The organism is Type-C symbiont of Plautia stali (assembly GCF_059730935.1).
Genome location: NZ_AP035923.1, coordinates 2,452,751 through 2,565,640, shown reverse-complemented (window position 1 = coordinate 2,565,640; position 112,890 = coordinate 2,452,751). Strand labels below are relative to the sequence as shown.

Below are 112,890 nucleotides of genomic sequence, written 5' to 3'. Positions count from 1 at the left end.
TCCTGACCGGCGTGATGTCCTACCTGTCGGCGCCGCTGTGGTTTATGTTCCTTGCGTTGTCGACCGCCCTGCAGGTGGTGCATACGCTGATGGAACCGACCTACTTCCTGCAGCCGCGTCAGCTGTTCCCGGTGTGGCCGCAGTGGCGTCCGGATTTGGCCATCGCGCTGTTCTCCACCACGCTGGTGCTGCTGTTCCTGCCAAAACTGCTCAGCGTGGTGCTGATCTGGTTTAAAGGGGCGAAACCGTACGGTGGCGCATTCCGCCTTTTCCTCTCGCTGCTGCTGGAGATGCTGTTCTCGGTGCTGCTGGCACCGGTGCGCATGCTGTTCCACACCGTGTTTGTGGTCAGCGCTTTCCTCGGCTGGGAAGTGGTGTGGAACTCGCCGCAGCGTGACGATGACGCCACGCCGTGGAGCGAAGCGTTCCGTCGCCACGGTTCACAGATGCTGCTGGGCATTGTCTGGGCCGTCGGGATGGGCGTGCTCGATCTCAACTTCCTGTGGTGGCTGGCGCCAATCGTCTTCTCACTGATTCTGTCGCCGTTTGTCTCGGTGATGTCGAGTCGCGCCACGGTCGGGCTGAAGAGTAAGCGTGCCAGGCTGTTCCTGATCCCGGAAGAGTATGAGCCGCCGAAAGAGCTGGTCGACACCGATCACTATCTGCAGCTGAACCGGGAACGTGCGCTGAAGCATGGCTTTATGCATGCGCTGTTCAATCCGGCGTTCAACGCGCTGGCGACGGCGATGGCGACATCGCGCCATAAGCAGAGCGCACTGCTGGATCACGCACGCGATCGCCGCGTCGATCAGGCATTGAGCGATGCACCGGAAAAACTGAATCGCGAACAGCGTCTGCAGCTGATCAGCGATCCGGTGGTGCTGGCGCGCGTGCACACGCGTTTGTGGGAAAGTGCGGATAAATATCATCAGTGGGTAGAGAGTTATCAGAAACTCACGCTTAACCCGCAGGCGCTGCCTCAGCGCGCCTGACAGGCTAACGGTGATGAAAAAGCGGCAGCGATGCCGCTTTTTTTATGCCTGCGCTTCAGCGAAGTGCTTAACGCGCCTCACACAATCTTTACGCATAAAGACATAGCGGTTTAGCTGCACCCGCAGCTAAAATGGCGCGATGACACGTGCCAGTGTTCCTGAGCACATTTAAACAGTCACTGACGCACATCAGAATCAGGGGTGTCAGTTCAGGGTGAGTAAATGCAGTGAAATATTGCCTGAAGTTAATTGCGCTGTGCGCCGCCATTTTGCTGCTGACGGGCTGTGGCAGCATTATCAGCCGGACCGTACCCGGACAGGGGCACGGCAACCAGTATTATCCAGGCGTGCAGTGGGATGTGCGTGACGGGCCGTGGCGCGTGCTGACCATTCTCGATCTGCCGCTGTCGCTGGTGATGGACACGCTGCTACTGCCGGTTGACGCACAGCACGGCCCGTACGAGTAACTTACGCCCAGTTGTCTGACGGACTGTCGTCGTCTTCCCACTCTTCGGCCGCTGCTTCGCCTTCTTCCAGGTCGCGCGGCGGCTCCAGCTGAAATTCGCCTTCATCCCATTCGTGCAGGGTATTTTCCGACTGCCACTCCTGGCGCAGCTCAATTTCATCGAAATTACCGTCGAACACCGCCTGCGCCGCTTCACCGCTGCAGATTGGCAGGCATTCGCCCTGGCCGTCTTCGTCAGCGAAAAACTCCGCCTGCCACATAATGTCGCCATCCTGCATCACGTACTTCTGCAGCGCAAACTGGCTGACGCTGGCGTCATCCTGCTCCAGCTCAGGCTGGCTGGCGAGAAACTCTTCGCGTGCGGCTTCAATGGCTTCTTCTAACGTACTATACAGGCTCATCTGCAACTCCTTGTCAGTGCAAAAAGGGATTTCACAGAAGAATAGACGAAAATTGGCGGCTGTCAGGGCGGGAGAGAACAATGACGGGGTGGATGCGTAAAAAGTCATCCACCCGCGCCGGTTACATCATTTTTTGCGGAAAGTGCAGAACCGGTCGTACCGACTCGCGTAACACGGGTGCAGAATAACGGATGCAGCATTTAATACAGGGTTTCACCTTTTTAAAATTAATTCGTGCGGTGGCCAAAGCCTGATTTAAATTATAGAGCGTACCGATGAACACCATATCCTCCTTAACCGGCAGACGTTTACACTCCTTCCGATGCAGCAGATGGTAACCCTCCTGATCGGTACTGATCGTCACGTAGTAGTAGATACCTTTATTCATATTATGTGTCCTGAATATATTTGCTGTGTGTAATCTTTTTATATTTTTAAACGCGCAGTTAACGAGCTAACTGTCAGGGTCGAAACTAACTGGATTCGATCGGGCTAACCAATTCCATAAAGATATATAAAATATGAATTTTTAATCAAAAGAGAATATGGCGGTTAACTTTCAGACAAACACTTGTTTAATCAGTAAAATTTATTAGATAAGTAAACAAGACGGCAAGCCTGAGTAAAATTAAATAGGAAAAGGCCTGGAAGTCATCAAAATCAGATCCGCACCCGCCATATTTTACGCATATTGCCGAACAAACTCAGGCACTGAAAAGCAGCGGCGGGCAAGGGAGAACGCGTAGGCGTAGCAACAAAAAACCGTGATTAATGCGTAAGATAGCAGCAGGCGGCGTAAAGGGTGTCGTTGACTTAAGTGTCAGCGTGTGGAAGGCATAGCAGCTCAGGCTGGGCCTTTTTTAGCGCGCCACTGCGCAGACAATCACGTGAATTAAGGCAAATGTGTGGTAAATAACGCGGGGCATTGATAATACCCCGCAACCGATCAATAGCGTGAAGGCTGCCCTTCGGGCCGGGTTTTAAAGCGGCGATGCAGCCACATATACTGCTCAGGCGCCAGCAGCACCGTCTCTTCCACCACTTTATTCATCACGATAGCGGTATCCAGTTCACTCTCCAGTGAGAATTTGTGGCGGATATCCGGCATCATTTTCAGTTCGTAGCCGCGGCCGTGCGGCAGGCGGCGTGCCAGAAACGGCACCACGCTCGGATTAGCCAGACGAATCAGCATATGCGTGCCGGTGGTGGTCGCGGCTTCCTGAACGGCAAAGAACGGGGCGAATACACTGCTGCGCGGGCCGTAGTCGTGATCGGGCGCATACCAGATGATGTCGTTGTTCTTCATGGCGCGGATCATGCCTTTCAGATCTTTGCGATCCAGCATGCTTTTATTGGAACGCATGCGTCCCCAGGTTTGCAGCCAGTCCAGTAACTTGTTGTCGTTAGGGCGATACACGCCAATACCCGGGTTGTACATGCCAAACACGCGCGCACCCAGTTCCAGCGTCAGGAAGTGCATGCCAATCAGCAGGATGCCGCGCTTTTGTGCCAGCGCCTCGGTAACGTGCTCCAGGCCGCTGGTGCTGACCCATTTACGAATACGCCAGTCCGGCCAGAACCATGCCATGCCGGTCTCAATCAGCCCCATTCCCACCGATTCGAAATTGTGCTTCACCATGGCTTCGCGTTCGCTGGTCGGCATATCGGGGAAGCACAGCGCCAGATTGCGTTGCGCGACCTGAACACGACGCTTCATAAAACGCATGGCAAGGCGTCCCAGTCCGCAGCCAGTCACGTACAGCAGCGGGTAGGGCAACAGCACCAGTACATAGAGGAAACCGATGCCCAGCCAGGTCAGCCAGTAGCGTGGATGAAGGAGTTCGCGGGTAAATTGCGGAAGTTGCGTCATGGAAATATCAATGTCCTGCGTCGTGTACCAGAGAGTCCGGTTTCTGTAATTGGCCGGGATTATGCCATTTTTTCTCTCTGACTGAAATCAACCATCCGTGCGTCAGCGCACGACGAACAGCATTTCTGCGCAGATATTAGCGAGCACAACGCAGAACCCCGTCGATTGTGGCTGATGGCAGGAGAATTGCACCAGAGGCTTTGCATCACGCTCAATTCAGGTATCATATGCGCGCTAAATTTCTCTGATTGCTAACAGGTGTTCACCATGCCAGTGTTACACAACCTCGTTTCCAATAAAGAGCTGAAAGAACGTATGCTGGCCGAAACCGAGCCGCGTACCACAGTCTCTTTTTATAAATACTTCCAGATTGCCGATCCGCAGGCATTCCGCGACCGTCTCTATGTTGCCTTAACCCAGCTGAAGGTGTTCGGCCGCGTCTACGTGGCGCAGGAAGGGATTAATGCACAAATCAGCGTGCCGGCCAGTCGCTATGAGGCGATGAAGGCGATGCTCTATGCCTTTGACCCGGCGCTCGACAATCTGCGCATGAACATCGCGCTGGATGACGACGGCAAATCGTTCTGGGTGCTGCGCCTGAAAGTGCGCGATCGCATCGTGGCTGACGGTATTGAAGACGGTAGCTTCGACGCCAGTAACGTTGGTAACTATCTTAAAGCGGCCGAAGTCAACGCCATGCTCGACGATCCGGATGCGGTGTTTGTGGATATGCGTAACCACTACGAATACGAAGTGGGCCACTTCGACAACGCGCTGGAAGTGCCAGCCGATACGTTCCGCGATCAGCTGCCGATGGCGGTGAATATGCTGCAGGCGCAGAAAGACAAAAAAATCGTCATGTACTGTACCGGCGGCATCCGCTGTGAAAAAGCCAGTGCGTGGATGAAGCACAACGGTTTTGATGATGTTTACCACATTGAAGGGGGCATCATCGAATATACCCGTCGCGCGCGCGAGCAGGGTTTACCGGTGCGCTTCAAAGGCAAAAACTTCGTGTTTGACGAGCGCATGGGCGAGCGTATCTCTGACGATATTCTCTCCAGCTGCCATCAGTGTGGTGCGCCGTGCGACAGCCACACCAACTGCGTTAATGACGGCTGCCATCTGCTGTTTATTCAGTGCCCGAGCTGTGCGGAAAAGTATCAGAACTGCTGCAGCCCGCTGTGCATGGAAGAGTCGAAACTGGCGCCGGAAGAGCAGCGCGCGCGCCGCGCTGGCCGTGAAAATGGCAACAAAGTGTTCAATAAATCACGCGGTTTACTCAACATGACCATGGCGATCCCCGCGCCGGACAAAAAGTAACGGCTTAACAGCCTGGCGCATTGCCCGCCAGGCTGTACTGCTGATTACTGACGCACACCTTCGACTGAAATGATCAGCTCGGCTTTTTGCGAGGCCGGACCGAGATCTTTGCTGATGTTGAACTCTTTCAGCACAATTTCGCCGCTGGCGGCAAAGCCGGCGCGATAACCGCCCCACGGATCCTTGCCTTCACCAATCAGTTGCGCATCCAGCGTGATCGGCTTCGTTACGCCGTTGAGCGTCAGGTTGCCGGTGATCTTATAATCCTTGCCCTGTTTTTTAACCTCAGTCGAGCTGAAGCTGGCCTGCGGGAATTTGCCGGTATTGAGGAAATCCGCGCTGCGCAAATGCTTGTCGCGCTCGGCATGGTTGGTATCGAGGCTGTTGGTATTGATGGTCACGTTGACCTTGTCCGCGGCCGGATTGGCTTCATCAAAGGTAAAGCTGCCATCAAAATCTTTAAAGCTGCCGTACAGCCAGCTGTAGCCAAGATGCTGAATGCGGAACTGGACAAACGCGTGCTGACCCTCTTTATCAAACTTATACTCAGCCGCGCTGGCACTCAGGCTGGTCGAAAAGAGGGCAGCGGCGCTGAGCGCCAGCAGGGTTTTCCTGATCATATTACTTTTCCTTTTCAGAGGTTAAGGGGATGCGGTAACCGAGCATCCGTTTCAGCGTCATGTCGCGATCGACAAAATGGTGTTTCAGTGCGGCCAGGGCGTGCAGGGCAGACAACAGCACCAGAGCCCACGCCAGCCATAAATGGACCTCACCGGCGACATCGGCCTGCTCACCCGCGCCGGTAAACAGTGCCGGTACCTCAAACCAGCCAAACACTGAGACCGGCTTGCCGTCTGCGGTAGAGATCAGATAGCCGCTGATCAGCAACACCAGCAGCAGGCCATACAGCAGCCAGTGCGCAGCATGGGCGGCACGGCGTACGTGCGGCGAGTAACTGGTGAGCGGTGCCGGCGGGGGCGATATGACGCGCCAGCACAGGCGCAGCAGCAGAGCAGCAAACAGTAAGATGCCGATGCCTTTGTGAATCTCAGGGGCGCTGTGATACCAGCCGTCGTAATAGCCAAGTCCGACCATCCATAAACCCAGCGCGAACATACCGTAAATCGTCAGCGCCATCAGCCAGTGCAACGCAATGGTTAACGCACCGTAATGCCGTGGAGAATTACGCCACATAGTTAAGCCGTTATCAGGAAATAAGTGGTAATGAGAATCTACAACCTGAAATAGAAAATCAATCGTCCTTACTTTTCTATAACTTTGAATTTAGGGGTTCGATATATATGGCGAAAGGCTGGCGGTGTAATTCAATAATTCTGAATAGATAAGCAAATAGCAGTTTTAGTCCTGGCGGCAATGGGTATTGCTACACCAAATGCGCCATAAACGCGGGCGAAAAGTAAATTTGTGTCAGGAAAGGTCAATAACTGCCAGTGCGATCCGCACCGGCAGCAACACGATCAGGAAAAACGCGTAAGTGAGAAGGGCGTGAGGTCAAAGGAGAACGGTTTATTCTGCGCAAACTCGCTGGCCAGTTCACCCAGCACGCTGGCGAATTTAAACCCGTGGCCGCTCAGGCCGGTGATGATCAGTCGGTCAGGCTCGCCGGGCAGGGTATCGATAATAAAATCTTCATCCGGCGTGTTGTCATAGCTGCAGGCTTCACCATGCAGGCACACGCCTACGCCTGGCAGAAACTGGCGCAGGAAGCTAAAGGCTTCGTTACCGTCAGCGGCGATGCTGCCGAACGGTTTGCGGTCCGCTGGCGTCTGCATGGGCTGACCGCCATCGTGGCGTCCCACTTTCAGGGCATTATTGTCTGCCGGGAAGCCGTAGAAATGGCTGCCATCCGGCATCTCTACCGTAAAGCCGGGGAACTGGTTATTTTCGCTGTAGCGCCCATCGGCCTGATACCAGGCAAACACCTTGCGCACCGGCGTAACGGGCAGATTGTCCACCAGCTGACTGACCCAGGTGCCGGCGCTGATCAGTAGCTTGCGCGCGCGGAATACGCCATCGCTGGTGGTGACCTGCTGCAGATCGCCCTCGCGGCCAATCGCGCTGACCGGGCAGTTAAACAGCTGCGCGCAGCCAGCCTGTTCCGCCAGCTGCACCCAGCTGCGCACCGCCTGTTCGCATTTCAGGAAGCCAGAGTTAGGCTCAAATACGCCTACGTAGCCGTCCGGTACGCTAAGCTGCGGCCAGCGTTTACGCACCTCATCGGCCTGTAACACCTGCACCGCTAACTGCCAGCGGTTAGCGCTGTCGATCACGTTGTGAATGAAATCCGAGCTGGCCGGCGCCAGATTAAGAATGCCGCTGCGGTGCATGATGCGTTCGCCGCTCTGGCGCTCCAGCTCGTCCCATAACGTCTGGGCGCGCAGCACCAGCGGCACGTAGCGTTCACCTTCGCCGTAAGCGTGACGAATCAGGCGGGTTTCGCCGTGATGCGTCCCCTGGCTGTGGGGCGGGTGCGCGCTGTCGATCATCAGCACCGACAGGCCCGCCTGGGTTGCGTAGAAACCCGCGGCAGCTCCGACGGAACCACTTCCCACCACAATCAGATCATAAACCATGACGACATCACTCCTGTAAAACGGCGATTTTTTTCAATAGCATATCAAAAGAGTGCGCCCATGAAAAAGGCACCCTGTAGGGTGCCTTTTCACGCGATGGTGATGATTAGTGCTTGCGATTATCGCGTAGGTATTGCTCAGTGGACTCGATCTTTGCAATGCCAGCTTCGAGGATAGAGATAAACTGTCTGGCTACGTCAGTTGTCAGCCAGTATGTTGGGCCCACGTCAGCTTCTTCTTCTTTCTGGTCCTGCGATGATAGCGAGTGCAGGCGGATCATCATGGCGTCATAGCTGTCAACGGTGCTGATATCCCATCCCACCAGCGGATGGGTCTGGATGACGTCTTTACTTCTGTCCATTATAACCTCCTTATTACTCGTTAAACGAAGTGCTTTCGAGGTTCAATGCGTCTGTATCTTGCACTAGCGAGATAATTATAACATGGAATTAACAGTACAGTAGTTAAAAAGTGTGGTGACTAAAAACACAGCAAAATAAAAGCAGCCAAAAGCCGGTTTTCAACGAATAAATAAACGCCTTACGCAGCTGGGTATTTATTGTCGCAGCGCAACGTGTCGTCATACCGATTATCGGCATCTCAGCATTAAAACTTTAACGGGCTGAACGCCAGGGTAAAAATCTGAAATTATCCCTGCGACTCGGCAGGCAACTGCCCTTTGCGTCGATGGATCTCGTCGGCCAGCCGGGCAAAATGCTGCTGTAACTGAGCGTCATGATTCTGGTTTTGCGCTTCGAGCGTCAAATTGTGAGCCAGCAGCTGGCTGGCGCGATCGTCCAGACAGAAGGTCAGCGTAGCAAAGGCATTTTCCAGCACGGTCAAACGGCGTTGCTGTTCAGCAATGAAGGCCAGTAATTCCCCAAACGTCATCGCCTCTTCTGGTTTTTCAGTAGTCATGTGCAACACACCTCCTGTAAGCACGACGAGGCAAGAATAGGACATCGTTTAATCAGAGTCTAGCTGGCGCGGGTTTTTCTGGCGAGCGGGAAATAAAAACAAAAAAGCCGGGCGGCGGGCCCGGCAAAAACGGCACAGTGGCGGTTAATCGGTAATAAACCAGTCGTCAGCGCTTTCCCAGGTTTCCTGCAAAATATCGCTGATGCGGTCGCGTGATTCTTTACAGCCGCCAAACACGCTGAGCTGGTTACCACCGGCATAGCGCACTTTGACGTGATGATTGTCGTCGGGAAAATCGCGGGAGATACGGCGAGTGAGTTCAGCGCTCAGTGCATCCAGTGCACCGGCGGGAAGGGGCTGAGTCTTTGCTACGGTAATTTCAACACGCATAAACGCCTCCGGGATAATATACTGGTTATTTGTACAGTATAAAATTCCCGAAGGCAAGCGGCAGATGATTATTCTTTGATGCGCCAGTTAAGGGTTTCACCGGCGAGGAACGGAACCAGCGTATCGTCAGCGACCGTGATGCTCTCCTGCACCGTCCACGGCTCACGCACCAGCGTCAGGGTACCGTCGTTGAGCGGCAGGCCGTAGAACCTGGGGCCGTTCTCAGAGCAGAAGGCTTCAAAATGCTCCAGTGCGCCAAGCTCTTCAAACACGGTCAGATAAGCGGGCAGCGACGTCGGCGCATTAAATACGCCGGCACAGCCGCAGCTGGCTTCTTTCAGATGGCGCAGGTGCGGTGCCGTGTCAGTGCCCAGGAAGACACGCCGGTTACCGCTTGCCACCAGGTTACGCAGCGCTTCCTGATGAATGTTGCGCTTCAGAATGGGCAGACAGTAGAGATGCGGGCGCACGCCGCCCACCAGCATGTGGTTGCGGTTGAACATCAGATGCTGTGGCGTAATGGTCGCGCCAAGCAGTTCATTGCCGGCGGCTACATACTCCGCAGCTTCCTTCGTGGTGATGTGTTCCATTACCACTTTCAGGCCCGGGAACTGCTGACGCAGCGGTTGCAGCACGGTTTCGATGAAACGCGCTTCACGATCAAAGATATCAATGTGCGCATCGGTGACTTCGCCGTGCACCAGCATCGGCATGCCGATTTCCTGCATGCGCTCCAGCACGCTGGCAATGGAGGCAATGTTGGTGACGCCATGGCTGGAGTTGGTGGTGGCGTGTGCCGGATAGAGTTTTGCCGCCGTAAAAATACCGCTGCGGAAGCCGCGTTCAATTTCGTCCGCATCAAGCGAATCGGTGAGGTAACAGGTCATCAGCGGCGTGAAGTGATGCTCAGCAGGCAGCGCCGCCATGATGCGTGCGCGATACGCTTCGGCAGCCGCAACGCTGGTGACCGGCGGAACCAGATTTGGCATGACAATCGCACGACCATTCACCGCGCTGGTATAGGGCAGCACTGCATTGAGCATCGCGCCATCGCGCAGGTGGATGTGCCAGTCGTCAGGGCGGCGAATCGTGATTTGCTGGGGTTGGGCTGTCATTCAAAAAGGCTCCGGCTGAGGTGAAAACGAAATGGCTCGTTTAGGCCGGGGACTAATCATAAGGGGGCGGGCAACCGTTTGCACGGGATTTTGCAGTGCAGGAGAGAAATAACCGCAGGCGCGGCAAATTGCGTAGCAGCGTGGCAGGCGCGGGCGAAATCATGCCACGCTATGCAGGGCCGCCGCTGAGAACGGCCCCTTGCAACGTTAATCGGTAAACGGAATCACCAGCTGGCCAGGCTTCACTTCCAGTCCTTTAGCCAGTTTCTTCGCCAGCGCCTCGCCTTTGCTGCGGTCGGCGCTCAGCACGTAGGCGGGTTTTTCATTGAAATAGCGCTTGAGGGATTCGTTCAGATACGGCGTAAGGGTTTTCATGATCGACGCCATCTTCTCAGGTTGTACCTGCGCGTCGACGATTTCGAGGTCCTGCAGATAGATGGCGCCCTGCTGCGCGTTATACACCGGTTGCGCTTTCATCTTCAGCTGCATTTCGGCCTGCTGCGGACCAAACAGCGAGCTGACGTTGATGTTGGCTTTACCAGACAGCGTCACTTTACCGGGTTCTTCACGGCCAATCTGGCTGCTCAGATCGGTCAGTACAATATGGGCATTCACCAGCCCGGACACGCCGATGTCTTTCTCGTAGTTGTTGCGCTTTTGCAGCGCCTGATTCACTTCCTGCTCGCTGATGGTGTATTGCGTCAATTGGTTACAGCCGCTGAGCAGCACGGCAAAAAACAGGGCAAACAGCCCGGGAAACGCCTTCTTCATCATTTCTTCTTCCTGGTTGATACGGCCAAACAGCCTTTAGCCTGCCTGATTCAGGGCCAGGTGTCACCAGGAGAGAGATGAGAAACGCAGCCGCGCGCTTCTCATCACAGCGCCATCAGGCCGCAATCGACGACAGCAGATTCACCTGCGTCTGTTTCGCCATATTATCGCGGTAGTCGGCAACGCGGCTCGGCCATTCGATACCGGAAACCAGCGTCAGCGAGCGCAGCAGCGGAAACAGATGAATGTCATCCTCAGACAACTCGCCGTTCACCGCATTGGGTTTGACGATCAATTTATCCAGCTGGCGCAGATCATCGCTGATATTTTTGATGAAACCCGGGGCATGCTTACGCAGTTCGGCAAAGTCACCGAGGCTGGCCTGTTTCTTTTCGCGGAAGTAATCACGTGCTTCGGGGGTGGCAAATTCAGCAAACGCGGCCTCGGCGATGCGCGGCAGCAGCAGCTTGTTGATGTAGCCATTGACCCGTCGCAGCCAGTCTGCGATGGCGGGATTTTGCTTGCCGGTCAGCAGCGGCTGGCGATCCTGATTATCGACAAAGCGCACGATATCCATGCTCTCCGGCATCGCACTGCCATCGGCTTTTTGCAGAATCGGCGCCATTTTCTGGCCAATCAGCTTTTTCGGCGTTGCTTCATCATCATTGAGCATCACAATCAGCTCAACCGGCAGGTTTTTCAGGCCAAATATCATGCGTGCTTTGACGCAGAAAGGGCAGTGATCGTAGATGTAAAGTTTCATCCCGTTTCTCCTGTGATTCTCAGGGTGACGGAGGTCACCCTTTTTCCGGACGTGCGGGAAGTATGGAAGAGAACGCCTGAACCGGCAAACTAGCTGCTGAAGATCGCCGGTGCCACCTGGCGCGGCTGGAACTGCCACCACAGCGCCAGTAGCGTGATCATGCCGACGGTGCTGAGCAGCATCCACGGCAGCTCCGGCAGGGCCAGCTGCTGGCCCATATCGAACATCCAGCCGCCACCGGAGTAACCAATCAGCCCGCCAATCGCCAGACCGAGCCGGCTGAACCCCATGTAGCTGCCGCGTGCCCGGGCGCTGGCCAGGGAGGCACTCAGGGTTTCACGTGCCGGTTCAGCGATGATCGATCCGAGATAGAAGACGGCGATCAGCAAAAACAGCGACGGCAGTGAATCGGTCATGCCAACCGGCAGCAGACTGAAGGTCATCAGAAACAGTCCGGCCATCAGGCGTGTTTCCAGGCGGAAGCGCTTTTCACTCCAGCGCGCCAGCGGATAGAGCAGGCTGAGTGACAGCAGCGCTTCAATCGCGTACATCCACTTCACCGCCGCCGGTGCGCCCGCCACCTGATTGACCATGACCGGCAGCATCAGCATCACCTGCACGGCGAGAATGTAATAGCCGGTCAGGGTAAAGACATACAGGCGGAAACGGCGGTCGCGCCACACACGCTGCATTCCCTCGCGCATGGCGATACGCTCCGTAGAGATGCGCCATGCTGGCAGCCACACGGCGTTAAAGATGGCGGCGACGACAAACACCGCCGCACCGACCCAGCACACCAGACGGAAATCCCACGCCAGCAGCCAGCTGCCAATCAGCGCGCCCAGCACCGCGCCGGCGCTGTCCTGCATCATCAGCAGCGAAAAGAAGCGTCCGCGCTCGCGTGCCCGCACCAGTTTCACCACCAGCGCGCTGCGTGGCGGATCGAACAGCGTGCCGCCCAGTCCGGACAGCAGACAGGCCAGCCACAGCAGCCACGGCTGATGCGCTAGCGCCATACAGGCGAAACCGGCAGCGCGCATCAGCATGCCGGTGACAATCAGCGGCCGCGCGCCAAAACGGTCAGCAATGGCCCCACCGAAGATGCCAAGCCCCTGCTGCACCAGCTGACGCAGGCCGAGCGCAATGCCCACCAGCAGCGCGGCCCAGCCAAGCTGTTCCACAAAGTGAATGGAGATCAGGGGAAACACCACAAAGAATCCCATTACCACCAGCATGTTATCGACTAACAGAAACGTTTTTCCAAGGCGTCGTGCCCGCGCAACCCGTGACATGCTGAATCCTGAGCAAGTGAGAAGGAAAAGTGACCAGTTGGTCTATTTTCTGCCTGCTCCGGCGGGAAAAATAGCGTTTTCAGGATGATATTTTTTTATCCAGCCTGAAGAGAAATTAATCCTTAATCGGAATCAATTGCCGTGAGCGATGCGCGGGGTTTTACCGCAGCCGGGGTGACGGTTATAGTGAGAAGTAACGCCGCTGGCGTACATCTTTCTTTCGTTATGGATTTCAGGAGTCATGATGTTTGGCTATCGCTCTGCTGGCCCGCGCGTGCGGCTTACCACCGATCGTCTGGTGGTGCGTCTAGTACATGAACGCGATGCCTGGCGTCTGGCGGATTACTACGCCGAAAACCGCGCCTTTCTTAAACCCTGGGAACCGGTGCGCGATGAGAGCCACTGTTATCCTTCCGGCTGGCAGGCGCGCCTGGGTTTAATTGCCGACATGCATAAACAGGGCTCCGCGTTCTATTTTGTGCTGATGGACCCGGAAGAGCATGAAGTGCGCGGCGTCGCCAACTTCAGTAATGTGCTGCGCGGATCGTTTCATGCCTGCTATCTCGGCTACTCGCTGGGAGAGAAGTGGCAGGGGCAGGGCATGATGTTTGAGGCGCTGCAGGCGGCGATTCGCTACATGCAGCGCCAGCAGCGCATTCATCGCATTATGGCCAACTATATGCCGCACAATCAGCGCAGCGGTGATTTGCTGGCGCGCCTCGGTTTTGAAAAAGAGGGCTACGCCAAAGACTATTTACTGATTGATGGCCGCTGGCAGGATCATGTGCTGACGGCGCTTACCTGGCGCGAATGGAACCCGGATCGTCGCGGACAATAATAAAAGGAACACGTAATGAAGATGGCTCTCTCCGCGCAGGCATTGCGCGTGATCGGCTGCCTGCTGGAGAAGCAGGTCACCACGCCGGATCAATATCCGTTATCCCTCAATGGCGTGGTCACCGCCTGTAATCAGAAATCTAACCGCGAGCCGGTGATGAACCTGAGCGAAAGCGAGGTGCAGGCTCAGCTCGATGAGCTGGTGAAAAAGCATCTGGTCACCGCTAACAGCGGTTTCGGTCAGCGCGTCAGCAAATATGAACAGCGTTTCTGCAACTCGGCGTTTGGCAATCTGCAGCTGAATGCCGCCGAAGTGGCGGTGCTGACGCTACTGTTCCTGCGCGGCGCGCAGACGCCGGGCGAACTACGTACCCGCAGTGGTCGTCTGCATGAGTTTCAGGACATGGCCGAAGTGGAACGCACGCTGGAGGGGCTGACGACGCGCGATGACGGCCCCATGGTGGTGCGTCTGGCACGCGAGCCGGGCAAGCGAGAAAGCCGCTATATGCATCTGTTTGGCGGCGAGGTGGCGGACGAGCTATCCGCGAGCCACACAGCGTCGCCTGAGTCTGACGATCTGGCCGTGCGCGTTGCTCAGCTGGAAGCGCAGGTGGCGCGCCTTGATGCTCAGCTGCAGCAACTGCTGCAGCGGGAGGCGTGAAATGACGCTGCGTATTGGTGTGGTCGGGCTTGGCGGTATCGCGCAGAAAGCCTGGCTGCCGGTGCTGGCGCAGGCCAGCGGCTGGCAGCTGGTCGGCGCGTTCTCGCCCAGCCAGGCGCGGGCGCAGCCGATCTGCGACAGTTACCGTATTCCTTATTTTAGTCAGCTGGATGTGCTGGCGGCGGCCAGCGATGCGGTGTTTGTACACAGCAGCACCGCCAGCCATTTTGAGGTAGTGCAGGCGCTGCTGCTGGCCGGTAAAGATGTTTGTGTCGATAAGCCGCTGGCCGAAACGCTGCAGCAGGCGGAGACGCTGGTGGCGCTGGCGGAAAAGCGCAAACGCAAACTGATGGTGGCCTTCAACCGGCGCTTTGCACCGCGCTACCAGCAGCTGAAAGCGCAGCTGCCGGGCGCGTCCTCGCTGCGCATTGAGAAACACCGGGCAGACAGCGTCGGCCCGCACGACCTGCGCTTTACCCTGCTGGATGACTATCTGCACGTGGTCGATACCGCGCTGTGGCTGGCCGGCGGCAAGCTCAGGCTAGAGTTCGGCCATATCGACACCCATGATGACGGCGCAATGCTCTACGGTGAGCACCATTTCTCGGCCGGATCGCTGCAAATTACCACCAGTATGCATCGCCGCGCGGGCACGCAGCGTGAAGTGGTCAGCGCCATCTGCGACGGGCGTTACATCGAAATTAATGAGATGCGCGACTGGCGTGAAGAGACGCTTAGCGGCCTGCGCAGTGATGTCCCGCCGGCGTGGCAAAGTCATCTGACCCAGCGTGGCTTCAGCGGTGCGGCACACCATTTTATCCAGTGCGTGGAAAATCAGACGATGCCTGAAACCAGCGGTGAACAGGCGCTGGCGGCGCAGCGTCTGGTGGAAAAACTGTGGCGCGACGCCGTACAGGAATAATCCCTTGTAACACTCAATGCTGGTCATTTCCCACCGCAGCAGTAGACTATCGCCGGACATCGCAGGATGTCCGCGCTAAGTTGCTCATTTATCCGACACTTTTCAGGATGCGCCACTCATTATGAATTTGCTGAAATCGCTGGCTGCGGTCAGTTCGATGACCCTGTTTTCCCGCGTGCTGGGCTTTGCCCGCGACGCCATCGTGGCGCGCGTTTTCGGGGCTGGCATGGCCACCGATGCCTTTTTCGTGGCGTTCAAACTGCCCAATCTGCTGCGCCGTATTTTCGCCGAAGGCGCCTTTTCACAGGCCTTCGTGCCAATTCTTGCCGAATATAAAAGCAAGCAGGGCGAAGACGCCACGCGGGTGTTTGTTGCCTATGTATCAGGCCTGCTGACGCTGGTGCTGGCGGTGGTGACGGTGCTGGGCATGGTCGCTGCGCCCTGGGTAATCGTGGTAACGGCGCCGGGTTTTGCCGATACCGCCGACAAGTTCGCCTTAACCAGTTCGCTGCTGCGCGTCACCTTTCCTTATATTCTGCTGATCTCGCTGGCGTCGCTGGCCGGGGCGATTCTTAATACCTGGAACCGCTTCTCCGTCCCGGCGTTCGCGCCCACGCTGCTGAATATCAGCATGATCGGCTTTGCGCTGTTTGCCGCGCCGCACTTCCATCCGCCGGTGATGGCGCTGGCGTGGGCAGTGGTAGTGGGCGGGCTGCTGCAGCTGTTTTATCAACTGCCGCACCTGAAAAAGATTGGCATGCTGGTACTGCCGCGCGTCAACCTGCGCGATGCCGGCGTGTGGCGGGTGATGCGCCAGATGGGCCCGGCGATTCTCGGCGTGTCGGTGAGCCAGATCTCGCTGATCATCAATACCATTTTCGCCTCGTTTCTGGTCTCCGGCTCGGTGTCGTGGATGTACTACGCCGATCGTCTTATGGAGTTTCCCTCTGGCGTGCTGGGCGTGGCGCTCGGCACCATCCTGCTGCCGTCGCTGGCGAAGAGTTTTGCCAGCGGCAACCACGATGAATATTCCCGTCTGATGGACTGGGGCCTGCGTCTGTGCTTCCTGCTGGCGCTGCCGAGCGCGGTTGCGCTGGGCATTCTTTCCGGTCCGCTCACCGTGGCGCTTTTCCAGTACGGCAAATTTACCGCTTTTGATGCGGCGATGACCCAGCGCGCGCTGATTGCCTATTCGGTTGGGCTGATGGGGCTGATCGTGGTGAAAGTGCTGGCGCCGGGCTTCTATTCGCGTCAGGACATCAAAACGCCGGTTAAGATTGCTATCGCCACCTTGATCATGACCCAGCTGATGAACCTGGCGTTTATCGGCCCGCTGAAGCACGCCGGTCTGTCGCTGTCGATTGGTCTGGCGGCCTGCCTGAATGCGGCGCTGCTCTACTGGCAGCTGCGCAAACAGCAAATCTTTCAGCCGCAGCCGGGCTGGCACGGTTTCCTGCTGCGTCTGCTGGTCGCCGTCGCGGTGATGGCTGCTGCGCTGCTGGGCATTCTGCAGGTGATGCCAGCGTGGGAAGAGGGGCAGATGTGGTGGCGGTTACTGCGTCTGGCGGCGGTGTGCGCCATTGGCGGCGGCGCTTACTTCGTGATGCTCGGTTTACTGGGCTTCCGCCCGCGCGATTTTGCCCGCCGCACAGCGGTGTGAGCGCACAATAAAAAAGGGTCGCCCGGCGTGGCGACCCTGATTCAGCGGACCCGCAGCACGGCTGCGTTTAGCCTTTGCGGCTCAGCGTGGTCTGGCCTAAACCACGACCGTCCGGACCGTAGAACGACTGGGTCTGATGCGGTTTCAGCACCGACAGCGCCTGTTCGGTAAAGGTCATCTGATGCTGCAACAGCATGCCATTGTGCTGATTGGCGTCGCGCAGACGCTGGGTATGTTGCTGAATGCTGTGCCAGCGGCGTGCGATATCACTGTGACCACGATAAGGCGCTTTGGTACCCAGCGACAGCTCGGTTTTGCGGCGCATTTCGTCCAGATAATTCAACGTCGTCAGCAGCGCGCTTTTATCTTCTGTAATGCGCTGCAGCAGGTTGCCATTGATCCGTCCGGCAGAAAGTTGCTGCTGCTCTTCATCCATCACGACGTTAAGCGAACTCAGCACATCCTGCATTTTATCTAAGGTGGTCAGCAGATTATCCATCGGGACTATTTACCCTCTAAAAACGCCCTGGTATCGGCGATCAGCGCATCGGCGATCTTACCGGTATCCATTCTCAGTTCACCATTACGAATGGCGGTCTTCAGCTGCTCTACGCGCGCTGTGTTAATATCTTTGCTGCCCGGCTGCATCAGCTGCGCCTGAGCGGGACTCAGCGTCACTTCCGCACCATTCTGGCTGGTGCTGGTGGCCGGTGCGCTGTTCTGACGCACTTTTGCCTGGTTTTCGCTGCTGTCACGGGTTTGTACAGTGCTCACCGGTTTTAAAGGCTGCGTTCTGTCGATACTCATGGTGTGGCTCCTGTTAGGGTCAGTTGGGGATCAGCCAACTGAGTCAGCATAGGGTAATATCATTGTTGATATCTCTATCGGCAGAACAACAGCGTTCTTTAACGCTTTATAGCGATATCAGAATATTCCCATCCTCGCTGACACGACCGCTTACCACCTGGCCATTGCTCATGCGCACGCGCACCGTCTGCGCCGCGCTGGCGTTGTTTAACGCACGACCTTCACTGCTGGCATTAAAGCCGTTGCCGCTGGCAATCACCATCACATTCTGACCGGCTTTCACCCGCCACGGCTGGCGCAGCATAGTGGCCGTCACCGGCTGGCCTGGCGCAATGTCACGCAGGGCAATGGCGTCCGCCAGATTGCTGCTGCTGAGCAGCGCGCGCGCCGGCAGCGTGTCCAGCCGGCCACTTTCCAGGCGGAAGTCACTGGCGCTGACGTTGCTGCCACGCGCCAGCTGACGATTGGCCACCAGATACTCGCCAGTGACCTGCACCTGCACCTGCAGATAGCGACGATTCTGGCCGCAGCTGGCGGCAATGCTCAGATTGCCCCACTGGCGACTGTTCCCCGGCAGCAGCAGCTGCGGTGTGTCGCAGGCGGGCCACTGCGTCTGCGGCGTGCGCACCACCACGGTCATACCGGCGGCGTGCTGCGGATCGCGCGCCTGAAAGAACTGAGTCAGCTGCGCGCTGAGATCGGCGGCATAGCCGGGCGTCGCGAAGGCCAGCCACAGCAGGGCCAGCAGGGAAGAAGTTGTACGCATCAACGCCTCCTGTCGAAAAGATGGCACTGAGTCTACTCCGCGCACCAAAAATTCAAGGTGAAAAATAGCCACGATTTTTGCTGCTATTCAGACGATAGCCCTTGCTTTTGTCCCATTAAGCTGTCAGCTCGAAATTCTCATTCGCGGAGGAAGCATGCTCGACAAACTCGATGCCGCGCTGCGATTTGGTACAGAAGCATTAAACCTGCGGGCGCAGCGCCAGGAGATTCTGGCGTCTAACATTGCCAACGCCGATACCCCGGGCTACCAGGCGCGGGATATCGACTTTGCCAGCCAGCTGAGCAAGGTGATGCAGAACGGCCGTGCCGAAGGCAGCAGCCTGGCGCTCAATGTCACGTCATCACGTCACATTGAAGCGCAGACCAATTCACAGCCCGCACTGGATCTGCTGTACCGCATTCCCGATCAGCCTGCCGCGGATGGTAACACCGTGGATATGGATCGCGAGCGTACGCAGTTTGCGGATAACAGCTTGAAATACCAAACCGATCTCACCCTCATCAGTAGCCAGATCAAAGGCATGATGAGCGTTCTGCAGGGGCAATAATCATGGCATTGCTGAATATCTTTGATATCGCCGGTTCTGCGATGACCGCACAGTCACAGCGGCTCAACGTCAGCGCCAGTAACCTGGCCAACGCCGACAGCGTCACCGGGCCGGACGGTCAGCCGTACGTGGCGAAGCAGGTGATTTTCCAGACCGATGCCGCTCAGGGCGCGGCCACCGGCGGCGTCAAAGTGGCCGGTGTCGTGAACGACCCGACGCCCGCCAAACTGGTGTATGACCCGGGTAATCCGCTGGCTGACCAGAAAGGCTACGTCAAAATGCCTAACGTCGACGTGGTCGCCGAAACCGTTAACACCATGTCCGCGTCGCGCAGCTATCAGGCCAACGTCGAAGTGCTGAACACGGTGAAGTCAATGATGATGAAAACCCTCACCATGGGTCAGTAACGGAGACGCATTATGAGCCTTGCAGTAGGGATTAAAGACAACCTCGACCCCACGGTCCTCAGCTCCAGCAGCAGCACCGGCAGCGGCAACAGCGCGCAGGATCTGCAAAACCAGTTCCTGAACATGCTGGTGACGCAGCTGAAAAATCAGGACCCGACTAACCCGATGGACAACAGTCAGCTGACAACCCAGCTGACGCAGATCAACACCCTGAGCGGCATTGAAAAACTCAATACCACGCTGGGATCGATCTCCGGTCAGATCAGCACCAGCCAGTCGCTGCAGAGCTCAACGCTGATCGGCCATGGCGTGATGGTGAAGGGCAGCCAGGTGCTGGTCGGCAGCGGCACCAGCACGCCGTTTGGCGTGGAGCTGGGCACCGCGTCGACCGCCACCAGCGTCACCATCAAAGATGGTAACGGCAGCGTAGTGCGCTCTATCGATCTCGGCGGTCTCAGCGCCGGCGTTCACACCTTCTCGTGGGACGGCAAGATGGACGATGGCAGCGCCGCACCGGACGGCAAATATACGGTTTCACTCGCCGCCAGCAATGGCAGCACCCAACTGGTGGCACAGCCGCTGAACTACGCCTATGTCAACGGCGTCAGCACCGTGAATAACACCGCAAAACTGGATCTCGGCACCATGGGCTCCGCGACCCTCGATGAAATTCGTCAGATTCTCTGACTAACCTCTTAGCAGGAGAAATAGCATGTCATTTTCACAAGCGGTGAGCGGCCTGGGCGCTGCCTCCAGCAACCTCGACGTTATTGGTAACAACATCGCCAACTCGGCGACGGCCGGCTTTAAATCCAGCACCATCGCGTTTGCCGATATGTTCGCCGGTTCGAACGTCGGTATGGGTACCAAAGTCGCAGCGGTGATTCAGAACTTTAACGACGGCACCACCACCTCTACCAGCCGTGGGCTGGACGTGGCGCTGAGCGGCAACGGTTTCTTCCGTCTGACCGACGCCAGCGGCGGCGTGTTCTATTCGCGTAACGGCCAGTTCACGCTGGACGAAAACCGTAACCTGGTGAACACCCAGGGCCTGACCGTAACCGGCTATCCGGCTAACGGCACCCCGCCAACCATTCAGGCCGGTGCCAACCCGGTCGCGCTGAGCATTCCGACCACCCAGATGTCGGCGCGCGCTACCACTACCGCCACCATGGTATCCAACCTGAACTCAACCGATGCGGTGCCAACCGGCGGTGCGTTCACGGCAACCAACGTGGATACTTACAACGCCAAAAGCACCGTGACCGTGTACGACTCGCAGGGTAACGACCACGCGCTGGATCTGTACTACGTCAAAACGGCCGACAACAACTGGACGGTGCACGCGATTGATTCCACCACTGGTCAGGCTGCCGGTAACTTCAACATGGTATTCGATACCAGCGGTAACCTGACTTCGGCCAGCACCGTGGCGCTGACCATTCAGGGTGCCAACGGTGCCGCGGCCAACCAGGCCGTCAGCCTCAGCGTGCTCGGCAGCCTGCAGCAGAACACCGGCAAAACCAACTTCGGTAACCCAACCCAGGATGGCTATGCACCGGGCGATCTGACCAGCTACACCATCAACGATGACGGCACCATCACCGGGACTTACTCCAACCAGAAAACCCAGCTGCTGGGTCAGATTGTGCTGGCGAGTTTCTCTAACCCGGAAGGGCTGAAGTCCGAAGGCGATAACGTCTGGTCGGCGACCAACTCCTCGGGCCAGGCGGCAGTCGGTCTGGCAGGCACCGGTACCTACGGCAACCTGACCTCCGGCGCGCTGGAAGCGTCCAACGTCGACCTGAGTAAAGAGCTGGTGAATATGATCGTTGCCCAGCGTAACTATCAGGCCAACAGCCAGACCATCAAAACGCAGGACCAGATTCTTAACACCCTGGTCAACCTTCGTTAATACGCTAACGGGATTGCTTTATGGATCACGCAATATATACCGCGATGGGCGCGGCCAGTCAGACGATGGAGCAACAGTCTGTCACCGCCAGCAACCTCGCCAACGCCTCGACGCCGGGCTTTCGCGCTCAGCTCAATGCGCTGCGCGCGGTGCCGGTCAACGGCTGGTCGCTGCCAACACGTACGCTGGTCGCTGCTTCGACGCCGGGTGCCGATATGTCGCAGGGCTCGCTCGATTACACCGAGCGTCCGCTCGATGTGGCGGTGCAGCAGGATGGCTGGCTGGCGGTGCGTACCGCTGACGGCAGTGAAGCTTATACCCGCAACGGTAACATGCAGATCAGCCCGACCGGCCAGCTGACCATTCAGGGCAATCCCGTGATGGGCGATGGCGGTCCGATTGCCGTGCCGCAGGGCGCGCAACTGACCATTGCCGCCGACGGCTCCATCACCGCGCTTAACGCCGGTGACGCGCCGAACGCCACGGTGCAGCTCGGACGGCTGAAGCTGGTACGTGCCACAGGCCAGGAACTGACGCGCGGTGATGACGGCATGTTCCGTCCCAGCGCCGCCACTCAGGCACAGCGCGGCGCGGCGCTGCCGAATGACGCGACCGTGCAGGTGATGCCGGGCGTGCTGGAGGGCAGCAACGTGAAGCCCGTGGAAACCATGGTCGACATGATCGCCAACGCCCGACGTTTTGAGATGCAGATGAAAGTGATCTCCAACGTCGATGAAAACGAACAGCGGGCTAATCAGCTGCTCAATATGAGCAGCTAAGGCTTAAGGAAAACACAATGATTCGTTCTTTATGGATCGCGAAAACCGGTCTTGACGCACAGCAGACCAACATGGACGTCATCGCCAACAACCTGGCGAACGTCAGCACTAACGGCTTTAAGCGTTCACGCGCGGTGTTCGAAGACCTGATGTACCAGACCCTGCGTCAGCCGGGTGCGCAGTCGTCAGAACAGACCACGCTGCCGTCGGGCCTGCAGATCGGTACCGGTGTGCGTCCGGTGACCACCGAACGTCTGCACAACCAGGGCAACCTGTCGCAGACCAGTAACTCAAAAGATGTGGCGATTAATGGTCAGGGCTATTTCCAGGTGCAGATGCCGGACGGTACGTCGGCGTATACCCGCGACGGATCTTTCCAGGTGGACCAGAACGGCCAGCTGGTGACCAACGCCGGTTTTCCGGTGCAGCCAGGCATCACTATTCCGGCGAACGCCACCAGCATCACCATTGCGCGTGACGGCGTGGTGACGGTGACACAGCAGGGGCAGACGCAGCCGGCACAGGTTGGCCAGCTGACGCTCAGCACCTTCATGAACGATGCCGGACTGGATAGCGTCGGGGAAAACCTCTATCAGGAAACCCAGGCCTCCGGTGCGCCGACCGAAAGCACGCCGGGTCAGAACGGGGCCGGTCTGCTGTATCAGGGTTACGTGGAAACCTCCAACGTCAACGTGGCGGAAGAGCTGGTGACCATGATCCAGACACAGCGCGCTTATGAGATCAACAGCAAAGCGATCAGCACCTCCGATCAGATGCTGCAGAAGTTAACCCAGCTGTAATGCCGGGATCGTTGGGCCAGCGCGTTTGGCCCGATTAAGAACATGAAAAAGGTCAGAACTCCGTGGCGAAGCAAGTGATTCTCAAGCCTGGGCATTGGTTAGTAGCCACGCTGCTACTGACCCTTAACGGTTGTGCGCTGGTGCCGCGCACGCCACTGGTACAGGGTGCGACGACGGCTGAGCCGACGCCATCCGCACCGCCGGTGGTGAACGGTTCCATTTTTCAGGGCGTGGCGCCGCTCAACTACGGCTATCAGCCGCTGTTTGAGGATCGTCGTCCACGTAACATTGGTGACACCCTGACCATTACGCTGCAGGAAAACGTCAGCGCCAGCAAAAGCTCTTCAGCCAATGCCAGCCGCGACGGCAGCAACAGCTTTGGCCTGAGCGCCATCCCAACCGGCCTGGCCGGACTGGTGGGCGCCGGCGGCGAAAAAGCCGCGCTTGACGCCAATGGCAAAAACGATTTCGCTGGCAAAGGTGGCGCAACCGCCAACAACACCTTTACCGGCACCATCACCGTCACCGTTAACCAGGTGCTGTCGAACGGCAACCTGCGCGTGGTCGGCGAGAAACAGATTGAAATCAACCAAGGCACCGAATTCATCCGCTTCTCTGGCGTAGTGAACCCGCGCACCATCAGCGCCAGCAACGCGGTGCTGTCAACGCAGGTCGCCGATGCACGTATTGAGTACGTCGGTAACGGTTATATCAATGAGGCGCAGACCATGGGCTGGTTCCAGCGCTTCTTCCTGAACGTCTCGCCGATGTAAGAGGTCATGATGAAAAACACTACACTGCTGCGTTTGGGCCTGGGCCTGTTGCTCGGCATCAGCAGCCTGATGGCGCAGGCCGATCGCATCCGCGATCTCACCAGCGTGCAGGGCGTACGCGATAACCAGCTGATTGGTTACGGTCTGGTGGTTGGCCTTGACGGCACCGGTGACCAGACCACCCAGACGCCGTTCACCACGCAAACGGTGAGTAACATGCTGTCGCAGCTGGGCATCACCGTGCCTGCCGGCACCAACATGCAGCTGAAAAACGTGGCGGCGGTGATGGTCACCGCCAAACTGCCGTCGTTTGCCCGTCAGGGACAGACGGTTGATGTGGTGGTGTCCTCACTGGGTAACGCCAAAAGCTTGCGCGGCGGTACGCTGCTGATGACGCCAATGAAGGGCGTCGATAACCAGGTTTACGCGCTGGCGCAGGGTAACATTCTGGTCGGCGGGGCGGGTGCCTCGGCCGGTGGCAGCAGCGTACAGGTTAACCAGCTCAACGGCGGCCGCATTACCGGTGGCGCCACCGTGGAGCGCGAGCTGCAGAGCAACTTCGGCAGCCAGAACACCATCAACCTGCAGCTTAACAACGAAGATTTCACCATGGCGCAGCGCATTGCTGATGCCATCAACAGCCGTGGCGTGGGGTCAGCGCTGCCGCTTGACGCCCGTACCGTGCAAATCCGCGTGTCGCCAAATAACAGCTCGCAGGTACGTCTGCTGGCGGAGATCCAGAACATCGACGTGTCGGTACCACTGGAAGACGCCAAAGTGATCATTAACTCGCGCACCGGTTCGGTGGTGATGAATCGCGAAGTGACGCTCAACACCTGTGCGGTGGCGCAGGGCAACCTGTCGGTCACGGTTAATCAGCAGCAGAACGTCAGCCAGCCGGATACGCCGTTTGCCGGTGGTCAGACGGTTGCCACCACACAAACGCAGATCGATCTGCGTCAGAGCGGCGGCGCGCTGCAGCGGGTTAACGCCAGTGCCAACCTGAACAACGTAGTGCGGGCGCTGAATGCGCTGGGTGCGACACCGATTGAGCTGATGTCGATTCTGCAATCGATGGAGAGCGCGGGCTGCCTGCGCGCGAAGCTGGAAATTATCTGATGACCGATACGCAATCGCTGATGAACGCGGCGTATGACAGCCGCTCGCTGAACGAACTGAAACGCCAGGCTGCCGTGGATCCGAAAGGCAAAGCGCTGCAGGTGGCGAAGCAGGTCGAAGGGATGTTCGTGCAGATGATGCTGAAGAGCATGCGTGAAGCGCTGCCGCAGGATGGCATGCTGAGCAACGATCAGACGCGGCTTTACACCTCGCTTTACGATCAGCAGATTGCGCAGGAAATCGGCAAGCGCGGGCTGGGTCTGGCCGACACCATTGTCAAACAGATGCAGCCAGCGCAGGCACCGGACGAAAGCGCCGGTACCGTGCCGATGAAACTGGATAACAGCTTCATCTATAGCAGCATGGCGCCCACGCAGCTGGAGCAGATGGTGCGTAAAGCGGTGCCGCGTTTGCCGGTCTCGCCGGCCAGCCTGCCGGGTGACAGCAATGAGTTTATCGCCCAGCTGGCGCAGCCGGCGAAAGTGGCCAGCCAGCAGAGCGGCATTCCTCACCATCTGATTCTGGCGCAGGCGGCACTGGAGTCAGGCTGGGGCCAGCGGCAGATCCTGACGCGCGACGGTAAGCCGAGCTACAACGTGTTCGGGATCAAAGCCAGCGGCGACTGGAAGGGCGAAACCACCGACATCATGACCACGGAATACGAGGGCGGTGAAGCGAAGAAAGTGCGCGCCACCTTCCGCGTTTATGGCTCCTATTTCGAAGCGCTCAGCGATTACGTGCGGTTGATTTCCAGTAACCCACGTTATGCGGCGGTGGCGAACGCACCGAGCGCCGAGCAGGGCGCGCGCGCGCTGCAGGCGGCTGGCTATGCGACTGACCCGAAATATGCGCAGAAACTGGTAGGAATGATCCAGCAATTCAAAAACATGGGCGAAAAAGTGGTTAAGGCTTACAGCCAGGATTTCACCGACCTGTTCTGATTTTTCCGCTCAAGTTTCGCTTAAGCACGCCGATAACCTTCACATGCCGCGGGCGTTGTGGCCCGCGCAATCGCACTGATGACTGCCAGCCCGGTTAACGGGAAAAAGGAACCGAGATGTCCAGCATAATTAACTCCGCGATGAGCGGGCTGAGCGCCGCACAGGCCGCATTAAGCACCACCAGTAACAACATCAGTAATTACACCGTGGCCGGTTATTCGCGCCAGACGATTTTGCTGTCGCAGGCCAACAGTACGCTGCAGGGCAGCAACTATTATGGCAACGGCGTCAACGTGACCGGCGTGCAGCGTGAATACGATGAGTTTATTACCGCCCAGTTGCGCGGTAACAGCGCCAACTACAGCGCGGTCAATTCACAGTACAACCAGATTTCGAATATTGATGATCTGCTGTCGACGTCGACCACCAGCCTGTCTGACTCGATTCAGAGCTTTTTCACTAACGTGCAGAACGTGGTGAGTAACGCGGACGATCCTTCTGCGCGTCAGTCTATGCTGAGCTATGCGCAGGGACTGGTTAACCAGTTCCAGACCACCGCACAGTATCTGACCAGCATGCAAAACAGCGTCAATACGGACATCAAAGCCAGCGTCGAGCAGATCAACACCTACTCCAGCCAGATTGCCGATCTCAACACGCAGATCGCTAAGCTGACCACCGGCGGCGGCTCTGCGCCTAACGACCTGCTTGATCAGCGCGATCAGCTGGTTAATAACCTGAATGGCCTGGTCGGCGTGAACGTGTCGCAGCAGGACGGTAACTATATCGTCTCGATGGGCAACACCACGCTGGTCAACGGCAGCAAAACCACCTCGCTGATCGCCATGCCTTCCAGCAGCGATGCGTCGCGCATTACCGTGGGCTATGTCGATAAGCAGGCCGGTAACGTTGAGATCCCGGAAAAAACGCTGACCACCGGTTCGCTCGGGGGCCTGCTGGCGTTCCGTACCCAGGATTTGGATAACGCGCAGAACCAGCTCGGACAGCTGGCAGCGGCATTTACCACCAGCTTCAACCAGGTGCACAGCCAGGGCTATGACAGCAAAGGCAACACCGGCATCAACTTCTTCAATATTGGTAGCCCGACAGTGGTGACCAACAGCAAAAACACCTCTGCCGCTACCGTCAGTGCCAGCTGGACCGATACCGGGGCGATGAAAGCCTCTAACTACAGCGTCAGCTATGACGGCAGTAACTGGTCGGTGACGCGTCTTTCGGACAACGTGAAAGTGACGCCGACCATGGGCAGCGACGGTGCCGGCAATACCACCATGAGCTTTGACGGACTGTCATTAACGGTAAATGGAACGGCTAACGCCAAAGACAGCTTCCTGGTCAAACCGGTGCAGGATGTGATTAGCGGCATGTCAGTGGCTATCACCAGTGAATCGCAGATCGCGGCAGCTTCGGCTGCGGGTGGCGCCAGCGATAACCGTAACGCGCAAAAGCTGCTGGACCTGCAGGATGCCAAACTGATTAACGGTAACGCCACGCTGGCGCAAGGTTATGCCAGCCTGGTGAGCACCGTCGGCAACAAAACCAAAAACCTCGAAACCGCCGCCACCACCCAGAAGGGCGTGGTGACGCAGCTGACTGAACGTCAGCAGTCGGTTTCTGGCGTAAACCTCGACGAAGAGTACGCCAACCTGAGCAAATATCAGCAATTTTACATGGCGAACGCGCAGGTACTGCAAACCGCCAATACCATTTTCGATGCTCTGATGAGCATTCGCGGTTAATACGGGAGGCCTGACCGATGAGACTCAGTACCAATATGATTTTCGACCAGCAGGTGCGCGGCGTCACTGACGCGCAATCCTCCTGGCTGAAAGCGGGTGAACAACTGTCAACCGGTCGCCGCGTGACCAATCCGTCTGACGATCCGATCGCCGCTTCGCGCGCCGTGGTGCTGTCGCAGACGCAGGCGCGCGACAGCCAGTTCGCGCTGGCGCGTTCGTTCGCGAATCAGGGCCTGTCGCTGGAAGAGAGCACGCTGAGTGATGTCACGACGGCGATTCAGTCGGCGCAATCCACGCTGATCAGCGCCGGTAACGGCTCGCTGAGTGACGATGACCGCGCCTCTTATGCTACCCAGCTGGAGGGCATTCGCTCGCAGCTGCTCAACCTGGCCAACAGCAAAGACGGGAACGGCCGCTACCTGTTTGCCGGCTATGCGTCCGACAAGCCGCCGTTCACTGAAGATGCCAGCGGTAAAATCATCTATAGCGGTGGCAGCGACGCGATCACTCAGAAAGTCGACAGCGAACGCACCATGACGGTGGGCCATACCGGTAATTCAATTTTTGACCAGCTGACCAGCAACGCCAAGCCGGAGCCGGATGGCAGCCCCAGCCAGACTAACCTGTTCGATATGCTGGATGACGCCATTGCAGCGCTGAAAGTGCCGCAGAATGACGCTGACGATGCCACTAAACAGACCTTCAGCGCGGCGATGGACAAGGCCAACCGTGGCTTCAGCAACTCGCTGAACAACGTGCTGGCGGTGCGTTCTGAGATTGGTACCCAGCTGGACGAACTGGATACGCTGGATGCAAAAGGTGACGACCGCAAGGTGACGCTGAAAGATCAGATGAGCACGCTGGTTAACGTCGATTACACCGAAGCCATTTCTACCTATACCATGCAGCAGCAGCTGCTGCAGGCGTCGTACACTACCTTCAGCGATATGTCGAAGATGTCGCTGTTCCAGATGAATAAATAAACCTGACTGTTTGAGCGTACTTAAACCGGGTACGCTTAGTTTTTCCCACTGCCTGCGAGGGCCGTGGGATTTTTTTTGGCTTGTAATCAGGGTGTTTAGTCAGGTGGGAGGGGAGAATGCGGGCAATAAAAAACCCCGGACCAGCCGGGGTTTGGAGACGGTAGTGCTATAGCAGAGGCTTACGCGCTTTCCGGACGGGTAGCCGGTGCGGTAGCCTGATGCGTGGCGCTATGACCACCGGCTGAACCGCGTCCTTCGAAGTTGAAGGCCGGACGGACCCAGTCACTGTGGCGCACGGGCTCAGGTTCCCATGCCGGTGCCGGTGCTTTGGTCATCGGCGCCGTAGCGTGATGCTTAAAGCGGGTCTCAGCATGGCTGACCCCGGTATCACGGGCGGCAACCGGTGCGTGCGGTTCGGTGACCGGCGCGACAGGTGCTTCGGCCGCTACCGGCGCGGACAGCACTTCTTCTACCTGCGCTTCAACCGCGGGTGACACCTCGATCGGAGCCTGTTCCGCTGCGCTAACCGCTTCGGTAACCACTTCGGTAACCAATGGCGGCGTCTCTTCGGCAGGCGTAACAGCCGGTTGCGCTTCTGCTGCGGTTTCCTGTGCAACTGCTTCATCGGCTGCGGAAATCACTGCTGGCTGGTGATCAACCGGTGCCGCCACTGGCGTCAGGTCATCAGTATTCACCACCGGCACTTCAGTGTGCGCCTGCGGTTCAGCCTGATGCACCACTTCTGGCGCTGGCGTTTCTGGCTGTGCCACGGCAGCGGCTTCGACAGCCACAGGCAGTTCTTCCGCCGGCGCGGCATCCTGATAGCCATAGTCTGGCATTTCGTTCAGCGCCTGGTTAGAGGTGAAGTGCTCGTGAGTCTGCGTGACCGGATAAGTGATCCACACTTTGCCTGACGCCATCTCTGGTGAGGCAGCTGCTGTTTCCAGCGGCATCGCAGACTGCGTAGGGTAACGCTCGTCACGATAGCGACGACGACGCTGACCGCTGACGCGCAGATGACGCGGTGAGCGACGTGAACGGCGCGGCATGTTGGCCCCGTCACGGTTCTCGCTGTCATCCTGCTCATCCTGAGCGATTTCAACTTGCTCTTTCAGCTGGGCGCGCTGGCTGTTTTCCTGCACCGCTTCAGTAACGGCAGCGGCAGGCAGCTCAGCAGGCATCGCGTCAGCGTTGTCACCTACGCGCACGCGCTGACTGAGCTGGCGCTGTTTGCGACGCGGCATAACCTGAACGCGTTCGTCTTCCTGCGCAACGCTGTCATCAACGCTATCAACAACAGGCACCTGCTCAGCAACTTGCGGTTCCTGCTGCGCACGCTTCTCTTCCTGACGACGACGCTGGCGCTCAGCACGCTGTTCGCGACGCTGTTGCTGCTGCTCATCACGCTGCTGCAGTTGCTCTTCAGTCAGCGCCGGACGCTCACCGCGCGCGTCATTCTGACGCTTGTTACGGCGGTTATCCTGATCGCGTGGCTCGCGGGCTTCACGAGGCTCACGGGGTTCACGCGGCTCGCGCGCTTCACGTGGCTCACGGCCTTCACGGCTCTGCGCATGCTCACCGTTACGCGGCGTGCGCTCGCGGCGATTGTTGTTGTTGCGGCGATTGTTACGACGCTCACCACGCTGCTGCGTATTCTCACCGTCAGCCGTTTTCGCTTCGGTCTTCTCTTCAGCAGGGGCTGTGGCGGGGGCATCACCAGCAAACAGTTTTTTCAGGCCACCCAGCAGGCGCGCAACAAAACCGGTGCTGACGGTCGCGGGTGCTGCGACCGCCGGTTTGGCTTTGACGTCAACCGCTGCCGGCTGGCTCTGTTCACTTACTTCAACCGGAGCCGGTGGTGCATCTGGCATCACGAAGGCGGCCAGTGCTGGCTGCTCCGGACGACGACGCTCAGCGTGCTCTTCTTCCGAAGGCAGCGCCATCTCAGCTTCATGCAGTTTCGGCAGGTGATAGGAGAGGGTTTGCGTCTCTTCACCTTTGCGCACGCGCAGCACCGAGTAGTGCGGCGTTTCCATCTGATCGTTTGGCACGATGATGGCACGCACGCCGCCCTGACGTTTCTCAATCGCACTGACCGCTTCACGTTTTTCGTTCAGCAGGTAAGAGGCCACCTGAACCGGCACAATGGCGTGCACTTCTTTGGTGTTGTCTTTCAGCGCTTCTTCTTCAATCAGACGCAGGATCGACAGCGACAGCGATTCGTTATCACGAATGGTGCCGGTGCCGCTACAGCGCGGGCAGACGTGATGGCTGGACTCACCCAGTGACGGGCTGAGGCGCTGACGCGACATCTCCAGCAGACCAAAGCGTGAAATGTGGCTGATCTGGATACGCGCCCGATCCTGACGTACCGCTTCACGCAGACGGTTTTCCACGGCGCGCTGATGGCGCACAGGCGTCATATCGATGAAGTCGATAACAATCAGACCACCGAGGTCGCGCAGACGCAGCTGACGGGCAATCTCGTCGGCGGCTTCCAGGTTAGTGTTGAAGGCGGTCTCTTCGATATCACCACCGCGTGTAGCGCGGGCGGAGTTGATATCAATGGCGGTCAGCGCTTCGGTGCTGTCGATAACGATAGAACCGCCGGACGGCAGGCGCACTTCGCGCTGGAACGCCGATTCAATCTGCGATTCGATCTGGTAATGGCTGAACAGCGGAATTTCACCGGTGTACAGCTTGATTTTGCTGCTGAAGTCCGGACGACCGAGCGCGGCGATGTGCTGACGCGCCAGCTCCAGCACTTTCGGGTTATCGATAAGGATTTCACCGATATCCTGACGCAGGTAGTCGCGGAAGGCGCGCACAATCACGTTACTTTCCTGATGAATCAGGAACGGTGCCGGGCGGCTGTCTGCGGCTTTTTTGATGGCTTCCCAGTGCTTCAGACGGAAGCTGAGGTCCCACTGCAGCGATTCGGCAGATTTGCCGACGCCAGCGGTACGCACGATCAGGCCCATGCCGTCCGGCAGCTCCAGCGCTGACAGCGCCTCTTTCAGCTCGGTACGGTCGTCACCTTCGATACGGCGGGAAATGCCGCCAGCGCGCGGGTTGTTGGGCATCAGCACCAGATAGCTACCGGCCAGCGAAATAAAGGTGGTCAGTGCTGCCCCTTTATTACCGCGCTCCTCTTTATCGATTTGTACGATCACTTCCTGGCCTTCACGCAGCACATCTTTGATGTTCGGACGGCCATGCGCGTTGTAATTAGCAGGGAAGTATTCGCGGGAAATTTCTTTCAGAGGGAGGAAACCGTGACGCTCGGCACCGTAATCAACAAACGCAGCTTCGAGGCTGGGTTCAATACGTGTGATTTTACCTTTGTAGATGTTGGCTTTTTTCTGCTCGTGTCCGGGGCTTTCGATATCCAGATCGTACAGACGTTGTCCGTCAACAAGGGCAACGCGCAACTCCTCCTGCTGAGTTGCGTTGATTAACATTCTTTTCATCGTGACTTACTCGTTATTCTCACATGAGTGATAAAGCTGCGGGCATCGTTACCCTGGACGAGAATCAACCGATGGCCCCGTGTCTGCATGCACTGACGTCAACCTCACGGTTGTCGGCGGCTAAAGGGGCGCAAATCTTGTCGGTGGCCTGTTTTTCATAAGGAAAACCAGCGCCTGAAGGTGGAAGTGCTACAGAGTATTCAAAAATCCACACATCCCAGTCTGTCGTCCAGGCCGCAACCCGCAGCCCGCTAAGTGCCTGATTAAACATCACGTCTTACGCCATTGCTGCGTGTCCGTTTCATCCGGCAAAATACCTTAATTTCGCTCTTTTTCCTGCCTGACTCTTTCCAGGACAGAAACCTCTGCATTATTCCATTGCTTAGCAACTTATAGCAAGGCGACTTTTACCGAGCTGTGAAGTTTGTTCATCCTTAACCTGTTCATTTGCAGGGGTAATCATCGCATCGTTGAAAAAGCCAGCATTCTGGCCGCGTAACGCGGCGATAAAGTCAGAGTTAAGCACAGAAAAAGGGGTGGCGCTATCCGGGGACACTATTTAGAATCGCCGCCATGAAAACAGAGAATCCCGGCGTACAATTTGTCGCCATCACGGCTGAAAATGCCGGTCAACGCATTGATAACTTTTTGCGCACCCAGCTGAAAGGGGTGCCGAAAAGCATGATTTACCGCATCCTGCGTAAAGGCGAGGTGCGGGTGAATAAGAAGCGCGTAAAACCTGAATATAAGCTGGAAGACGGCGACGAAGTGCGCGTGCCGCCGGTGCGCGTGGCCGAGCGTGAAGAGCAGGCAGTGTCGCCCAAACTGGATAAAGTAGCGGCGCTGGAGTCGTGCATTCTGTATGAAGACGATTATCTGCTGGTGCTGAACAAACCGTCCGGCACCGCGGTGCACGGCGGCAGCGGGCTGAGCTTCGGCGTGATTGAAGGGCTGCGCGCGCTGCGCCCGGAGGCGCGTTTCCTTGAACTGGTGCACCGTCTCGATCGTGACACGTCTGGCATTTTGCTGGTGGCGAAGAAGCGCTCGGCGCTGCGTTCGCTGCACGAGCAGCTGCGTGAGAAGGGCATGCAGAAGGATTATCTGGCGCTGGTGCGCGGCGACTGGCCATCGCACCTGAAAGTGGTGCAGGCCCCGCTGCTGAAAAACATTCTGCAAAGCGGCGAGCGCGTGGTGCGGGTCAGCGCCGAGGGCAAGCCGTCAGAAACGCGCTTTAAAGTTGAAGAACGTTTTGGCCTGGCGACATTAGTTAAAGCCAGTCCGGTGACCGGACGCACGCATCAGATTCGCGTGCATACCCTGCATGGCGGGCACCCGATTGCCTTTGACGATCGCTATGGCGATCGCGAATTCGATCGCCAGCTGGCATCAACCGGTCTGGCGCGGCTGTTCCTGCATGCTGCCGCGCTGACGTTTACCCATCCCAACACCGGCGAAAGCCTGCGTATGGAAGCGCCGCTGGATAAGGCTCTGAAGCACTGCCTGTCCCAGCTGCGCCAGCAGAAAAAAGCCTGAGAGCGTGGCATCAGCCCAGCGGATTGATGCCCGCCTGCCTTAACAGGCCATTCAGCGCGATCAGCGGTAAGCCAATCAGGCTATTGGGATCGCGCCCCTCCAGCCGTTCGAACAGACAAATCCCCAGTCCCTCACTTTTGAAACTGCCGGCGCACTGCAGCGGCTGCTCCAGCTCGACGTAGCGCGCGATCTCTGCCGCGCTCAGTTGCCGAAAATGCACGGTAAAGGGTTCACACAGTACATGCTGCTGCGCGCTGGCGGGGTGAATCAGCGCCAGACCGGTATAAAAGGTGATGGCTTTACCGCTCGCCAGCGCCAGCTGCTGACAGGCGTTCTCTGCGGTATGCGGCTTGCCGGCGATGCGACCGTCCAGTACACAGACCTGATCGGACCCAATGATCCAGCGCGCAGGATAGCGCGCGGCCAGCGCCTGCGCTTTGGCAATGGCCAGCCGCTGCACAAGCTGCGGCGCGGCTTCTCCCGGCAGCGGCGTTTCATCGCTTTCAGGGGCGGCAGTGATAAACGGCAGGCCGAGCTTGCGCAGCAGCGCCTGACGGAACGGAGAGGTTGAGGCTAAAACCAGCGGTGTCATCATTTTTTTGCAGAAGTGATAGCGTAAAGATGACAGGCATTTTAAACTATGCGCCGCACTGGATGCGACTAACGGGTGAAAGATGCTGTAAACCGGCCTTTTTCTTTGACTCTATGACGTTACAAAGTTAATATGCGCGCCCTATGCAAAAGGTAAAATTACCCCTGACGCTCGATCCGGTCCGCGCCGCGCAAAAACGCCTGGATTATCACGGTGTTTACGCACCTGAATTGGTGGCGCGCCTGGCCGAAACGGTCGTGAGTGTGGACAGTGATGTGGAATGTGCCATGTCGTTTGCGGTTGACAACCAGCGCCTCGCGGTTCTGCAAGGAACAGCCGATGTGCAGGTAACGTTGTTATGTCAACGCTGCAACCAACCGTTCCCGCATGCTGTGCACGTAAGCTATTGCTTCAGTCCTGTCTCTTCTGATGAGCAGGCCGAGGCACTGCCGGAAGCCTACGAGCCGGTCGATGTCAACGATTTCGGTGAAATCGACCTGCTGGCGGTGATCGAAGATGAACTCATCCTCGCGCTGCCGGTCGTTCCGGTGCATGATTCTGAACACTGTGAAGTGTCCGACGCGGACATGGTCTTTGGCCAGCTGCCTGAAGAGGCGGAAAAACCAAACCCATTTGCCGTATTAGCCAGTTTAAAGCGTAAGTAATAGGAGTAAGGTCCATGGCCGTACAACAGAATAAACCAACCCGTTCTAAGCGTGGTATGCGTCGTTCGCACGATGCGCTGACCACTACCACTCTGTCAGTAGATAAAGTTTCTGGTGAAACTCATCTGCGTCACCATATCACTGCGGATGGTTACTACCGCGGTCGCAAGGTTATCACCAAGTAATTCTTTGCGGTTACGCAAGGCGATACCTTGACACGTTTGACCCTGGCAGTTGATGCCATGGGCGGGGACTTCGGTCCCTGCGTGACAGTGCCTGCAGCCTTGCAGGCACTGGCCTCTCATTCGCAGCTGGTTCTTCTTCTGGTCGGCGATCCCGACATCATCTCGTCATTTCTTGCCAAAGCGGATTCCTCGTTACTGGGGCGTGTGCAGGTAATCCCTGCCGAATCGGTTATTGCAAGTGATGCCAAACCCTCGCAGGCGATTCGTAACAGCCGCGGCAGCTCCATGCGCGTGGCATTAGAGCTGGTGAAAGAGGGGAAAGCGCAGGCGTGCGTCAGTGCCGGCAATACTGGTGCGCTGATGGGCCTGGCAAAATTATTACTGAAGCCGCTGGATGGCATTGAGCGTCCGGCGTTGATGACCGTGCTGCCGCATCAGCAGCACGGCAAAACGGTGGTGCTGGATCTGGGCGCTAACGTCGATTCCGACAGTGAAATGCTGGTGCAGTTTGCTGTGATGGGTGCGGTGATGGCGGAAGAGGTGCTGGAAATCAGCCAGCCGCGCGTCGCGCTGCTCAACATCGGTCAGGAAGAGACGAAGGGGCTGGAGACGATCCGCGCCGCATCGGCGGTGCTGCGGGCCTCGCCGCAGATCAACTATATTGGTTACCTTGAGGGGAACGATCTCCTCACCGGCAAGACGGATGTGCTGGTCTGTGATGGCTTCGTGGGTAATGTCACGTTGAAGACCATGGAAGGCGTGGTAAGAATGTTTCTTTCTCTGCTCAAATCGTCAGGTGAAGGAAAAAAACGGGCCTGGTGGCTGAAATGGCTGGGACGCTGGATCCAAAAGCGTCTGGCTAAACGTTTCGGTCATCTCAACCCCGACCAGTACAATGGCGCTTGTCTGTTAGGATTGCGCGGGACAGTGATCAAGAGCCACGGCGCGGCGAATCAACGCGCGTTTGCCGTGGCGATAGAACAGGCAGAGCAGGCGGTGCGCAAGCAAGTTCCCGAGAGAATTGCCGCGCGCCTTGACGCTGTATTAGCCAGGAGTGACAAAGCGTAGATGTTTACCAAAATTATCGGTACGGGCAGCTATTTGCCTGAGCAGGTTCGCAGCAACGCGGACCTGGAAAAAATGGTGGAGACTTCGGACGAGTGGATTGTCACCCGGACCGGTATTCGTGAACGTCGCATTGCGGCACCGGATGAAACGGTAGCCAGCATGGGCTTCACCGCTGCCCAGCGTGCGCTGGAGATGGCGGGCGTGGCAGCCAGCGACGTTGGCCTGATCATCGTGGCAACCACCTCGTCCAGCCACGCCTTCCCGAGCTCAGCGTGCATGATTCAGCAGATGCTGGAAATCAACGACTGCGCCGCCTTCGATCTCGCGGCCGCCTGTGCCGGCTTTACCTATGCACTGAGCGTGGCCGATCAATACATCAAAAACGGTGCGGTGAAGCACGCGCTGGTGATTGGCGCGGATGTGCTGGCACGCACCCTCGATCCTGACGATCGCGGCACCATCATCCTGTTTGGTGATGGCGCGGGTGCCGTGGTGCTCGGCGCTAGCGAAGAAGCGGGCATTCTCTCCACGCATCTGCATGCCGATGGCCGCTACGGTAAGCTGCTGACGCTGCCGTACCAGGATCGCGCGCATCAGGATGAGCCGGCTTACCTCACCATGGCCGGCAACGAAGTGTTTAAGGTCGCGGTCACTGAGCTGGCGCATATCGTCGATGAAACGCTGCAGGCGAATAATCTCGATCGTGAACAGCTTGACTGGCTGGTGCCGCATCAGGCCAACCTGCGCATTATCAGCGCCACCGCCAAAAAGCTCGGTATGGGCATGGATAAAGTGGTGGTGACGCTGGATCGACACGGCAACACCTCGGCAGCGTCGGTGCCAAGCGCGCTGGACGAAGCGGTACGTGATGGCCGCATCAAGCCCGGACACCTGATTTTGCTCGAGGCCTTTGGTGGCGGTTTCACCTGGGGCTCGGCGCTGGTTCGCTTTTGATTGACAGGAACGCAAGATGACGCAAATTGCTTTTGTTTTCCCGGGACAGGGATCGCAGACCGTCGGCATGCTGGCCGATCTGGCAGCGGAAAATCCACAGGTTGAAGCCACTTTCCGTGAAGCTTCTGACGCGCTGGGTTACGATTTATGGCAGCTGGTCCAGCAGGGCCCGGCTGAAGAGCTGAATAAAACCTGGCAGACCCAGCCGGCGCTGCTGGCAGCCTCGGTCGCGATTTATCGCGTCTGGCAGAGCAAAAATGGCGCGCAGCCCGAGCTGATGGCCGGACACAGCCTCGGTGAATACTCTGCGCTGGTGTGTGCGGGCGTGCTGAATTTTGCTGACGCCATCAAGCTGGTTGAACTGCGCGGTAAACTGATGCAGGAAGCGGTGCCGGAAGGTACGGGCGCCATGCAGGCGATTATCGGTCTCGACGACGCGGCAATTCGCAAAGCTTGTGAAGAGAGCGCGCAGGGCCAGGTAGTTTCGCCGGTCAACTTCAACTCGCCGGGTCAGGTAGTTATCGCCGGCAATAAAGAAGCGGTTGAACGTGCTGGTGCCGCCTGTAAAGCGGCCGGCGCCAAGCGCGCGCTGCCGCTGCCGGTCAGCGTGCCGTCACACTGCGCGCTGATGAAACCTGCGGCGGATAAGCTGGCGGTGGCGCTGGAAAGCGTGATCTTCAATGCGCCGTCGGTACCGGTGGTCAATAACGTTGACGTTAAGTGCGAAAGCGACGCCGCGGCGATTCGCAGCGCGCTGGTGCGTCAGCTGTACAGCCCGGTGCGCTGGACTGAGGCGGTTGAGTTTATCGCTGCGCAGGGCGTGACTGAACTGCTGGAAATCGGTCCGGGTAAAGTGCTGACCGGTCTGACCAAACGAATTGTGGACAGCCTGACGGCTGCAGCGGTGAACGATCCATCGTCACTGGCTGCGGCGCTTGGCCAGGAATAAGAGGAAAATCATGAGCTTTGAAGGTAAAGTAGCGCTGGTGACCGGCGCCAGCCGCGGTATCGGACGTGCCATCGCGGAAACGCTGGCGGCACGCGGTGCAAAAGTGGTGGGTACTGCCACCAGCGAAAGCGGCGCGGAAGCCATCAGTGCTTACCTCGGCGACAAGGGCAAAGGTCTGCTGCTGAACGTGACCGATGCGGCCTCTATTGAGAGCGTGCTCGAGAAAGTTCGCGCCGAATTTGGCGAAGTTGACATTTTGGTCAATAATGCAGGCATTACGCGTGACAATCTGCTGATGCGCATGAAAGACGATGAGTGGGCGGATATCCTCGATACCAACCTGACATCGGTGTTCCGCCTGTCGAAGGCGGTCATGCGTGCCATGATGAAAAAGCGCGTGGGCCGTATCATTACCATCGGTTCGGTAGTTGGAACCATGGGTAACGCGGGTCAGGCAAACTATGCGGCAGCAAAAGCAGGTTTGATTGGCTTTAGCAAATCACTGGCGCGAGAAGTTGCGTCACGTGGCATTACCGTAAACGTCGTGGCTCCGGGCTTTATTGAGACGGACATGACGCGTGCACTGAACGAAGATCAGCGCTCGGGCATTCTGGCAGAAGTGCCGGCAGGTCGTTTAGGCGACCCGCAGGAGATTGCCAATGCTGTTGCATTCTTAGCCTCTGACGAAGCCGCCTACATCACGGGTGAGACGCTGCACGTCAATGGCGGCATGTACATGGTCTGATAATCACGAAATCATTTGCATTATCTGCGGTAAACACCGCAGAATAACGCAAAATCGTGGTTCGACCAGCCGGGATTTTGTTGCATCTTTTTCAACATTTTATACACTACGAAAACCATCGCGAAAGCGAGTTTTGATAGGAAATTAAATAGTATGAGCGATATCGAACAACGCGTTAAGAAAATCGTAGCTGAGCAGCTGGGCGTTAAAGAAGACGAAGTGGTTAACGGCGCTTCTTTCGTTGAAGACCTGGGTGCAGATTCTCTTGACACCGTTGAGCTGGTAATGGCTCTGGAAGAAGAGTTTGATACTGAAATTCCAGACGAAGAAGCTGAGAAAATCACTACCGTTCAGGCAGCGATCGACTATATCAATAACCATAAAGGTTAATGAATATCTTCAGGCGGTCATTCGACCGCCTGAGTTTTATGTTTGCCCCACATAGCGTCATTATTTCCCTCCCTGGAGGACGAACGTGTCTAAGCGTCGTGTAGTTGTGACCGGTCTTGGCATGTTGTCTCCTGTCGGCAATACCGTAGAGTCTACCTGGCGTGCTCTCCTTGCCGGTCAGAGCGGCATTAACCTGATCGACCATTTTGATACCAGTGCCTACGCAACGCGTTTTGCGGGTCTGGTCAAAGATTTTAATTGCGATGAATACATCTCGCGCAAAGATCAACGCAAGATGGATGACTTCATCCAGTACGGCGTTGTGGCCGGTATTCAGGCTATGGCGGACTCCGGTCTGGTCGTAACTGATGAGAATGCCGGACGTATCGGTGCGGCTATCGGTTCCGGCATCGGCGGTCTGGGTTTGATCGAAGATAACCATACCTCGCTGGTCAATGGCGGTCCGCGCAAAATCAGTCCATTCTTCGTGCCTTCAACCATCGTTAACATGGTCGCTGGCCACCTGACCATCATGTACGGCCTGAAAGGTCCGAGCATCTCGATTGCGACCGCCTGTACCTCCGGCGTGCACAATATTGGTCATGCGGCGCGCATCATCGCGTATAACGACGCGGATGTGATGCTGGCCGGCGGTGCTGAGAAAGCCAGTACGCCACTGGGCGTAGGCGGTTTCGGCGCGGCGCGTGCGCTCTCTACCCGTAACGATAATCCGCAGGCGGCGAGCCGTCCGTGGGATAAAGATCGTGACGGTTTCGTGCTGGGCGACGGTGCCGGTATCGTGGTGCTGGAAGAGTACGAACACGCGAAAAAACGCGGTGCGAAGATTTATGCGGAAATCGTTGGTTTCGGCATGAGCAGCGATGCTTACCACATGACATCACCACCGGAAGACGGTTCAGGTGCAGCCGCAGCGATGGTTAACGCGCTGCGTGACGCGCAATTGGATCCGGCGCAGATTGGCTATGTTAACGCGCACGGCACCTCAACGCCGGCCGGTGACAAAGCAGAAGCGCAGGCGGTGAAGTCAGTGTTTGGTGCGTCAGCGCACAGCGTGATGGTCAGCTCGACCAAGTCGATGACCGGTCACCTGCTGGGTGCGGCGGGCGCGGTAGAAGCGATTTATTCGATTCTGGCGCTGCGCGACCAGGCGGTTCCGCCCACCATCAACCTCGACAATCTTGACGAAGGTTGCGATCTGGACTTCGTGCCGCACACGGCGCGCCAGGTCAGCGGACTGGAGTACACGCTGTGTAACTCCTTTGGATTCGGCGGCACCAACGGCTCGCTGATCTTCCGCAAGGTATAAGCGCTATCCAGCCGAACAGAGGCCCGCAATGCGGGCCTTTTTTATATTTTGTCACGCAGTGGCGTGGAATGTTACGCGCCACAGTGCTATTCAACGCTGTCGCCAGCGGCAGAGGAGAAGCGCATGTGGATTAACGGAGTGGCACAGGACACCCTTTCTGCCCGCGATCGCGCGGTGCAGTTTGGTGACGGCTGTTTCACCACCGCGGCAGTCAGAGAGGGCCGTATCCAGCTGCTGGAGGCGCATCTGCAGCGTCTGCAGGACGGCTGCCAGCGTTTGCTGATGGCCGCGCCGGATCGCGCCTTACTGGCGGAAGAGATGCGCCGCGCGGCGGCGGGCCAGCGCGAAGCGGTGCTCAAAGTGATCCTGACGCCCGGCGCGGGCGGACGCGGCTACAGTCGCGCCGGCTGCACGCAACCCACGCGTATCATCGCGCTCGCACCCTGGCCACAGCACTACGCCACGCTGCAGCAGCAGGGCGCGCGGCTGGTGACCAGCCCGGTGCGGCTGGCGCAGAACCCGCTGCTGGCCGGCATCAAACATCTTAACCGGCTGGAGCAGGTGCTGATTCGCCAGCAGCTGGACGCGTGCGACGCTGACGAAGCGCTGGTGCTTGACACCGCCGGGACGGTAGTGGAATGCTGTGCGGCCAATTTATTCTGGCGCAGCGGTGAGGCTATTTTCACGCCGCGCCTCGCGCAGGCCGGCGTTGATGGCATCATGCGTCGTTATCTGCTGGCGCGGCTGGCCCAGGCCGGTCACGACTGCCAGCAGGTGGAGGCCAGCCGATCGGCGGTGTTAAGCGCCGATGAAGTGGTGATCTGTAACGCGCTGATGCCAGTATTACCCGTGCGGCAAATTGACGACGTCACCTTTTCCGCACGCACGCTGTACCAGCAACTGCTCGCCAGTTGCCAGACGATGGAAGCATCATGACCCGAATGAAAAAAATAGTTGCCGGCGCCGTAGTCATCGCTGGTCTGGCTGCCGCATTTAGCTACTGGCAGATTGAACGCTTTGCCGCGACGCCATTAACCATTCACCAGGAAACCCTGTATACCCTGCCGGCCGGCAGCGGTCGCGTGGTGCTGGAAGCGCAGCTGGAAAGCCAGCACATCATTCCGCAAAGCATCTGGTTTGGCCCGTTGCTGAAGCTGGAGCCCGATCTGGCTAACTTCAAAGCCGGGACGTATCGCCTTGAGACCGGCATGACGGTGCGCCAGCTACTGCAACTGCTGGCCAGCGGCAAAGAGGCGCAATTTCCGCTGCGCTTTGTCGAGGGTTCCCGGCTGAAAGAGTGGCTGGCTGAGCTGCGTAAAGCGCCATACCTTAAACACACGCTGCCGGATGATGAATTTGCCAGCGTTGCGGCCGCGCTTAAGCTTGATGTCAGCCAGCTGGAAGGCGGTTTCTATCCGGATACCTATCTGTATACTGCCAACACCAGCGATGTGGCACTGCTGGAGCGGGCGCACGCGCGCATGAACAAGCTGGTGGATGAGATCTGGCAGGGGCGGATGGCCAGTCTGCCGTATAAAACACCGCAGCAGATGGTCACCATGGCGTCGATTATTGAAAAAGAGACCGGCGTCAGCGAAGAGCGCGCGCGCGTTGCCTCGGTATTCATCAATCGCCTGCGCACCGGTATGAAACTGCAGACCGATCCCACGGTGATCTACGGGATGGGCGACAGCTATACCGGTACGCTGACGCGCAAGGATCTTGAGACCCCGACCGCGTACAATACCTATACCATCAGCGGTCTGCCGCCGGGACCGATCGCCATGCCGGGGCGCGCCTCGCTGGAAGCGGCGGCCCATCCGGAGAAGACCAATTACCTCTATTTCGTCGCGGATGGCAAAGGCGGTCACACCTTTACCACCAATCTGGCCAGTCATAATAAAGCCGTGCAGGTTTACCGGCTGGCGATGAAGGAAAAAAATGAAAAGTAAGTTTATCGTCATCGAAGGGCTGGAAGGCGCCGGCAAAACCACCGCGCGTGAGGCGGTGGTTGCGGTCCTGCATGAGCAGGGCATTGAAGACGTGGTCTTTACCCGTGAGCCGGGCGGCACGCCTTTGGCCGAACAGCTGCGCGTGCTGGTGAAACAGGGCATTGATGGCGAACAGGTGAGTGATAAAGCCGAGCTGCTGATGCTGTATGCCGCGCGGGTGCAGCTGGTAGAAAACGTCATTAAACCGGCGCTGGCACGCGGTGCCTGGGTGGTGGGCGATCGTCACGATCTTTCGTCGCAGGCGTATCAGGGCGGTGGCCGCGGGCTCGACACCCAGCTGATGACCACGCTGCGCGATGCGGTGCTGGGCGATTTTCGTCCCGACCTGACGCTCTATCTCGACGTCACGCCGGAGATTGGCCTGCAGCGTGCCCGGGCGCGCGGCGAACTGGATCGCATTGAGCAGGAGTCGCTGAACTTTTTTATCCGCACGCGCGAACGCTATCAGGCGCTGGCCGCTACCGATCCAACCATCAAAACCATCGATGCGACACAGCCGATTGAGAATGTGACAGTGTCACTTAAAACCGTGCTGCGTCAGTGGCTGGCAGGTCAGGCGGTATGAACTGGTATCCGTGGCTGAACCAGCCGTACCGACAGATCATTGCCCGCCATCAGAGTGGACAGGCACATCATGCGCTGCTGATTCAGGCCATCGACGGCATGGGCGACGATGCGCTGGTGTGGGGCGTCAGCCGCTGGCTGATGTGTCAGCAGCCGCAGGGACTGAAAAGCTGCGGTCAGTGTCACGGCTGCCAGCTGATGCAGGCGCACACCCATCCGGACTGGTATCGGCTGGAAGCGGAAAAGGGAAAAGCCTCGCTCGGCATTGATGCGGTTCGCGACGTCAGTGAGAAGCTGTACCATTTTGCCCAGCAGGGTGGCGCGAAAATTGTCTGGCTGCCGGATGCGACGCAACTGACCGAAGCCGCCGCTAACGCGCTCCTGAAAACGCTGGAAGAGCCGCCCGCCAACTGCTGGTTTTTCCTCAGCGTGCGCGAGCCGTCGCGACTGCTGGCCACGCTGCGCAGCCGCTGTATGACGTGGCATCTGTCGCCGCCGGAAGAGACGCACAGCCTGCAATGGCTGCAGAAACAGCAGCCGCAGCCGGAAGCGATATTGCGCGCGGCGCTGCGTCTGAGCAACGGTGCACCCGCTGCGGCGCTGGCCTTGTTACAGCCGGACCGCTGGCAGGCACGGCAAACGCTGTGCGACAGCCTGAACAGCGCACTGAGCGGCGATATTCTGCAGCTGTTGCCGGCGCTCAACAGCGACGATGTGGCGGTTCGCCTCGGCTGGCTGCTTTCGCTACTGGTGGATGCGATGAAGGTGCAGCAGGGCGCCAGCAACTGGCTGAGTAATGGCGATCGCCCGGACGTGGTGACGCAGCTGGCGCAGCAGTTCAGCAGCAGCGCGCTGAATGCGAGCGTGCAGCAGTGGCTGCAGTGTCGCGAGCAGTTGCTGCACGTGGCGGCGCTTAATCGTGAACTGATTCTGACCGACTGTCTGCTTGCCTGGGGACGTTTGCTGTCTCCCGCGACGGTCGGCTAAGGTTAAAAGAGAAATCTATGTTTATTGTTGATTCGCACTGCCATCTTGATGGCCTTGATTATGAAACCCAGCACCGCGATCTGGATGACGTGATCGCCAAAGCGGCGGCGCGGGATGTGAAATTCATGCTGGCGATTGCCACCACGCTGCCGGATTACTACAAAATCAAACAGCTGGTCGGCGATCGTGACAACATCGCGCTGGCCTGCGGCGTGCATCCGCTCAATCAGGAAACGCCGTATGACGTGGAAGAGTTTCGCCGTCTGGCGGCGGAAGAGCAGGTGATTGCACTGGGCGAGACCGGGCTGGATTATTTTTACCAGCAGGAGACCAAAGCGCAGCAGCAGGCCTCGTTCCGTGAGCATATCCGCACCGGCATTGCGCTGAATAAGCCGATTATTGTGCACACCCGCGATGCGCGAGAAGACACGCTGGCCATTCTGCGTGAAGAGCAGGTTGAGCGGTGCGGCGGCGTGCTGCACTGTTTCACGGAAGACAAAGAGACGGCGGCGCAGCTGCTGGATCTTGGGTTCTACATCTCCTTCTCCGGCATTGTGACCTTCCGTAACGCCGAACAGATTCGCGAAGCAGCGCGCTATGTACCGCTGGATCGCATTCTGGTTGAAACCGATTCACCCTATCTGGCCCCGGTACCGCATCGCGGCAAAGAAAACCAGCCTGCCTTCACCCGCGACGTGGCTGAGTATATGGCCGTGGTGAAGGGCGTCGATCTTGAGACCCTTGCGGCCGCCACCACGGAAAACTTCTCCCGCCTGTTTAAGGTGCCGATGAGCCGACTCGGCGGCTAACGCGCTTTATTTCAAACTCTGTAATTAATCTGAAATCACTCATCTGCGCTGCGTGTTTCGCGGCGCAGGCAGTGATTTATTGCTGTTTATAGCAGCAAGTCAGTAAGAAATGACTGAAATTTCAGCGCTGTGTTTGGTGAAACGTGATAGCCGTCAAAGTAACGTGTCGTCATTTATTTTACCCTTCGTAATAAATCAAAAGACGCTCAGCGTCACCCCGGCTAAGGATCCTCCCCCTTTGCCATGCGCACTGCGCTAAAAAATGCACTCATACTCAGGAGCTTCTATGTTCAAGAACGCATTTGCGAACCTGCAAAAGGTAGGTAAATCGCTGATGTTGCCGGTATCGGTTCTGCCGATTGCCGGTATTTTGTTAGGTGTTGGTTCTGCTAACTTCAGCTGGCTGCCGGAAGTGGTTTCCCACGTGATGGCCGAAGCGGGTGGTTCGGTGTTTGCTAACATGCCGCTGATCTTTGCGATCGGTGTGGCACTGGGCTTTACCAATAACGACGGCGTGTCGGCGCTGGCCGCCGTGGTCGCCTACGGCATTATGGTGAAAACCCTGGCTGTGGTCGCGCCGCTGGTGCTGCATCTGCCGGCAGCCGAGATCGAAGCCAAACACCTCGCCGATACCGGGGTGCTGGGCGGCATTATTGCTGGTTCGATTGCGGCCTACATGTTCAACCGCTTCTACCGCATCAAGCTGCCGGAATACCTCGGCTTCTTTGCCGGTAAGCGCTTTGTGCCGATCATTTCCGGTCTGACCGCGATTTTCACCGGTGTGGTGCTGTCCTTCATCTGGCCACCTATTGGTACCGCGATTCAGGACTTCTCCCAGTGGGCGGCCTATCAGAACCCGGTGGTGGCGTTCGGTATTTACGGTGTGGTTGAGCGTGCGCTGGTGCCGTTTGGTCTGCATCACATCTGGAACGTTCCTTTCCAGATGCAGATTGGTGAATTCACCAACGCGGCTGGTCAGGTCTTCCACGGTGACATTCCGCGCTACATGGCGGGTGACCCGACTGCCGGTAAACTGTCTGGCGGCTTCCTGTTCAAGATGTACGGTCTGCCGGCTGCGGCTATCGCCATCTGGCATTCTGCTAAACCTGAAAACCGCGCCAAAGTGGGCGGTATCATGATCTCCGCTGCGCTGACCTCGTTCCTGACCGGTATCACCGAGCCGATCGAGTTCTCGTTCATGTTCGTGGCACCGATCCTGTACGTGATCCACGCCATCCTGGCGGGCCTGGCGTTCCCAATCTGTATTCTGCTGGGCATGCGTGATGGCACCAGCTTCTCACACGGTCTGATCGACTTCATCGTGCTGAGCGGCAACAGCAGCAAAATCTGGCTGTTCCCGATTGTCGGTATCATCTACGGTCTGGTGTACTACACCGTGTTCCGCGTGCTGATCGCAAAACTGAATCTGAAAACCCCGGGTCGTGAAGATACGGCCATGGAGCAGAGCAGCGCGACCGGCAGTGAAATGGCGGGCAAGCTGGTCACGGCGTTCGGTGGTAAAGAGAACATCACTAACCTTGATGCCTGTATTACCCGTCTGCGCGTCAGCGTGGCGGACGTAGCGAAGGTGGATCAGGCTGAACTGAAAAACCTCGGCGCGCGTGGTGTGGTGGTGGCCGGTTCCGGTGTGCAGGCGATTTTCGGCACCAAGTCCGATAACCTGAAAACCGAGATGGATGATTATATCCGCAGTATGTAAGTGACATGACGGCAGGCCGGGCCGGTGCGGTGAAGCGGCGTCAGATCGTAAAGACGCCAACACCATCCCTGGGGCTCGGCCCGCGACATCCCTGTCGCGGGACGCTTTACTCCTCTGCCGCCGCTTCACCGCACTGCAACTTCGGTGCGACAAAACCCCTCATCCGAGGGGTTTTTTATTTTACTGCCGCCAGACACCGCCGGCCGCGCCGCGCCAGCGTGAAAAAGTGATGCAAAGGCAGCCATTTAATGAAGAAAAGTGGTCCTGAGGTTGAAAGAAACGGAATTCCTCACGCATACTGCCTGACTGAACTCAGGCTTAAGGAACTGCACCATGGCTGAAGAAACCATTTTCAGTAAAATCATTCGTCGCGAAATTCCCGCCGACGTGGTTTATCAGGACGAACTGGTCACCGCCTTCCGCGATATCGCGCCCAAAGCGCCTACCCATATACTGATTGTCCCCAACGTACTGATTCCGACTGCCAACGATGTGCAGGCGGCGCATGAGCAGGCGCTGGGCCGCATGGTCACCGCCGCCGCAAAAATTGCCCGTGATGAAGGCATCGCCGAGGATGGCTATCGCCTGATCATCAACTGCAACCGTCACGGTGGGCAGGAGGTTTACCACATTCATATGCACCTGGTCGGCGGACAGCCGCTGGGCCCGATGCTGGCCATCTAACCTCAGGCGGACCTTGTGATGCGTCAATGGCTGAGCGGCTTGCTGTTGCTGACCCTGGTGGGCTGCAGCAGCGATAAGCCGATGATCAACACCTCCCAGTCGCTGGTGATGGAGTCTGCCGTACTGTCGGCGGGCATCATCACCGATGAGCCCGCGCTGACCAGCCGCGACGGCCAGCAGCGCGCCGCCAGCGTGCTGCAAAATCTGCGTGAAACGCCGGTCACCGTGCACTATCGTTTCTACTGGTACGATGACAAAGGGCTGGAGATTGAGCCGCAGGAGCCGGCGCAGACTCAAACCGTACCGGCGCACGGCAGCGTAGAAGTGGCCTCGCAAATGGGTAACCCGACCGCCAGCAAGGTGCGTCTCTATCTTTATCTTTGAGGAGTAACCTGTGATTCGCAGTGTACAACGTTCCGGCGCGCTACTGTTTGCGCTGATGCTCACCGGTTGTGTGGTGAAACAACAAACCCCGGCGCCGGTTGAACCGACGCAGCCGACCACGCCAACCCAGCCAGAGCAACCGCCCGCGCAGCCGGTGCCGCCGCCGCAAACTGTGCCGCAGCCGCCGAAGCTGAAAACCATCAACTGGAACGCCAGCGTCCAGCCGTTAGTCGCCAATATGGTGCAGTCGGCGGGCGTCAATCCGGGCAGCGTGCTGCTGGTGGATCGCATCAAAAACAGCACCAACGGCTCGCTGCAAACGGAAAAAGCTACGGCAGCGATTGAGAACGCGCTGGCCAATAACGGCAAGTTCAGCCTGGTCTCAAACGATCAGCTTAATCAGGCGAAGCAAACGCTCGGCCTGTCGCCAGAGGATAGCCTCAACTCGCGCAGCAAAGCGATTGGCCTGGCGCGCATCGTCAACGCGCAGTATGTGCTGTATAGCAACGCGCAGGGCGATGTGAAAGCTCCTACGCTGCAAATGCAGCTGATGCTGGTGCAGACCGGCGAAATCATCTGGTCGGGCAACGGCGTTGCACAACCCTGATCCCCGGCTGCAGCATCTGGTTCAGCAACAATGGCCGACGGCGCAAGCTGCCGGTCATTTTTTCGCGCTGCCAGGACTGAGCGGTAACAGCGTGCAGGTACGCAGCGAGCAGGGCGAACTGCTGGCGCGCCGGACACCGTCGCAGCCCATCCCGTTTGTCGATCGTCAGCGCGAATACCGCATCCTGCGTCAGTTGCGTACTACGGCGCTGGCGCCGCAGCCGCTGACGTGGCAGGCGCCGTGGCTGCTGCAGCGCTGGCTGCCGGGCGAGGTGCTGTCGCCGGATCAGTTCAGCGCGCAGCGCGCAGCGGTGCTGACGCTGCTGCTGCGCCTGCATCACCAGCCGCTGACCGGTTATCGCTTACGGCTGGCACCGCTGCTGCAGCGCTACTGGCAGCTGTGTCAGCAGCGGCACTGGCGCTGGCAGCGGCGCTTAAACCAGTTGCTGCAGCGCGGCGAACCGTCGCCGCTGCGGCTGGCACCGCTGCACATGGACGTCCACCCTGGCAATCTGATTGCCACGCCGGATGGCCTGCGTTTAATTGACTGGGAATATGCTGCGGATGGCGACGTGGCGCTAGAGCTGGCCGCTATCGGCGCGGTGGATGGCGCTGAACACGATTACTGGATAACCGACTATGCCGCCGAGGCGCGTCTGTCGGCAACGGCGCTGCGGCGTCAAAGCCGGCGCTGGCAGCCTTGGCTACAGCTGCTGATGGCCAGCTGGTATCAGCTGCGCGCCGAGCAGAGCCATGACCAAACATTGCAACGGCTGGCGCAGGCCAGCTGGCAGGATCTTTAATTCAGGAACCGAAACATGACGATGACAACGCCCGGACCGCTGATGCTGGACGTCGAAGGCTACGAGCTGGACGCCGAAGAGCGCGAAATTCTGCAACATCCGCTGACAGGCGGACTGATCCTGTTCGCCCGCAACTTCCATGATGTTGCGCAGCTGGCGGAGCTGGTGCGCCAGATTCGCGCGGCGTCGCGTAACCGGCTGCTGGTGGCGGTCGATCAGGAAGGCGGACGCGTGCAGCGCTTCCGCGACGGTTTTACCCAGTTGCCGGCGATGCAATCCTTCGCCGCGCTGCATGACATGGCGCGCGCCGGCGAGCTGGCGCAGCAGGCCGGCTGGCAAATGGCGGCGGAAATGATCGCCATGGATATCGATATCAGCTTTGCGCCGGTGCTGGATATCGGCCACATCAGCGCGGCCATCGGCGATCGCGCGTTCCACGCCGATCCGGCGATTGCGCTGCAGATGGCGCGCCATTTTATTAACGGCATGCACGAAGCCGGCATGAAAACCACCGGCAAGCACTTCCCGGGCCACGGCGCGGTCAGCGCAGATTCGCACAAAGAGACGCCGCGCGACACGCGCGATGCGGCCACGCTGCGCCAGCACGACATGGCAATCTTCCAGCAGCTGATTGATGAGCAGCTGCTGGATGCGGTGATGCCCGCGCATGTTATCTATACTGAAGTGGACCCGCTGCCGGCCAGTGGTTCGCCTTACTGGCTGCAAACGGTGCTGCGGCAGGAGCTGGGCTTCAACGGGGTGATCTTCTCAGACGATCTGTCGATGGAGGGCGCGGCGGTGATGGGCAGCTACGCGGAACGGGCTCAGCAGTCGCTGAATGCCGGCTGCGATATGATCCTGGTGTGCAATCAGCGTGCTGGCGCGGTGAGCGTGCTGGATAATTTGACGCCGATCCAGGCGACGCGCGTCACGCAGTTATACCATCAGGGACGTTTTGACCGTCAGAGTTTGCAGGCCAGCGAGCGCTGGCGGCAAAATCAGCGTCAGCTCAGTGACCTGCAGGATCGCTGGCTGGCGCACAAAGCGTCGGGCAGATAATCGCCGCTGCCCGGATCTCACTCCACGCTGAGGATAATCATGATCATCTATCTGCACGGTTTTGATTCCAACAGTCCGGGCAACCATGAAAAGGTGCTGCAGCTGCAGTTTATTGACCCGGACGTCAGACTTATTAGCTACAGCACCCGCCATCCGAAACACGATATGCAGTTTCTGCTGAAAGAGTGCGACAAACTGCTCCAGCAGGGCAGCGATGCGCATCCGTTGATTTGTGGCGTCGGCCTGGGCGGCTACTGGGCAGAACGCATCGGCTTCCTTTGCGGCATGCGCCAGGCGATATTCAATCCCAACCTGTTTCCCGATGAAAACATGGAAGGCAAGATCGACCGGCCGGAAGAGTATCTTGATATCGCCACCAAATGCGTCAGCAACTTCCGTGAAAAGAACCGCGACCGCTGCCTGACCATTTTGTCACGTCACGATGAAGCGCTGGATAATCAGCGCAGCGCGGCCGCATTGCACCCGTACTATGAGATCGTGTGGGACGAGGAGGCCAGCCACAAATTCAAAAATATTGCCCCGCATCTGCAACGCATCAAAGCGTTCAAACCCTTGCCTGAGTGCTGCTGCGCCGTGTGATGCGGCGCACAAAACGTGTAACATTCTGATAATGCAGTGCAAAGATTGATGTACATCAATTTTCTTATGTCCGGATGATTATGCCGTGCTATTCTGCCCTCAGCTCGCGATTAAATGTCGCCAACCCTATGTTTATTAAGGTTTTATATAACCATTAATTAACTTTTGGTTTACAACTTTGAGGGGGTCTTCATTGACTACAAGCATGGAAAAAATCGTCATCGTCGGTGGCGGTGCCGGAGGGCTGGAGCTGGCAACGCAGCTCGGCCATAAACTCGGCCGCAAGAAAAAGGCGGAGATCATCCTGGTCGATCGTAACCACAGCCATCTGTGGAAACCGCTGCTGCATGAAGTGGCGACCGGCTCGATGGATGAAGGTATTGATGCGCTCAGCTATCTGGCGCATGCGCGCAACCACGGTTTCCAGTTCCAGCTCGGTTCGCTGACGCAAATTAATCGCGACGCTAAAACCATTGAACTGGCGGAGATCCGCGACGCGGAGGGTGGGCTGCTGGTACCGCAGCGCGAACTGGCGTATGACCGTCTGGTGATGGCGCTGGGCAGCACCTCGAACGATTTCGGCACGCCAGGCGTGAAAGATCACTGCATCTTCCTCGACAACCCGCATCAGGCGCGTCGGTTCCATAATGAGATGCTCAACCTGTTCCTGCGCTTCTCTGCCAGCGAAGGGCAGCTGCAGAAAGTCAATATCGCCATTGTCGGCGGCGGCGCGACCGGCGTCGAGCTGTCGGCAGAACTGTATAACGCAGTGAAACAGCTGCACAGCTACGGCTATAAAGGTCTCGATAGCAGCGCGCTCAACGTTACGCTGGTGGAAGCCGGCGAGCGTATTCTGCCTGCGTTGCCACCGCGCATCTCCGCAGCGGCGCATCAGGAGCTGAGCAAGCTTGGCGTGCGCGTACTGACGCAAACCATGGTCACCAGCGCAGCAGCCAACGGTCTGAATACCAAAGGGGGCGAATTCATCGAAGCCGATCTGATGGTGTGGGCGGCGGGTATTAAAGCGCCAGACTTCATGAAAGAGATTGGCGGGCTGGAGACCAACCGCATTAATCAGCTGGTGGTCAAAGAGACGCTGCAGACCACGCTGGACGACGATATTTACGCCATCGGCGACTGCGCCTCCTGCGCGCTGCCGGGCGGCGGATTCGTGCCGCCGCGCGCGCAGTCGGCGCATCAGATGGCGTCGCGTGCGCTGGAAAACATCCTCGCCCAGCGCAAAGGCAAGCCGCTCAAAGCCTACGTGTATAAAGATCACGGCTCGCTGGTGTCGCTGTCCCGCTTCAGTACCGTCGGCAGCCTGATGGGGAACCTGATGCGCGGTTCGATGATGGTGGAAGGGCGTATTGCGCGTTTTGTCTACATCTCCTTGTACCGTATGCACCAGATTGCGCTCCATGGATACTTCAAGACCGGTCTGATGATGCTGGTCGGCAGCCTCAACCGCGTGCTGCGTCCGCGTCTCAAACTGCATTAATCGCTGGCGGGCGGTCACCCCCGCCCGCTGCGTGCCCGGCTGCCGTAACCGGCTGATTGCAGTTCATTCAGCACCAGGTTACGGTGCAATGACACTGCCGCTCAGAACTCTCCTAAAAGCTGGTCCTGCTGGCTTTCCGCTGCGTTTCCTCCATTAATCTGATGTTGCATTTTCGGACCATCTGTAAAACTTATGCCAACGAACACGGCGCGGCGCGCACGCCGGTTATGCCTCGGTAACCCGGGATCGGGTTGCGGCAGGAATGCGCGGTAACAACTTCAGGAGGACATTCCTGTGAATAAATCAATGTTAGCGGGTATTGGAATCGGCGTAGCAGCAGCGTTGGGCGTGGCCGCCGTCGCCAGCATGGATGTGTTTGATCGTGGCCCGCAGTATGCTCAGGTGCTTTCGGCAACCCCAATTAAAGAGAGCATCAAGCAACCGCGTCAGGAGTGCCGCAACGTTACCCTCACGCACCGTCGTCCGGTGCAGGATGAGAACCGCATCGCCGGTTCCGTACTGGGTGCCGTGGCCGGTGGGGTGATTGGTCACCAGTTCGGCGGTGGCCGCGGCCGGGATATCGCGACCGTAGCCGGTGCGCTGGCAGGCGGCTACGGCGGTAACCAGGTGCAGGGTGCGCTGCAGGATCGTGACACTTACACCACCAGCGAGCAGCGCTGCAAAACCGTGTACGATAAACAGGAAAAAATGCTGGGTTATGACGTGACCTATAAAATAGGCGACCAGCAGGGCAAAATCCGCATGGAGAATGACCCTGGCACCCGCATCCCGCTCGACCGTAATGGTCAGCTGATCCTGAATTCGAATCAGGCCTGATTGGGCAAAGCTACTTCACAGCAGCAGTAACAAAAAAAGCGCCGCAAGGCGCTTTTTTTTATGCTCTGGCTACCGCACCGTACGCAGCAGCGCGTCGCATAGCGCTGCTGCGTAACGGCTGGGCGATCAAACCCGGTTCTTCGCCAGCTCGGCGACGAAATTCTGCACCCATTCCATGCGCGTTTTGCGTTCGCTCAGATCACGGGTGAATTTCAGTCGCGTCGGGCCATCCAGCTTCCACTGCTTCGCATCTTTCTGCAGCAGGCCGATCAGCCAGCCGGGATCGACCTGATTCTGCGGCGCGAACTCAAAGAAACCGCCTTTTTCGCTGGCTTCGATTTTGCGCAGCCCCAGCTGGCGCGCCACCAGGCGCAGCGCGGCGATGTCCAGCAGGTTGCGCGCGGCGTCGGGCAGCTTGCCGAAGCGGTCGATCATCTCAATTTTCAGCTCAGCCAGCTCCTGTTCATCGGCTGCACTGGCGATGCGTTTATACAGCGACAGGCGCGTATTGACGTCCGGAATAAAATCATCCGGCAACAGGGCAGGCATGCGCAGCTCAATCTCCGTCTGATTGCTGGTGAGATCTTCCAGCGACGGCTCACGTCCGGCCTTGAGTGCATCCACCGCGTTTTCCAGCAGCTCCATGTAGAGCGTGAAGCCAATGGTCTCCATCTGACCGCTCTGATCTTCACCCAGCAGCTCACCGGCACCGCGAATCTCCAGATCGTGCGTCGCCAGCGCAAAACCAGCGCCCAGATCCTCCAGCGAGGCAATCGCTTCCAGTCGCTTCTGGGCATCGGTGGTCATCGCTTTCGGGTGCGGCGTCAGCAGCCAGGCATAGGCCTGATGATGCGAACGGCCGACGCGGCCACGCAGCTGATGCAGCTGCGCCAGACCGAAATGGTCGGCGCGCTCAATGATGATGGTATTGGCGCTGGGTACATCGATCCCGGTTTCGATGATGGTGGTGCACACCAGCACGTTGAAGCGCTGGTGGTGGAAATCGTTCATCACCCGTTCCAGATCGCGCTCGCGCATCTGACCGTGGCCGATGGCGATGCGCGCTTCCGGCACCAGCTCGGCCAGCCGCTGCGCTGCTTTCTCGATGTTCTCGACGTCGTTGTAGAGATAGTAAACCTGGCCGCCGCGCAGCACTTCACGCAGGATCGCTTCGCGCACCACCAGGCTGTCATACTCGCGCACGAAGGTTTTCACCGCCAGACGGCGCGCCGGTGGCGTGGCGATAATCGACAGATCGCGCATGCCGCTCATCGCCATGTTCAGAGTACGCGGAATCGGCGTTGCGGTGAGCGTCAGAATATCGACGTCAGCGCGCATCGCTTTAATGCGCTCTTTGTGACGCACGCCGAAACGGTGCTCTTCATCGACGATCAGCAAACCGAGATCGCGCCACTTCAAATCGCTCATCAGCAGCTTGTGGGTGCCGATCAGAATATCAATTTTGCCCTCGCTGGCCTGTTCCAGCACCTGCGCCTGCTCTTTGGCGCTGCGGAAGCGCGACAGCATCTCAATGCGCACCGGCCAGTTGGCGAAGCGGTCGCGGAAGTTATCGTAATGCTGCTGCGCCAGCAGGGTAGTTGGCACCAGCACCGCCACCTGTTTGCCGTTCTCCACCGCAAGGAAGGCAGCCCGCATCGCCACTTCGGTTTTACCAAAGCCAACATCGCCGCACACCAGGCGGTCCATGGCCAGCGGCTGGCACATATCGCTGAGCACGGCGTTAATTGCCTGCGCCTGATCCGGCGTGGTTTCAAACGGAAAACCTTCGCAGAACAGCTGATACTGCTCGCGGTCGTGCTTAAAGGCAAAGCCGGCCTTGGCCGCGCGCTGGGCGTAGATGTCCAGCAGTTCAGCGGCCACGTCACGCACTTTCTCCGCCGCTTTCTGGCGCGCGCGTGACCAGGCATCGCTGCCCAGTTTGTGCAGCGGCGCATTTTCATCGGCGCCGCCGGCGTAACGGCTGATCAGATGCAACGATGACACCGGAACGTAAAGTTTGGCATCGCCGGCATAGGAGAGCATCAGATACTCGGCCACGATACCGCCGGCTTCCAGCGTGGTCAGGCCAATGTAGCGCCCCACACCGTGTTCAAGATGCACCACCGGCTGGCCCGGGTGCAGCTCGGCGAGGTTACGAATCAGTACATCCGGATTGATGGTGCGGCGATTGTCCTGACGGCGGCGGCTGACGCGCTCACCCAGCAGATCGCTTTCGCAAATCAGCGCGCGCTGGCGCTGGGTGTCGATAAAACCGCGCTCGCTGGCGCCAATCATCAGGCTGTACGGCTGCTCATCGGCCTGCTCGAAGCGATCGATCGGCTGCGGGCGCAGTTTGATGCGGGACAGCAGCTCCTGCAGGCTTTCGCGGCGACCTTCGCTTTCTACTGAGAAAATCACCTGACCGGTAAACTGCTCGAGGAACTGACGCAGCAGATCGAGCGGCGCTTTGGCCTGCGCCTGCACCGTCAGCTCCGGCAATGGCTGATAGCCCAGATTACTGTTCGCGGCTTTCTCCGGCAGCGTCTCAGCGCTGAGCTGCATGCGCGGCCAGTTTTTCAGCTCGCTCAGCAGCGCATCCGGGCGGAGCCACAACGTGGCCGGTTCCAGCAGCGGGCGCATAGGATCGATGCGACGATTTTCATAGCGTGCGTTAGCATCCTGCCAGAAACGCTCAGCGCTGGCGTGCAGATCGCCGCTGTTCAGCACCAGCGTGCTGGCGGGCAGATAGCTAAACAGGGTAGGCAGTTCCTGCTCGAAAAACAGCGGCTGCCAGTACTCAATTCCGGCCGGCAGCGTGCCTTTGCTCACCTGCTGATAGACGTGCTCAGGTTCGCGCCGCACGTCGAAGGTTTCACGCCAGCGGCTGCGGAACAGCTCAATGGCTGCTTTGTCGGTGGGAAATTCATGCGCCGGCAGCAGGTTGATGGCGCTCACCGCCTCCAGCGTGCGCTGTGAATCGACGTCAAACAGGCGCAGGCTGTCGATCTCATCATCAAAGAAATCGATGCGGTAAGGCTGATCGCTGCCCATCGGGAACAGGTCGAGCAGCGCGCCGCGCGTCGCGTACTCGCCATGCTCCATCACCTGATCGACATGGCGATAACCGGCCTGCTCCAGCTGGTCGCGCAGGGCATCGCGCGACAGTTTCTGGCCCTGCTGCATTACCAGCGCATGGCCGTGCAGGAAGCTGTGCGGGCAAACGCGCTGCATCAGCGTATTGACCGGCAGAATCAGCATGCCGCGCGTCAGGGTGGGCAGCTGGTACAGCGTAGAAAGACGGGCGGAAATAATGTCCTGATGGGGCGAGAAGCTGTCGTAGGGCAGTGTTTCCCAGTCAGCAAGGTTGGTGACCGGCAGATCGGTAAACTGCCTGATCTCCTCCTGCAGCCGCAGGGCCGATTGCATATCCGGGGTGATCATTAACACCGGACCGCTGTGGCGTTCGGTGATGCTGGCACACTCAACCGCCTGCGCGGCGCCGACCAGCTGACCGAGCTGACGATGGTCGCCTGCTTTAGCAGGCAGGGTATAACGACGCTGTTCCGACATAAGGTCCGACATTCTCTCCTCAGTTTCCAGGGCGTCATCATTCCACATTCCGCCGTGAGGATCATCTCTCCTTTCTGAGTTTATGTCAGGGTGCATGAATGCGCACCTTACCTCAGCGGCACCCTGAAGGGCCGCCAGTATGGCCAGTTGCCAGGTCGTCATTGATGGCGACCTGGCCGCGTCACGTTATTTACTGGATTGCTGTGTGTAGTGCATGCGTGGACGATCCACATTGGCCCATGACAGCTCGCGCTCGACATGGTAGCTGTTGTTGCCATCGTCCCACTTCACATAATAACCGGTTAGCGCGTCTCCCTGCTCAAAGACATTGACCACTTCGCCTTTGATCTCGCCAGATTTATGTTTAACGATACTGCCTTTAGGAAACCTGCTCATGGTAAGAACCTCCGTACTGCGCTTACTGTGATGCGAAAACCGGTACTGCAAGCTAAGTCTAACCCACCTGCTGACGAATAATCGTACTAATAGCGTCACTATTTTGTCGTAATTTTGTGCATTGTCGCGCAGGAGGACGCATTTTGACGCAACTTTGCAACTGACTCAGCGGGTTAGAGGTTTCATAAAGCAGACGGCTCCTTTATCATCGCTCTACTTAATTTTGAGCAACGGCCAAGACGGATCTCATGTATCAACCAGTCGCGTTATTCATCGGTTTGCGCTACATGCGTGGACGTGCTTCAGACCGTTTCGGTCGTTTCGTCTCCTGGCTCTCGACTATTGGTATCACGCTCGGCGTACTGGCACTGGTGACGGTGCTGTCGGTGATGAACGGCTTTGAGCGCGAGCTGGAAGGCAACATTCTCGGCCTGATGCCGCAGGCGCTGGTGACCAGCGACACCGGCAGCATCAATCCGCAGCAGATGCGCGCGCAGGATCTCAAACTGCAGGGCGTGACGCGGATCGCACCGCTGACCACCGCCGATGTGGTGTTGCAGAGTGCGCGCAACGTGTCGGTGGGCGTGATGCTGGGCATCAATCCCGACGAACAGGATCCGCTGACGCCTTATCTGGTCAACACCCAGCAGAGCGTGCTGCAGCCGGGGCAGTATAAGGTCATTCTCGGTGAACTGCTGGCCTCGCAGCTGGGCGTGAAGCGCGGCGATCAGCTGCGCCTGATGGTGCCATCGGTCAGTCAGTTTACCCCAGTGGGGCGCGTGCCGAGCCAGCGCATCTTTACCGTTGCCGGTACCTACGCAGCCAATAGCGAAGTCGATGGCTATCAGATTCTGGTGAACCAGCAGGATGCCTCGCGCGTGATGCGCTATCCGCTCGGCAACATTACCGGCTGGCGCCTGTGGCTGGATAAGCCGCTGAATGTCGATGCGCTCAGCCAGCAGCCGCTGCCGCAGGGGCTGACGTGGAAAGACTGGCGCGAACGCAAGGGCGACTTGTTCCAGGCGGTGCGCATGGAGAAAAACATGATGGGGCTGCTGCTCAGCCTGATCATTGCCGTGGCCGCCTTCAATATCATTACCTCGCTGGGCCTGCTGATCATGGAGAAGCAGGCGGAAGTGGCGATCCTGCAAACCCAGGGCTTAACGCGGCGGCAAATCGTCGCGGTATTTATGGTGCAGGGCGCCAGCGCCGGTATTATCGGCGCGCTGCTCGGTACGCTGCTGGGCGTGCTGCTGGCCAGCCAGCTCAACAATTTAATGCCGGTGATCGGCCTGTTCCTTGATGGCGCCGCGCTGCCGGTAGATATCAATGTCTGGCAGGTGATCACTATTGCGCTGGTCTCGATGGCCGTGGCGCTGCTCTCTACCCTCTATCCGTCATGGCGCGCTGCCGCCGTTCAACCCGCTGAGGCTTTACGTTATGAGTAATACCCCTTTGTTGCAGTGTCGTGACCTGTGCAAACGCTATCAGGAAGGCAGCGTGCAGACCGATGTGCTGCGCAATGTGGCTTTTAGCCTGCAGCCGGGCGAACTGACGGCCATCGTCGGCAGCTCCGGCTCCGGCAAAAGTACCTTACTGCACCTGCTGGGCGGGCTGGATGCACCGACCTCCGGTGACGTGGTGTTTGACGGGAAATCGCTCAACGCCATGTCGTCGGCGGCCAAAGCAGAGCTGCGTAACCGTGAACTCGGCTTCATTTATCAGTTTCACCATTTGCTGCCGGACTTCAGCGCGCTGGAGAACGTAGCCATGCCGCTGCTGATTGGCAAAACCGGCAAAGCCGAAGCGGAAGCGCGCGCACGCGAGATGCTGGCGGCGGTTGGCCTGGAAAAGCGCGCGGCGCACCGGCCTTCTGAGCTGTCGGGCGGTGAACGTCAGCGTGTGGCGATCGCCAGGGCGCTGGTGAACCGGCCGCGGCTGGTGATGGCCGATGAGCCTACCGGTAACCTCGATGCGCGCAACGCGGACGCCATTTTTGAACTGCTCGGCGAACTCAACGTGCAGCAGGGCACCGCGTTTCTGGTGGTGACGCACGACCTAAACCTGGCGAAGCGCCTGAGCCGTCAGATGGAAATGCGCGACGGCCAGCTGAGCGATCACCTGACGCTGGGAGCGATCTGATGGCGTCCTCTTTATCCCTGCTGCTCGGGCTGCGCTTCAGCCGCGGCCGGCGGCGCGGCGGCATGGTGTCGCTGATCTCCATCATCTCGACCATCGGCATTGCGCTTGGCGTGGCGGTGCTGATCATCGGGCTGAGCGCGATGAACGGTTTCGAGCGGGAGCTCAACAACCGCATTCTGGCCGTGGTACCGCACGGCGAAATTGAGGCGGTTAACCAGCCATTTCGCAACTGGCAACCGATGATTGCGCCCATCGAACAGGTGCCGGGCATCGCCGCGGCGGCGCCTTACGTTAACTTTACCGGATTGATTGAGAGCGGTGCGAAGCTGCAGGCGCTGCAGGTGAAGGGCGTTGATCCGCAGCAGGAGCCGCGGCTCAGCGCGCTGCCGCGTTTTGTCAGCGGCGATGCCTGGTCGCAGTTCAGCGCCGGCAGGCAGCAGATCATTCTGGGCGGCGGCATCGCCAAATCGCTCAACGTAAAGCAGGGCGACTGGATCACCATCATGATCCCGAATAATGATGGCGAGAACAAACTGCTGCAGCCAAAACGCATTCGTCTGCAGGTGAGCGGTATTCTGCAGCTGAGCGGCATGCTGGATCACAGTCTGGCGCTGGTGCCGCTGGCCGATGCGCAAAAGTATCTGGATCTGGGCGACAGCGTCAGCGGCATTGCGCTGAAGATGAGCGATCCGTTCCAGGCACAGAAGCTGGTGCGCGATGCCGGCGAAGCCACCCACTCCTATGTCACCATCCGCAGTTGGATTGGCACTTACGGCTATATGTATCGCGATATCCAGATGATTCGCGCCATCATGTATCTGGCGATGGTGCTGGTGATTGGCGTGGCCTGCTTTAATATCGTGTCGACGCTGGTGATGGCGGTGAAGGACAAGAGCAGCGATATCGCCGTACTGCGCACGCTGGGGGCGAAAGACGGCCTGATTCGTGCCATCTTTATCTGGTATGGCCTGCTGGCCGGGCTGCTGGGCAGCGTCAGCGGTGTGGTGGTCGGCGTGCTGGTGGCGCTCAATCTGACGCCGGTAATGCGCGTAGTGGAGCACCTTACCGGGCATCAGCTGCTGGCGGGCGATATCTATTTTATCGACTTTCTGCCGTCCGAGCTGCACTGGCTGGATGTGGCCATCGTGCTGGCAACGGCGATTGGCCTGAGCCTGATTGCCAGCTGGTATCCGGCGCGGCGTGCCAGCCGCATCGATCCTGCCCGCGTGCTGAGCGGTCAGTAAAGACAAAACACGCAGCCGCCTTCGCGGCTGCGCACATTTTCAGCGTCTGCGGCATGCAGCCGTCATACCCAGCCGCTATTATCGGGTCTGAGTAACCCGGAAAACACCCGCAGCGCGGCGTTCAGCGCCGCAGATTAAGGAGCCTTTATGCGCCAACCGCGCCGCCGCCTTCGACTCGCCCGCTACAAAAAGAATCGCCGCAAAGTGCATCAGCGCTTTCGCCAGCGCATCTTTGAGCGCGATCGTCAGGTCGAACTTGCCGCCCATCCGCAGCCGCACGTGGTGGTGCTGACCGGTGCCGGAATTTCGGCAGAATCCGGCATTCGCACCTTCCGCGCGGAAGATGGCCTGTGGGAAGAGCATCGCGTGGAAGATGTGGCGACGCCCGAAGGCTTTCGCCGCGATCCGGCGCTGGTGCAGGGGTTCTACAACGCGCGCCGGCGTCAGCTGCAGCAGCCAGAGATCCAGCCTAACGCGGCGCACAAAGCGCTGGCCGAACTGGAGCAGGTGCTGGGCGATAATTTCCTGCTGGTTACGCAGAACATCGATAACCTGCACGAGCGCGCCGGCAGCCAGCGCGTGCTGCATATGCACGGTGAATTGCTGAAGGTGCGCTGTGAGCACAGCGGTCAGGTGCTGGCGTGGACAGAGGACGTCGGTCCGGACGATCGCTGTACCTGCTGCCAGTTCCCGTCGCGGCTGCGTCCGCACGTGGTGTGGTTTGGTGAAATGCCGCTCGGCATGGAGGAGATTTATCAGGCGCTGGAACAGGCCGATCTGTTTATTGCCATCGGTACCTCAGGCCACGTCTATCCGGCGGCAGGCTTTGTGCACGAGGCGAAACTGCAGGGTGCGCATACTGTGGAGCTGAATCTGGCGCCCAGTCAGGTCGGTAACGAATTCGCTGAAGCACATTACGGCTTAGCCAGCGAAGTGGTGCCCGAATTCGTGCATACTTTTTTGCGCGGGTTATATAAATAGTCAGCGTACTGCGCGTTTCCCCTCATCCCGGCCTTCTCCCGGCGGGAGAAGGGGAAAAACGCGCCGGATTGAAACTCAGCTAAACCCGGCACGAATGAACCCTCTCCCTCTGGGAGAGAGCAGGGTGAGGGCCAGGCCGCACAACCTCCCACCTCAGAACCTCACCGTCCCGCTTTCAGCTTCTGGAACAGCGTTTCGTACTGCACGCTTGCGGCACCGACATCGTTCTGCCACTCGCCGTTTTTGATCACTTCAGCCGGCGGATAGAGTGACGGATCGCTGGCCACCTCGGGCGGCAGCAACTTTCTTGCCGCCAGGTTGGGCGTCGGATAACCGATGGTTTCTGCCACTTTAGCCGCCACATCCGGGCGCAGCAGGAAGTTAATCAGCTTCAGCGCGCCCGCTTTATTTTTCGCATTCGCCGGGATCGCCAGGTTATCCATCCAGAAAATCCCGCCCTCTTTCGGCCAGATAATCTGCAGCGGCGTGCCAGCCTGGCGCGCCACCCAGGCGGAGCCATTCCAGATCATGCCGACGTTAACTTCGCCTTCCATAAACGGATTACCGGGATTATCCGAGTTGAACGCCAGTACGTTCGGCATCAGCTTTTTCAGCTCTTCATAGGCGGCTTCAATCTGTTTTGGATCCTGCGTATTACCGGAGTAGCCGAGCTTGCGCAGCGCCATCTGGAACACTTCACGCGCGTCATCGGTCAGCAGCAGGCTCTGCTTATACTGTGGTTTCCACAGATCGGCCCATTGGGTCAGGGTTTTCGCATCCACCTCGTCGGTATTCACGCCAATCGCCGTTGCGCCCCAGATATAGGGAATGGAATAGTCGTTGTTCGGATCAAACGGCTTGTTCAGCAGGTCAGGATCGAGGTTGCGGAAGTTGCTCAGCTGTGACTTGTCGATCTTCTGCAGCATGCCCTCGTTGCGCATTTTGGCGATGAAGTAGGTCGACGGCACCACCAGATCGTAAGCGCCTGCTTTCCAGGTTTTCAGCTTGGCGTACATGCTTTCATTGGATTCATAGGTGGAATAAATCACTTTGATGCCGGTCTGTTTGGTGAACTGCTCCAGCAGCCCGGGCGGCACATATTCGGTCCAGTTATAGAAGTAAAGCGTGTTGTTGTCATCCGCCTGAGCGCTTTGCATACCCAGTGCCAGCGCCCCAGCCGCCAGCCAGTGAGACCACTTTTTCATCGGTTATCCTCTATTTGGTTTTATCACGCAGCAACAGCTGACTGACTGCCACCAGCAGCAGCGACAGCAGCATCAAAATGGTAGCCAGCGCGTTCACCTCCGGCGACACGCCCACTTTCACCATGGAATAAATTTTCAGCGGCAAAATTTCGAAGCCGGTACCGGTGACAAATGACGACACCACCACATCATCCATCGACAGGGTGAAACTCAGCAGCCAGCCCGCGGCCACTGCCGGCAGCGCCAGCGGCAGCAAAATCTTACGCAGAATAGTCACTTCGCTGGCGCCGAGATCTTTTGCCGCCTCCAGCATGCGCACATCAAAGCCTTTCAGGCGCGAATAGACGGTAATCACCACAAACGGCAGGCAGAAAGTAATGTGTGAAAACAGCAGCGACCAGAAGCCGAGCGAAACCCCCAGCAGCATAAACAGCACCAGCAGCGAAATCGCCATCACGATATCCGGCGACATCATCACCACAAATAGCATACCGCTGACAAACGGCTTGCCGCGAAAACGATAGCGGTACAGCGCCACGGCGGTGAGCGAGCCGATCAGCGTCGCGCAACTGGCCGACAGCACGCCCATGATCAACGAATGCTGCGCCGCCTGAATCAGGCTGTCGTTATTGACCAGCAGGCGATACCACTGGGTGCTTAAGCCCTGCCAGTTGATGCCGAAGCGCGAGGCATTAAAGGAGTTGACGATCAGGATGATGATCGGAATGTAGAACCAGGCATAAATCACGGCCATGAAGCCGTAGCGTAATCCGCGCGCCATCATTGCAATGCCGCCTTGTGATTCAGCAGACGCGCTGCGCGCCAGTAAACCAGCAGCATCAGCCCCATCAGCAGCGTCATGACAATGCTGGTGGCGGCACCAAACGGCCAGTCACGAATATTGAGGAACTGGCTTTTGATTACGTTACCGATCAATAGGTTCTTTGCTCCGCCCATTAAATCCGCTACGTAGAACAACCCCATCGCCGGGATAAATACCAGTAGCGCGCCGGCAACGATACCGGGCAGGGTCAGCGGCAAAATGATACGGATGAAGGTCTGTAGCCTGCTGGCGCCAAGATCGCGCGCCGCTTCCAGGCAGGATTTATCCAGCTTCTCAAGGCTGGAGTAGAGCGGCAGTACCATAAACGGCAGCAGAATATAGATCAGCCCGAGGATCACCGCTTCCGGGGTAAACATGATGCGAAACGGCTTGTCGATGACGCCGAGCCACAGCAGAAATTCATTGAGCCAGCCGCGCGTGCTGAGAAAAATTTTCAGACCATAAATGCGGATCAGAGAGTTGGTCCAGAACGGCACAATCAGCAGAAACAGCATCAGCGGACGCAGACGCGCCGGCAGTCTGGTCAGGCACCAGGCAAAAGGGTAGCCGAGCAGCAGGCAGCACAGCGTGGCGATGCAGGCCATGTTGAGCGAGTGCAGCAGCACGTCGGCATACAGCGGATCGAGTAGCCGGCCGTAGTTGTTCAGGGTGAACACCATGCTGACAAAGTGCGCGTCGTCGCGCGTCAGAAAGCTGGTGACGAAGATCATCAGATTCGGCAGCAACACGAACAGCGTCAGCCAGCCGACGATCAGCGCCACAATGGCTTTCTGCAGACGATTACGCATCCGTTTCATACGGCAGCACCACCTCCCAGTTTGGCACCCAGCTGACCGCCATTTTCTGGTTCAGCGAGTGGTCAAAATCCGGATCATCCTCATTAAAGAACTCGCTGACGGTGAGCAGCTTGCCGTTCTCCAGTTCGACGGTGGATTCCAGCGTCATGCCTTTATAGTTGCGTTCGCGCACATAGCCGATCAGGTTTTCGCTGCGGCTGTCGTGATCGATCTCCTCGACGCGCAAATCTTCCGGTCGCAGCAGCACATGCAGCCGATCGCCGGGTTTGACCGGGAACGGGCAGTGAATATCACACTCGCGGCCTTCGACGCGAGCACGTACCTGCGGCGCGTGCGCGCTGCCGATCACTTCTGCATCAAACACGTTGATTTCGCCAATGAAGCGCGCCACAAACAGGTTCGCGGGCTCTTCGTAGATCTCGCGCGGCGTGCCGTCCTGCTCGATGCGCCCATCGCGCATCACCACGATGCGATCGGACATGGTCAGCGCTTCTTCCTGATCGTGCGTGACAAACACAAACGTGATGCCCAGCTTGCGCTGCAGCGCTTTTAGCTCGTTTTGCATCTGGCGGCGCAGTTTGTAATCCAGCGCGGAGAGCGACTCATCAAGCAGCAGCACTTTGGGCCGGTTGACCACCGCCCGCGCAATCGCCACGCGCTGCTGCTGGCCGCCGGAGAGCTGATGCGGCCGGCGCGCGGCAAAGCTTTCCAGCTGCACCATCGCCAGCGCCTCGTTGACGCGCTGCGTCAGCTCTGGCGTCGGGGTTTTCTGCATGCGCAGGCCAAACGCGACGTTTTCAAACACCGACATGTGCGGAAACAGCGCGTAGCTCTGAAACACGGTATTGATATGGCGATGCTCGGCGGGCGTTTCAGTGATGTCGCTCTCATCCAGATGGATACGTCCGCTGTCGGCGTTTTCCAGCCCGGCGATCAGGCGCAGAATCGTGGTCTTACCGCAGCCGGAGGGGCCAAGCAGGGTGATAAATTCGCCATGACCGATGGTCAGGTCAAAATCCGGGATGATGGTTTTGCCATCGAAAGCTTTACTGATGCCAGAAAGCGTAACCAGCGCCTGCTGCGCGCGTGTTTGCGTCATTTTAGTCACTCAGTCTGATGAGAATCAGGTTACAGCATAGCCGCCGGCGACAGCTTGCCGTGATGAAGGGCGCGATAATACCTGAAAAATGCGCCATTGCCATGTTCAGACACGGAATAACCTTGAAAAGTCTGCAAATTGCTGGAGTATGCTCATCGGGCCAGCCGGACGGGTGGCTGGCAGGGCGAATTTCAGCGCACGATTGGGCTGAGAGGGCTAACCTGAAGGATAATGATTTGACGCAACATGGCGATAATCAGGCCCCATGATAATAATGCAGGTTCTTTAGAGGGATGACAGATGGATCAATTACTTGAGCGTTTTCTCAGTTATGTGGCAGTAGAAACTCAGGCAAAACCTCAGGCGCGGCAGGTGCCGAGCAGCGAAGGGCAGTGGACGCTGGCGCGTCAGTTACAGGAAGAGCTTATTGCGCTGGGTTTTGTGGACGTCACCTTAAGCGATCATTGCTGTGTGATGGGCACCCTGCCGGCAAACGTCGACTGGCCGACGCCGGTGATCGGTTTTATTTCCCACATGGATACCTCGCCGGATTTCACCGCGAAAAATGTCAATCCGCAGATCATTGAAAACTATCGTGGCGGCGACATCGCGCTGGGCAACGGGGATGAAGTGCTCTCACCAGTGATGTTCCCGGTGCTGCACAAGCTGACCGGGCATACGCTGATCACCACCGACGGTAAAACGCTGCTGGGCGCTGATGATAAAGCCGGTATCGCTGAGATCATGACGGCAATGGCCGAGCTGGCCAAAGGGGATGTGCCGCACGGCGCCATTCGCGTGGCCTTTACTCCGGATGAAGAGATAGGTCGCGGCACGTCGCACTTCGACGTTGAAGGATTCGCGGCTGACTGGGCTTATACCGTTGACGGCAGCGATCTCGGCGAGTTTGAGTTCGAAAACTTTAATGCCGCGACGGCGCTGGTCAAAATCACCGGCAACAACGTGCATCCCGGCAGTGCGAAAAACGTGATGGTGAACGCGCTGGACCTGGCAATGCGTTTCCACGCCGAGCTACCTGCCAAAGAGAAACCGCAGTTTACCGACGGCTATGAAGGCTTTTTCCACCTGCACACTATTAAGGGATCGGTAGAGCACGCCGAGCTGATGTACCTGATTCGTGATTTTGATGCCGACAGCTACGAACAGCGTAAGCAGCTGCTGCAGGAGATTGGTCGCCGCGTCAGTAAAGGTCTGCAGGCTGAGTGCTCCATAAAGGTGGAGATCAGCGACAGCTATCGCAATATGCGGGAGAAGGTGGAACCGCATCCGCACATCATTGAGCTGGCGCTGCAGGCGATGCGCGACTGCGGTATCGAACCGAACGTGAAGCCGATTCGCGGCGGCACCGACGGATCGGCGCTGTCATGGAAAGGACTGCCGTGTCCGAATCTGTTTACCGGCGGCTACAACTATCACGGCAAGCATGAGTTTGCGTCGCTGAATGTGATGGCGAAGTCGGTTGAGGTGATTGTGCGCCTGGCCGCGCTCGCGGCGGAGAAGAAGTAAGGGCGGAGAGGGGCTTGCCCTCACCCTAACCCTTTCCCGCCCACTGGAGAGGGGACCGATCGAGCGGGTATCAGGTTGTGTTTATTGCCTTAATCACTGCTTTACCCATCTTGTCGCAAGGCGAGCACTGTTTTTCCCTCTCCCGCGCGCGGGAGAGGGACCGATCGAGCGAGAACCAGGCTCTTCATTTGCCCATGCCGTCGCCGGCGCTTTACTGCAATCGTCGCGCGGTTTTCTCCCTCTCCCGCGGGCGGGAGAGGGCCGGGGTGAGGGAAACGGGCGCAGAGGACCTGATCAACTCAATCAGCAAAAAACCAGTACCCGCTGTTCACCAGTGCCGCCAGTTGAGCCAGCAGCGAAGGATCGTCCAGCGCATCGCCGAAATCTTCCAGCGTCAATACGTGTTTGTGTGCCAGCGCAGCCAGTACCGACGGATGCGCGCACTCAACGCGCTCACCGTTGACGTACACCGCGTCGCCCAGCGTCAGCACGCGCAGGCCGCCGAGGCGCGTCAGCGCATCACCCTGCTGCAGCGCGTCATAAATCTCATCCGGCTGATACGGCGGTTCCGGCGGAGCCACATCCAGCTCGTGACGCGACTGGGAAATAAATTCGCCAAACCACTGGTTAAACTGCTCCGGCTGATTAATCACATCCAGCATCACCTTGCGGATCCCTTCTACTTCCGACGGCATAATCTGCGATGGGCAGTCGCGCGCCGGCACATCCGGATCGCTGAAGCGGTAGCTGCCCAGCTCATGCGCCAGCATGTAGTCCGCAAAGCCGCTGATCAGCTCGCGTCCGTTAGGCGCGCGGAAGCCGACTGAATAGTTGAGCGCGTTCTCCAGCGAATAGCCCTCGTGCGGAAAACCCGGTGGAATATACAGAATGTCGCCCGGTTCCAGCTCTTCATCGATGATGGCGTCGAACGGTTCAACCTGCAGCAGGTCCGGATGCGGGCAGTGCTGTTTCATCGGCACTTTTTCGCCCACGCGCCAGCGACGGCGGCCTGTGCCCTGAATAATAAACACATCATATTGATCAAAGTGCGGGCCTACGCCGCCGCCGGGCACAGCGAACGAAATCATCAGGTCGTCGATACGCCAGTCGGGCAGAAAGCGGAACGGGCGCATCAGCGCAGCAGAAGGTTCATGCCAGTGGTTCACCGCCTGGACCAGCAGCGACCAGTTGCTTTCACCCAGGTGATCGTAGCTTTCAAACGGACCATGGCTGACCTGCCACTTGCCGTTGTTGTGGCTGACGAGGCGGCTGTCCACCTCGTTTTCCATTGCCAGACCGGCCAGCTCATCCGGAGAAATCGGATCAATGAAGTTTTTGAAACCCCGTTTCAGCACCACCGGGCGTTTTTGCCAGTAGCGCTGAATAAAGTCGGGCCAGTTGATGTCGAGCTGATAGTCCATGCGAGGATTCCGGTTAGGGCCATAATTGCTGCCAAGTATAACAGCCCGCGCCCGGTTCTACTCGCGGTGATGTTCAACTTCCTGCCGCTGAAAAATCACCTCCATGCGTGCGCCGCCGAGCGGGCTGGTCGTGGCGATTACCTGACCGGCATACTGCTCGAGAATATCGCGCACTACCGCCAGTCCCAGTCCCTGACCGGGACGCAGCGTGTCGGCACGCTGGCCGCGCACAAAAATCAGATCGCGCTTGCTTTCGGGAATGCCGGGGCCGTCGTCGTCAATGAACAGATGCAGCGCGTTTTCCGTCTGGCGCGCGCTGACCTCAATAAATTCGAGGCAGTATTTGCAGGCGTTATCCAGCACGTTGCCCAGCACTTCCATAAAGTCATTTTGATCGCCGATAAAGGTCAGCTCCGGCGAAATATCCAGCGTGATCTCAACGCCCTTGCGCTGATACACCTTATTGAGCGCGGAACACAGGCTATCCAGCAGGGCCGAGACCGAGTGCAGATCGCGCTGCAGCGGGTTGTGATCCGCCTGCATACTGGCGCGATGCAGGTAGTAACCAATCTGCTGCGAGATGCGGCTGATCTGTTCGAGCATGACCGGCTCAGCCTGTTCGATAGTCAGCTCTTTGCCACCGCGCAGCGAGCGCAGCGTACTTTGCAGCACCGCCAGCGGCGTTTTCAGGCTGTGCGTCAAATCCGACAGCGTGGTGCGATAGCGCGTGTAGCGCTGCCGTTCGTTGGTGAGCAACAGATTGAGGTTGCGCACCAGGCTGCGCAGCTCCTGCGGCGGGTTGTCGTCGAGATTTTCCCGGTGACCGGTTTCCAGCTCGCGCACCTGCGAAGTCAGGTGGCCAATCGGACGCAGGCTCCAGTGTGCCGCCAGCCACAGCAGCGGAATCACCAGCAGCAGATTGGCCGCCAGCACATAGCTAAACCACGACCACACCACGTCTGAGTGCTGTAGCTCCTGCGGGATCGAGTCCACCACCACAATGGTCAGCGCCGGGAGATTGGTGGTCGCGTCGTAGCGGTTGACCGCCACCGAGTGGGTGAAGGTGTCATTGCTGTCACTGTCCAGCGCGTGCAGTCGCTGCTGTGCCTGCGGATTGTTACCCATCGCCGCCATACTGGTGCGATTGCTGGTATCGATCTCGTAAAAATCTGGCTTCATCAGCCAGTCGCGGCGAATGTTTTTGCGGATTTCCGGCACGTCGCGCTGCTGCCACAGCAGCTTACCGCGCTCGTCATAGATGAACACCAGCGTCGGGAAATTGAGCGTCATGCGTTCCGGCTGGGCGATGGTGAGCTTGTTGTCTTTCCACTGCGCGAGGGTGAAGAACAAATTGCTCTCGCCGCGCATCACGCGATAGGTATTTTTATCAAAGCTGACGACGTAGCCAATGACCGCCACCATGCCATACGACAGCGACAAAAACAGCACGATCGCCGCCGTCGCCAGCAGGAAACGCGCGCGTAAGGAGAAAGGGCGCTGACGGCGGAGCAGCTTCATAAATCAGAGATCAAAGCGGTATCCCTGGCCACGCACGGTGTTGATCACTTCGGTCGGGTGCAGCGCGAGAATTTTTTTACGCAGCCGGCCCATCAGTACATCAATGGTGTGGCTTTCGCGCAGTTCCGCATCGGGATACAGCTGCAGCATCAGCGAGTCTTTGCTGACCACTTTACCGGCATTGCGGATCAGCGTTTCAACAATGGTGTACTCAAACGCGGTCAGCTTGACCGGCGCGTCATTCACCGTAAGCTCGCGGCGCGACAGGTCAACCTGGAACGGCGGCATGGAGATAATTTGCGAGGCGTGTCCGCTGTTGCGGCGCATCAGCGCCTGTAAGCGGGCGGCGACCTCTTCAATGTGGAACGGCTTGGTCACGTAGTCATCGGCACCGGCTTCCAGCGCTTCAACTTTCGCCTGCCAGCCTTCGCGCGCGGTCAGCACCAGAATCGGCTGACGAATGGCATCGCCACGCCAGCGGCGAATCAGCGACATGCCGTCTTCGTCGGGCAGGCCGAGATCGACCAGCGCGATATCGGGAATGTGTTCCTGCAGGAAATAGTCGGCTTCTTTGGCGTCTTCGGCGGCATCCACCTGATGACCCATGTCACGTAACTGGACTGCGAGGTGATGGCGCAGCAGGGCATTATCTTCCACAACCAGAACACGCATAGAATTTCCTTACCTTCAACTCAGTGATGATGGCGAAAAGTATACGCTACGCCAGCTAAACCGCAGATTAACACTCCGCTGTGATGCACTGGCAGGGGAACCTCAGCCACCACGTGACGTGCGTGACTGAGGTAACACCAACTTGCCATAGCCTGAGTTTTCAGAGCAAGGAATTACTTCAGGTCGTCAACCATCTGAATCGCGCGGCCGAGGTAGTTGGCTGGCGTCATCTGCTTCAGGCGCACTTTCTCTGCTTCAGGCAGCTCCAGGCTGTCGATAAACGCCTGCATACCGGCTGCGTCCACGCGCTTGCCGCGCGTCAGCTCTTTCAGCTTCTCGTACGGCTTTTCAATGCCGTAGCGGCGCATCACGGTCTGGATCGGCTCAGCCAGGACTTCCCAGTTGTGATCCAGCTCGTCCAGCAGGCGATCGCGGTTCACTTCCAGCTTGGAGATACCTTTGAGCGTGGCCTGATAGGCGATCAATGCATAGCCGACGCCGACGCCGAGGTTACGCAGCACGGTAGAATCGGTCAGATCGCGCTGCCAGCGTGATACCGGCAGTTTGCTGGCCAGGTGCTGCATCACCGCATTGGCCAGCCCCAGATTCCCTTCGGAGTTTTCGAAGTCGATAGGGTTAACCTTGTGCGGCATGGTTGAAGAGCCAATTTCGCCAGCAATGGTTTTCTGTTTGAAATGGTTCAGGGCGATGTAACCCCAGATGTCGCGGTCAAAATCAATCAGGATGGTATTGAAGCGCGCGATGCAGTCAAACAGCTCGGCGATGTAGTCATGCGGCTCGATCTGCGTGGTGTACGGGTTCCAGCTGATGCCCAGCGAGGTCACAAACTGCTCGCTCAGCTGATGCCAGTCCACTTCCGGATACGCGGCGATGTGCGCATTGTAGTTGCCCACCGCGCCGTTGATTTTACCCAGCACTTCCACCTTGCTCAGCTGACGCAGCTGGCGTTCCATGCGGTAGGCCACGTTGGCCATCTCTTTGCCCATGGTGGACGGCGTTGCCGGCTGACCGTGGGTGCGCGACAGCAGCGGAATGTCGCGATACTCCTGCGCCAGGCCCTTCACGGCGGTAATAATCTGGTTCCAGAACGGCAGGATCACGTCGCGGCGTGCGGTTTCCAGCATCAGCGCGTGTGACAGGTTATTGATATCTTCGGAGGTGCAGGCGAAATGGATAAACTCAGACACCGCATGCAGCGCCGGCACGTTGGCTACTTTCTCTTTCAGAAAGTATTCGACGGCTTTCACGTCATGGTTGGTGGTGCGCTCAATGGTTTTGATGCGCGCCGCATCTTCTTCGCTGAAACCGGCGACAATAGCATCAAGGAAAGCGTTTGCGTCGGCATCAAATGCAGGAACTTCCTTGATCTCTGCGGTCGCGGCCAGTTTCTGTAACCAGCGAACTTCAACCTCAACGCGGAATTTCAGCAAACCGAACTCGCTGAAAATCGCACGCAGCGGGCTGACTTTATCGCCGTAACGACCATCGACAGGTGAGACGGCGGTCAGAGAGGATAATTCCATCAGTGCAACTCCTGAATCGTTAACAATATAGGGCAGGGCGGCGCTTAATACGCCGGACCCAGCCGGGATAAAAGGGTTTTCGCTTCGCGCAGCAGACGCTGGCGCGCAAACATCAGCTGCAGACGACCGCCGCCGACCTGCTGCCACAGCACCGCCGCGCGGATACCGGCCAGCAGCGCAGCGCGAACTTTGCTCTGCACCTGCGAATTCTGCAGCACCTGCGGTGAGCCGGTCACCTGAATGCGCGGGCCGAGCGGGCTGATCACATCGACGTAAATGCCGGCCATGGCGCTGGTGATGGTGTCTGATTCCAGTTCGTAATGCGCCAGCTGACGATCAAGCTGGCCGATGCGCTGCGCCAGGGTGTTTAGCGCGGTTTTGTTACCGTGCAGTTTACGCTCCAGCACCATCAGGCTCAGGGTATAACGCGTCAAATCTGCGCTGGCACCCTGCCGGCTGCCACTGTTCAGCACCGCCATCAGTGCTTCCAGCCCGGGGCGCAGGTTGGCTTCATCGTTGCCAAACACCGCCAGCGTTGAGCCTGGATTTAAATCCAGCAGGCTGCGCAGCGACACCTGCAGCGCCGCGTTGTTGCAGTTCCCCTGGTGTGCCAGCTGCTGCACCAGATGGGCTGCCTGGCAAACGCCGGCCAGCGCCAGCGTTATCTCATAATAGTTTTTAGCCACGCTTCACTCCTGTAGACGCGTCGGCAGTGCCGACTCAGGCCTCTGTCAGCGGCAGGCGCTGTTCAATAATACCGCCACCAAGGCACACGTCACCGAGGTAAAATACCGCGGACTGGCCCGGGGTGACGGCCGCGACCGGCTCATCGAAACGCACTTCAATGCGATCGTCGCCGTGCGGAATGATCTCGCAGGGAATGTCGTTCTGACGATAGCGGGTTTTCACCGTGCAGCGCAGCGCTGCGGTCACTGGCTGGCGATCGACCCAGTGCAGCTGCTGTGCTATCAGGCCCACCGACATCAGGCGCGGATGATCGCCGCCCTGTGCCACAATCAGCGTATTGCGCGCGACATCTTTGTCGACCACATACCACGGATCGTCATTGCTCTCTTTGCGTCCGCCGATGCCCAGCCCTTTACGCTGACCCAGGGTGTGATACATCAGCCCCTGGTGTTCACCGACCACTTCACCGTCAACGGTTTCGATGACGCCCGGCTGGGCCGGCAGGTAACGACCGAGGAAGTCGCGGAATTTACGCTCGCCGATAAAGCAAATACCGGTGGAGTCTTTTTTCTTCGCTGTAATCAGATCGAGCTGTTCGGCAATGCGGCGCACCTCAGGCTTCTCCAGTTCGCCGACCGGGAACAGGCTCTGTGCAATCTGCTGGTGGCTGAGCGTGTAGAGGAAATAGCTCTGATCTTTATTGCCGTCGAGACCGCGCAGCAGCTGGCTGGTGCCATCGACATCGGCACGGCGCACATAGTGGCCGGTGGCAATGTAGTCTGCGCCGAGATCGTCTGCAGCGAATTCGAGAAACGCTTTGAACTTGATCTCTTTGTTACACAGAATATCCGGGTTCGGCGTGCGTCCGGCCTTGTACTCTTCCAGAAAGTGCTCGAACACGTTGTCCCAGTACTCAGCGGCGAAATTAATTTTGTGCAGTTTGATGCCGAGCTTGTCACACACGGCCTGTGCGTCAGCCAGATCGTCAGCAGCGGTGCAATACTCCTCGCCATCGTCTTCCTCCCAGTTCTTCATGAACAGGCCTTCAACCTGATAGCCCTGCTGCTGCAGTAACCAGGCGGAAACGGAAGAATCGACGCCGCCGGACATCCCGACGATCACTTTTTTCTGGCTGTTGTCAGACATGACGCACTCTTGATTACGATAAAAACAGGCGGCGCATTCTATCACGCGGAAGCGTTGTGCGCACCCTCATGAAACGGCCACTGATACGGGGCTATCAGCTGCAGCGGATAGCGGGCCCCCTGCTGCCACAGCCGCACGCTTTCGGCCACCAGCGGCGAACGCAGCGTCTCTGCGCTGAGAATCTGCGCGGGCGACAGCCACCAGCAGCAGTCAATATCGCTGTCGTGTGGCGTGGTGGTCACGGTGGCAGGCAGATCGAGGCCAAACAGAAAACGCACAAAAGGTGTATGGTCCGGGGCGATCCACTGCTGCACGCCGAGAAAATAGTCGGGCTGCGCGCTGATGCCGGACTCTTCGTACAGCTCACGTTGCGCGGCTTCCAGCAGCGTTTCATCGGCCTCAAGATGGCCGGCCGGCTGATTCCAGGTAACGCGGCCGTCAACGCGCTCTTCCACCACCAGTAATTTGCCCTGCGCGTGCACCATACAGGCGACGGTTACATGAGGTTTAAACATCGTTCCTCCCAAATAGTTAACCTGACGTTATCGAAATGTATAAACTACGTCCGGTCGCTGATGTCGCGCCATTCGCCCGGTGCCAAATCCTGCAGCTGGTAATCACCCATGGCAAAACGGATCAGGCGTAACGTTGGAAAGCCAATGTGCGCCGTCATCCTTCGGACCTGGCGATTGCGCCCTTCATACAGCGTGATTTTCAGCCAGCAGGTGGGGATAGCTTTGCGCTCGCGAATCGGCGGGGTGCGCGGCCACAGCCACGCGGGTTCATGCACCACTTCTGCGCCCGCCGGCAACGCTGGACCATCGTTGAGGGTGATGCCACTGCGCAGGCGGGATAAATCTGATTCCTGCGGCACGCCTTCCACCTGAACGTAATAGATTTTGCCGGTGCGCTTGCCCGGCTGCGTCAGCTGCGCCTGCAATGCGCCATCGTTGGTCAGAATCATCAACCCTTCGCTGTCGCGGTCGAGACGGCCTGCGGCATACACCTCGCTCACCGGCACAAAATCTTTCAGCGTGCGGCGGCCAGCCTCATCGCTGAACTGCGGCAGAACATCGAAAGGTTTGTTAAAGAGTATGACGCGACGCGGACCTTTTGGCCGCGTGTCACGCCGCGCGGGCTGGCGCGCCGGGGCAGCAGGGCGCTTATGCTGGTGAATTCGTTGAGAAGTTTTTCGCATGGGCTTTGCAGTTGGTAACAATCGGCGCATTATAGCGCGAAACTGCGGTGATTGGCGTGGCGGAAATATTCAAGTAGTATTGACGCGCATCTTACAAATCATTAACAAAAAATCGCTCGAAGGAGAGGTTAATGGAAAGCAAAGTAGTTGTTCCGGCGGAAGGTCAAAAAATCACTCTGGATCAGGGCAAACTGAATGTCCCGAATAACCCGATCATCCCCTACATTGAAGGTGACGGTATTGGGGTTGACGTTTCCCCGGTGATGCTGAAAGTGGTTGATGCCGCTGTGAAGAAAGCCTACAACGGCGAGCGAAAAATTTCCTGGATGGAAATTTACACCGGCGAAAAATCCGTCGAACTCTATGGCCAGGATGTCTGGCTGCCGCAGGAAACCCTCGATTTAATCAAAGAGTACCGCGTGGCCATTAAAGGCCCACTGACTACCCCGGTAGGTGGCGGTATTCGTTCCCTGAACGTGGCACTGCGCCAGGAACTGGACCTGTACGTGTGTCTGCGTCCGGTACGTTACTACAAAGGCACGCCAAGCCCGGTTAAACGTCCTGAAGATACCGACATGGTGATCTTCCGCGAAAACTCCGAAGATATCTATGCCGGTATCGAGTGGAAAGCCGGTACGCCGGAAGCGGACAAAGTGATCAAATTCCTGCGTGAAGAGATGGGCGTGAAGAAAATTCGCTTCCCGCAGCAGTGTGGTATTGGCGTGAAGCCGTGTTCAGAAGAGGGCACGAAACGTCTGGTGCGTGCCGCGGTTGAATACACCATCACCAATGACCGTGATTCCCTGACGCTGGTGCACAAAGGCAACATCATGAAGTTCACCGAAGGCTCTTTCAAAGACTGGGGCTACCAGCTGGTGAAAGAAGAGTTCGGCGGCGAGCTGATCGATGGCGGTCCGTGGATGAAGTTCAAAAACCCGAACACCGGTAAAGAAATCATCGTTAAAGATGTGATTGCCGACGCCTTCCTGCAGCAGATCCTGCTGCGTCCAGCCGAGTATGACGTTATCGCCTGTATGAACCTGAACGGTGACTACATTTCTGATGCCCTGGCGGCACAGGTAGGCGGTATTGGTATCGCACCGGGCGCCAACATCGGTGACGAGTGCGCACTGTTCGAAGCTACCCATGGTACTGCACCGAAGTATGCGGGCCAGGATAAAGTGAACCCAGGTTCCGTGATCCTGTCTGCAGAAATGATGCTGCGTCACCTGGAGTGGTTCGAAGCGGCTGACCTGATTGTTAAAGGCATGGAAGGCGCAATCGCTGCCAAAACCGTGACCTACGACTTTGAGCGTCTGATGGACGGCGCTAAGCTGCTGAAATGTTCAGAGTTTGGTGACGCGATCATCGCGAACATGTAATTTGCCCTGAGCAAATGCAATATGAAAGGGAGCCGCAGGGCTCCCTTTTTTTATGCTGGCAAGCGGGAAGGACTTCATGTCACCGCCGGTTTGCCATGCATAACGACCGTGCGCTGCGTGGCTTTATTCCGCCGGAGGTTGCAACTGACCGATCTGGCTATCGCGCGCCTGCGACAAACGCCAGAAATCATTGCCGGCCGGATGCTGGTAAATCCGCAGCGAAAACTGACCGACGATGGCGTAGATGAATTCAAATATCGCCGACTGGGAATTCTCGTAATCAACCCACAGTACCGAGGAGGTAAAGCAATAAACCTCTACCGGCAATCCCTCGGGTGAGGGTTTCATCGCGCGCACCACGATATACATATCTTTTTTAATATCGTCGCGCTGCGCCAGCCAGGCGGTGAGATAGTGACGGAACACCGTGAGGTTGGTAATGCCGTTTTCGGCAAACCAGCGGTCACCGACCACGCTGCTATCGCGGCCATCCATCAGGATTGAAAGCTGCTCACTGACGCCGCGAATCTGGCTCATCTGCTGCACCATTTGCTGATCGAGAAAGCGAATCGAGGTCTGGTCGAGATGAAAGCTGCGCATGATACGCCGCGCGCCGGAAGAGAACATCGCCTGCCAGTTGGTGTAGGTTTCGGTCAGGAAATTTTTGGTCGGGATCCGCGACAGCGTATTGTCCCAGTTGCGGATGGTAATGGTATGCAGAGCGATATCAATCACTTCACCGCTGATGCCGTTATCCGGCATTTCAATCCAGTCGCCAAGCTGCAGCACATCGTTCGATGACACCTGAATATTGGCCACCAGCGACAGCAGGGTGTGCTGAAACACTAACATCAATACCGCCGCGACCGCACCCAGACTGGAGATGATGATCACCGGCGATTTGTTCGACATGATAGCCAGAATCATGATGGCGGAAATGATGTGCACCAGGATCTTACCGATCTGGATATAACCTTTTATCGAGTGGTTCTTACGCTTCGACTTACGCGAATAGGAGTTATTAACGATCTCCAGCACTTCGTTAAAGAACAGCGACAAATAAACAAAAAACAGAATGCCGCAGATGGTTTTCACCGCGATCAGCAGATGCTCGGGCAAATCCGGCATAAACTGCAGCAGGTAATAGACGGTGATCACCGGAATAAAATTCGACAGCTTTTCTGAGAGCCGGACGTCTTTATCCAGCGGCACCTGGTTTTTATGCGTGCTAAAGAACACGCGGCGCACCACTTTTACCACGAAGAACTTGCAGATCAGATGGGTGACCATGCCGGCAACCAGTAACAGCAGCAGGCTGAAGGTGGCGGAGAGCACCGTGTTGCCTTCAATAAACGTTTGTATGTCGCGTAAGTAATTCATTTTAACCACATGCCGGCCGGTTGAGGCGGGAATTCAAACATAAAGCGGCCACGGACGATAAGCGACGCGTGCGCAATAGTGTTGCTACGAGACCAGCGCTTTGCGCGCCGCCTCGGCAAGAAAATGGCTGCGGCTGCTATAGCGCGCGTTATTACTGACCATCTTATCGATCTTCTCAATCAGCAGATGCGGCATAGTGATATTGATGCGCTCGGATTTGCCCAGATAGCGGGTGACATCAATATCAACGTAGATCCACACGCCAGGCTGGCTAAATTCCTGCTGCCAGTGCTGCGCCGGCTCCGGAATCAACAAGCCTTTCTCCGCCATCAGTTCAAAGTGGGCATGTAGCGCAGATTGCGCATCCTGCAGCGTTTGCTCGGGCGTATCACCGGCAAAATAACAGCCGGTGACATCCGGGAAATAACCACTGGCCGAGCCGTCAGCGTCAATCTCTACCAAAGCGGGAAACAGCATCATGTCACCTCTGAGCAAGCGGAATAAAACCAGCATGGATCAATCCAGCCTGGCGTCTTTCAGAATCTGCATCAGCGTGCCTGTCTTCATATCCTTCTGCGGATGCGGCACGGTGATCAGATGAGCAAAATCCGGATGTGAGAACTGATGATGACTGCCGCGTATGCGCTCCAGCTTCCAGCCATTCTTTTGCAGCAGTTTAATCAGCGTCGCGCTCTTCATCGGACTTCCTGTAGGTGAAATTATACACACAATACACACTGATGCAAGGCGGTCTCTGCCATCACATCGGCGGGTCATGGCCAAACTAACCGGGACGGCCATGACAGGCACCCGTTGATGCTGCGTTCTGCGTGCTGTTTTCCACGGCTTTTTCCGGCTGCGATAGGGGTTTGCGTAAAACTTTGAAACAGTTAACATCCCGGCACCGGCGCGCGTGCCATTTGCTGGCTGAACCGCTATCTTCAGCCTTCATCAATCCGGAGGTGCTATGCAAGGTGTGATCAAGTTTGTAAAAGGCTGGCTGATTTTTTCCCTGCTGTGGGGCATTTTTATGTGGTTTGTTTCCTGGCAGGCACAGGGCAAAACGCCGGGCATGATGATTGTCATGAGCCTGTATGCCGGTTTGATTTATCAGGCATTAATGACCATGGTGGCGCGTTACAAAGCGCGGCGCGCACAGGCCTGATTATTCACAACTGCCGACATAGCTTTGCGTCGCGCTGACGCTAATTTGCATGCCATCCGGCAAGCTGAGCGCTCACTAATCAGCGTGTAAGGCGGGCAGGATGGGAAGAACGTTACTGACGGGATGGTTTTTTTTGCTGCTATCACTGGCGGCCAGTGCACAATTACCGGTGGGGCCTGTGGTGATAGCGGGGCAGCATGGGCGCCACCTTGCCGGGCACAGCAGTACGGCAGATGTCGCCGAGACGCCGGATGAACATATTCAGGAACGACGGGACGGCGTGCCGCAGCGGCATTGAGTATCGGGGCCGCACGGGCCCCGATCGCCGGGGATTATTTACGGCCCAGCAGGAAACCGACAATCACGCCGATGCTGGCGGCAACGGCCAGCCCGGTCGCCGGGTTGTCGCGTACCGATCTCACCACGCAGTCTGCTGCATCCTGCACCGCATAACTGGCCTGCGCCGGATAGCGTCGCGCGGCACCGCGTGCCTGATGGCGGCGTGAACCGGTGAACTCGCCAAATTTTTCCTGTACGGCACCCGCCGCTTCATTCAATTTTGCTTCCGCTTTATCGGTCATATTGACTCCCTGAGAGTGGTGAATGTCTCTTTCAGCGTAGACAGAGAAGTGCAGACCGGCAACCTGGTGGCTTTTCAGGATGTAACAGTGGTTTGCAGGAATCGGCATTGCTGTCCATACCTGGTAAGGACCACGTTAAGCTGCGCCAACCTCACGCAGCGCTCACTGAACGGAGGAGAAATGAAACGCGATATCCTGAATGAAGACGATTACGATGAAGTTTGCCGGGTGATTGGCGATGCGGTAATTGTCCTTTCCGAGTGCGGTCATGAAACCAGACGGGAGGAGATTGCCCGTTTGCTGCAGCGTACGCGCCACGATCGCGCCCACGACGAACGCGATGAACAGCGTATGCTGGAGCACGCGATTCGTCTGGTACGGCCGTAAGAGCAGGGCGTCACGCGGACGCCCTCACTGCTGGTCGCGATACGCCGGGTACCAGCTCACCAGGAAGTGGCGCAGATGATCAAAACACCATTCGGCATCGTCCGCCTGCTGGCAGTAATAGCGAATGGTGACCTTCTCATAGCGGCGATGGCGCTGCTGCAGCGGCGACCAGCTCCAGTCCAGCACCGCGCGCGCATAGTTGACCAGCGCGTCACGCGGCATGCTGTGCTGCTGCTCCTGGCGGCGCAGATACATCTCAAAGAACTGATCGAGGCTCTGTGTCTCTTCGCTGCTACAGTCCAGCGTGGGGCGGAACGCCACATCGAGAAAGCCGCACACGCCATCTGCGCGCTGCTGCCAGTCACAGGCCAGCGTCATAAACAGGCCATCCTGCAGATTGACCTCTTCCAGCAGACGACGCAAATTTTCAGAATGTTTACCGGCGGCGATCTCATCAATGCGATCGGTTTCCAGCGTCAGGTCAAAACCGCACGGGTTGACCGAGCCATCCGCGTCTCGGGTGGCCGGAAAGGGGAAATCGATATAACCGTTATTGTCCAGACTCTTTTCCATAATGCAGGTCCGCAGCATGACAAACGCTGACAATAAACCATCTGCGCGCGCCACGCACGGCTTATGGACACGTCCAGGTAATCATGGTGTTACGCGCCGGGTTGATCAGGCGGAACTGCTTGTCGCTCAGCCGCTGTGCATAAAAGCTTTCCGGCGTCACGGCAGAAGGGACATAGCGGAAACGGTCGGTGGAGTGCAGTGCGCCGCTGCTCAGCGTTACGCCATCGCGTGCCACCGAAAACGAATTCACCAAATCGAAAATGCGCCCTTCGGTGTGGCCCAGCGACTGACCATAGAGCGTTGCGACCTCGCCGGGGCAATCGACGCCTTTCGGCGTGGAGCTGCAGCCAGCCAGCAGGATAACTGTGAGTAGAAAACTGAGTCTTAACATGGTCCTGTTCCTGGTGCATTCCCTGATTTATGCTGGCCTGACGATGCGCGCCACTGATCCGATCATAGCATGTCTGACGCCACTGCCCATTTGCCATTTGTTTAATCGTTAAGCGGTAAGCATGTAAAGGGGTGACTTTGCTAGCAGATAAACGTTATTCTTGCCAGCGTTGCGCACCAGGTAAGCAAAACAAGGGTAAATCCATGAGAGAAGAAGAAGCCAGTTTAATGATTCTTCAGCACGCGATTGATAAGTTAGACGCCGACAAAAAACAGCAGGTGATGAACTGCGTGACGGCGATCCATGAAGTTATGCAGCGTTTCGATCCAGACGATGCCGGACTGGCGCTGATGCTGGTGGCCGCGCAGGTCGCGGCAGAGTAGCTCCATCCCATCCCGGTCTTAACCATTTATTTCACCCACCAGCCAGCGGTGAATCACCCGCACCATATATTGCTGCTGCTCTGCCGTTAACGGCTGATGCGCAGCAATGCCATGCCATTTTGCCAGACAGCCGCGGCAGCAGGTTGCCGTGGCGTGCTGGGCGATAAATACCGGATGGCCGCGCATTGGCGTCTGTTTGCCATCATTCTTTGGTTCGGCTGCGGCCAGTCTTTGCTGGATAAAATCGGCCGCATGTTGATCGATCACCGCCGGGCCTTTCTCAATACAGTACTGCCGCTCTTTCGCGCCTAAATGGAAGCGGCGGCGAAACGGTGATTGCGCCAGCCGCGCGAATAATGCCTGTTCATCTCGCATAACATCCTCCTGACGCGATCTTAGCGCATTTTACTTAACTCGTTACAAAGATATCCCGATCGCATAAAACCTCACAAAATCAGCGATGTGGAGGCGTTCTTCCTGCCCGCAGTGGCTGACCCGCGGTCGCAGATTACCGCACCGGCGGCGGTTGTATGTTACCCTCTGGCCAATTAAATTCCTGTAAAATCATGATCTAACCTCAGTGGAGAACCCCATGAAGGCGATAACCCTTGCCGCGCTCCTGATGGCTTGCCAGATTGCCCCCGCGTGGAGCGAAAGCGAATTCCAGATTACCTGCCCGGGCCGCCCCACCATGACGGTATCGCGTGCCGCCTACGGGCTCAGCACGCTGATGTGGCCAACCCGGCATTTCCAGATTGCCGCCGGGCAGCAGCGCACGCATCTGCAGGACGGCGATAAGGTCGCCATTACCCGTTTCCGCAATGGCGATCAGCTGATCGTGAATAAAAACAGCGGCGAAACCTTTTTCGTCTACGCCGACAGCGATAAGCTGTTGCCCTGCAACCGCACGGAAAAACGCGATGCTGATATTCTGTCGCTGGAGCGCTACGACGACCGCCAGCACCCCTCTTCATAATGCCGCCACAAGGAGCCGACCATGCAATTAAGCGTTACGGATAGCGTCACGCATCAGGATCTGGATGAAATGCGCCTCGGCCTGAACGCCTTCAACAGCCGCTTTATTGATATCAATGAGATGAAAGCCATCGGTGTGTTCATTAAAGACGGCGCCGGGAAAAAGCTGGCGGGTCTGACGGGCTCAACCTATGGCAACTGGTTACGTATTGATATGCTGTGGGTCAGCGATGGGTTACGCGGGCAGGGCGCCGGCAGCCAGCTGATTCAGGCTGCCGAACAGGAAGCCCGCGCACGCGGCTGCCGTTACGCTCAGGTGGATACTGCCAGCTTTCAGGCGCGGCCGTTTTATGAAAAGCTTGGCTATACGCTACGTTTTAGCCTTGATCACTATCCGCGCGAACATCAGCGTCACTATCTGAGCAAGACGCTGTAATCACAGCAGTGGCTGCTGGCGCAGATCCAGCGGCGACTGTTCTGCTTCATCAATCGCGGCCAGCCAGCTCTGTAAATCGACCTTCGCCCAGGAGAGATGCCCGCGCGTGGTGCTCATCAGCACCACATCCGGGCGCAGCGAGCGGTACAGCTCCAGCGACTGCTGCAGCTCCGCAGGATTACTGTCCGGCACCAGCACGCTAATCCAGCGATGGTAATCCCGCGTCAGGGTGTCGCCGACAAACAGGTAGGTCTGGCCGAGCGGTGAGTGATACAGGTAGCTGCAGCTGCCCGGCGTGTGGCCCGGCGTGGGCAGCAGGTGAAAGTCGCCAAAGTGCACGTCCTGATGCGTGAAGGTTTCGTCCGGCTCAATCACCAGGCTCACCGGGCCGAGCGAGCGGCTGTGGCAATACAGCGCACTATTGAAACGCTGCTGAATGGCCCGCGCGCCCGGCGCGGCTTCGTGCCAGTGGGTAAAATAGTGGCGAATCACGCCGCCCGCGTCCGCGAGCACTTCATGATCCAGCAACTGCTCAACGCGGCCAATCAACAGGTTGCCGCGCGGATGGCGCAGCATAAACCCGTGCATCATTAAATCATTTGCCGTCTCTTCGGCGGGAAATTCCGGCGTGGAGATCCACAAGTCTTCGTACAGCGGCTTCAATAGCGGTCTCCTGCGGCAACACGTCAGCGCAACGTCGGATGGCCGGTAAAAGCTAACCGCGCGGCGCCCTGGTCAATCTCAAGCGTGGCGCTGGCGCCGAGCGGCAGCGTCACGGTATCGGCATCATGGCCAAACGGCAGATCGCTGATTACCGCAATCTGGTACTCGTCACGCAACCGCTGCCACACCGTGGCGAAATCAAAGCCGTTGTCGTAATCGGACAGGGCGGTGCAGGTGAAGCTGCCGGTGACAATGGCGCGCTGGCGCGCCAGAATACCGCTCTGCTGCAGCTGAATCAGCATACGCTCAATGCGGAACGGATGCTCATTCACATCCTCGATCACCAGAATGCCGTCTTCAATCTGCGGCAGCCACGGCGTGCCAATCAGGGAGCAGATCATCGCCAGGTTGCCGCCCCACAGCGTGCCCTGCCAGCGGCCGCGATCCGGACTGGCGCTGTGCCACGCCAGATTGACTGTAGGAGATGTTAGCGCCTGCCAAAAGTGGCTGACGGTAAATTCAGATAAAGCCTCCGCGCCAAAATTGCCGGCCAGCATCGGTCCGCTGAAGGTGATCAGCCCGGTTTGCGCCAGCAGCGCCAGCTGAATAGCGGTGAAATCACTGTGGCCGCACAGCGCGACAGGCTGATTAAGCAGGCGATGCTGCAGCGCCACATAGTCGAGGTGATCGAGCAGGCGTGAGGCACCATAGCCGCCGCGCACCGCCAGTACGATATCCGGCAGCGACGCCAGCGACGCCAGCGCATTCACATCCTGCAGGCGCTGCGCGTCATCACCGGCAAAACGCTGCCAGCGACGCGTAATGGCGTCGGGATTTTGCAACTGATGGCCTTGCGCCTGCAGGCGCTCCACCGCGCGCCGGGCGGCGTCCTGATTGTGGCAATAACCGGAAGGGGCGATGAGGCGTATTGAACGAGGGGCGAGCATAACTTCCATCCTGCTGTCTGTTGGCCTGCCGATGATGACGAAATGCGTTACCGAAGTCACGGTAGCACAAGGTTTTTTACGTATTTAGGATAAACGGTAATTTTACCTTTTACCGTCATGGTTATGATAGCTTGCGCCAATCCTATAGCGGAACCAAAAATCAGTGAAAATTCGACTACTTATGCTGTCTGCTTTGCTGCTGGCTGGCTGTGCCAGCGAGCCGGAAAAACCGGTGACGCCGGAGAAGAATACGCCATTAACCCAGGCGCCGCCGTCGAAAGTGAATGATGCATGGTCACTGTTTACCGAAGATGCCGCCAGTCATTATGGCGTTGATGAGAAGCTGATCAGCGCCATTATTAGTGTCGAATCCGGGGGCAACCCAACCGTGGTAAGCCGTTCTAACGCGGTCGGGCTGATGCAGATCAAAGCCGCCACCGCCGGACGCGAGGTGTATCGCGCACAGGGACGCCACGGCCAGCCGAGTAACTCCGAACTGCGCGACCCGGCGAAAAATATTGATATCGGCGCGGCCTATATCCGGATTCTGCAGGATTCCGCGCTGGCGGGCATTCGCGATCCGCTGACGCTGCGCTATGCCACTATTGTTTCCTATGCCAACGGCGCCGGCGCGCTGCTGCGCACCTTCTCCCGCGACCGCGATCGCGCCATTGCAATGATCAACGCCATGACGCCGGATGAGTTCTACCAGCACGTGCAGAACAAGCATCCGGCCGCCCAGGCGCCGCGCTACCTGTGGAAAGTCACCACCGCCTATCGCACCATCGGCTAATGCCGCTGGCGGGACTCAGTACTGTGCGCGCTCTGCCGCAGCCTCATTTGAGGCATCGCTGAGGTTAATGCGCGGCAGCACGCCGCCGGTGAACTCCACGCGGCGCATCGGGAAGGCGAAACGAATCTGTTTCTGCTCCAGCTGCGCCATCAGTTGCAGGTTAATCTCCTGCTGAATGTCCATGTATTTGTTGTAATCGGCGCTCAGCACGAAATAGACCACCTCAAACGTCAGCTGCGATTCGTCAAACGACAGGAAATGGGCGCGATCAAAACGCGTGTCCGGCACGCCTTCAATGATGCGTTGCACCATGCCGCCAATCTGCCGCACTTTCTCCGCCGGCGTGCCGTAATTAATCCCGAACTTAAACACGATGCGTCGCTGCTGCATGCGTTTGTAGTTGTGGATGGTTTGCTGCAGCAGAATAGTGTTGGAGCAGACAATCTGTTCGCCGCCGAGACTGCGCAGCCGGGTGGTTTTCAGGCCAATGTGCTCAATGGAGCCAGCGATGTCGCCGAACACAATAAAGTCGCCGTGCTCAAAGGGCTTATCGAAGCCAATCGCCAGCGAAGCGAACACATCGCTCAGCACCGTCTGAATCGCCAGCGCGATGGCGATACCGCCGACGCCGAGGCTGGCCACCAGCGCGGTGATATTGATCCCCATATTGGAGAGGATCGCCAGCAGCATCATCACCCACACCACGACGCGTAGCAGAATGCCAAGGATCACCGTGGTGACCGGATTGCGCACGTGCAGCGGATCGCGCAGCAACGAGTGCAGCCACAGGCGAATGCCGCCGTCAATCCACAGCGTGAGCTGCAGAATCAGCGCCAGGAACCAGCCGTGGGCGATGGCGACGCTCCAGCTGTCCGGCAGATCGACAAATTTCAGCGTTATCAACAGCGAGAAGATCAGCAGCAGCAGCTGACTGGTGCTGCGCAGAATCTCCACCAGAATGCCGGTGAAGCGCACGTGGCGCTGTTCGCTGTAGTGGGCGATGCGGTTAGAGACAAAACGAATAACGGTGCGCAGCAGCCAGTAAACAATCAGCGTGCCGAACACAATGATGGCGCTATTAATCCAGAAGTTTTGATTGAGAAAGATAAGTTGTAAACGATGGGCAGAAAGCCAGTTTTCCATTGGGGAGAATCTCCTTGCTGGGAGCCGGTGAAAAGAATGTGCAAGGAGAAAGCATAGACTACGCTGGCGTCGCGCGGGACGCCGGCGGTTTACTGGAAGCGATTGGCCTTGTCGCGCGCCAGCCGCTCCAGCGCAAAAATCACCTGCTGCAGCTGACGCTCCTGCACCGGTTCGATGGCGGTAAAACGGAAGCTAAGCCGCGGCGTGATGCGGGTTTCGTTCTTGCTGGTCACGGTGCTGCGCTCGCCGATGTGCAGCAGCTGTGCGGTCACTTCGAACTGGCCATATTCGCCCAGCTCAACGCGCAGCTTTTTGAAGGTATCGCCACGGTTAAGACCTTCCGGCAGCGCCTCATCCAGCAGCACGCCGACGCCGCCGAGCGACAGATCCTGCAGGCGAAAGCGCGCGGTGCTGCCGTCCGGCCACTGGCTGTGGCAGTAAAATACCGGTTCGAGCGGCGCGTTGACGCGAAAGAATTCCCGGCGCTGAATCTGCCACACCAGGTCGGGCAGCGCGGCGGCAAAGGCGGGCAGGCCGTCATAATCGATGCGGGTTAATCCCTGCAGCCCAAACTCCACTTTGGCACCGTGGGTTTCGGCCGCGATATTCACTTCGCCACCCTGCAGTGCCAAATCATTGTCCAGCGCGTTGCTGCCGAGATCAAAAATTACCCGATCTTCATCCGCGGCCAGCAGCCGGCTGATGAACTGACCACGGGAGAAATTGACCATCAGCAGGGTTTGATAACGCAACAAATCCTTCATCACGTTCAACACCGCTAGCGTACCGCGCTTGAGATATTGTTCTTTATCGGCGTCTTTCACGTCCTGCTCCACCTGTCCGATTGCTATTTTACGAGTGCCACTGCTCTTCGTCGGTTATCGACCGGGGCGGTAAAAGCTTTAGCCGGCGTGAACGAATTCATCATGATGTTGATGTAGCAGAGAAAAAATTCCCGGCTATACTTAGCGCGATGAACACCTTGATTCATAACGTAAGGAGCAGCAAATGGGTATTCTTTCATGGATTATTTTTGGTCTGATTGCCGGGATTATCGCTAAATGGATCATGCCAGGTAAAGATGGCGGCGGATTTATTTTGACCGTGGTACTCGGGATTGTCGGTGCGGTGGTGGGCGGCTGGATCAGTACCCTGTTCGGCTTTGGCCGGGTCGACGGCTTCAATTTTGGCAGCTTTGTGGTCGCGGTGATCGGTGCCATTGTGGTGCTGTGGATCTACCGTAAAGTCCGCAGCTGACGCCAAATCACGATTCAACAAGATCCGCAGTCCCGTCCGGGGCTGCGGATTTTTTTATGTCGTCAGAAATCGTAGCCGATTGTGGCGGTCAGCGTCCGCTCCGCGCCGCGATAGCAGTAACCGGTGCCGTAGCAGGCTGCCAGATACTTTTTATCCGTCAGATTGCGGGCATTCAGCTGCAGCCAGGCACCTTTCAGGCTCGACTGCCACGCGCCCAGATCGGCGCGCAGCGAGGCGTCAAACAGGGTCACCGACGGCAAACGGGTGGTGTTTTCGTTATCGGCCCACTGGCGGCCAATATAGCGCACCCCGGCACCCGCGCTCAGGCCGTAATCAAACTGATAATGCCCCCACAGCGACGCCATGCTATTTGGCGTGACGTAAGGCGTATGGCCATCGTTGCCGTCCACGGAATCCTTAAAGCGCAGATGGTTGAGCGTATAACCGGCAATGGTGCTGAACCGTTCGGTCAGTTGGCTGCGCGCCTCCAGTTCAATGCCCTGCGCATGCACTTTGCCGGACGGGGTGTAGGTGCCGTCCTGCACGTTACGGTTGGCCACATCGTTCTGCGTCAGATCGTACAGGGCCACGCTGTAGAGATCGCGCGTGCCGTTCGGCTGGTATTTCACCCCGGCTTCATACTGTTCTGAGGTGGTCGGTTTCAGCTGATTCCCGTCGGGATCGGTCAGCGAAGCCGGGGTTATCGCCTGGCTCCAGCTGACGTACGGCGACACGCCGTTATCAAAGGCGTACAGCAGCGCGGCGCGGCCGCTGACGTGATCGTCCTGACGACGACTATTGCCATTCTCTGACACGATGCGGTCATAGCGACCAGACAAATCCAGATGCCAGCGCTGCCACGCCATCTCATCCTGCAGATAGAGGCCGCTCTGATAGTAGCGGCGCGTCTGCGCTGTCCAGAGGTAATCCGGCTGGCTGCCGATGGCCTCGCCGTTCCAGGCATTCAGCGGTGAGGCAGCGCCGCTGGCGTCGCTCAGATCATTTTTGTAGCGGTGATACTCCGCGCCAAGCGTGACGCGATGCTGCAGCGCACCGCTGGCAAACTCCGCCTGCAGCTGGTTATCGGTCGCCCATGCGCTGAGCGAAGAGCGCTCACCGGAGTAGTAGCGGTTGAGCAGGTCCGGATTGTTGCTGTTCCAGCCAATCTGGTACACCTGGTCGAGCGCCACGTTGGAATGGCTGTAGCTGCCGGTGCTGTGCACCGACCATACCTCATCGAAACGGTGCGAAAAGTCGTAGCCGTAAATCTGCTCATGACGTTTGAACTGATCCAGCGCGCTGTCGCCCTCATAGAAGCCGTCGCTCAGCCAGCGGCCATTGTGGCTGTACAGCGTGCCTTCCGCCGGCACCGAGCCGTGATAGCCGCCTGAGGGATCTTTTTGCAGATAAGCACGCAGCAGCAGGCTGGTGTCTTCATCCGGCTGCCACAGCAGCTGGGGTGACAGCGCGTATTTCTCTTCGCGCGTGTGGTCGTACTGGGTATCGCTGTTGCGCGTGATGCCGGTCAGGCGGTACGCCCATTGATCGTTAATCGCGTCGGTGTAATCAAAGGCGGCGCTGTTACTGGCATTGCTGCCGGTGGCGAAGCGTAAATGGCCCTGTGAAGCAAACTGCGGCCGCTTCGTGACCATGTTCACCAGCCCGCCTGGCACCGTCTGACCATAAAGGGCAGAAGAGGGGCCTTTAATTACGTCGATGCGGTCAAGGAACCAGTTATCCACCTGCAGGATGTTGAAGCTGCCGCCGTCGCTCATCACGCGCAGACCGTCAAGGAAGGTGTTGTCGACGTCACCGCCGTGGAAACCGCGCAGCGAAATGGTGTCGTAACGCGTGGCCGCGCCACCAAAGTTGGTGAAAACCCCCGGGGTATAGCCCAGCGCCTGGTTCAGATCCTGCGCGCCCTGATCGTCAATCTGCTGACGCGTCACCACGGAAATGGACTGCGGCGTGGTGACGAGTGGACGATCGCTTTTCGTGGCGCCGCTGCGGGTGGCGAGATAGCCCGTCGTGGGCGAGGTGGCGCTCTCCTGCGGCTGTGCGGTGACCACCAGAGAGGGTTCGGCAACGCCGAGTGCCGGAAACGCCAGCGCCAGCGCGCACAGCAGCCGGCCACGGTTGAGGGGGTAAAGCGCGGTCATAATGATTCCTTTGGCAGAGAACAAAAGCCGCACCACACCAGCGCGGCGGCTAACGATGAGAAAAAGAGTCATTTTAAGATTGAGAATTATTATCTTTTAGTAAGGGGTGTTTCAAGGTGTAAAAGATAAGTAATGGAAAAGTGTGATGCGCAGGGGATGCCGCAGCGCCGGGCATGGTCATCGCCTGGCTGTGGCATCGGGCCTGAGAAGCAGGTGCGCACGGCGGCGCACCTGACGTCAGGGTTATTTCGCCGCGTTTAGCGTCGGCATTGATGGGATGTCGCGCGTGCTATTACAGGTTTTATCTTTCGGACAATACTTATCCAGCAGCTTCAGCGTTACGCCGTTGGTCCAGCCAAAGCCGTCCTGCAGCGGATACTCACCGCCGCCACCACCGCCCAGTTGGGCACCGTCGACCACATACTTCTCGACCAGCTTGTGCTCGCGATCGTAAGTTTGCTGCACATTTTGCAGGAAGCGCTGACCGATCTGCTGTGCCAGCTGGTTCTGCTTGTAGTGCTCCAGACCTTCGACCGCTACCCACTGCAGCGGGGCCCAGCCGTTAGGCGCATCCCACTGCTGGCCGTTGTTTACCGTCGTGGTGACCAGCCCGCCTGGTTTCAGCAGCTGTTTTTCCACGGCGGCAGCGGTGCGTTCCGCCTGTTTGTCGCCCGCCAGCTGCATATACAGCGGGAACAGCGTGGCGGCGGTGAGCTGATTGTGCACCTGCTTTTTCTGGAAATCGTAGTCGGCATACCAGCCCTGTTTGTCATCCCACAGGTAACGATTGATCGCCGCCTGGCGCTTCTCTGCATCCGCCGCAAACTGCTGCGCTTTGTCATTCTGCTTTGCCAGCTTCGCGGCTTTCGCCAGCGTCTGCTCCAGGTGGAACAGCAGGCTGTTGAGGTCCACCGGGGCCAGCTGGGTGGTGCGAATCGAGGCCAGATTGTGCGCATCGGTGAACCAGCGTGAGCTGAAGTCCCAGCCCGAGGCGGCGCCCGCGCGCAGATCGCGATACACCTGCTGTTTATTGCGCTCAGGCGCTTTTTTCGCGGTGTTGACATCGTCCAGCCAGGATTCGGTGCGCGGCACGTCACGGTCATCCCAGTAGCGATTGAGCAGGGTGCCGTCGCTGAGCTTCACCACGCGCTTGCTCGCCTGGCCGGCAGCCACCTTGTCGCTGTCCGCCATCCAGTAGTCGTACTCTTTTTGCAGCTGTGGCAGATACTGGCGGTAGACATCATCTCCCTTGTGGCTGGCCAGCAAATCCACCATCAGGCTGAAGAACGGCGGCTGCGAGCGGCTGAGATAGTAGCTGCGGTTGCCGTTGGGGATGTGGCCGTACTTGTCCAGCTCGCTGGCGAAGTTGTCCACCATATCATGCACCCGATCCCAGTGGCCGCTCTCTGCCAGCCCGAGCATGGTGAAGTAGCTGTCCCAGTAATAGACTTCGCGGAAACGCCCGCCTGGCACCACGTACGGTTTCGGCAGTGGCAGCAGCGAATCGTACTGGCTGGCCGTTGGCGTGCTGCGCGTCAGCACCGGCCACAGGCCATTGATGTGCGCGCGCAGGCTCTGGCCGTCGGGCGGCACGTATTTATCCTGCGCTTTGGGCAGGATGAAGTTGGTGTCCACGAAGCGCCTGAAATCGAAATTACGCTGATTTTTCTGCATCTGCCAGTCGGCGAGAATCGACGCCGGGTCATATTTGGGGACCGCATCGGCAAAGGTTTTCTGGTCCGGATAAAATCTGGCCTGCTGCACGGCACTGAATAGTGGGCCGAGTCGCACATCCGGCGGCTGCGGCTGGGCGCTGAGCATGCGGCTGTTATCCTCAGCGTGCACAGCAGACGCGCTCAGCAGCGCCGCGCTGAGCAACAGGGTAAGACGCGCAGGCGTAAACACTACATTTTTTATCATCGGTTTTTCTCCTTGTCCGAAAAGGTGGTGCGCTAACGCATTGACCACCCGAACAACTTTAGACGTTAACGCGCCGCTTAGCCTTTTGCAGCGGCGGAAATGTGAAGCCTTCGCGATTAATCGCCGGAAAATTGCGGTGCGGCGCGGGTTTTTACTTGCCCTGCGCCGCTATTTGACTGAGGCTGAAAGAAAAAAAGGAGAACAGTATGGAGATCATCTGGTATCACCCGTCGCTGAATCCGCAGCCGTGGCTGGACGGCATGCGCCAGCGTCTGCCGTCGGTGCGCATCCGCCAGTGGCAGCCGGGCGACAGTGCGCCCGCCGACTACGCCATTGTGCGATCGCCGCCGGTGGAGATGCTGGCGGGACGGGCGCTGCGTGGCGTATTCGCCATGGGGGCCGGCGTGGACGAAATTTTGCGGCAGCTGCGCACGCACCCTGAGATGCTGGCAGATGCAGTGCCGCTCTACCGGCTGGAAGACACCGGCATGGCACGCCAGATGCAGGAGTATGCGAACTGGTGCGTGCTGGGCTGGTTCCGCCGCTTCGCCGACTATCACCAGCAGCAGCGACAGGCGCTATGGCAGCCGCTGCCGGACCGCGAACGTGCTACTTTTACCATTGGCGTGCTGGGGGCGGGCGTGCTTGGCCGCAGCGTGCTGGAGAGCCTGCGCCAGTGGGGCTTCCCGCTGCGCTGCTGGAGCCGCTCGCCGAAGCAGATAGCGGGGGTCACCACCTTTCACGGCCGTGACCAGCTGGCGGATTTTCTCGCTGACAGTCAGGTATTAATTGATTTGCTGCCCGCCACGCCGGAAACCAGCAACCTGATCGATGGTGCCTTTCTCAGCGCGCTACCGCGCGGCGCCTGTTTCCTCAACCTCGCGCGCGGTGCGCACGTGGTAGAGGCCGATCTGCTGGCGGCGCTGGAGAGCGGTCAGCTGGCCGCCGCCGCGCTGGACGTATTCCAGGTGGAACCGCTGCCGGCCGCGAGTCCGCTGTGGTCTCATCCACATGTCATGATTACCCCGCATAATGCCGCCACCACCTTGCCGCATGAGGCGATGGACTATATCGCCGGTGCCATCACGGCACTGGAGCAGGGCCAACAGCCGCACGGTCTGGTCGATCGCCAGCGCGGCTATTAATTCACCAGAGGAGAAGAGGATGTATCCCGTCGATTTACATATGCACACCGTGGCCAGCACCCATGCTTACAGCACGCTGCACGATTACGTCGCGCAGGCGAAACAGAACGGCCTGAAGCTGTTCGCCATTACCGATCACGGTCCGGACATGGCCGATGCGCCGCACTACTGGCATTTTGTGAATATGCGCATCTGGCCGCGCGTGATTGACGGCGTCGGCGTGCTGCGCGGCATTGAAGCCAACATCAAGAATCAGCAGGGTGAGATTGATTGCAGCGGGCCGATGCTGGATGCGCTGGATTTGATCGTCGCTGGCTTCCACGAGCCGGTCTATGCGCCGCGCGACAAGGCCCACCACACCGAAGCGATGATTGCCACCATGGCCAGCGGACTGGTGCACATCATCAGCCATCCGGGCAACCCGAAATTCCCGGTGGATATTCGCGCCATCGCGGAAGCCGCCGCGCACTACGATGTGGCGCTGGAGATCAACAACTCGTCATTTACCCATTCGCGTCCGGGCAGTGAACCTAACTGCCGCGCGATTGCGGAAGCGGTGCGTGACGCCGGTGGCCGGCTGGCGTTTGGCTCCGACTCGCACACCGCCTTTACGCTCGGTGATTTCGAACACTGCCTGCGTATTACGCGCGAAGTGGATTTTCCGCAGGATCGCGTGTTAAATGTCACGCCGCGTCGCCTGCTCGACTTTCTCGAACAGCGCACCGGCAAACACATTGCGGAATTTGCCGACTTTTAACTTTTTTGCCTCAAGGAATTCTGTTGCATGAATGAGTTTTCCATTCTCTGCCGCGTCATCGGCTCGCTGTTTAATCGCCAGCCGCAGGACCCGCTGCTGGTGCCGCTGTTCACCCTGCTGCGCGAAGGCAAACTGAAAGATCAGTGGCCGCTTGAGCAGGATGAACTGCTGACCCGGCTGCAGCAGAATAGCGATCCACAGGCGCTGGCGGCGGATTACAATGCGCTGTTCGTCGGCAGCGACTGCAGCGTACCGCCGTACGCCTCACAGTGGCCGAACGGACCGCAGGAAGCCGAGGTGCGGGCGTTTTTAACCTCACGCGGTATGCCACTGAGCGAGTCGCCGGCCGATCACTTTGGCGTGCTGCTGCTGGCGGCCTCCTGGCTGGAAGATCAGTCTGCGGAAGATGAGGCGGCAGCCCAGCTGGCGCTGTTCGATGACTACCTGCTGCCGTGGTGCGGTGCCTTCCTCGGTAAAGTGGAAGCCCACGCCACCACCGCGTTTTATCGCACGCTGGCGGCGCTGAGCCGTGAGGCGATTCAGGCGATGTATGACGAACTGCGTGAAGAGGGCGACGACGCCTGAGTCGTCACCAGCAGGGATGGCTGCTGCCGGGCAGCTGCGCCGGTGCCGCGCACAGCATCGGCGTACCGGGCAGATAAGCCGCGGCGCGCAGGCGCTCGCCAATCCCCCAGCGATTGATCTCCAGCGCGCTCAGCGCATCGTGCGGCTGCGGCGTAATGCCACGCTGTTCGCCTTGTGGCGCTGCGCCGTGCTGCTGAAGCAGCAGCGCGGTACGCGCCAGCGACAAACGCGCCTGCCAGCCGGTGCCGTTAACGCGGCGCTGGCGTAATCCTTCCAGCACCGCGGCCGCCATCATATAGCCGGTGGCGTGATCCAGCGCCTGCACCGGCAGCGGCGTCGGTTTAACCCCTGCCTGCCAGCGCATACCCTGTTCGGCGATGCCGCAGGCCATCTGCACCAGGCTGTCAAAACCGCGCCGGTTGCGCCACGGCCCGTGCCAGCCCCAGGCGTTGAGGCTGACATCCACCAGCCCCGGCGCCAGCCGCTGACGGCTCTCCGCATCCAGCCCCAGCTTTTCCAGTGCGTCCGCGCGGTAGCCGTGCACCAGCACGTCCGCATGCTGTAGCAGCGTAATCAGCCGATCGCGCCCGGCGCGGGTTTTGATATCCAGCTGCGCGCAGCGTTTGCCGCAGTTGATCTCCTCTTCCAGCGTCGGTTCACGCCAGCCGGGCGGATCGATGCGCAGCACCTGCGCGCCGAGGCTGGCCAGAAAGCGGGTCGCTACCGGTCCGGCAATGATGCGCGTCAGATCCAGCACCCGCACGCCCAGCAGCGGTCGCGCCGGCAGCAGCGCCCAGCCCGGCGTGGGCGCTTCGCCGGTTGCCCGTTGGGCAATCAGCGCTTCTTCGCTTACCGCCAGTCCCTGCGCGTGCTGCTGCCACTGCTGTGCGCTGCGCATCCAGGCGGCACAGCCGCCGGCGTCGACCACGGCCTGCTCCAGCGCGTGTCCTTGCCAGCGTGCCACCACCGCCGCCAGCGATGACCGATCGGCGTGCTCGCCCAGCACGCGCGCCATGGCAGCGCGATGGTGTGGTGCGTTGGTGTGCAGGCGGATCCAGCCATCCTCGCACGGATAGTCACCGGCCAGCGCATCCCACTGGGCGGCTGGCGGACGGTTCAGCGGCGTCAGGCTGTGCTGAAACCAGCGCGAGGCCAGGCGGACGTTGACGCTGACCGGGGCCGGACGCCCCAGCAGATCGCTCAGCGCCTGGCTGGCGAGGCCGATGCTGGTGGCGGCGAGTTCGCTAACGGCAAAAGCCGAGGGGAAGCTGTCGGTCTGAAGAAAGTGGATCGTCGGCGCGTGTTCCGCACCCCGCAATCCCTGCCACAGTTGCTGCCACAATGCGGCAGCGCGTTGAGAATCCATGCTAAACCTCCGGAAAACACGCAAGCTTCAAGCATAGCAGAGTGGATCAGCGGCGGCGCAGGTGCGGAAAGCGGGCATGCATGCGCAGGTTACGCAGGTTAATCACCGCAATCGCCGTCCCCAGCACCACCAGCGACGCACCCAGAATTTTGAAGCTGTTCATGCTGTCGCCCAGCACCAGCACGCCCATCAGTACCGCCAGCACCGGCGTCAGCAGCGAGTAGGGCATGATCAGGTTGACGTTATATTTTTTCAGCAGCGCGTACCACAGCGTATAGGCGACAATCGATGAGGCGAGGGCGCTGTACAGGATGCCAAACCAGCCGCGCCAGCCGGCGTGGCTCAGCGCGGTAAACTGCTGCGATTCAGTCAGCCACGAGGCCGCGCCGACAATCGGCACCGCAAGGAAGGAGATCCAGCCGGTAAGCGTCAGCGGTTTAATCGGCGGTGACTTTTTCACAATCATGTTGCTCACCGCCCAGCCGGTGGCGCTGCACAGCAGAATACACAGCACCCACCACGCCGGAATTGTCGGGCTGCCGGAGAGTACCACCACCCCGGCCAGCGAGATGGCGATACCGCACAGCTGCACCAGCCGCAGTTTCTCCTTCAGCACCCCCATCGCCAGCAGCATGGCAATCGGCGTGCCCAGCTGGACCACAATGGCCCCGGTGCCGGCATCGGTATAGCGCATGCCGACAAACAGCAGCGAAAAGTGCATGAAGCCAAAGGTAAACGCCAGCGTCAGCAGCCACGGCAGCTGGGCGCGCGTGATGCGGCAAAACGGCACCAGCACGATAGCCACCACCACAAAGCGCATCCAGGTCAGAAACAGCGGCGGAAGCTCCAGCAATCCCCACTTTATCGCCACGTTATTGAACGCCCAGATGCACACCACCATCAGAACCAGAAAAAAATGCCGCACCGCCACGCTGCTGTCCTTTGTTTTATCGATGTTGTCACCGTCTAATGATGGCACGAAGGCGATCGGTTGGCGCACGCGGGCGACGCTTTTTTTCGTAATGGCATTAGCTTATGCCGAAAAATCCAGGACAGAGGGCAAATTTACTGTCAGAGTGGATGTCCGAAACACGATCATTTGAGGACCGTATTCGGCATGACACAGACCCGCACCTTACCCCTTGCTTTGATTCAACTCGAAACGCCGCCGCCGCAGGTTGTGGCAAAAATTGGTGAACAACCGCAGTGGTTTATTACAGCCCTGGCGCTACAGCCGGATGATTATGTCATTGTGCGGCCGCATCTCGGGGAAGAGCTGCCGGCTTTCTCTGGCATCAGCGGCGCGATTTTCAGCGGTTCGTGGGCGATGGTAACCGATCACGCCGACTGGAGCGAGCGCACCGCCGCCTGGATTCGTGCGGCCATCGACGCGCAACTGCCGCTGCTCGGCGTTTGCTATGGTCATCAGCTGATGGCCTATGCGCTGGGCGGTAAAGTGGGCGATAACCCCAACGGCTGGGAGCGCGGGCTGAAAACCCTGACGCGCACCCCGCACCGCGATCCGTGGCTGGCACAGTTGCCAGCGGCCTTCCCGGCGTGGTTGTCGCACCGGCAGTCGGTGCTGGTACCGCCGCCGCAGGCACAGGTGCTGGCGCGTTCAGCGCTGGATGGTTGCCAGATCCTGCGCTATTCGCCGCAGGCGCTGTCAGTGCAGTTCCATCCGGAATTCGACCATAACATCATGACCGCCTGTCTGCCTTCCGGCGTCAGCGATGATGGCGCGCAGCTGTCAGGCGAAGACTGGGCGCGCGAGCTGCTGCAGCGTTTCTGGCAGCAAACGCGCCCGCAGGCGCAGGCTCAGGGCGCGTAATGCCGCGTACAGCGATAAACCCAGGCGGGTGGCATATTTTTCAGCACCCGCTGGCGCTGCCAGGTAAAGTAGCGTGACAGGCTGGGCTGCGTCAGCGAGGTGTATTGAAACTGGACAAACACGCCGCGCGGCCCCAGTCCTTCATGCACTGCGCTGAGAATGGCGTCGCGCGTTGCGGGCGACAGCGACAGCAGCGGCAGGCCGGAAAAAATCACGTCGTACTCCCCGGACAGATATTCTGCCGAGCAGGCGCGCACCTGCATGCGCGCATCGTTCCAGCGGCGTAACCCTTTTACCAGTTCGGGACTGATTTCAAACACATCCAGCTGCGCCTGCGGTGCCATATGTGCCAGCAGATGACGGGTCAGCACGCCGTCGCCGGCGCCCAGCTCGGCAATGCGCAGGCTGTGCTCCCAGTTGACCGTTTCACACATGGCGCGACACAGGGCGGCTGAAGAGGGCGTGATGCTGCCCATTTTGCGCGGATTGCGGATAAATTGCTGAACGAAGTTCGCTTTGGCGCGCATTACCATCAGGGCTGAAGCCAGCATCTTGTTCTCCTGTTCACGGGTCTGCTTCATATTGACCGCACAAATCGCACATGTTCCGCTTTTCATCACGCTTATGGCCAAACTCGGAATTATCTGTCTGCGACAGGCGCAGGTTATGGCGTGACGGCAGGGCCGTTTCTTAATGCCCTCTTTTCCTTCGATGCGGTCACAGTTTCCCGCTGAGCGATCTGACAGGCTGGCATTGTTCGCTCAATGTTAATAACAAGTTTAAATGTTGTTAATCGCCACTCTGTCCCGCAAGGAGAAACACCATGCGTTACGCTGCTCCGGGAGAAACCGGTTCTCTCATCCATCTGCAATCGCGTTATGGCAACTTTATCAACGGCGAATTTGTTCCGCCGGTGAACGGTAACTATTTTGTTAACACCACGCCGATCAACGGCTCGACCATCGGCGAATTCCCGCGCTCGGATAAACAGGATATCGACAACGCCGTGGCCGCCGCGCAGGCCGCTGCGGACGCATGGGGCAAAACCTCGCCGCAGGCACGTTCGCTGCTGCTGCTAAAAATTGCCGACCGGCTGGAAGCCAATCTGGAAGCCATCGCGGTCAATGAAACCTGGGATAATGGTAAGCCGGTGCGTGAAACCCTGGCGGCTGATTTGCCGCTGGCGGTTGACCACTTCCGCTACTTTGCCGGCTGCGTGCGCGCCCAGGAAGGCACTGCGGCAGAAATCGACGAGTTCACCGCTGCCTACCATTTTCATGAGCCGCTTGGGGTTGTCGGACAAATTATCCCGTGGAACTTCCCGCTGCTGATGGCGGCGTGGAAACTGGCGCCGGCGCTCGGTGCCGGTAACTGCGTGGTGCTGAAGCCCGCCGAACAGACGCCGCTCTCCATTACCCTGTTGATGGAGCTGATTAAAGACCTGGTGCCGCCGGGCGTGATTAACGTGGTGCACGGCTACGGCAAAGAGGCCGGCGAGGCGCTGGCTTCGCATCCGGGTATCGCCAAGATCGCCTTTACCGGATCGACCGCCACCGGCGGCCACATTCTTGAGCTGGCGGCAAAAAGCCTGATCCCGTCCACCGTCGAGCTGGGCGGCAAGTCGCCCAACATTTTCTTCGAAGACATCATGCAGGCGGAGGAGAGCTTCATCGAAAAAGCGGCCGAAGGCGTGGTGCTGGGCTTCCTCAATCAGGGAGAAGTCTGTACCTGTCCGTCACGCGCGCTGGTGCAGGAGTCGATTTTTGAGCCGTTTATGGCGGCGGTGATGAAGCGCATCCAGACCATTAAGCGTGGCGATCCGCTCGATACTGAGACCATGATCGGCGCGCAGGCGTCGCAGCAGCAGTTCGACAAAATTCTCTCTTACCTGGAGATTGCTCAGCAGGAGGGCGCGCAGGTGCTACACGGCGGCGGGGTGGAGAAAATCGGTGAGGCGTTTGCCAGCGGTTACTACATTCAGCCGACGCTGCTGAAAGGTGATAACAGCATGCGCGTCTTCCAGGAGGAGATTTTCGGACCGGTGGTCGGCGTGCTGACCTTCAAAGACGAAGCGGAAGCGATTGCCATCGCTAACGATTCGATTTACGGCCTCGGTGCGGGCGTGTGGACGCGCGATATCAACCGTGCTTACCGCGTAGGTCGCGCGATCAAAGCCGGTCGCGTCTGGACCAACTGCTATCACCTCTATCCGGCGCACGCCGCGTTTGGCGGCTATAAAAAATCCGGTATTGGCCGTGAAACCCACAAAATGATGCTCGATCACTATCAGCAGACCAAAAATTTGCTGGTCAGCTACAGCACGCAACCTCTCGGCTTTTTCTGATTTAACCGGCAGCGGTGCGCGCCGCTGCCGCCTTCATGGCAACGTCACACAGCCCTGTCACAGTGCTGACAGAAAAAACAGATTATTCCCCCTGTTATTAAGACGCGTCTTGTCGATATTAAGAGACGTGAGTTTATACAGTAACGCACCGTTTTTAAGGAGAGAAGATGAACACCCTGTACCAATTTCAGGAGCAGCACGACGAAGTGCTGGATGCGGTCGAAGAGAATATCATTACCGTAAATCTGCCGGGCCGCCAGGCAATCTACGTGATTGGCCAGAACGACGACGATGCCGATCTGTTGCTGGACGTGCAGCTGCGCGGTGTGTGAGCGCCGCAGGGTCTGGCAGACAAAAAAAATCCGCAGCTTTTACGCCGCGGATTTTTTTATTGCTGGCCGGCTTATTTCACGCAGGCAGCACACTGGTTGTGGATTTGCTGGAAGAAGTCGTTGCCTTTGTCATCCACCAGGATGAACGCCGGGAAGTTCTCCACTTCAATTTTCCAGATCGCTTCCATGCCCAGTTCAGCATACTCCACGCACTCCAGACTCTTAATGCTTTGCTGCGCCAGCACCGCCGCCGGGCCGCCAATACTGCCCAGATAGAAGCCGCCGTGTTTATGGCAGGCATCCGTGACCTGCTGGCTGCGGTTACCTTTGGCCAGCATCACCATGCTGCCGCCGTTAGCCTGCAGCAGATCGACGTAGGAGTCCATGCGGCCGGCGGTGGTCGGACCGAGTGAACCGGACGCGTAACCTTCCGGCGTTTTCGCCGGGCCTGCATAGTACACCGGGTGATCTTTGATGTACTGCGGCAGACCTTCGCCGTTGTCGATGCGCTCTTTCAGTTTGGCGTGCGCAATATCACGCGCCACGATGATGGTGCCGTTCAGCGACAGACGCGTTGCCACCGGGTAAGCGGAAAGCTGGGCGAGGATCTCGCTCATTGGGCGATTGAGATCGACGCTGACCACTTCGCCTTCGCCCTGCTGACGCAGCGCTTCCGGGATATAGCGGCCTGGGTTGTCTTCCAGCTTCTCGATCCAGATGCCTTCGCGGTTAATTTTGGCTTTGATGTTGCGGTCAGCCGAGCAGGAAACGCCCATGCCCACCGGGCAGGATGCGCCGTGACGCGGCAGACGCACCACGCGGATATCGTGAGCAAAATACTTACCGCCAAACTGCGCGCCGAGGCCGAGTTTCTGCGAGGCTTCCAGCAGTTCCTGTTCCAGCTGCACGTCGCGGAACGCCTGACCGTGTTCGTTGCCTTCGGTCGGCAGCGAGTCGTAATAGTGGGTTGACGCCAGTTTCACGGTTTTCAGCGTGCTTTCAGCGGAAGTGCCGCCAATCACAAACGCAATGTGGTACGGCGGGCAGGCCGCCGTGCCGAGCGACATCATTTTATCAATCAGGTAGTTTTTCAGCTTCGCTGGTGTGATCAGCGCTTTGGTTTCCTGATACAGATAAGTTTTGTTAGCAGAACCGCCACCTTTGGCGATGCACAGGAATTTGTATTCGTCGCCGTCAACGCTGTAGAGATCGATCTGCGCCGGCAGGTTGGTGCCGGTGTTGACCTCTTTGTACATATCGAGCGGCGCATTCTGCGAGTAGCGCAGGTTATCTTCGATAAAGGTGTTGTAAACGCCCTGAGACAGCGCAGCTTCATCGCCACCGCCGGTCCAGACGCGCTGGCCTTTTTTACCCATGATGATGGCAGTACCGGTGTCCTGGCAGGTCGGCAGCACGCCCTTGGCGGCGATTTCCGAGTTGCGCAGGAACTGCAGCGCCACGTATTTGTCGTTCTGGCTGGCTTCATCGTCCGCCAGAATTGACGCCACCTGCTGCTGATGTGAGGCGCGCAGCATAAAAGAGGCATCGTGGAACGCCTGCTGCGCCAGCAGCGTCAGCGCTTTCGGGTCGACTTTCAAGACTTCTTCGCCGTCAAAGTTGGCCACCGAAACATGGTCGCGGCTCAGCAGATAGTACTCGGTATCATCTTTGGCGAGAGGAAAGGGATTCTGGTAGTAGAAGGGTTTGTTCGACATGTTGGCTCACTTAGCTTCGTGTTGCCCGCCAGCATGACGGGCGACAAATTAGGCGATCTGTTATTCGATTTTCTCTCGCCAGTCCGCGGCAAGAGCTGACTGGCGAGTATCATACCACTTTAACGTTATTACGCGGCTGCGTTTTTAACATCAAAGCAACATCATCAGAACATCATCACCATCCACGGATAGGCAATGACCATCAGCGCCACCAGGAACAGGGCACCAAAGATGGTACCGAGACGCCAGTAGTCTTTGGTTGGCAGGTAGCCGCTACCGTAGTAAATCGGGCTTGGGCCCGTGCCGTACGGGGTGATAATGCCCATCACACCCAGTGAGGTACACATCATCAGACAGAACACCGGCATGTTGATGCCCGGAATCGAGGCGGCAATGGTCAGCATGGCAGGCAGCAGGGCGGTGGTGTGCGCCGTGGTGCTGGCGAACAGATAGTGCAGCAGGTAGAAGGCCACCAGCAGTACCACCGCAGACACCTGCGGGTCGTAGCCGTGCAGCAGCAGCGCACCCTCTTTACCCAGCCAGGCGATGAAGCCCACGCGCGCCAGACCATCAGCCAGTGCGACCAGCGTGGCAAACCAGGCGAAGGTGTTCCAGGCGGCTTTGTTGCTGGTGATGTCGTTCCAGTTCAGCACGCCGGTCCACAGCATCAGCACGATAACCAGCAGGGCGGCCATCGCCGGTTCAATCCATGCAGTGGCGAAGATCCACATCATCAGCGCAGCGACCACGAACACCAGCAGCAGAATTTCATTGCGCGACAGCGGACCCAGTTTCTCCAGCTCGGCTTTAGCCCAGCGTGGCACTTCGTCATTCACTTTCACTTCTGGTGGATAGAGCCAGTAAGCCAGCAGCGGCATGGTGAGAATCAGCAGGATCCCCAGCGGCAGGAAGGCGAGGAACCACATGCCCCACGAGATATCAAAGCCAACCACGCTTTTTACCAGCGCCAGCGCCAGCAGGTTAGGGGCCAGCGCGGAGAGGAACATTGAGCTGGTGATACAGGCAGCGGTGATGGCAACCCACATCAGGTAAGAACCAATTTTGCGCGCGCTCGGATCGTTGGGTTTAGAACCGTACAGCGGCGGCAGGTTGGCGATGATGGGATAAATGGTGCCGCCACTGCGCGCGGTGTTCGACGGCGTGAACGGTGCCAGCAGCAGGTCAGCAAAGGTGATGGCATAGCCGAGCGTCAGGCTGCGACGGCCGAGATATTTCACCAGAATCAGCGCCAGGCGGCGACCAAACTGGGTTTTATCGTAGCCGGCGGCAAACATGAAGGCGCCGAAAATCAGCCACACGGTGGAGTTGCCGAAGCCGCTCACCGCCCATTTAAACGCCTGTCCGGCCGTTTTGAACTTCGGATCGGCCAGTTCTGCCGGGCTGAACAGCACGTACTGGCTGAACAGCGCGATGATCACCACACCGGTCAGGCCGATGACCGCGCCCGGCAGCGGTTCGAAGATCAGGCCGACAATCACCCCGACGAAGATGGCGAAGAAGTGCCATGCATACGGCTCCAGCCCGGCAGGGGTAGGTACCAGCAGCAACAGCACGGCAACCACGATCGGCAGGCACAACATGACTAGCCGGTTCTTTTTCCCCGGTGCGGCAGGTGGCGCCTTTAGGGGTTCACTCTGGGTTGTTTGTGTATTCATAGTTTTGGTCTGCAAGTTATGGGAATGCGATTGACGGCCCGGTCGGGTTGATTTTTTTAGTTACGAAACGCTTGTAGCAGATCAACCGGGACGTTTTAAAGTGTCTTTTACATAAATCTTCGTTATTGCAATTTTGCTTCGCGAATTATCAATTGAATGACGCTATGATGCGATTAATTAAAATATCTATTTTGATCTGGATCAATAAAATTATTAGCGGGTTTTTTGTTTTAACGTTTTGCGCCGTAATAAATGAACCAACAGGTGTAAAATATGTGTTAAAAGTGAACGGAACGGCAAAAATACCGCCAGAATCGGGCGAAAGGTGCTTTTTATCTCTTTGATATTACGTTATTTGTTTTAAATGTAAGGAAAAAGTTGATTTTTGTCAAGTATTGGTTAAAACTTAGCGGAGCGCGGATTTCAGCAATGAGCAATAAAAAGTATTTTCACGCGTAAAACTTATATAACTAACATTCTGGGTTATGTAACTAAATAAAATGGTATATTTATACCATGAAGTCGGACCACTTAAATTAATTATAAAGACCTCCGAACTGCCAAAGAATTGAATACACGATTTCTTAATTCTGGAGTTGCTCATCATGAATACGCTCACCCCGATTCTTAATCCGCTGACATTACCGAAAGGGGCGGTGCTGAAAAACCGCCTGGTGATGGCCCCGATGACCACCTGTACCGGCTATTACGACGGCGGCGTGACCAGCGATCTCGTTGAGTATTATCGCGTGCGTGCCGGCAGCATCGGCACCGTGATCGTCGAGTGCGCCTTTATCGATAACCGCGGTCCGGCGTTCCCGGGCGCTATCGGCATCGACAGCGACAACAAAATCCCTGGCCTGGCCAGAATCGCGCACGCCATCAAGTCCCAGGGTTCTAAAGCCATTCTGCAGATTTACCACGGCGGCCGCATGGTTGAGCCGGCGCTGATCGGCGGGAAAACCCCGGTCGCGCCCAGCGCTATCGCCGCGCCGCGTGAAGGTGCCAGCACCCCGCAGGCGCTGACGGCGGAAGAAGTTGAGGTGATGATCACCAAGTTTGGTGATGCTGTGAACCGCGCCATCAAAGCTGGCTTCGACGGCGTGGAGATCCACGGCGCTAACACCTACCTGATTCAGCAGTTCTACTCGCCTAACTCTAACCAGCGTGACGACAAATGGGGCGGCAGCCGCGACAACCGCGCGCGCTTCCCGCTGGAAGTGCTGGAAATCACCCACAAAATGGCGGAGCGCTTCGCCGCAGCGGATTTCATCATTGGCTATCGCTTCTCGCCGGAAGAGCTGGAAGTGCCCGGTATCCGCTGGGACGACACGCTGTACCTGCTGGAAAAACTGGCGGCACGCGGGCTGGATTACGTGCACTTCTCCGTCGGCCAGCTGCTGCGTCCGTCGATTGTCGACACCCAGGATCCGACGCCGTTAATCAGCAAATACATTGAACAGCGCTCGGCGACGCTGGCGAAAGTGCCGGTGATTGGCGTTGGCGGCGTGGTGAACAAAGAGGATGCCGAACTGGCGCTGGCCTCGGGCTTCGATCTGGTGGCGATTGGTAAAGCCTGTATTGCCTATCCGGACTGGGCCGATCGCATCATCAAAAACGAGCACATGGATCTGTACATCGACAGCACCAAACGCGAAGCGCTGACCATTCCGGAACCGCTGTGGCGCTTCTCGCTGGTGGATGCGATGATCCGTGACGTCAGCGATGGCCATCGTAAGTACAAAGCCGGCGTTTACCAGGCGAAAGTGGAAGCCGAAGCGCTGAAGCTGAAGATCAACGTGACGCTCGACACCGACCGTATCACCGACATCTCGCTGGTGCCGGATCCTAACCTCGACGTCGATTTCACCAGCACCTTTGAAAGCCTGCGTGAACGTATTCTGGTGGCGAACAGTCCGCACGTCGATGCCATTACCGGCGCTACCACGCAGAGTGAGGCGCTGAAGAAAGCGGTATCGCGCGCGCTCACCACCTCCAGCAAAGAGTATGTGATTGAAGAGGGCGGTAACCCGAATGCGCCGGTCAATTACGATGTGGTGGTGGTTGGTACCGGCGGGGCCGGTCTGGCGGCGGCGATTCAGGCGCACGATGACGGCGCGCGCGTGGTGATCATTGAGAAGATGCCCACCATTGGCGGTAACACCATCAAAGCGTCGGTGGGGATGAACGCGGCGGAAACCCGTTATCAGAAACTGAAAGGCATCGAAGACAGCAAAGAGCTGTTCTACGAGGAAACGCTGAAAGGCGGCAAATTCAAAAACAATCCGGTGCTGCTGCGTGAGTTCGTTGAGCGTGCGCCAGAAGCCATTGAGTGGCTGGCGGCGAAAGACATTGAGCTGAGTGATATCACCATCACCGGCGGCATGAGCATTGACCGTACGCACCGTCCGGAAGATCGCTCGGCGGTGGGCGGCTTCCTGATTAGCGGCCTGGTGAAAAACGTTAACCAGCGCAACATCGAAGTGCTGCTGGAAACCTCAGTGGCCGAGATCCTGTTTGAAAACGGTGCGGTGACCGGCGTGAAAGTGGTCGATGAGTACAACGACAGCCGCATCCTGAATGCGAAAAGCGTGATTGTGGCCACCGGTGGCTTCAGTGCCAACCGCGAGATGGTGGTGAAATACCGTCCGGAGCTGGATGGTTTCGTCACCACCAACCACAAAGGCGCCACCGGCAGCGGTATCGCCATGCTGCAGAAAATTGGCGCCGAGACCGTCGACATGGGTGAAATCCAGATTCACCCAACCGTTGAGCAGACCACCTCGTACCTGATTTCCGAAGCGATGCGCGGCGGCGGGGCGATTCTGGTCAGCCAGGCCGGTAAGCGTTTCTACAATGAAATGGAAACCCGTGACAAAGTTTCTGCCGAGATTATCGCGCTGCCGGAAAAAAGCGCGTGGATCGTGTTCGATGAGCAGGTACGTGCCAACAACAAAGCGGCGGATGAATACATCGCTAAAGGCTTTGTGATTAGCGCGCCAACGCCACACGAGCTGGCGGTGAAACTCAACATGGATCAGGAAACGCTGCAAAGCACGCTGGGCCGTTACAATGAGTTTGTGATTAACCAGAAAGACGAAGACTTTGGCCGTGCCACCGCACTGCGTCATCCGCTCAATCAGGGTCCGTTCTTCGCGATTCGTATCGCACCGGGCGTGCACCACACCATGGGCGGCGTGACCATCAACACCGAGACCGCGGTGCTTGACGCGCAGAAACAGGTGATTCCTGGTGCCTGGGCGGCGGGTGAAGTGGTCGGCGGCATCCACGGTGCGAACCGCATCGGCGGTAACGCCGTCGCCGATATCATTATCTTTGGTATCAAAGCGGGCCGTAATGCCGCTAAACTGGCGTTAGGTAACTAAGCTATCACGATGCCCGCGCCCTGCGGGCATCGTTCTCTTGCGGGGCCACAATGACAAGCGACGCTGGCGTCCATTCCTATTCTGCCGTCCTCATGGGTTCGCCCATTCTGCTCAAACTGTTCGAAGACAATCCTACGCTGGCCAGCCAGGTCTTTCGCCTGATCAAACAGCAGGAAAACCTGTTTACCGTCAACCGCGCCGAATCCGAAGTGATGGCCATTAATCAGGCCGCCGGACGCCATCCGGTGGTGGTGAGCGCGCCGGTTTTTGCGCTGATTAGCGTGGCGCACGCGGTGAGCATCCTGCCGGACAGCGCGTTTAACTTCACCATCGGTCCGGTGGTGAAACGCTGGAAGATTGGTTTTCAGGGACGTGAAGTGCCGCCCGCAGCGGAGATTGAGGCGCTGCTGCGCCTGACCGATCCGCATCAGGTGGTACTGGATGCCGAACAGCACTCGGTGTTTCTGCCGCTGCCGGGCATGGAGATCGATCTGGGTGCCATTGCGAAAGGCTACATCGCCGATGTGGTGCAGGCATTTCTGCGTCAGCAGGGTGTTGCGCAGGCGCTGATTAATCTCGGTGGCAATGTGCAGACGCTCGGCAGCCCGCCGCATCAGCCGCAGGGCTGGGGCATCGGGCTCAAAAAACCGTTTGGCCGGGACGATGAGCTGTTGGGTACGCTGCAGGTGCAGGGCAAATCGGTGGTGACGTCCGGGATTTATGAGCGCTACTTTGAACGCGACGGCCGCTGCTGGCATCACATCTTTGATCCGCGCACCGGTTATCCGCTGGACAATGCGTTATTGAGCGTGACGGTGATTGCCGATCGCTCGCTGGATGGCGATATCTATACCACGCTGCTGTACGGCATGGGCCCAGAGCAGGGGCTGGCGTATCTCGCCGGCCAGCCTGACATCGACGCGGTGTTTGTCACCCGCGATCGGCAGATTATCTGCTCGCCGGCGCGCCATTTCCGCTTCAGCCAGCTGGATTTCAGCTGGCAGCTGCGTCACTGACAGTACTGCTGCAGCAGCGAATGGTACTCCGGCTGCAGGCGATAGCGATACACCGGGCGGCCGGTGGCACCGTAGTGAATGCTGGTGAACAGAATATTAATCTGCGCCAGCCAGATCAGGTATTTGCGACACGAAACGCGCGAAATGTTCACCTCTGCCGCCAGCTCGTCGGTGGAAAACTCATGGCCGGGATGGGCGTCAATCCACTGACACAGCGTGCGCAGCGTCTGCGGCGTTAAGCCTTTCGGCAGCCGTTTGTTGTCGTGCTGGGTGGCCGGGCTGCCGTGCATCAGCAGATCGAGGTCCGACTGCTGATAGTAGTGCTGGTTGTCCATCAGCGATTTTTTTTGCCGCCAGCCGGTCAGCGCCTCTTCAAAACGCGGGAACTGGAACGGTTTGATCAGGTAGTCGACCACGCCGTAGTGCAGCGAGGTTTTGATGTTCTCCGCGTCGGCCGCTGACGAAATGATGATCACTTCCACTGAACTCTGCGCCTGGCGCAGCTCCGGCAGCAGATCGAGCCCGTTCTCCTGCTGCATATAGATATCGAGCAGCACCAGGTCGATCGGCGTTTCGCTATTAAACAGGAACTCGCGCGCCTGCTGCAGCGTCGCGGCGGTACCCACGCAGTGAAAGCCCGGCACCTGGCCGATAAAGCTGCGGTTCAGCTCGGCCACCATGGCGTCATCGTCGACCACTAACACGTTAATCATGCGGTTTGGTTCCTCCATCCCACGGAAGTTGGACTAAAAATTGGGTGAACACGCCGGGCTCGGACTCCACGCTGACGCTGCCGCCGAGGTGCTCCGTCTGCTGTTTCAGCAGGAACAGGCCGACCCCGCGATCCTCGCCTTTGGTGGAGAAGCCCTTGTCGAACACGGTTGCCAGATGCTGCGGCGCAATGCCCGGTCCGTCATCGCTCACTTCACAGGTCAGCCAGCCGTTCTGATAGTGCAGCATGACGTGGATTTCGCCCTCGGTCTGCTCACTCATTGCATCCAGCGCATTCTCCACCAGATTGCCGACCACGGTGATCAGTGCCGCCATTTGCTGCTCGTTGCCGCTGTCCGGCAGGTAACTGGCATCGCTGATGGTCAGGCGATGGCCGCAATCAGAGGCGCGGTTAATTTTGCTGAGCAGAAAACCGGCAATCACCGGTGATTTGATCTTCTCCAGCAGGAAGCCGATTTCCGTCTGATAGTTATTAGCGGTCTTCAGAATATAGGCTTCTACCTGCGCATAATTTTTCATGTGCAGCAGGCCGAGGATCACATGCAGCTTATTCATGAACTCGTGCGAGCGCTCACGCAGGGCATCAACATAGTTTACCATGCCGGTCAGACGCTGCATCAGCTGGCTGATTTCGGTCTTGTCCCTGAAGGTGCAGACCGCGCCGATAATGCGTCCCTGACTGCGCACCGGCACGGTGTTGCTCAGCAGCAGTCGGCCATTGACGTTGAGCTCCTCATCGCGCCGTGCGCGACCGCCGTTAAGCACTTCCTGCAGATGCTGGTCGATCACCGAGGCATCATAAATGCGCGCGGTACTCACCACGCTGCTGCCCATTTTATCGCTCAGCAGCTGGCGCGCCGCCTGATTGACCAGCGTCACCTCGCCCTGATCGTCCATCGCCACCACGCCTTCCTTGACGGAGTTAAGGATCGCCTGGCGCTGCTCAAACAGGGTGGAAATTTCGTATGGCTCGAGGCCGAACAGGATACGCTTCAGCACGCGCACCAGAATGAAGGTGCCAACCGCGCCGGCAAAAGTGCCGATCAGAATGGTCCACAGAATGCTCCAGCGACTCTGGTTGATCTGGTCGGTGACCGCCTCCAGCGAGATGCCAATGGCCACCACGCCAATCTGCCGCTGCTGGGCGTCATACACCGGGGTAAACACGCGCAGCGATTTGGCCAGCGAGCCCTGATTCACGGAGACATTCTCGTTGCCGCGCAGCGCCGGTTCGATGTCCGGGCCGATAAAGTGTTTGCCCACCAGCTCCGGATTACGGTGTGAGTAGCGGATGCCATCCATGTTGGTGATGCTGATAAACAGCAGATGGTTGCTCTCTTCCACCGCTTTGGCGATGGGCTGGATAGCGGCCCGGTCGGGCGGCAGGCGCAGCGCCTGCTGAATTTCGGGTGATTTCGCCAGCGTGCGCGCCACCGCCATGGCTTTATCCTCCAGCTGGCTGCGCGTCGCGGCGCCAATCTGGAAGAAATAAAACATGTGTACGCTCAGCAGCACCAGCACAATCACCGCGCTGAGCATCAGCGTCACCAGGGTGTTGAGCTTCATCGGTCGCCTGCGCACTGGCGTGGCTTGCTGTGGTGAGATCATGGTCGTGCTCTGCGGAAAACGGGGGGCTATTATGACGGATAATCCGCAGCGGGTCGCGCTAAATGCAGGAAGGCCGTCAGCGATGACGACCTTTCGTGGGGGAGAGCGGGCGGGTTAACCCTGTTTCACCCGGTTAGCGAAGCTTTTACGCAGTTTCTGCAGCTTCGGCGGGATCACCGCCAGGCAGTAACCGTTGCGCTGGCCGGCACCGTCCCAGTAATCCTGATGATAATCTTCTGCCGGGTACCAGGCTTTCAGCGGCTCGATGGTGGTCACCACCGGCTCGCTGTGATCTTCCTGCGCGCGGGCAATCGCCGCAATCGCTTCGGCTTCCTGCTCCGCGTTAGCCGGGAAAATCGCCGAACGGTACTGGGTGCCGACATCATTACCCTGACGGTTCAGCTGGGTAGGATCGTGGGTGGCAAAGCTGATGTCCAGCAGATCGCCGTAGCTCACTTTCTCCGGATCGAAGCCTACGCGAATCGCTTCGGCGTGGCCGGTCGCGCCGCTGCACACCTGCTCGTAGGTGGGATTAGGACGTTCACCGCCGGTGTAACCACTTTCAACTGACTCGACGCCAATCACATCTTTGAATACTGCTTCGGTGCACCAGAAACAGCCACCCGCGATAATCGCATATTCGGTTGCCATTGTTTTACTCCTGTCAGGGCGAAAGCGTTAGAGTGGGGGTTCAGCACGCTGAATTCAAGCCGCTTTCTGTTAACATTTCTGGCGCAACCTGGCGCGGCTTAGCCCGACGCTGCTCGCTCATCACGCGTAAACGGCCTGGGCTGGTGGCGTGCAGCATCACTTTGCCTTCACGCGCGGCACGTCACTAATACGCGTGGTGTAAGCCGGAGACAGCATGTCGCGTTTCATCGCCCAGGGTTTCTGAATGCCCTGACCGGCAAACCACAGGGCACCGCGCTGGTGGGCGTTGATCTTATCCATCAGCGCCATCAGCTGATCGCTGTTACGGCGCGGCTGATAGTCAGCAAACATATCAAGCTGCGCCACCCCGTCGCTGAAAAAGTCGCCCAGCATTACGCCGCCTTTCAGGTAGCGCTTGCCGGGGATCCAGATGCGATCCAGGCAGTTGAGCGTGGCCTGAATGATGTCGCGGCTGTCGGCGGTAGGGGTAATCAGCGTCTGGCTGGCGGCGTTGGCATAGTAGGGCTGATGCGGATCGTGCGGGCTGGTGCGGATAAAGGTGCCGATGTAGCGGCAATACTGGCGCTCGCTGCGCAGTTTCTCCGCTGCGCGTGCCGCATAGCTGGCGATGGCTTCGCGCATATCCTGATAATCGGTAATGCGATCGCCAAACGAGCGCGAGCAGAGGATATTTTGCCGGTGCGGAATCACCTCTTCAAACGCCAGGCACGGTTCGCCGCGCAGCTCGCGCACGGTGCGCTCCAGCACCACACCGAAATGCTTGCGGATCAGCGCAGTGGGCGTCTCCGCCAGCTGCAGAGCGGTTTGAATGCCCATCAGGTTCAGCTTGTTCGATAAACGGCGGCCGACGCCCCACACTTCCTCTACGCCTACCCGCTGCATCAGGCCGCGCTGGCGTGCCGGATCAGAGAGGTCCATGACGTTTTCGGCTTTGGTCCAGCGTTTGGCCGCCCAGTTAGCCAGCTTGGCGAGGGTTTTCGTTGGCGCGATGCCGACGCCCACTTTCAGGTGCGTCTCTTTCCACAGGCAGTCACGTACCTGCTGTCCAAAGCGTGTCAGCGAGGTGTAGCCTTCAATTCCGCTGACATCAAGAAAGGCCTCATCAATCGAATAGACGTCTACGCGCGGCGCCAGCCGCTCGAGCGTCTCCATCACGCGCGCCGACATGTTGCCGTACAGCGCATAGTTAGATGAAAACACCACCACCTGATGACGCATCAGCTCGTCGCGATGTTTAAACCAGGGCGCACCCATTTTGATGCCGAGCGCCTTCGCTTCGCGGCTCAGCGAGATAATGCAGCCATCATTGTTTGACAGCACCACGATCGGCCTGCCGCGCAGATCCGGGCGAAACACGGTTTCGCAGCTGGCGTAGAAAGAGTTTACGTCGACCAATGCATACATCATCGGTACCCTGAAAATACTGTATATAAAAACAGTATAGGTCAGATGCAGGAAAAATGAGAAGCAGAAATCGATCTGTCCGGCCAGGTTGCTTATGGGGGAAAAGAACAGAGTGGTTACAGACAGCAGGACGAAAAAAACGGCGTTCCCATCAGGGAAACGCCGTGGGCCAGGGGCCAGTTACTGCGCGAGAAAAAAACGTGTCACTGCCTGGTCTGACTGAACGTCAGGGCGACTTCTTGCTGCCCGCTTCCGCCCCGGTGATCGGATCGATCAGCGGATCGGACGCGGTGCGTGCGGCCAGCGCATCGATGTCGCGCTGCTCATCCGGCGACAGCGTCACAGAAGGCAGACCATCGCCGCCATCCACCGCCGGTTGCGGATCGGCCACATAATCGAAGTTGTCATCGGAGTTCCAACTACCACGCACGTCATCACCTTCTGACATGTTGTAGTAGTTGTGCGCATACTGCTCAATTGGCGGCAGCTTGCCCGGTGGGAAGTTGTCGCGAATGGAGTACAGCGCTTTCTCAAATGAAAGCTGGTGCGCGGCTTCACGCGTCATCAGGAAGCCTAACGCATCCTTTACGCCAACATCGTCAGTGACGTTGATCAGGCGTTCATAGATGATTTTGGCGCGCGCTTCGGCGGCGATATTAGAACGCAAATCCGCCGTCACTTCGCCGATGGTATCCACGTAAGCCGCGGTCCACGGCACGCCGCCGGAGTTGGTCAGCGGCGGACCACCGCCATAAAGAATC

The 112,890-nt window shown here is 58.2% G+C and carries 117 protein-coding genes (2 of these 117 only partly in view); 62 read left to right on the top strand and 55 right to left on the bottom strand.

The window, feature by feature from the left end; all coding sequences use genetic code 11:
* Together mdoH and AC6I7J_RS12120 are read left to right on the top strand one after the other, a co-directional pair.
* Positions 1-992: the end of a glucans biosynthesis glucosyltransferase MdoH gene (gene mdoH, locus AC6I7J_RS12125; RefSeq protein ID WP_058780762.1), read on the top strand. The gene continues 1,561 nt to the left of window position 1, outside the view; only the last 992 of its 2,553 coding nucleotides appear in the window; its start codon lies off the left edge, out of view; it ends in the stop codon at positions 990-992.
* A gap of 227 nt (positions 993-1,219) precedes the next feature.
* Complete coding sequence (locus AC6I7J_RS12120) at positions 1,220-1,459, top strand: YceK/YidQ family lipoprotein (RefSeq protein WP_021506444.1); 240 nt, start codon at positions 1,220-1,222, stop codon at positions 1,457-1,459.
* A 1-nt stretch (position 1,460) separates the two neighbouring features.
* Here the strand turns inward: AC6I7J_RS12120 and AC6I7J_RS12115 are convergent, their stop codons facing one another.
* The 3 genes from AC6I7J_RS12115 to AC6I7J_RS12105 form a co-directional block, all read right to left on the bottom strand.
* The gene (locus AC6I7J_RS12115; RefSeq protein WP_021506443.1) at positions 1,461-1,859 is read right to left on the bottom strand and encodes a MysB family protein; all 399 of its coding nucleotides are present in this window, start codon (positions 1,857-1,859) and stop codon (positions 1,461-1,463) included.
* A 121-nt stretch (positions 1,860-1,980) separates the two neighbouring features.
* Positions 1,981-2,247, bottom strand: coding sequence for a hypothetical protein (locus tag AC6I7J_RS12110; protein ID WP_021506442.1), 267 nt, complete (start codon positions 2,245-2,247; stop codon positions 1,981-1,983).
* A gap of 558 nt (positions 2,248-2,805) precedes the next feature.
* Positions 2,806-3,729, bottom strand: coding sequence for a Kdo(2)-lipid IV(A) acyltransferase (locus tag AC6I7J_RS12105; RefSeq protein ID WP_021506441.1), 924 nt, complete (start codon positions 3,727-3,729; stop codon positions 2,806-2,808).
* Between the two features lie 267 nt (positions 3,730-3,996).
* Between AC6I7J_RS12105 and trhO the strand changes: the two genes are divergently transcribed.
* Positions 3,997-5,052 carry an oxygen-dependent tRNA uridine(34) hydroxylase TrhO gene (trhO, locus tag AC6I7J_RS12100; protein WP_498005774.1) on the top strand — a complete coding sequence of 352 codons (1,056 nt, stop codon included), beginning with the start codon at positions 3,997-3,999 and terminating at the stop codon, positions 5,050-5,052.
* A 44-nt stretch (positions 5,053-5,096) separates the two neighbouring features.
* Here the strand turns inward: trhO and AC6I7J_RS12095 are convergent, their stop codons facing one another.
* The 10 genes from AC6I7J_RS12095 to mdtH form a co-directional block, all read right to left on the bottom strand.
* A complete protein-coding gene (locus AC6I7J_RS12095) occupies positions 5,097-5,672 on the bottom strand; it encodes a YceI family protein (protein ID WP_021506439.1) in 576 nt (191 codons plus the stop codon).
* Between the two features lies 1 nt (position 5,673).
* Positions 5,674-6,246 (bottom strand): cytochrome b, encoded by a 573-nt coding sequence (locus AC6I7J_RS12090; RefSeq protein ID WP_141495573.1) that lies wholly within the window; start codon positions 6,244-6,246, stop codon positions 5,674-5,676.
* A 284-nt stretch (positions 6,247-6,530) separates the two neighbouring features.
* Positions 6,531-7,646 carry an N-methyl-L-tryptophan oxidase gene (solA, locus tag AC6I7J_RS12085; RefSeq protein WP_141495572.1) on the bottom strand — a complete coding sequence of 372 codons (1,116 nt, stop codon included), beginning with the start codon at positions 7,644-7,646 and terminating at the stop codon, positions 6,531-6,533.
* A 106-nt stretch (positions 7,647-7,752) separates the two neighbouring features.
* Positions 7,753-8,007: a biofilm formation regulator BssS gene (gene bssS / locus AC6I7J_RS12080; protein ID WP_021506436.1), complete on the bottom strand. Its 255-nt coding sequence runs from the start codon at positions 8,005-8,007 to the stop codon at positions 7,753-7,755.
* 287 nt (positions 8,008-8,294) lie between these two features.
* Positions 8,295-8,564, bottom strand: a complete 270-nt coding sequence (locus AC6I7J_RS12075; protein WP_010617279.1) for a hypothetical protein — start codon at positions 8,562-8,564, stop codon at positions 8,295-8,297.
* 144 nt (positions 8,565-8,708) lie between these two features.
* Positions 8,709-8,954 (bottom strand): DNA damage-inducible protein I, encoded by a 246-nt coding sequence (gene dinI / locus AC6I7J_RS12070; protein WP_021506435.1) that lies wholly within the window; start codon positions 8,952-8,954, stop codon positions 8,709-8,711.
* Positions 8,955-9,022: 68 nt separating this feature from the next.
* Positions 9,023-10,069: a dihydroorotase gene (gene pyrC / locus AC6I7J_RS12065; protein WP_021506434.1), complete on the bottom strand. Its 1,047-nt coding sequence runs from the start codon at positions 10,067-10,069 to the stop codon at positions 9,023-9,025.
* Positions 10,070-10,276: 207 nt separating this feature from the next.
* A complete protein-coding gene (locus tag AC6I7J_RS12060; protein WP_021506433.1) occupies positions 10,277-10,840 on the bottom strand; it encodes a lipoprotein in 564 nt (187 codons plus the stop codon).
* Positions 10,841-10,955: 115 nt separating this feature from the next.
* On the bottom strand, positions 10,956-11,603 hold the full coding sequence (grxB, locus tag AC6I7J_RS12055) for a glutaredoxin 2 (RefSeq protein ID WP_021506432.1): 648 nt from the start codon (positions 11,601-11,603) through the stop codon (positions 10,956-10,958).
* Positions 11,604-11,692: 89 nt separating this feature from the next.
* A complete protein-coding gene (gene mdtH / locus AC6I7J_RS12050; protein WP_104092805.1) occupies positions 11,693-12,895 on the bottom strand; it encodes a multidrug efflux MFS transporter MdtH in 1,203 nt (400 codons plus the stop codon).
* 244 nt (positions 12,896-13,139) lie between these two features.
* Here mdtH and rimJ point away from each other — a divergent pair, with 244 nt between their 5' ends.
* From rimJ to murJ, 4 genes are all read left to right on the top strand, one after another.
* Complete coding sequence (gene rimJ / locus AC6I7J_RS12045) at positions 13,140-13,733, top strand: ribosomal protein S5-alanine N-acetyltransferase (RefSeq protein WP_021506430.1); 594 nt, start codon at positions 13,140-13,142, stop codon at positions 13,731-13,733.
* Positions 13,734-13,748: 15 nt separating this feature from the next.
* Positions 13,749-14,393, top strand: coding sequence for a DUF480 domain-containing protein (locus AC6I7J_RS12040; RefSeq protein WP_059010451.1), 645 nt, complete (start codon positions 13,749-13,751; stop codon positions 14,391-14,393).
* A gap of 1 nt (position 14,394) precedes the next feature.
* On the top strand, positions 14,395-15,315 hold the full coding sequence (locus tag AC6I7J_RS12035) for a Gfo/Idh/MocA family protein (protein ID WP_215480200.1): 921 nt from the start codon (positions 14,395-14,397) through the stop codon (positions 15,313-15,315).
* Between the two features lie 121 nt (positions 15,316-15,436).
* Entirely contained in the window at positions 15,437-16,975 is a 1,539-nt protein-coding gene (gene murJ, locus AC6I7J_RS12030; protein ID WP_058759461.1) for a murein biosynthesis integral membrane protein MurJ, read from the top strand.
* Between the two features lie 67 nt (positions 16,976-17,042).
* Here murJ and flgN read toward each other — a convergent pair whose 3' ends face one another.
* The 3 genes from flgN to flgA all read right to left on the bottom strand — a co-directional run bounded on the left by flgN (position 17,043) and on the right by flgA (position 18,548).
* Positions 17,043-17,474, bottom strand: coding sequence for a flagellar export chaperone FlgN (gene flgN / locus AC6I7J_RS12025; RefSeq protein WP_058769621.1), 432 nt, complete (start codon positions 17,472-17,474; stop codon positions 17,043-17,045).
* A gap of 5 nt (positions 17,475-17,479) precedes the next feature.
* Entirely contained in the window at positions 17,480-17,782 is a 303-nt protein-coding gene (gene flgM, locus AC6I7J_RS12020) for a flagellar biosynthesis anti-sigma factor FlgM (protein ID WP_498005771.1), read from the bottom strand.
* Positions 17,783-17,888: 106 nt separating this feature from the next.
* Positions 17,889-18,548 carry a flagellar basal body P-ring formation chaperone FlgA gene (gene flgA, locus AC6I7J_RS12015; RefSeq protein ID WP_021506424.1) on the bottom strand — a complete coding sequence of 220 codons (660 nt, stop codon included), beginning with the start codon at positions 18,546-18,548 and terminating at the stop codon, positions 17,889-17,891.
* Positions 18,549-18,702: 154 nt separating this feature from the next.
* Between flgA and flgB the strand changes: the two genes are divergently transcribed.
* From flgB to flgL, 11 genes are all read left to right on the top strand, one after another.
* On the top strand, positions 18,703-19,116 hold the full coding sequence (gene flgB / locus AC6I7J_RS12010; RefSeq protein ID WP_021506423.1) for a flagellar basal body rod protein FlgB: 414 nt from the start codon (positions 18,703-18,705) through the stop codon (positions 19,114-19,116).
* A gap of 2 nt (positions 19,117-19,118) precedes the next feature.
* Positions 19,119-19,523 carry a flagellar basal body rod protein FlgC gene (gene flgC, locus AC6I7J_RS12005; protein ID WP_021506422.1) on the top strand — a complete coding sequence of 135 codons (405 nt, stop codon included), beginning with the start codon at positions 19,119-19,121 and terminating at the stop codon, positions 19,521-19,523.
* Between the two features lie 12 nt (positions 19,524-19,535).
* A complete protein-coding gene (flgD, locus tag AC6I7J_RS12000) occupies positions 19,536-20,210 on the top strand; it encodes a flagellar hook assembly protein FlgD (RefSeq protein WP_021506421.1) in 675 nt (224 codons plus the stop codon).
* Between the two features lie 25 nt (positions 20,211-20,235).
* Positions 20,236-21,438: a flagellar hook protein FlgE gene (gene flgE / locus AC6I7J_RS11995; RefSeq protein WP_021506420.1), complete on the top strand. Its 1,203-nt coding sequence runs from the start codon at positions 20,236-20,238 to the stop codon at positions 21,436-21,438.
* A 20-nt stretch (positions 21,439-21,458) separates the two neighbouring features.
* Entirely contained in the window at positions 21,459-22,217 is a 759-nt protein-coding gene (locus tag AC6I7J_RS11990; protein ID WP_058759464.1) for a flagellar basal body rod protein FlgF, read from the top strand.
* A gap of 17 nt (positions 22,218-22,234) precedes the next feature.
* A complete protein-coding gene (flgG, locus tag AC6I7J_RS11985) occupies positions 22,235-23,017 on the top strand; it encodes a flagellar basal-body rod protein FlgG (RefSeq protein ID WP_021506418.1) in 783 nt (260 codons plus the stop codon).
* 62 nt (positions 23,018-23,079) lie between these two features.
* On the top strand, positions 23,080-23,790 hold the full coding sequence (locus tag AC6I7J_RS11980; RefSeq protein WP_021506417.1) for a flagellar basal body L-ring protein FlgH: 711 nt from the start codon (positions 23,080-23,082) through the stop codon (positions 23,788-23,790).
* Positions 23,791-23,859: 69 nt separating this feature from the next.
* The gene (locus tag AC6I7J_RS11975) at positions 23,860-24,909 is read left to right on the top strand and encodes a flagellar basal body P-ring protein FlgI (protein WP_240656212.1); all 1,050 of its coding nucleotides are present in this window, start codon (positions 23,860-23,862) and stop codon (positions 24,907-24,909) included.
* The gene (gene flgJ / locus AC6I7J_RS11970; protein ID WP_021506415.1) at positions 24,909-25,850 is read left to right on the top strand and encodes a flagellar assembly peptidoglycan hydrolase FlgJ; all 942 of its coding nucleotides are present in this window, start codon (positions 24,909-24,911) and stop codon (positions 25,848-25,850) included. Before AC6I7J_RS11975 ends, flgJ begins: the two co-directional genes overlap by 1 nt.
* Positions 25,851-25,966: 116 nt before the next feature.
* Positions 25,967-27,610, top strand: coding sequence for a flagellar hook-associated protein FlgK (gene flgK, locus AC6I7J_RS11965; RefSeq protein WP_021506414.1), 1,644 nt, complete (start codon positions 25,967-25,969; stop codon positions 27,608-27,610).
* A 17-nt stretch (positions 27,611-27,627) separates the two neighbouring features.
* Positions 27,628-28,593 carry a flagellar hook-associated protein FlgL gene (flgL, locus tag AC6I7J_RS11960; RefSeq protein WP_058775424.1) on the top strand — a complete coding sequence of 322 codons (966 nt, stop codon included), beginning with the start codon at positions 27,628-27,630 and terminating at the stop codon, positions 28,591-28,593.
* Positions 28,594-28,772: 179 nt separating this feature from the next.
* Here the strand turns inward: flgL and rne are convergent, their stop codons facing one another.
* Positions 28,773-32,063 (bottom strand): ribonuclease E, encoded by a 3,291-nt coding sequence (gene rne, locus AC6I7J_RS11955; RefSeq protein WP_498005768.1) that lies wholly within the window; start codon positions 32,061-32,063, stop codon positions 28,773-28,775.
* A gap of 573 nt (positions 32,064-32,636) precedes the next feature.
* On the opposite strand from rne, the gene rluC reads away from it, so the two are divergent.
* Entirely contained in the window at positions 32,637-33,596 is a 960-nt protein-coding gene (gene rluC / locus AC6I7J_RS11950; protein WP_125309362.1) for a 23S rRNA pseudouridine(955/2504/2580) synthase RluC, read from the top strand.
* A gap of 10 nt (positions 33,597-33,606) precedes the next feature.
* Here the strand turns inward: rluC and AC6I7J_RS11945 are convergent, their stop codons facing one another.
* Positions 33,607-34,188 carry a Maf family protein gene (locus tag AC6I7J_RS11945; protein ID WP_498007230.1) on the bottom strand — a complete coding sequence of 194 codons (582 nt, stop codon included), beginning with the start codon at positions 34,186-34,188 and terminating at the stop codon, positions 33,607-33,609.
* A 143-nt stretch (positions 34,189-34,331) separates the two neighbouring features.
* On the opposite strand from AC6I7J_RS11945, the gene yceD reads away from it, so the two are divergent.
* The 22 genes from yceD to AC6I7J_RS11835 all read left to right on the top strand — a co-directional run bounded on the left by yceD (position 34,332) and on the right by AC6I7J_RS11835 (position 53,034).
* Positions 34,332-34,853, top strand: a complete 522-nt coding sequence (gene yceD / locus AC6I7J_RS11940) for a 23S rRNA accumulation protein YceD (RefSeq protein ID WP_058759469.1) — start codon at positions 34,332-34,334, stop codon at positions 34,851-34,853.
* Positions 34,854-34,867: 14 nt separating this feature from the next.
* Positions 34,868-35,038, top strand: coding sequence for a 50S ribosomal protein L32 (rpmF, locus tag AC6I7J_RS11935; protein ID WP_016192161.1), 171 nt, complete (start codon positions 34,868-34,870; stop codon positions 35,036-35,038).
* A 27-nt stretch (positions 35,039-35,065) separates the two neighbouring features.
* Positions 35,066-36,106: a phosphate acyltransferase PlsX gene (gene plsX / locus AC6I7J_RS11930; RefSeq protein WP_058759470.1), complete on the top strand. Its 1,041-nt coding sequence runs from the start codon at positions 35,066-35,068 to the stop codon at positions 36,104-36,106.
* A complete protein-coding gene (locus AC6I7J_RS11925; RefSeq protein WP_021506407.1) occupies positions 36,107-37,060 on the top strand; it encodes a beta-ketoacyl-ACP synthase III in 954 nt (317 codons plus the stop codon). It abuts the gene before it with no gap.
* A gap of 16 nt (positions 37,061-37,076) precedes the next feature.
* Entirely contained in the window at positions 37,077-38,009 is a 933-nt protein-coding gene (gene fabD, locus AC6I7J_RS11920; protein ID WP_498005765.1) for an ACP S-malonyltransferase, read from the top strand.
* Positions 38,010-38,019: 10 nt separating this feature from the next.
* Positions 38,020-38,754, top strand: coding sequence for a 3-oxoacyl-ACP reductase FabG (gene fabG / locus AC6I7J_RS11915; RefSeq protein WP_021506405.1), 735 nt, complete (start codon positions 38,020-38,022; stop codon positions 38,752-38,754).
* A 153-nt stretch (positions 38,755-38,907) separates the two neighbouring features.
* Complete coding sequence (acpP, locus tag AC6I7J_RS11910) at positions 38,908-39,144, top strand: acyl carrier protein (RefSeq protein WP_010617251.1); 237 nt, start codon at positions 38,908-38,910, stop codon at positions 39,142-39,144.
* A gap of 85 nt (positions 39,145-39,229) precedes the next feature.
* Positions 39,230-40,471 carry a beta-ketoacyl-ACP synthase II gene (gene fabF, locus AC6I7J_RS11905; protein ID WP_498005763.1) on the top strand — a complete coding sequence of 414 codons (1,242 nt, stop codon included), beginning with the start codon at positions 39,230-39,232 and terminating at the stop codon, positions 40,469-40,471.
* 123 nt (positions 40,472-40,594) lie between these two features.
* Positions 40,595-41,407 (top strand): aminodeoxychorismate lyase, encoded by an 813-nt coding sequence (pabC, locus tag AC6I7J_RS11900; protein ID WP_021506403.1) that lies wholly within the window; start codon positions 40,595-40,597, stop codon positions 41,405-41,407.
* Positions 41,404-42,423, top strand: coding sequence for an endolytic transglycosylase MltG (gene mltG, locus AC6I7J_RS11895; protein WP_498005760.1), 1,020 nt, complete (start codon positions 41,404-41,406; stop codon positions 42,421-42,423). Before pabC ends, mltG begins: the two co-directional genes overlap by 4 nt.
* Positions 42,413-43,048, top strand: coding sequence for a dTMP kinase (gene tmk, locus AC6I7J_RS11890; protein WP_498005758.1), 636 nt, complete (start codon positions 42,413-42,415; stop codon positions 43,046-43,048). The genes mltG and tmk overlap by 11 nt, the downstream gene beginning before the upstream one ends.
* Positions 43,045-44,034 (top strand): DNA polymerase III subunit delta', encoded by a 990-nt coding sequence (gene holB / locus AC6I7J_RS11885; protein ID WP_021506400.1) that lies wholly within the window; start codon positions 43,045-43,047, stop codon positions 44,032-44,034. The genes tmk and holB overlap by 4 nt, the downstream gene beginning before the upstream one ends.
* Before the next feature lie 17 nt (positions 44,035-44,051).
* Complete coding sequence (locus AC6I7J_RS11880; RefSeq protein WP_498005756.1) at positions 44,052-44,843, top strand: metal-dependent hydrolase; 792 nt, start codon at positions 44,052-44,054, stop codon at positions 44,841-44,843.
* A gap of 286 nt (positions 44,844-45,129) precedes the next feature.
* Positions 45,130-46,563 (top strand): PTS glucose transporter subunit IIBC, encoded by a 1,434-nt coding sequence (gene ptsG / locus AC6I7J_RS11875; protein WP_021506398.1) that lies wholly within the window; start codon positions 45,130-45,132, stop codon positions 46,561-46,563.
* Between the two features lie 333 nt (positions 46,564-46,896).
* Entirely contained in the window at positions 46,897-47,247 is a 351-nt protein-coding gene (gene hinT / locus AC6I7J_RS11870) for a purine nucleoside phosphoramidase (RefSeq protein ID WP_021506397.1), read from the top strand.
* Between the two features lie 18 nt (positions 47,248-47,265).
* Positions 47,266-47,631: a YcfL family putative periplasmic lipoprotein gene (locus AC6I7J_RS11865; RefSeq protein WP_021506396.1), complete on the top strand. Its 366-nt coding sequence runs from the start codon at positions 47,266-47,268 to the stop codon at positions 47,629-47,631.
* Between the two features lie 10 nt (positions 47,632-47,641).
* Positions 47,642-48,238 (top strand): penicillin-binding protein activator LpoB, encoded by a 597-nt coding sequence (gene lpoB / locus AC6I7J_RS11860; RefSeq protein ID WP_127833923.1) that lies wholly within the window; start codon positions 47,642-47,644, stop codon positions 48,236-48,238.
* Positions 48,225-49,040 carry a thiamine kinase gene (gene thiK, locus AC6I7J_RS11855; RefSeq protein ID WP_498005754.1) on the top strand — a complete coding sequence of 272 codons (816 nt, stop codon included), beginning with the start codon at positions 48,225-48,227 and terminating at the stop codon, positions 49,038-49,040. The genes lpoB and thiK overlap by 14 nt, the downstream gene beginning before the upstream one ends.
* Before the next feature lie 15 nt (positions 49,041-49,055).
* Entirely contained in the window at positions 49,056-50,099 is a 1,044-nt protein-coding gene (nagZ, locus tag AC6I7J_RS11850) for a beta-N-acetylhexosaminidase (RefSeq protein WP_498005752.1), read from the top strand.
* 39 nt (positions 50,100-50,138) lie between these two features.
* On the top strand, positions 50,139-50,699 hold the full coding sequence (gene ycfP / locus AC6I7J_RS11845; RefSeq protein WP_498005750.1) for an alpha/beta hydrolase YcfP: 561 nt from the start codon (positions 50,139-50,141) through the stop codon (positions 50,697-50,699).
* Between the two features lie 193 nt (positions 50,700-50,892).
* Positions 50,893-52,197, top strand: coding sequence for an NAD(P)/FAD-dependent oxidoreductase (locus AC6I7J_RS11840; protein WP_088516476.1), 1,305 nt, complete (start codon positions 50,893-50,895; stop codon positions 52,195-52,197).
* Between the two features lie 294 nt (positions 52,198-52,491).
* A complete protein-coding gene (locus AC6I7J_RS11835; RefSeq protein ID WP_031279257.1) occupies positions 52,492-53,034 on the top strand; it encodes a glycine zipper 2TM domain-containing protein in 543 nt (180 codons plus the stop codon).
* Between the two features lie 126 nt (positions 53,035-53,160).
* On the opposite strand, the gene mfd is transcribed toward AC6I7J_RS11835, so the two are convergent.
* Together mfd and AC6I7J_RS11825 are read right to left on the bottom strand one after the other, a co-directional pair.
* Positions 53,161-56,604, bottom strand: a complete 3,444-nt coding sequence (gene mfd / locus AC6I7J_RS11830; RefSeq protein WP_021506389.1) for a transcription-repair coupling factor — start codon at positions 56,602-56,604, stop codon at positions 53,161-53,163.
* Between the two features lie 186 nt (positions 56,605-56,790).
* Positions 56,791-57,000 (bottom strand): hypothetical protein, encoded by a 210-nt coding sequence (locus AC6I7J_RS11825; protein ID WP_021506388.1) that lies wholly within the window; start codon positions 56,998-57,000, stop codon positions 56,791-56,793.
* Positions 57,001-57,248: 248 nt separating this feature from the next.
* On the opposite strand from AC6I7J_RS11825, the gene lolC reads away from it, so the two are divergent.
* The 4 genes from lolC (at position 57,249) to cobB (ending at position 61,367) form a co-directional block, all read left to right on the top strand.
* Complete coding sequence (gene lolC, locus AC6I7J_RS11820) at positions 57,249-58,448, top strand: lipoprotein-releasing ABC transporter permease subunit LolC (RefSeq protein ID WP_132465185.1); 1,200 nt, start codon at positions 57,249-57,251, stop codon at positions 58,446-58,448.
* Positions 58,441-59,142 carry a lipoprotein-releasing ABC transporter ATP-binding protein LolD gene (lolD, locus tag AC6I7J_RS11815; protein WP_021506386.1) on the top strand — a complete coding sequence of 234 codons (702 nt, stop codon included), beginning with the start codon at positions 58,441-58,443 and terminating at the stop codon, positions 59,140-59,142. Before lolC ends, lolD begins: the two co-directional genes overlap by 8 nt.
* Positions 59,142-60,386, top strand: coding sequence for a lipoprotein-releasing ABC transporter permease subunit LolE (lolE, locus tag AC6I7J_RS11810; protein WP_021506385.1), 1,245 nt, complete (start codon positions 59,142-59,144; stop codon positions 60,384-60,386). Before lolD ends, lolE begins: the two co-directional genes overlap by 1 nt.
* A 147-nt stretch (positions 60,387-60,533) precedes the next feature.
* Entirely contained in the window at positions 60,534-61,367 is an 834-nt protein-coding gene (gene cobB, locus AC6I7J_RS11805) for a Sir2 family NAD+-dependent deacetylase (RefSeq protein WP_010617227.1), read from the top strand.
* Positions 61,368-61,528: 161 nt separating this feature from the next.
* Here cobB and potD read toward each other — a convergent pair whose 3' ends face one another.
* From potD to potA, 4 genes are read right to left on the bottom strand one after another with little or no spacing between them, the layout of a single operon-like run.
* On the bottom strand, positions 61,529-62,572 hold the full coding sequence (potD, locus tag AC6I7J_RS11800; protein WP_498005747.1) for a spermidine/putrescine ABC transporter substrate-binding protein PotD: 1,044 nt from the start codon (positions 62,570-62,572) through the stop codon (positions 61,529-61,531).
* 10 nt (positions 62,573-62,582) lie between these two features.
* Entirely contained in the window at positions 62,583-63,356 is a 774-nt protein-coding gene (potC, locus tag AC6I7J_RS11795; protein WP_498005745.1) for a spermidine/putrescine ABC transporter permease PotC, read from the bottom strand.
* The gene (gene potB, locus AC6I7J_RS11790; RefSeq protein ID WP_104092825.1) at positions 63,353-64,204 is read right to left on the bottom strand and encodes a spermidine/putrescine ABC transporter permease PotB; all 852 of its coding nucleotides are present in this window, start codon (positions 64,202-64,204) and stop codon (positions 63,353-63,355) included. Before potB ends, potC begins: the two co-directional genes overlap by 4 nt.
* A complete protein-coding gene (gene potA, locus AC6I7J_RS11785; RefSeq protein ID WP_141495555.1) occupies positions 64,197-65,312 on the bottom strand; it encodes a spermidine/putrescine ABC transporter ATP-binding protein PotA in 1,116 nt (371 codons plus the stop codon). The genes potB and potA overlap by 8 nt, the downstream gene beginning before the upstream one ends.
* A gap of 300 nt (positions 65,313-65,612) precedes the next feature.
* Here potA and pepT point away from each other — a divergent pair, with 300 nt between their 5' ends.
* Complete coding sequence (gene pepT, locus AC6I7J_RS11780; RefSeq protein WP_021506380.1) at positions 65,613-66,839, top strand: peptidase T; 1,227 nt, start codon at positions 65,613-65,615, stop codon at positions 66,837-66,839.
* Between the two features lie 299 nt (positions 66,840-67,138).
* On the opposite strand, the gene AC6I7J_RS11775 is transcribed toward pepT, so the two are convergent.
* From AC6I7J_RS11775 to rluE, 8 genes are all read right to left on the bottom strand, one after another.
* A complete protein-coding gene (locus tag AC6I7J_RS11775; protein ID WP_498005743.1) occupies positions 67,139-68,260 on the bottom strand; it encodes a ribosomal protein uL16 3-hydroxylase in 1,122 nt (373 codons plus the stop codon).
* 57 nt (positions 68,261-68,317) lie between these two features.
* Positions 68,318-69,778 (bottom strand): two-component system sensor histidine kinase PhoQ, encoded by a 1,461-nt coding sequence (gene phoQ / locus AC6I7J_RS11770; RefSeq protein ID WP_021506378.1) that lies wholly within the window; start codon positions 69,776-69,778, stop codon positions 68,318-68,320.
* Between the two features lie 3 nt (positions 69,779-69,781).
* On the bottom strand, positions 69,782-70,450 hold the full coding sequence (phoP, locus tag AC6I7J_RS11765) for a two-component system response regulator PhoP (protein ID WP_010617222.1): 669 nt from the start codon (positions 70,448-70,450) through the stop codon (positions 69,782-69,784).
* A 173-nt stretch (positions 70,451-70,623) separates the two neighbouring features.
* Complete coding sequence (gene purB, locus AC6I7J_RS11760; RefSeq protein WP_413676382.1) at positions 70,624-71,994, bottom strand: adenylosuccinate lyase; 1,371 nt, start codon at positions 71,992-71,994, stop codon at positions 70,624-70,626.
* Positions 71,995-72,038: 44 nt separating this feature from the next.
* Positions 72,039-72,680, bottom strand: coding sequence for a high frequency lysogenization protein HflD (gene hflD / locus AC6I7J_RS11755; RefSeq protein ID WP_222951043.1), 642 nt, complete (start codon positions 72,678-72,680; stop codon positions 72,039-72,041).
* 34 nt (positions 72,681-72,714) lie between these two features.
* A complete protein-coding gene (mnmA, locus tag AC6I7J_RS11750; protein ID WP_125309336.1) occupies positions 72,715-73,827 on the bottom strand; it encodes a tRNA 2-thiouridine(34) synthase MnmA in 1,113 nt (370 codons plus the stop codon).
* A 41-nt stretch (positions 73,828-73,868) separates the two neighbouring features.
* Complete coding sequence (locus AC6I7J_RS11745) at positions 73,869-74,342, bottom strand: NUDIX domain-containing protein (RefSeq protein ID WP_480309119.1); 474 nt, start codon at positions 74,340-74,342, stop codon at positions 73,869-73,871.
* Positions 74,343-74,386: 44 nt separating this feature from the next.
* Entirely contained in the window at positions 74,387-75,055 is a 669-nt protein-coding gene (rluE, locus tag AC6I7J_RS11740; protein WP_498005739.1) for a 23S rRNA pseudouridine(2457) synthase RluE, read from the bottom strand.
* A 101-nt stretch (positions 75,056-75,156) separates the two neighbouring features.
* Here rluE and icd point away from each other — a divergent pair, with 101 nt between their 5' ends.
* The gene (gene icd / locus AC6I7J_RS11735) at positions 75,157-76,407 is read left to right on the top strand and encodes an NADP-dependent isocitrate dehydrogenase (protein ID WP_010617214.1); all 1,251 of its coding nucleotides are present in this window, start codon (positions 75,157-75,159) and stop codon (positions 76,405-76,407) included.
* Between the two features lie 123 nt (positions 76,408-76,530).
* Here icd and AC6I7J_RS11730 read toward each other — a convergent pair whose 3' ends face one another.
* The 3 genes from AC6I7J_RS11730 to AC6I7J_RS11720 form a co-directional block, all read right to left on the bottom strand.
* Entirely contained in the window at positions 76,531-77,787 is a 1,257-nt protein-coding gene (locus tag AC6I7J_RS11730) for a mechanosensitive ion channel family protein (protein WP_021506372.1), read from the bottom strand.
* 84 nt (positions 77,788-77,871) lie between these two features.
* Positions 77,872-78,264 (bottom strand): type II toxin-antitoxin system HicB family antitoxin, encoded by a 393-nt coding sequence (locus AC6I7J_RS11725; RefSeq protein ID WP_022548759.1) that lies wholly within the window; start codon positions 78,262-78,264, stop codon positions 77,872-77,874.
* Between the two features lie 39 nt (positions 78,265-78,303).
* Positions 78,304-78,486 carry a type II toxin-antitoxin system HicA family toxin gene (locus AC6I7J_RS11720; protein WP_058757609.1) on the bottom strand — a complete coding sequence of 61 codons (183 nt, stop codon included), beginning with the start codon at positions 78,484-78,486 and terminating at the stop codon, positions 78,304-78,306.
* Positions 78,487-78,754: 268 nt separating this feature from the next.
* Between AC6I7J_RS11720 and AC6I7J_RS11715 the strand changes: the two genes are divergently transcribed.
* Positions 78,755-78,952 (top strand): DUF6404 family protein, encoded by a 198-nt coding sequence (locus tag AC6I7J_RS11715; protein WP_021506369.1) that lies wholly within the window; start codon positions 78,755-78,757, stop codon positions 78,950-78,952.
* A gap of 332 nt (positions 78,953-79,284) precedes the next feature.
* On the opposite strand, the gene AC6I7J_RS11710 is transcribed toward AC6I7J_RS11715, so the two are convergent.
* Positions 79,285-79,533: a DUF883 family protein gene (locus tag AC6I7J_RS11710; RefSeq protein WP_021506368.1), complete on the bottom strand. Its 249-nt coding sequence runs from the start codon at positions 79,531-79,533 to the stop codon at positions 79,285-79,287.
* Positions 79,534-79,713: 180 nt separating this feature from the next.
* On the opposite strand from AC6I7J_RS11710, the gene AC6I7J_RS11705 reads away from it, so the two are divergent.
* On the top strand, positions 79,714-79,920 hold the full coding sequence (locus tag AC6I7J_RS11705) for a DUF2767 family protein (protein WP_021506367.1): 207 nt from the start codon (positions 79,714-79,716) through the stop codon (positions 79,918-79,920).
* Positions 79,921-79,944: 24 nt separating this feature from the next.
* Here the strand turns inward: AC6I7J_RS11705 and AC6I7J_RS11700 are convergent, their stop codons facing one another.
* A complete protein-coding gene (locus AC6I7J_RS11700; protein WP_058757703.1) occupies positions 79,945-80,493 on the bottom strand; it encodes a hypothetical protein in 549 nt (182 codons plus the stop codon).
* Between the two features lie 61 nt (positions 80,494-80,554).
* Entirely contained in the window at positions 80,555-80,884 is a 330-nt protein-coding gene (locus AC6I7J_RS11695) for a hypothetical protein (protein WP_498005737.1), read from the bottom strand.
* A 203-nt stretch (positions 80,885-81,087) separates the two neighbouring features.
* On the opposite strand from AC6I7J_RS11695, the gene AC6I7J_RS11690 reads away from it, so the two are divergent.
* On the top strand, positions 81,088-81,267 hold the full coding sequence (locus tag AC6I7J_RS11690; RefSeq protein WP_031279245.1) for a hypothetical protein: 180 nt from the start codon (positions 81,088-81,090) through the stop codon (positions 81,265-81,267).
* 18 nt (positions 81,268-81,285) lie between these two features.
* On the opposite strand, the gene AC6I7J_RS11685 is transcribed toward AC6I7J_RS11690, so the two are convergent.
* Positions 81,286-81,642, bottom strand: a complete 357-nt coding sequence (locus AC6I7J_RS11685; protein ID WP_010617204.1) for a DUF4186 domain-containing protein — start codon at positions 81,640-81,642, stop codon at positions 81,286-81,288.
* Between the two features lie 217 nt (positions 81,643-81,859).
* Here AC6I7J_RS11685 and AC6I7J_RS11680 point away from each other — a divergent pair, with 217 nt between their 5' ends.
* Entirely contained in the window at positions 81,860-82,243 is a 384-nt protein-coding gene (locus tag AC6I7J_RS11680; protein ID WP_058780734.1) for a hypothetical protein, read from the top strand.
* Between the two features lie 21 nt (positions 82,244-82,264).
* Positions 82,265-82,678: a GNAT family N-acetyltransferase gene (locus AC6I7J_RS11675; protein WP_058757613.1), complete on the top strand. Its 414-nt coding sequence runs from the start codon at positions 82,265-82,267 to the stop codon at positions 82,676-82,678.
* Here the strand turns inward: AC6I7J_RS11675 and AC6I7J_RS11670 are convergent, their stop codons facing one another.
* Together AC6I7J_RS11670 and ldcA are read right to left on the bottom strand one after the other, a co-directional pair.
* Positions 82,679-83,341 (bottom strand): MBL fold metallo-hydrolase, encoded by a 663-nt coding sequence (locus AC6I7J_RS11670; protein WP_021506360.1) that lies wholly within the window; start codon positions 83,339-83,341, stop codon positions 82,679-82,681.
* A gap of 23 nt (positions 83,342-83,364) precedes the next feature.
* Entirely contained in the window at positions 83,365-84,288 is a 924-nt protein-coding gene (gene ldcA / locus AC6I7J_RS11665) for a muramoyltetrapeptide carboxypeptidase (protein WP_498005735.1), read from the bottom strand.
* Positions 84,289-84,451: 163 nt separating this feature from the next.
* On the opposite strand from ldcA, the gene emtA reads away from it, so the two are divergent.
* Positions 84,452-85,081: a membrane-bound lytic murein transglycosylase EmtA gene (gene emtA / locus AC6I7J_RS11660; protein WP_072208977.1), complete on the top strand. Its 630-nt coding sequence runs from the start codon at positions 84,452-84,454 to the stop codon at positions 85,079-85,081.
* A gap of 15 nt (positions 85,082-85,096) precedes the next feature.
* On the opposite strand, the gene AC6I7J_RS11655 is transcribed toward emtA, so the two are convergent.
* On the bottom strand, positions 85,097-86,224 hold the full coding sequence (locus AC6I7J_RS11655; RefSeq protein WP_394520914.1) for a mechanosensitive ion channel family protein: 1,128 nt from the start codon (positions 86,222-86,224) through the stop codon (positions 85,097-85,099).
* Positions 86,225-86,313: 89 nt separating this feature from the next.
* Complete coding sequence (locus AC6I7J_RS11650) at positions 86,314-87,048, bottom strand: flagellar brake protein (protein WP_058757616.1); 735 nt, start codon at positions 87,046-87,048, stop codon at positions 86,314-86,316.
* 184 nt (positions 87,049-87,232) lie between these two features.
* Here AC6I7J_RS11650 and AC6I7J_RS11645 point away from each other — a divergent pair, with 184 nt between their 5' ends.
* Positions 87,233-87,481, top strand: coding sequence for a GlsB/YeaQ/YmgE family stress response membrane protein (locus AC6I7J_RS11645; protein ID WP_021506355.1), 249 nt, complete (start codon positions 87,233-87,235; stop codon positions 87,479-87,481).
* Between the two features lie 62 nt (positions 87,482-87,543).
* Here the strand turns inward: AC6I7J_RS11645 and AC6I7J_RS11640 are convergent, their stop codons facing one another.
* The gene (locus AC6I7J_RS11640) at positions 87,544-89,640 is read right to left on the bottom strand and encodes a TonB-dependent siderophore receptor (protein WP_498005732.1); all 2,097 of its coding nucleotides are present in this window, start codon (positions 89,638-89,640) and stop codon (positions 87,544-87,546) included.
* 243 nt (positions 89,641-89,883) lie between these two features.
* Positions 89,884-91,560, bottom strand: a complete 1,677-nt coding sequence (treA, locus tag AC6I7J_RS11635; RefSeq protein WP_498005730.1) for an alpha,alpha-trehalase TreA — start codon at positions 91,558-91,560, stop codon at positions 89,884-89,886.
* A gap of 206 nt (positions 91,561-91,766) precedes the next feature.
* On the opposite strand from treA, the gene ghrA reads away from it, so the two are divergent.
* The 3 genes from ghrA to AC6I7J_RS11620 are packed head-to-tail and all read left to right on the top strand — an operon-like array spanning position 91,767 to position 94,047.
* Positions 91,767-92,705 (top strand): glyoxylate/hydroxypyruvate reductase GhrA, encoded by a 939-nt coding sequence (gene ghrA, locus AC6I7J_RS11630; protein ID WP_498005728.1) that lies wholly within the window; start codon positions 91,767-91,769, stop codon positions 92,703-92,705.
* 19 nt (positions 92,706-92,724) lie between these two features.
* Complete coding sequence (locus tag AC6I7J_RS11625; RefSeq protein WP_021506351.1) at positions 92,725-93,462, top strand: phosphatase; 738 nt, start codon at positions 92,725-92,727, stop codon at positions 93,460-93,462.
* 27 nt (positions 93,463-93,489) lie between these two features.
* On the top strand, positions 93,490-94,047 hold the full coding sequence (locus AC6I7J_RS11620) for a TorD/DmsD family molecular chaperone (protein WP_021506350.1): 558 nt from the start codon (positions 93,490-93,492) through the stop codon (positions 94,045-94,047).
* Between the two features lie 4 nt (positions 94,048-94,051).
* Here the strand turns inward: AC6I7J_RS11620 and AC6I7J_RS11615 are convergent, their stop codons facing one another.
* Both AC6I7J_RS11615 and AC6I7J_RS11610 read right to left on the bottom strand, forming a co-directional pair.
* Positions 94,052-95,413, bottom strand: coding sequence for a CoA transferase (locus tag AC6I7J_RS11615; protein ID WP_238560972.1), 1,362 nt, complete (start codon positions 95,411-95,413; stop codon positions 94,052-94,054).
* Positions 95,414-95,459: 46 nt separating this feature from the next.
* Positions 95,460-96,344: a DMT family transporter gene (locus tag AC6I7J_RS11610; RefSeq protein WP_498007229.1), complete on the bottom strand. Its 885-nt coding sequence runs from the start codon at positions 96,342-96,344 to the stop codon at positions 95,460-95,462.
* Between the two features lie 186 nt (positions 96,345-96,530).
* On the opposite strand from AC6I7J_RS11610, the gene AC6I7J_RS11605 reads away from it, so the two are divergent.
* Positions 96,531-97,244 (top strand): glutamine amidotransferase, encoded by a 714-nt coding sequence (locus AC6I7J_RS11605; RefSeq protein WP_498005726.1) that lies wholly within the window; start codon positions 96,531-96,533, stop codon positions 97,242-97,244.
* Here the strand turns inward: AC6I7J_RS11605 and AC6I7J_RS11600 are convergent.
* Complete coding sequence (locus tag AC6I7J_RS11600; protein WP_104092835.1) at positions 97,232-97,795, bottom strand: class I SAM-dependent methyltransferase; 564 nt, start codon at positions 97,793-97,795, stop codon at positions 97,232-97,234. The genes AC6I7J_RS11605 and AC6I7J_RS11600 overlap by 13 nt on opposite strands.
* Positions 97,796-98,067: 272 nt before the next feature.
* On the opposite strand from AC6I7J_RS11600, the gene exaC reads away from it, so the two are divergent.
* Both exaC and AC6I7J_RS11590 read left to right on the top strand, forming a co-directional pair.
* Positions 98,068-99,588 carry an acetaldehyde dehydrogenase ExaC gene (exaC, locus tag AC6I7J_RS11595; RefSeq protein WP_021506345.1) on the top strand — a complete coding sequence of 507 codons (1,521 nt, stop codon included), beginning with the start codon at positions 98,068-98,070 and terminating at the stop codon, positions 99,586-99,588.
* A gap of 167 nt (positions 99,589-99,755) precedes the next feature.
* Positions 99,756-99,920 carry a hypothetical protein gene (locus AC6I7J_RS11590; protein WP_498005725.1) on the top strand — a complete coding sequence of 55 codons (165 nt, stop codon included), beginning with the start codon at positions 99,756-99,758 and terminating at the stop codon, positions 99,918-99,920.
* A gap of 71 nt (positions 99,921-99,991) precedes the next feature.
* Here AC6I7J_RS11590 and fumA read toward each other — a convergent pair whose 3' ends face one another.
* Both fumA and AC6I7J_RS11580 read right to left on the bottom strand, forming a co-directional pair.
* Positions 99,992-101,635 carry a class I fumarate hydratase FumA gene (gene fumA, locus AC6I7J_RS11585; protein ID WP_058769655.1) on the bottom strand — a complete coding sequence of 548 codons (1,644 nt, stop codon included), beginning with the start codon at positions 101,633-101,635 and terminating at the stop codon, positions 99,992-99,994.
* A 164-nt stretch (positions 101,636-101,799) separates the two neighbouring features.
* Complete coding sequence (locus AC6I7J_RS11580) at positions 101,800-103,311, bottom strand: anion permease (protein WP_058769656.1); 1,512 nt, start codon at positions 103,309-103,311, stop codon at positions 101,800-101,802.
* Between the two features lie 605 nt (positions 103,312-103,916).
* Here AC6I7J_RS11580 and AC6I7J_RS11575 point away from each other — a divergent pair.
* Both AC6I7J_RS11575 and AC6I7J_RS11570 read left to right on the top strand, forming a co-directional pair.
* Positions 103,917-106,697: a flavocytochrome c gene (locus AC6I7J_RS11575; protein ID WP_021506341.1), complete on the top strand. Its 2,781-nt coding sequence runs from the start codon at positions 103,917-103,919 to the stop codon at positions 106,695-106,697.
* Positions 106,698-106,747: 50 nt separating this feature from the next.
* Positions 106,748-107,713, top strand: a complete 966-nt coding sequence (locus AC6I7J_RS11570; RefSeq protein ID WP_058769657.1) for an FAD:protein FMN transferase — start codon at positions 106,748-106,750, stop codon at positions 107,711-107,713.
* Here AC6I7J_RS11570 and dcuR read toward each other — a convergent pair.
* The 5 genes from dcuR to AC6I7J_RS11545 form a co-directional block, all read right to left on the bottom strand.
* Entirely contained in the window at positions 107,707-108,426 is a 720-nt protein-coding gene (dcuR, locus tag AC6I7J_RS11565; RefSeq protein ID WP_021506339.1) for a two-component system response regulator DcuR, read from the bottom strand. The genes AC6I7J_RS11570 and dcuR overlap by 7 nt on opposite strands.
* Entirely contained in the window at positions 108,419-110,053 is a 1,635-nt protein-coding gene (locus AC6I7J_RS11560) for a sensor histidine kinase (protein WP_058769658.1), read from the bottom strand. Before AC6I7J_RS11560 ends, dcuR begins: the two co-directional genes overlap by 8 nt.
* Before the next feature lie 114 nt (positions 110,054-110,167).
* Positions 110,168-110,704, bottom strand: a complete 537-nt coding sequence (gene msrA, locus AC6I7J_RS11555; protein WP_141495537.1) for a peptide-methionine (S)-S-oxide reductase MsrA — start codon at positions 110,702-110,704, stop codon at positions 110,168-110,170.
* 156 nt (positions 110,705-110,860) lie between these two features.
* Positions 110,861-112,129, bottom strand: coding sequence for a translesion error-prone DNA polymerase V subunit UmuC (gene umuC, locus AC6I7J_RS11550; RefSeq protein ID WP_498007228.1), 1,269 nt, complete (start codon positions 112,127-112,129; stop codon positions 110,861-110,863).
* A gap of 226 nt (positions 112,130-112,355) precedes the next feature.
* On the bottom strand, positions 112,356-112,890 hold the 3' portion of the coding sequence (locus tag AC6I7J_RS11545) for a manganese catalase family protein (RefSeq protein ID WP_021506333.1). It continues 335 nt past the right edge of the window; only the last 535 of its 870 coding nucleotides appear in the window; its start codon lies off the right edge, out of view — the gene reads right to left on this strand; the stop codon is at positions 112,356-112,358.

Coding starts and splice junctions, on each gene's coding strand:
- rluC (WP_125309362.1), top strand. CDS start 32,637: ATGAAAACAGAGAATCCCGGCGTACAATTTGTCGCCATCACGGCTGAA.
- ycfP (WP_498005750.1), top strand. CDS start 50,139: ATGATCATCTATCTGCACGGTTTTGATTCCAACAGTCCGGGCAACCAT.
- flgC (WP_021506422.1), top strand. CDS start 19,119: ATGGCATTGCTGAATATCTTTGATATCGCCGGTTCTGCGATGACCGCA.
- flgD (WP_021506421.1), top strand. CDS start 19,536: ATGAGCCTTGCAGTAGGGATTAAAGACAACCTCGACCCCACGGTCCTC.
- icd (WP_010617214.1), top strand. CDS start 75,157: ATGGAAAGCAAAGTAGTTGTTCCGGCGGAAGGTCAAAAAATCACTCTG.
- flgN (WP_058769621.1), bottom strand. CDS start 17,474: ATGGATAATCTGCTGACCACCTTAGATAAAATGCAGGATGTGCTGAGT.
- AC6I7J_RS11720 (WP_058757609.1), bottom strand. CDS start 78,486: ATGAAGAGCGCGACGCTGATTAAACTGCTGCAAAAGAATGGCTGGAAG.
- AC6I7J_RS11620 (WP_021506350.1), top strand. CDS start 93,490: ATGAATGAGTTTTCCATTCTCTGCCGCGTCATCGGCTCGCTGTTTAAT.
- AC6I7J_RS12105 (WP_021506441.1), bottom strand. CDS start 3,729: ATGACGCAACTTCCGCAATTTACCCGCGAACTCCTTCATCCACGCTAC.
- AC6I7J_RS11645 (WP_021506355.1), top strand. CDS start 87,233: ATGGGTATTCTTTCATGGATTATTTTTGGTCTGATTGCCGGGATTATC.
- dinI (WP_021506435.1), bottom strand. CDS start 8,954: ATGCGTGTTGAAATTACCGTAGCAAAGACTCAGCCCCTTCCCGCCGGT.
- AC6I7J_RS11580 (WP_058769656.1), bottom strand. CDS start 103,311: ATGAATACACAAACAACCCAGAGTGAACCCCTAAAGGCGCCACCTGCC.
- flgL (WP_058775424.1), top strand. CDS start 27,628: ATGAGACTCAGTACCAATATGATTTTCGACCAGCAGGTGCGCGGCGTC.
- AC6I7J_RS11570 (WP_058769657.1), top strand. CDS start 106,748: ATGACAAGCGACGCTGGCGTCCATTCCTATTCTGCCGTCCTCATGGGT.
- holB (WP_021506400.1), top strand. CDS start 43,045: ATGAACTGGTATCCGTGGCTGAACCAGCCGTACCGACAGATCATTGCC.
- AC6I7J_RS12060 (WP_021506433.1), bottom strand. CDS start 10,840: ATGAAGAAGGCGTTTCCCGGGCTGTTTGCCCTGTTTTTTGCCGTGCTG.
- potC (WP_498005745.1), bottom strand. CDS start 63,356: ATGATGGCGCGCGGATTACGCTACGGCTTCATGGCCGTGATTTATGCC.
- AC6I7J_RS11680 (WP_058780734.1), top strand. CDS start 81,860: ATGAAGGCGATAACCCTTGCCGCGCTCCTGATGGCTTGCCAGATTGCC.
- lolD (WP_021506386.1), top strand. CDS start 58,441: ATGAGTAATACCCCTTTGTTGCAGTGTCGTGACCTGTGCAAACGCTAT.
- pyrC (WP_021506434.1), bottom strand. CDS start 10,069: ATGACAGCCCAACCCCAGCAAATCACGATTCGCCGCCCTGACGACTGG.
- exaC (WP_021506345.1), top strand. CDS start 98,068: ATGCGTTACGCTGCTCCGGGAGAAACCGGTTCTCTCATCCATCTGCAA.
- flgG (WP_021506418.1), top strand. CDS start 22,235: ATGATTCGTTCTTTATGGATCGCGAAAACCGGTCTTGACGCACAGCAG.
- fumA (WP_058769655.1), bottom strand. CDS start 101,635: ATGTCGAACAAACCCTTCTACTACCAGAATCCCTTTCCTCTCGCCAAA.
- msrA (WP_141495537.1), bottom strand. CDS start 110,704: ATGGCAACCGAATATGCGATTATCGCGGGTGGCTGTTTCTGGTGCACC.
- dcuR (WP_021506339.1), bottom strand. CDS start 108,426: ATGATTAACGTGTTAGTGGTCGACGATGACGCCATGGTGGCCGAGCTG.
- grxB (WP_021506432.1), bottom strand. CDS start 11,603: ATGAAACTTTACATCTACGATCACTGCCCTTTCTGCGTCAAAGCACGC.
- AC6I7J_RS11990 (WP_058759464.1), top strand. CDS start 21,459: ATGGATCACGCAATATATACCGCGATGGGCGCGGCCAGTCAGACGATG.
- AC6I7J_RS11705 (WP_021506367.1), top strand. CDS start 79,714: ATGAAACGCGATATCCTGAATGAAGACGATTACGATGAAGTTTGCCGG.
- potD (WP_498005747.1), bottom strand. CDS start 62,572: ATGAAAAAGTGGTCTCACTGGCTGGCGGCTGGGGCGCTGGCACTGGGT.
- rpmF (WP_016192161.1), top strand. CDS start 34,868: ATGGCCGTACAACAGAATAAACCAACCCGTTCTAAGCGTGGTATGCGT.
- AC6I7J_RS11825 (WP_021506388.1), bottom strand. CDS start 57,000: ATGAGCAGGTTTCCTAAAGGCAGTATCGTTAAACATAAATCTGGCGAG.
- purB (WP_413676382.1), bottom strand. CDS start 71,994: ATGGAATTATCCTCTCTGACCGCCGTCTCACCTGTCGATGGTCGTTAC.
- mfd (WP_021506389.1), bottom strand. CDS start 56,604: ATGTCGGAACAGCGTCGTTATACCCTGCCTGCTAAAGCAGGCGACCAT.
- AC6I7J_RS12110 (WP_021506442.1), bottom strand. CDS start 2,247: ATGAATAAAGGTATCTACTACTACGTGACGATCAGTACCGATCAGGAG.
- AC6I7J_RS11600 (WP_104092835.1), bottom strand. CDS start 97,795: ATGCTGGCTTCAGCCCTGATGGTAATGCGCGCCAAAGCGAACTTCGTT.
- flgE (WP_021506420.1), top strand. CDS start 20,236: ATGTCATTTTCACAAGCGGTGAGCGGCCTGGGCGCTGCCTCCAGCAAC.
- AC6I7J_RS11945 (WP_498007230.1), bottom strand. CDS start 34,188: ATGACACCGCTGGTTTTAGCCTCAACCTCTCCGTTCCGTCAGGCGCTG.
- AC6I7J_RS11880 (WP_498005756.1), top strand. CDS start 44,052: ATGTTTATTGTTGATTCGCACTGCCATCTTGATGGCCTTGATTATGAA.
- fabG (WP_021506405.1), top strand. CDS start 38,020: ATGAGCTTTGAAGGTAAAGTAGCGCTGGTGACCGGCGCCAGCCGCGGT.
- AC6I7J_RS11590 (WP_498005725.1), top strand. CDS start 99,756: ATGAACACCCTGTACCAATTTCAGGAGCAGCACGACGAAGTGCTGGAT.
- AC6I7J_RS11865 (WP_021506396.1), top strand. CDS start 47,266: ATGCGTCAATGGCTGAGCGGCTTGCTGTTGCTGACCCTGGTGGGCTGC.
- AC6I7J_RS11745 (WP_480309119.1), bottom strand. CDS start 74,342: ATGTTTAAACCTCATGTAACCGTCGCCTGTATGGTGCACGCGCAGGGC.
- mnmA (WP_125309336.1), bottom strand. CDS start 73,827: ATGTCTGACAACAGCCAGAAAAAAGTGATCGTCGGGATGTCCGGCGGC.
- ghrA (WP_498005728.1), top strand. CDS start 91,767: ATGGAGATCATCTGGTATCACCCGTCGCTGAATCCGCAGCCGTGGCTG.
- phoQ (WP_021506378.1), bottom strand. CDS start 69,778: ATGAAGCTGCTCCGCCGTCAGCGCCCTTTCTCCTTACGCGCGCGTTTC.
- mdtH (WP_104092805.1), bottom strand. CDS start 12,895: ATGTCACGGGTTGCGCGGGCACGACGCCTTGGAAAAACGTTTCTGTTA.
- AC6I7J_RS11715 (WP_021506369.1), top strand. CDS start 78,755: ATGCAAGGTGTGATCAAGTTTGTAAAAGGCTGGCTGATTTTTTCCCTG.
- AC6I7J_RS11700 (WP_058757703.1), bottom strand. CDS start 80,493: ATGGAAAAGAGTCTGGACAATAACGGTTATATCGATTTCCCCTTTCCG.
- phoP (WP_010617222.1), bottom strand. CDS start 70,450: ATGCGTGTTCTGGTTGTGGAAGATAATGCCCTGCTGCGCCATCACCTC.
- AC6I7J_RS11975 (WP_240656212.1), top strand. CDS start 23,860: ATGGCGCAGGCCGATCGCATCCGCGATCTCACCAGCGTGCAGGGCGTA.
- yceD (WP_058759469.1), top strand. CDS start 34,332: ATGCAAAAGGTAAAATTACCCCTGACGCTCGATCCGGTCCGCGCCGCG.
- lolC (WP_132465185.1), top strand. CDS start 57,249: ATGTATCAACCAGTCGCGTTATTCATCGGTTTGCGCTACATGCGTGGA.
- AC6I7J_RS11640 (WP_498005732.1), bottom strand. CDS start 89,640: ATGACCGCGCTTTACCCCCTCAACCGTGGCCGGCTGCTGTGCGCGCTG.
- potA (WP_141495555.1), bottom strand. CDS start 65,312: ATGACGCAAACACGCGCGCAGCAGGCGCTGGTTACGCTTTCTGGCATC.
- tmk (WP_498005758.1), top strand. CDS start 42,413: ATGAAAAGTAAGTTTATCGTCATCGAAGGGCTGGAAGGCGCCGGCAAA.
- AC6I7J_RS11730 (WP_021506372.1), bottom strand. CDS start 77,787: ATGAATTACTTACGCGACATACAAACGTTTATTGAAGGCAACACGGTG.
- AC6I7J_RS11575 (WP_021506341.1), top strand. CDS start 103,917: ATGAATACGCTCACCCCGATTCTTAATCCGCTGACATTACCGAAAGGG.
- AC6I7J_RS11925 (WP_021506407.1), top strand. CDS start 36,107: ATGTTTACCAAAATTATCGGTACGGGCAGCTATTTGCCTGAGCAGGTT.
- pabC (WP_021506403.1), top strand. CDS start 40,595: ATGTGGATTAACGGAGTGGCACAGGACACCCTTTCTGCCCGCGATCGC.
- AC6I7J_RS11605 (WP_498005726.1), top strand. CDS start 96,531: ATGACACAGACCCGCACCTTACCCCTTGCTTTGATTCAACTCGAAACG.
- AC6I7J_RS11690 (WP_031279245.1), top strand. CDS start 81,088: ATGAGAGAAGAAGAAGCCAGTTTAATGATTCTTCAGCACGCGATTGAT.
- AC6I7J_RS11710 (WP_021506368.1), bottom strand. CDS start 79,533: ATGACCGATAAAGCGGAAGCAAAATTGAATGAAGCGGCGGGTGCCGTA.
- AC6I7J_RS11685 (WP_010617204.1), bottom strand. CDS start 81,642: ATGCGAGATGAACAGGCATTATTCGCGCGGCTGGCGCAATCACCGTTT.
- flgJ (WP_021506415.1), top strand. CDS start 24,909: ATGACCGATACGCAATCGCTGATGAACGCGGCGTATGACAGCCGCTCG.
- AC6I7J_RS12115 (WP_021506443.1), bottom strand. CDS start 1,859: ATGAGCCTGTATAGTACGTTAGAAGAAGCCATTGAAGCCGCACGCGAA.
- AC6I7J_RS11775 (WP_498005743.1), bottom strand. CDS start 68,260: ATGGACTATCAGCTCGACATCAACTGGCCCGACTTTATTCAGCGCTAC.
- AC6I7J_RS11725 (WP_022548759.1), bottom strand. CDS start 78,264: ATGCTGTTTCCCGCTTTGGTAGAGATTGACGCTGACGGCTCGGCCAGT.
- fabD (WP_498005765.1), top strand. CDS start 37,077: ATGACGCAAATTGCTTTTGTTTTCCCGGGACAGGGATCGCAGACCGTC.
- rimJ (WP_021506430.1), top strand. CDS start 13,140: ATGTTTGGCTATCGCTCTGCTGGCCCGCGCGTGCGGCTTACCACCGAT.
- AC6I7J_RS12075 (WP_010617279.1), bottom strand. CDS start 8,564: ATGACTACTGAAAAACCAGAAGAGGCGATGACGTTTGGGGAATTACTG.
- flgK (WP_021506414.1), top strand. CDS start 25,967: ATGTCCAGCATAATTAACTCCGCGATGAGCGGGCTGAGCGCCGCACAG.
- treA (WP_498005730.1), bottom strand. CDS start 91,560: ATGATAAAAAATGTAGTGTTTACGCCTGCGCGTCTTACCCTGTTGCTC.
- rne (WP_498005768.1), bottom strand. CDS start 32,063: ATGAAAAGAATGTTAATCAACGCAACTCAGCAGGAGGAGTTGCGCGTT.
- solA (WP_141495572.1), bottom strand. CDS start 7,646: ATGGTTTATGATCTGATTGTGGTGGGAAGTGGTTCCGTCGGAGCTGCC.
- mltG (WP_498005760.1), top strand. CDS start 41,404: ATGACCCGAATGAAAAAAATAGTTGCCGGCGCCGTAGTCATCGCTGGT.
- hinT (WP_021506397.1), top strand. CDS start 46,897: ATGGCTGAAGAAACCATTTTCAGTAAAATCATTCGTCGCGAAATTCCC.
- flgA (WP_021506424.1), bottom strand. CDS start 18,548: ATGCGTACAACTTCTTCCCTGCTGGCCCTGCTGTGGCTGGCCTTCGCG.
- rluE (WP_498005739.1), bottom strand. CDS start 75,055: ATGCGCCGATTGTTACCAACTGCAAAGCCCATGCGAAAAACTTCTCAA.
- AC6I7J_RS11655 (WP_394520914.1), bottom strand. CDS start 86,224: ATGGAAAACTGGCTTTCTGCCCATCGTTTACAACTTATCTTTCTCAAT.
- AC6I7J_RS11695 (WP_498005737.1), bottom strand. CDS start 80,884: ATGTTAAGACTCAGTTTTCTACTCACAGTTATCCTGCTGGCTGGCTGC.
- AC6I7J_RS12035 (WP_215480200.1), top strand. CDS start 14,395: ATGACGCTGCGTATTGGTGTGGTCGGGCTTGGCGGTATCGCGCAGAAA.
- pepT (WP_021506380.1), top strand. CDS start 65,613: ATGGATCAATTACTTGAGCGTTTTCTCAGTTATGTGGCAGTAGAAACT.
- acpP (WP_010617251.1), top strand. CDS start 38,908: ATGAGCGATATCGAACAACGCGTTAAGAAAATCGTAGCTGAGCAGCTG.
- flgM (WP_498005771.1), bottom strand. CDS start 17,782: ATGAGTATCGACAGAACGCAGCCTTTAAAACCGGTGAGCACTGTACAA.
- trhO (WP_498005774.1), top strand. CDS start 3,997: ATGCCAGTGTTACACAACCTCGTTTCCAATAAAGAGCTGAAAGAACGT.
- umuC (WP_498007228.1), bottom strand. CDS start 112,129: ATGTATGCATTGGTCGACGTAAACTCTTTCTACGCCAGCTGCGAAACC.
- AC6I7J_RS11560 (WP_058769658.1), bottom strand. CDS start 110,053: ATGATCTCACCACAGCAAGCCACGCCAGTGCGCAGGCGACCGATGAAG.
- flgB (WP_021506423.1), top strand. CDS start 18,703: ATGCTCGACAAACTCGATGCCGCGCTGCGATTTGGTACAGAAGCATTA.
- AC6I7J_RS12095 (WP_021506439.1), bottom strand. CDS start 5,672: ATGATCAGGAAAACCCTGCTGGCGCTCAGCGCCGCTGCCCTCTTTTCG.
- AC6I7J_RS12090 (WP_141495573.1), bottom strand. CDS start 6,246: ATGTGGCGTAATTCTCCACGGCATTACGGTGCGTTAACCATTGCGTTG.
- lolE (WP_021506385.1), top strand. CDS start 59,142: ATGGCGTCCTCTTTATCCCTGCTGCTCGGGCTGCGCTTCAGCCGCGGC.
- AC6I7J_RS11615 (WP_238560972.1), bottom strand. CDS start 95,413: ATGGATTCTCAACGCGCTGCCGCATTGTGGCAGCAACTGTGGCAGGGA.
- nagZ (WP_498005752.1), top strand. CDS start 49,056: ATGACGATGACAACGCCCGGACCGCTGATGCTGGACGTCGAAGGCTAC.
- ptsG (WP_021506398.1), top strand. CDS start 45,130: ATGTTCAAGAACGCATTTGCGAACCTGCAAAAGGTAGGTAAATCGCTG.
- AC6I7J_RS11675 (WP_058757613.1), top strand. CDS start 82,265: ATGCAATTAAGCGTTACGGATAGCGTCACGCATCAGGATCTGGATGAA.
- murJ (WP_058759461.1), top strand. CDS start 15,437: ATGAATTTGCTGAAATCGCTGGCTGCGGTCAGTTCGATGACCCTGTTT.
- AC6I7J_RS11625 (WP_021506351.1), top strand. CDS start 92,725: ATGTATCCCGTCGATTTACATATGCACACCGTGGCCAGCACCCATGCT.
- ldcA (WP_498005735.1), bottom strand. CDS start 84,288: ATGCTCGCCCCTCGTTCAATACGCCTCATCGCCCCTTCCGGTTATTGC.
- AC6I7J_RS12040 (WP_059010451.1), top strand. CDS start 13,749: ATGAAGATGGCTCTCTCCGCGCAGGCATTGCGCGTGATCGGCTGCCTG.
- bssS (WP_021506436.1), bottom strand. CDS start 8,007: ATGGACAGAAGTAAAGACGTCATCCAGACCCATCCGCTGGTGGGATGG.
- potB (WP_104092825.1), bottom strand. CDS start 64,204: ATGCGTAATCGTCTGCAGAAAGCCATTGTGGCGCTGATCGTCGGCTGG.
- cobB (WP_010617227.1), top strand. CDS start 60,534: ATGCGCCAACCGCGCCGCCGCCTTCGACTCGCCCGCTACAAAAAGAAT.